The organism is Streptomyces sp. NPDC006335 (genome assembly GCF_040612795.1).
In the GTDB taxonomy this organism is placed as follows: domain Bacteria; phylum Actinomycetota; class Actinomycetes; order Streptomycetales; family Streptomycetaceae; genus Streptomyces.
Genome location: NZ_JBEXQX010000016.1, coordinates 108012 through 198300, shown reverse-complemented (window position 1 = coordinate 198300; position 90289 = coordinate 108012). Strand labels below are relative to the sequence as shown.

At 70.8% G+C, this 90289-nt stretch carries 88 protein-coding genes and 5 pseudogenes (1 of these 93 running past the window's edge); 43 read left to right on the top strand and 50 right to left on the bottom strand.

Going from position 1 to position 90289, the window contains the following annotated elements; genetic code table 11:
• Window positions 1-104 precede the first annotated feature (104 nt).
• The 4 genes from ABZ098_RS34685 to ABZ098_RS34670 are packed head-to-tail and all read right to left on the bottom strand — an operon-like array spanning window position 105 to window position 3711.
• Window positions 105-767 carry a response regulator transcription factor gene (locus tag ABZ098_RS34685; protein ID WP_356597700.1) on the bottom strand — a complete coding sequence of 221 codons (663 nt, stop codon included), beginning with the start codon at window positions 765-767 and terminating at the stop codon, window positions 105-107.
• On the bottom strand, window positions 764-2023 hold the full coding sequence (locus ABZ098_RS34680) for a histidine kinase (RefSeq protein ID WP_356597699.1): 1260 nt from the start codon (window positions 2021-2023) through the stop codon (window positions 764-766). Before ABZ098_RS34680 ends, ABZ098_RS34685 begins: the two co-directional genes overlap by 4 nt.
• A gap of 3 nt (window positions 2024-2026) precedes the next feature.
• Window positions 2027-2794 (bottom strand): ABC transporter permease, encoded by a 768-nt coding sequence (locus ABZ098_RS34675; RefSeq protein ID WP_356597698.1) that lies wholly within the window; start codon window positions 2792-2794, stop codon window positions 2027-2029.
• On the bottom strand, window positions 2791-3711 hold the full coding sequence (locus ABZ098_RS34670; protein WP_356597697.1) for an ABC transporter ATP-binding protein: 921 nt from the start codon (window positions 3709-3711) through the stop codon (window positions 2791-2793). The genes ABZ098_RS34675 and ABZ098_RS34670 overlap by 4 nt, the downstream gene beginning before the upstream one ends.
• 94 nt (window positions 3712-3805) lie before the next feature.
• Here ABZ098_RS34670 and ABZ098_RS34665 point away from each other — a divergent pair, with 94 nt between their 5' ends.
• Both ABZ098_RS34665 and ABZ098_RS34660 read left to right on the top strand, forming a co-directional pair.
• The gene (locus ABZ098_RS34665) at window positions 3806-4351 is read left to right on the top strand and encodes a GNAT family N-acetyltransferase (RefSeq protein ID WP_356597696.1); all 546 of its coding nucleotides are present in this window, start codon (window positions 3806-3808) and stop codon (window positions 4349-4351) included.
• 43 nt (window positions 4352-4394) lie between these two features.
• Complete coding sequence (locus ABZ098_RS34660) at window positions 4395-5264, top strand: GNAT family N-acetyltransferase (RefSeq protein ID WP_356597695.1); 870 nt, start codon at window positions 4395-4397, stop codon at window positions 5262-5264.
• A 3-nt stretch (window positions 5265-5267) separates the two neighbouring features.
• Here the strand turns inward: ABZ098_RS34660 and ABZ098_RS34655 are convergent, their stop codons facing one another.
• The 10 genes and pseudogenes from ABZ098_RS34655 to ABZ098_RS34610 all read right to left on the bottom strand — a co-directional run.
• Complete coding sequence (locus tag ABZ098_RS34655; protein ID WP_356597708.1) at window positions 5268-6815, bottom strand: type IV secretory system conjugative DNA transfer family protein; 1548 nt, start codon at window positions 6813-6815, stop codon at window positions 5268-5270.
• A 15-nt stretch (window positions 6816-6830) separates the two neighbouring features.
• Window positions 6831-8240: an ATP-binding protein gene (locus tag ABZ098_RS34650; RefSeq protein ID WP_280850670.1), complete on the bottom strand. Its 1410-nt coding sequence runs from the start codon at window positions 8238-8240 to the stop codon at window positions 6831-6833.
• Between the two features lie 10 nt (window positions 8241-8250).
• On the bottom strand, window positions 8251-9810 hold the full coding sequence (locus tag ABZ098_RS34645; protein WP_356597694.1) for an SCO6880 family protein: 1560 nt from the start codon (window positions 9808-9810) through the stop codon (window positions 8251-8253).
• Entirely contained in the window at window positions 9807-11138 is a 1332-nt protein-coding gene (locus tag ABZ098_RS34640) for a hypothetical protein (RefSeq protein WP_356597693.1), read from the bottom strand. The genes ABZ098_RS34645 and ABZ098_RS34640 overlap by 4 nt, the downstream gene beginning before the upstream one ends.
• A complete protein-coding gene (locus tag ABZ098_RS34635) occupies window positions 11128-11958 on the bottom strand; it encodes a hypothetical protein (protein WP_356597692.1) in 831 nt (276 codons plus the stop codon). The genes ABZ098_RS34640 and ABZ098_RS34635 overlap by 11 nt, the downstream gene beginning before the upstream one ends.
• 246 nt (window positions 11959-12204) lie before the next feature.
• A complete protein-coding gene (locus ABZ098_RS34630; protein ID WP_007383036.1) occupies window positions 12205-12513 on the bottom strand; it encodes a hypothetical protein in 309 nt (102 codons plus the stop codon).
• A 338-nt stretch (window positions 12514-12851) separates the two neighbouring features.
• Complete coding sequence (locus ABZ098_RS34625) at window positions 12852-14123, bottom strand: S53 family peptidase (RefSeq protein ID WP_356597691.1); 1272 nt, start codon at window positions 14121-14123, stop codon at window positions 12852-12854.
• A 347-nt stretch (window positions 14124-14470) separates the two neighbouring features.
• A complete protein-coding gene (locus ABZ098_RS34620) occupies window positions 14471-15829 on the bottom strand; it encodes a S53 family peptidase (protein ID WP_356597690.1) in 1359 nt (452 codons plus the stop codon).
• Window positions 15830-16083: 254 nt separating this feature from the next.
• Entirely contained in the window at window positions 16084-16977 is an 894-nt protein-coding gene (locus ABZ098_RS34615) for an alpha/beta hydrolase (protein ID WP_356597689.1), read from the bottom strand.
• 146 nt (window positions 16978-17123) lie between these two features.
• Window positions 17124-17222: pseudogene (locus ABZ098_RS34610) on the bottom strand (alpha/beta hydrolase); the annotation flags it as partial.
• 194 nt (window positions 17223-17416) lie between these two features.
• On the opposite strand from ABZ098_RS34610, the gene ABZ098_RS34605 reads away from it, so the two are divergent.
• From ABZ098_RS34605 to ABZ098_RS34595, 3 genes are all read left to right on the top strand, one after another.
• Entirely contained in the window at window positions 17417-18142 is a 726-nt protein-coding gene (locus ABZ098_RS34605) for a trypsin-like peptidase domain-containing protein (RefSeq protein WP_356597688.1), read from the top strand.
• Between the two features lie 88 nt (window positions 18143-18230).
• Window positions 18231-19238, top strand: coding sequence for a bifunctional lytic transglycosylase/C40 family peptidase (locus tag ABZ098_RS34600; protein ID WP_356597687.1), 1008 nt, complete (start codon window positions 18231-18233; stop codon window positions 19236-19238).
• A gap of 169 nt (window positions 19239-19407) precedes the next feature.
• The gene (locus ABZ098_RS34595; protein ID WP_356597686.1) at window positions 19408-20106 is read left to right on the top strand and encodes a phosphatase PAP2 family protein; all 699 of its coding nucleotides are present in this window, start codon (window positions 19408-19410) and stop codon (window positions 20104-20106) included.
• A 10-nt stretch (window positions 20107-20116) separates the two neighbouring features.
• Here ABZ098_RS34595 and ABZ098_RS34590 read toward each other — a convergent pair whose 3' ends face one another.
• The gene (locus ABZ098_RS34590; protein WP_356597685.1) at window positions 20117-21658 is read right to left on the bottom strand and encodes an FAD-binding oxidoreductase; all 1542 of its coding nucleotides are present in this window, start codon (window positions 21656-21658) and stop codon (window positions 20117-20119) included.
• A 297-nt stretch (window positions 21659-21955) separates the two neighbouring features.
• Here ABZ098_RS34590 and pstS point away from each other — a divergent pair, with 297 nt between their 5' ends.
• From pstS to pstB, 4 genes are all read left to right on the top strand, one after another.
• On the top strand, window positions 21956-23080 hold the full coding sequence (gene pstS / locus ABZ098_RS34585; protein WP_356597684.1) for a phosphate ABC transporter substrate-binding protein PstS: 1125 nt from the start codon (window positions 21956-21958) through the stop codon (window positions 23078-23080).
• 118 nt (window positions 23081-23198) lie between these two features.
• Complete coding sequence (pstC, locus tag ABZ098_RS34580) at window positions 23199-24203, top strand: phosphate ABC transporter permease subunit PstC (protein ID WP_356597707.1); 1005 nt, start codon at window positions 23199-23201, stop codon at window positions 24201-24203.
• The gene (gene pstA, locus ABZ098_RS34575; protein ID WP_356597683.1) at window positions 24200-25240 is read left to right on the top strand and encodes a phosphate ABC transporter permease PstA; all 1041 of its coding nucleotides are present in this window, start codon (window positions 24200-24202) and stop codon (window positions 25238-25240) included. Before pstC ends, pstA begins: the two co-directional genes overlap by 4 nt.
• A 79-nt stretch (window positions 25241-25319) precedes the next feature.
• Window positions 25320-26096 (top strand): phosphate ABC transporter ATP-binding protein PstB, encoded by a 777-nt coding sequence (gene pstB, locus ABZ098_RS34570; RefSeq protein WP_007383025.1) that lies wholly within the window; start codon window positions 25320-25322, stop codon window positions 26094-26096.
• A gap of 120 nt (window positions 26097-26216) precedes the next feature.
• Here pstB and ABZ098_RS34565 read toward each other — a convergent pair whose 3' ends face one another.
• Window positions 26217-27215, bottom strand: coding sequence for an inorganic phosphate transporter (locus ABZ098_RS34565; protein WP_356597682.1), 999 nt, complete (start codon window positions 27213-27215; stop codon window positions 26217-26219).
• Window positions 27216-27222: 7 nt separating this feature from the next.
• Window positions 27223-27843 (bottom strand): DUF47 family protein, encoded by a 621-nt coding sequence (locus ABZ098_RS34560; protein WP_045555910.1) that lies wholly within the window; start codon window positions 27841-27843, stop codon window positions 27223-27225.
• Window positions 27844-28054: 211 nt separating this feature from the next.
• Here ABZ098_RS34560 and ABZ098_RS34555 point away from each other — a divergent pair, with 211 nt between their 5' ends.
• The gene (locus tag ABZ098_RS34555) at window positions 28055-28417 is read left to right on the top strand and encodes a metal-sensitive transcriptional regulator (RefSeq protein ID WP_356597681.1); all 363 of its coding nucleotides are present in this window, start codon (window positions 28055-28057) and stop codon (window positions 28415-28417) included.
• A 36-nt stretch (window positions 28418-28453) separates the two neighbouring features.
• On the opposite strand, the gene ABZ098_RS34550 is transcribed toward ABZ098_RS34555, so the two are convergent.
• From ABZ098_RS34550 to ABZ098_RS34520, 7 genes and pseudogenes are all read right to left on the bottom strand, one after another.
• The gene (locus tag ABZ098_RS34550; RefSeq protein ID WP_356597680.1) at window positions 28454-28630 is read right to left on the bottom strand and encodes a hypothetical protein; all 177 of its coding nucleotides are present in this window, start codon (window positions 28628-28630) and stop codon (window positions 28454-28456) included.
• Window positions 28631-28731: 101 nt separating this feature from the next.
• A complete protein-coding gene (locus tag ABZ098_RS34545; RefSeq protein ID WP_356597679.1) occupies window positions 28732-29565 on the bottom strand; it encodes a hypothetical protein in 834 nt (277 codons plus the stop codon).
• Between the two features lie 296 nt (window positions 29566-29861).
• Window positions 29862-30296: an NUDIX hydrolase gene (locus ABZ098_RS34540; protein WP_356597678.1), complete on the bottom strand. Its 435-nt coding sequence runs from the start codon at window positions 30294-30296 to the stop codon at window positions 29862-29864.
• Entirely contained in the window at window positions 30293-31339 is a 1047-nt protein-coding gene (locus ABZ098_RS34535) for a CHAD domain-containing protein (protein WP_356597677.1), read from the bottom strand. The genes ABZ098_RS34540 and ABZ098_RS34535 overlap by 4 nt, the downstream gene beginning before the upstream one ends.
• A complete protein-coding gene (locus ABZ098_RS34530; RefSeq protein WP_356597676.1) occupies window positions 31320-33554 on the bottom strand; it encodes an RNA degradosome polyphosphate kinase in 2235 nt (744 codons plus the stop codon). The genes ABZ098_RS34535 and ABZ098_RS34530 overlap by 20 nt, the downstream gene beginning before the upstream one ends.
• 666 nt (window positions 33555-34220) lie before the next feature.
• A pseudogene (locus ABZ098_RS34525) lies at window positions 34221-34639 on the bottom strand (ATP-binding cassette domain-containing protein); the annotation flags it as partial.
• Window positions 34617-35021, bottom strand: a complete 405-nt coding sequence (locus ABZ098_RS34520; protein ID WP_356597675.1) for a GntR family transcriptional regulator — start codon at window positions 35019-35021, stop codon at window positions 34617-34619. The pseudogene ABZ098_RS34525 and the gene ABZ098_RS34520, both read right to left, overlap by 23 nt.
• 110 nt (window positions 35022-35131) lie before the next feature.
• On the opposite strand from ABZ098_RS34520, the gene ABZ098_RS34515 reads away from it, so the two are divergent.
• From ABZ098_RS34515 to ABZ098_RS34495, 5 genes are read left to right on the top strand one after another with little or no spacing between them, the layout of a single operon-like run.
• Window positions 35132-35674, top strand: a complete 543-nt coding sequence (locus ABZ098_RS34515; RefSeq protein WP_356597674.1) for an RNA polymerase sigma factor — start codon at window positions 35132-35134, stop codon at window positions 35672-35674.
• The gene (locus ABZ098_RS34510; RefSeq protein WP_356597673.1) at window positions 35671-36501 is read left to right on the top strand and encodes a zf-HC2 domain-containing protein; all 831 of its coding nucleotides are present in this window, start codon (window positions 35671-35673) and stop codon (window positions 36499-36501) included. The genes ABZ098_RS34515 and ABZ098_RS34510 overlap by 4 nt, the downstream gene beginning before the upstream one ends.
• Window positions 36498-37373, top strand: a complete 876-nt coding sequence (locus tag ABZ098_RS34505; protein WP_356597672.1) for an ABC transporter ATP-binding protein — start codon at window positions 36498-36500, stop codon at window positions 37371-37373. Before ABZ098_RS34510 ends, ABZ098_RS34505 begins: the two co-directional genes overlap by 4 nt.
• Window positions 37370-38911, top strand: coding sequence for an ABC transporter permease (locus tag ABZ098_RS34500; protein WP_356597671.1), 1542 nt, complete (start codon window positions 37370-37372; stop codon window positions 38909-38911). The genes ABZ098_RS34505 and ABZ098_RS34500 overlap by 4 nt, the downstream gene beginning before the upstream one ends.
• Complete coding sequence (locus ABZ098_RS34495) at window positions 38898-39554, top strand: ABC transporter (RefSeq protein WP_356597670.1); 657 nt, start codon at window positions 38898-38900, stop codon at window positions 39552-39554. Before ABZ098_RS34500 ends, ABZ098_RS34495 begins: the two co-directional genes overlap by 14 nt.
• Window positions 39555-39840: 286 nt before the next feature.
• Here ABZ098_RS34495 and mshD read toward each other — a convergent pair whose 3' ends face one another.
• Entirely contained in the window at window positions 39841-40767 is a 927-nt protein-coding gene (gene mshD, locus ABZ098_RS34490; protein WP_356597669.1) for a mycothiol synthase, read from the bottom strand.
• A gap of 145 nt (window positions 40768-40912) precedes the next feature.
• Here mshD and ABZ098_RS34485 point away from each other — a divergent pair, with 145 nt between their 5' ends.
• Together ABZ098_RS34485 and ABZ098_RS34480 are read left to right on the top strand one after the other, a co-directional pair.
• Window positions 40913-42712, top strand: coding sequence for a bifunctional metallophosphatase/5'-nucleotidase (locus ABZ098_RS34485; RefSeq protein ID WP_356597668.1), 1800 nt, complete (start codon window positions 40913-40915; stop codon window positions 42710-42712).
• Window positions 42713-42782: 70 nt separating this feature from the next.
• Window positions 42783-43967: a DUF2993 domain-containing protein gene (locus ABZ098_RS34480; protein ID WP_356597667.1), complete on the top strand. Its 1185-nt coding sequence runs from the start codon at window positions 42783-42785 to the stop codon at window positions 43965-43967.
• A 16-nt stretch (window positions 43968-43983) separates the two neighbouring features.
• On the opposite strand, the gene ABZ098_RS34475 is transcribed toward ABZ098_RS34480, so the two are convergent.
• From ABZ098_RS34475 to ABZ098_RS34440, 8 genes are all read right to left on the bottom strand, one after another.
• Complete coding sequence (locus ABZ098_RS34475; protein WP_356597666.1) at window positions 43984-45747, bottom strand: immunity 49 family protein; 1764 nt, start codon at window positions 45745-45747, stop codon at window positions 43984-43986.
• An 89-nt stretch (window positions 45748-45836) separates the two neighbouring features.
• Window positions 45837-47879 carry a pectinesterase family protein gene (locus tag ABZ098_RS34470; protein ID WP_356597665.1) on the bottom strand — a complete coding sequence of 681 codons (2043 nt, stop codon included), beginning with the start codon at window positions 47877-47879 and terminating at the stop codon, window positions 45837-45839.
• Window positions 47880-48003: 124 nt separating this feature from the next.
• Window positions 48004-49458, bottom strand: a complete 1455-nt coding sequence (locus tag ABZ098_RS34465; RefSeq protein WP_356597664.1) for a HAMP domain-containing sensor histidine kinase — start codon at window positions 49456-49458, stop codon at window positions 48004-48006.
• Window positions 49455-50192, bottom strand: a complete 738-nt coding sequence (locus ABZ098_RS34460) for a response regulator transcription factor (RefSeq protein WP_356597663.1) — start codon at window positions 50190-50192, stop codon at window positions 49455-49457. Before ABZ098_RS34460 ends, ABZ098_RS34465 begins: the two co-directional genes overlap by 4 nt.
• Window positions 50193-50297: 105 nt before the next feature.
• On the bottom strand, window positions 50298-50492 hold the full coding sequence (locus tag ABZ098_RS34455; RefSeq protein WP_356597662.1) for a hypothetical protein: 195 nt from the start codon (window positions 50490-50492) through the stop codon (window positions 50298-50300).
• Window positions 50493-50521: 29 nt separating this feature from the next.
• Window positions 50522-51652 (bottom strand): trypsin-like peptidase domain-containing protein, encoded by a 1131-nt coding sequence (locus ABZ098_RS34450; RefSeq protein WP_356597661.1) that lies wholly within the window; start codon window positions 51650-51652, stop codon window positions 50522-50524.
• Between the two features lie 130 nt (window positions 51653-51782).
• Window positions 51783-52805 carry a LacI family DNA-binding transcriptional regulator gene (locus ABZ098_RS34445; RefSeq protein ID WP_356597660.1) on the bottom strand — a complete coding sequence of 341 codons (1023 nt, stop codon included), beginning with the start codon at window positions 52803-52805 and terminating at the stop codon, window positions 51783-51785.
• A gap of 119 nt (window positions 52806-52924) precedes the next feature.
• Window positions 52925-53692, bottom strand: coding sequence for a response regulator transcription factor (locus ABZ098_RS34440; RefSeq protein ID WP_356597659.1), 768 nt, complete (start codon window positions 53690-53692; stop codon window positions 52925-52927).
• Between the two features lie 118 nt (window positions 53693-53810).
• Between ABZ098_RS34440 and ABZ098_RS34435 the strand changes: the two genes are divergently transcribed.
• The 3 genes from ABZ098_RS34435 to ABZ098_RS34425 are packed head-to-tail and all read left to right on the top strand — an operon-like array spanning window position 53811 to window position 56135.
• Complete coding sequence (locus tag ABZ098_RS34435) at window positions 53811-54659, top strand: alpha/beta fold hydrolase (RefSeq protein ID WP_356597658.1); 849 nt, start codon at window positions 53811-53813, stop codon at window positions 54657-54659.
• Window positions 54660-54696: 37 nt separating this feature from the next.
• Window positions 54697-54951: a MoaD/ThiS family protein gene (locus tag ABZ098_RS34430; protein WP_007382997.1), complete on the top strand. Its 255-nt coding sequence runs from the start codon at window positions 54697-54699 to the stop codon at window positions 54949-54951.
• 2 nt (window positions 54952-54953) lie between these two features.
• Complete coding sequence (locus tag ABZ098_RS34425; protein ID WP_356597657.1) at window positions 54954-56135, top strand: hypothetical protein; 1182 nt, start codon at window positions 54954-54956, stop codon at window positions 56133-56135.
• Here the strand turns inward: ABZ098_RS34425 and ABZ098_RS34420 are convergent.
• The 7 genes and pseudogenes from ABZ098_RS34420 to ABZ098_RS34390 all read right to left on the bottom strand — a co-directional run bounded on the left by ABZ098_RS34420 (window position 56132) and on the right by ABZ098_RS34390 (window position 61467).
• The gene (locus ABZ098_RS34420) at window positions 56132-56527 is read right to left on the bottom strand and encodes a VOC family protein (protein WP_356597656.1); all 396 of its coding nucleotides are present in this window, start codon (window positions 56525-56527) and stop codon (window positions 56132-56134) included. The genes ABZ098_RS34425 and ABZ098_RS34420 overlap by 4 nt on opposite strands.
• Before the next feature lie 10 nt (window positions 56528-56537).
• A complete protein-coding gene (locus ABZ098_RS34415; RefSeq protein WP_356597655.1) occupies window positions 56538-56798 on the bottom strand; it encodes a DUF3099 domain-containing protein in 261 nt (86 codons plus the stop codon).
• Window positions 56799-56871: 73 nt separating this feature from the next.
• A complete protein-coding gene (locus ABZ098_RS34410; protein WP_007382995.1) occupies window positions 56872-57159 on the bottom strand; it encodes a DUF1416 domain-containing protein in 288 nt (95 codons plus the stop codon).
• 58 nt (window positions 57160-57217) lie between these two features.
• Window positions 57218-58057: a sulfurtransferase gene (locus tag ABZ098_RS34405; protein ID WP_356597654.1), complete on the bottom strand. Its 840-nt coding sequence runs from the start codon at window positions 58055-58057 to the stop codon at window positions 57218-57220.
• A 391-nt stretch (window positions 58058-58448) separates the two neighbouring features.
• Window positions 58449-59177, bottom strand: a complete 729-nt coding sequence (locus tag ABZ098_RS34400; protein WP_356597653.1) for a DUF2993 domain-containing protein — start codon at window positions 59175-59177, stop codon at window positions 58449-58451.
• Window positions 59178-59237: 60 nt separating this feature from the next.
• A pseudogene (locus tag ABZ098_RS34395) lies at window positions 59238-60879 on the bottom strand (IS200/IS605 family accessory protein TnpB-related protein).
• Between the two features lie 225 nt (window positions 60880-61104).
• A complete protein-coding gene (locus ABZ098_RS34390) occupies window positions 61105-61467 on the bottom strand; it encodes a DsrE family protein (RefSeq protein WP_356597652.1) in 363 nt (120 codons plus the stop codon).
• A gap of 210 nt (window positions 61468-61677) precedes the next feature.
• Here ABZ098_RS34390 and ABZ098_RS34385 point away from each other — a divergent pair, with 210 nt between their 5' ends.
• From ABZ098_RS34385 to ABZ098_RS34350, 8 genes are all read left to right on the top strand, one after another.
• Window positions 61678-62373, top strand: coding sequence for a hypothetical protein (locus tag ABZ098_RS34385; protein ID WP_356597651.1), 696 nt, complete (start codon window positions 61678-61680; stop codon window positions 62371-62373).
• Entirely contained in the window at window positions 62370-63131 is a 762-nt protein-coding gene (locus ABZ098_RS34380) for a hypothetical protein (protein ID WP_356597650.1), read from the top strand. The genes ABZ098_RS34385 and ABZ098_RS34380 overlap by 4 nt, the downstream gene beginning before the upstream one ends.
• A 161-nt stretch (window positions 63132-63292) precedes the next feature.
• Complete coding sequence (locus tag ABZ098_RS34375) at window positions 63293-64051, top strand: hypothetical protein (RefSeq protein ID WP_356597649.1); 759 nt, start codon at window positions 63293-63295, stop codon at window positions 64049-64051.
• Entirely contained in the window at window positions 64048-64929 is an 882-nt protein-coding gene (locus tag ABZ098_RS34370; RefSeq protein WP_356597648.1) for a hypothetical protein, read from the top strand. The genes ABZ098_RS34375 and ABZ098_RS34370 overlap by 4 nt, the downstream gene beginning before the upstream one ends.
• Complete coding sequence (locus ABZ098_RS34365; RefSeq protein WP_356597647.1) at window positions 64926-65792, top strand: hypothetical protein; 867 nt, start codon at window positions 64926-64928, stop codon at window positions 65790-65792. Before ABZ098_RS34370 ends, ABZ098_RS34365 begins: the two co-directional genes overlap by 4 nt.
• A gap of 225 nt (window positions 65793-66017) precedes the next feature.
• Complete coding sequence (locus ABZ098_RS34360; protein ID WP_356597646.1) at window positions 66018-66593, top strand: FABP family protein; 576 nt, start codon at window positions 66018-66020, stop codon at window positions 66591-66593.
• Window positions 66594-66642: 49 nt separating this feature from the next.
• Window positions 66643-67080, top strand: coding sequence for a Fur family transcriptional regulator (locus tag ABZ098_RS34355; protein ID WP_356597645.1), 438 nt, complete (start codon window positions 66643-66645; stop codon window positions 67078-67080).
• A 10-nt stretch (window positions 67081-67090) separates the two neighbouring features.
• Window positions 67091-68056: a folate-binding protein gene (locus ABZ098_RS34350; RefSeq protein WP_356597644.1), complete on the top strand. Its 966-nt coding sequence runs from the start codon at window positions 67091-67093 to the stop codon at window positions 68054-68056.
• A gap of 3 nt (window positions 68057-68059) precedes the next feature.
• Here ABZ098_RS34350 and dtd read toward each other — a convergent pair whose 3' ends face one another.
• On the bottom strand, window positions 68060-68485 hold the full coding sequence (gene dtd, locus ABZ098_RS34345; RefSeq protein ID WP_069765012.1) for a D-aminoacyl-tRNA deacylase: 426 nt from the start codon (window positions 68483-68485) through the stop codon (window positions 68060-68062).
• 168 nt (window positions 68486-68653) lie between these two features.
• Between dtd and ABZ098_RS34340 the strand changes: the two genes are divergently transcribed.
• Window positions 68654-69277 (top strand): aerial mycelium formation protein, encoded by a 624-nt coding sequence (locus ABZ098_RS34340; protein ID WP_356597643.1) that lies wholly within the window; start codon window positions 68654-68656, stop codon window positions 69275-69277.
• Window positions 69278-69348: 71 nt separating this feature from the next.
• Window positions 69349-70605, top strand: a pseudogene (locus ABZ098_RS34335) (GNAT family N-acetyltransferase).
• A gap of 181 nt (window positions 70606-70786) precedes the next feature.
• Here the strand turns inward: ABZ098_RS34335 and ABZ098_RS34330 are convergent.
• Window positions 70787-70972: a hypothetical protein gene (locus ABZ098_RS34330; RefSeq protein WP_031056588.1), complete on the bottom strand. Its 186-nt coding sequence runs from the start codon at window positions 70970-70972 to the stop codon at window positions 70787-70789.
• A gap of 185 nt (window positions 70973-71157) precedes the next feature.
• Between ABZ098_RS34330 and ABZ098_RS34325 the strand changes: the two genes are divergently transcribed.
• Entirely contained in the window at window positions 71158-72075 is a 918-nt protein-coding gene (locus ABZ098_RS34325; RefSeq protein WP_356597642.1) for a winged helix-turn-helix domain-containing protein, read from the top strand.
• Between the two features lie 35 nt (window positions 72076-72110).
• Here the strand turns inward: ABZ098_RS34325 and ABZ098_RS34320 are convergent, their stop codons facing one another.
• Window positions 72111-72299 carry a hypothetical protein gene (locus ABZ098_RS34320; protein ID WP_053851924.1) on the bottom strand — a complete coding sequence of 63 codons (189 nt, stop codon included), beginning with the start codon at window positions 72297-72299 and terminating at the stop codon, window positions 72111-72113.
• Between the two features lie 169 nt (window positions 72300-72468).
• Here ABZ098_RS34320 and ABZ098_RS34315 point away from each other — a divergent pair, with 169 nt between their 5' ends.
• The 6 genes from ABZ098_RS34315 (at window position 72469) to ABZ098_RS34290 (ending at window position 80594) form a co-directional block, all read left to right on the top strand.
• Window positions 72469-73347, top strand: a complete 879-nt coding sequence (locus ABZ098_RS34315) for a winged helix-turn-helix domain-containing protein (RefSeq protein WP_356597641.1) — start codon at window positions 72469-72471, stop codon at window positions 73345-73347.
• The gene (locus tag ABZ098_RS34310) at window positions 73296-74081 is read left to right on the top strand and encodes an HAD family hydrolase (RefSeq protein WP_356597640.1); all 786 of its coding nucleotides are present in this window, start codon (window positions 73296-73298) and stop codon (window positions 74079-74081) included. The genes ABZ098_RS34315 and ABZ098_RS34310 overlap by 52 nt, the downstream gene beginning before the upstream one ends.
• A 243-nt stretch (window positions 74082-74324) precedes the next feature.
• Entirely contained in the window at window positions 74325-75209 is an 885-nt protein-coding gene (locus ABZ098_RS34305; protein WP_356597639.1) for a GntR family transcriptional regulator, read from the top strand.
• A gap of 179 nt (window positions 75210-75388) precedes the next feature.
• The gene (locus ABZ098_RS34300; protein ID WP_356597638.1) at window positions 75389-77602 is read left to right on the top strand and encodes an aminoglycoside phosphotransferase family protein; all 2214 of its coding nucleotides are present in this window, start codon (window positions 75389-75391) and stop codon (window positions 77600-77602) included.
• Window positions 77603-77826: 224 nt separating this feature from the next.
• Complete coding sequence (locus ABZ098_RS34295) at window positions 77827-78435, top strand: TetR family transcriptional regulator (protein WP_356597637.1); 609 nt, start codon at window positions 77827-77829, stop codon at window positions 78433-78435.
• A gap of 56 nt (window positions 78436-78491) precedes the next feature.
• A complete protein-coding gene (locus ABZ098_RS34290) occupies window positions 78492-80594 on the top strand; it encodes an AAA family ATPase (protein ID WP_356597636.1) in 2103 nt (700 codons plus the stop codon).
• Between the two features lie 540 nt (window positions 80595-81134).
• Here the strand turns inward: ABZ098_RS34290 and ABZ098_RS34285 are convergent.
• Window positions 81135-81977: a nitroreductase/quinone reductase family protein gene (locus tag ABZ098_RS34285; protein WP_356597635.1), complete on the bottom strand. Its 843-nt coding sequence runs from the start codon at window positions 81975-81977 to the stop codon at window positions 81135-81137.
• A gap of 157 nt (window positions 81978-82134) precedes the next feature.
• Between ABZ098_RS34285 and ABZ098_RS34280 the strand changes: the two genes are divergently transcribed.
• The 3 genes and pseudogenes from ABZ098_RS34280 (at window position 82135) to ABZ098_RS34270 (ending at window position 83941) form a co-directional block, all read left to right on the top strand.
• Window positions 82135-82758: an RraA family protein gene (locus ABZ098_RS34280; RefSeq protein ID WP_356597634.1), complete on the top strand. Its 624-nt coding sequence runs from the start codon at window positions 82135-82137 to the stop codon at window positions 82756-82758.
• A pseudogene (locus ABZ098_RS34275) lies at window positions 82755-83164 on the top strand (hypothetical protein). Before ABZ098_RS34280 ends, ABZ098_RS34275 begins: the two are co-directional and overlap by 4 nt.
• Window positions 83165-83215: 51 nt before the next feature.
• Entirely contained in the window at window positions 83216-83941 is a 726-nt protein-coding gene (locus ABZ098_RS34270; protein WP_356597633.1) for a class I SAM-dependent methyltransferase, read from the top strand.
• A gap of 88 nt (window positions 83942-84029) precedes the next feature.
• Here ABZ098_RS34270 and ABZ098_RS34265 read toward each other — a convergent pair whose 3' ends face one another.
• From ABZ098_RS34265 to ABZ098_RS34245, 5 genes are read right to left on the bottom strand one after another with little or no spacing between them, the layout of a single operon-like run.
• The gene (locus ABZ098_RS34265) at window positions 84030-85784 is read right to left on the bottom strand and encodes an ankyrin repeat domain-containing protein (RefSeq protein WP_356597632.1); all 1755 of its coding nucleotides are present in this window, start codon (window positions 85782-85784) and stop codon (window positions 84030-84032) included.
• 58 nt (window positions 85785-85842) lie between these two features.
• On the bottom strand, window positions 85843-86589 hold the full coding sequence (locus tag ABZ098_RS34260) for a VOC family protein (RefSeq protein WP_356597631.1): 747 nt from the start codon (window positions 86587-86589) through the stop codon (window positions 85843-85845).
• Window positions 86590-86649: 60 nt separating this feature from the next.
• Entirely contained in the window at window positions 86650-87381 is a 732-nt protein-coding gene (locus tag ABZ098_RS34255) for a dihydrofolate reductase family protein (RefSeq protein ID WP_356597630.1), read from the bottom strand.
• Window positions 87381-87884 carry an SRPBCC family protein gene (locus tag ABZ098_RS34250; RefSeq protein ID WP_356597629.1) on the bottom strand — a complete coding sequence of 168 codons (504 nt, stop codon included), beginning with the start codon at window positions 87882-87884 and terminating at the stop codon, window positions 87381-87383. The genes ABZ098_RS34255 and ABZ098_RS34250 overlap by 1 nt, the downstream gene beginning before the upstream one ends.
• Window positions 87868-88230 (bottom strand): metalloregulator ArsR/SmtB family transcription factor, encoded by a 363-nt coding sequence (locus tag ABZ098_RS34245; RefSeq protein WP_356597628.1) that lies wholly within the window; start codon window positions 88228-88230, stop codon window positions 87868-87870. Before ABZ098_RS34245 ends, ABZ098_RS34250 begins: the two co-directional genes overlap by 17 nt.
• 128 nt (window positions 88231-88358) lie before the next feature.
• Here ABZ098_RS34245 and ABZ098_RS34240 point away from each other — a divergent pair, with 128 nt between their 5' ends.
• From ABZ098_RS34240 to ABZ098_RS34230, 3 genes are all read left to right on the top strand, one after another.
• A complete protein-coding gene (locus ABZ098_RS34240) occupies window positions 88359-88961 on the top strand; it encodes a helix-turn-helix transcriptional regulator (RefSeq protein ID WP_356597627.1) in 603 nt (200 codons plus the stop codon).
• Between the two features lie 92 nt (window positions 88962-89053).
• A complete protein-coding gene (locus tag ABZ098_RS34235; RefSeq protein WP_356597626.1) occupies window positions 89054-89734 on the top strand; it encodes a hypothetical protein in 681 nt (226 codons plus the stop codon).
• A 160-nt stretch (window positions 89735-89894) separates the two neighbouring features.
• Complete coding sequence (locus tag ABZ098_RS34230) at window positions 89895-90233, top strand: DUF2516 family protein (RefSeq protein ID WP_082319565.1); 339 nt, start codon at window positions 89895-89897, stop codon at window positions 90231-90233.
• A 47-nt stretch (window positions 90234-90280) separates the two neighbouring features.
• On the opposite strand, the gene ABZ098_RS34225 is transcribed toward ABZ098_RS34230, so the two are convergent.
• Window positions 90281-90289, bottom strand: the final stretch of a protein-coding gene (locus tag ABZ098_RS34225; RefSeq protein WP_356597625.1) for a SpoIIE family protein phosphatase. Its footprint extends 1290 nt past the window's final position; 9 of the gene's 1299 nt are visible here — the last part of the coding sequence; the start codon falls outside the window, past its right edge; its stop codon occupies window positions 90281-90283.

The following is a 90289-nucleotide window of genomic DNA, read 5'->3' as shown; positions in this document are numbered from 1 at the left end:
GGTACTGCAGGGGGGACCCTGTGGGAGAGTAGGACACCGCCGAACAATTATTGAGAAAACCCCCGTGCCATTCGGCACGGGGGTTTTCTGCGTTCCAAGCGATTTCATTTCACCAGCTTTGTTTCGTACGCCAGGATCACCGCCTGGATGCGGTCGCGGGAGCCCGTCTTCGCGAGGATGCGGCCCACATGGGTTTTCACCGTCGACTCCGCCAGGTGCAGGCGGGTGGCAATCTCCGTGTTCGTCCAGCCCTTGCCGATGACTGTGAGGATTTCGCGTTCCCGCTCGGTGAGGGGTGCGAGGCGCGGGTCGTCCTGTTCCGCCGCGGTCTGGGTTCCCGTTGGCAGATGGTGTGCGTAGGCGTCCAGAAGGCGGCGAGTGAGGCTCGGGGCGACCACCGCGTCGCCGGTCGCCACCGCGCGGATGCCCGACAGGAGGTCCTCCGGCTGGGCGTCCTTGACCAGGAAGCCCGAGGCTCCGGCGCGGAGGCCGGCGTAGGCGTACTCGTCGAGGTCGAAGGTCGTGAGGATGAGGACGCGGGTGCGGTCGCCGGTGGCGATGATGCGGCGGGTGGCCTCGATGCCGTCCAGGCCGGGCATGCGGACGTCCATCAAGACCACGTCGGGGTGCAACTCGGCCGTCATGCGGACCGCCTCGGAGCCGTTGGCCGCCTCGCCGAGGATCGTCAGGTCGTCCTGGCTCTCCAGCAGCATGCGGAAGCCGAAGCGCTGGAGGGGCTGGTCGTCGGCGATCAGGACGGTGGTCACTGCGGGGTTTCCTCCGGGAGGTGCAGGCGGACGCGCCAGCCTTGTTCGGGCCGGCGGCGGGGACCGGCCTCAAGTGTGCCGCCGTACAGGGACGTTCGTTCGCGCATGCCGGGAAGTCCTCGGCCGTCGGTGCTGATGGGGTCGCCTCCGCGGCCGGTGTCGGTGACCGTGACGGTGACGGCGCCGCCTTCGTCGTAGGAGATCTCGATGGTCGAGGTGGCGCCGGGGCCCGCGTGTTTGAGGGTGTTGGTGAGGGCTTCCTGGACGACCCGGTAGACGGTGAGCTGGCGGCCCGGGGGGAGGGTCGGGGTGCCGTGGACGGTGGTGTGGACGGGGAGGCCCGCGCTGCGTACGCCCTCGATGAGGGGGTCGAGGTCGGACAGGGCGGGCTGGGGGGTCAGCGCGGCTTCCGGGGGGTCGTCTTCGCGCAGGACGTCCAGGAGGCGGCGGAGTTCGGTGAGGGCCTGGCGGCTGGTCGTGGAGATGGCGGTCAGGGCTTCGGCCGCGCGGTCGGGGGACTTGCGGGCGGCGTAGCGGCCGCCGTCGGCCAGGCCCGTGATGACGGAGAGGTTGTGGCCGATGATGTCGTGCATCTCGCGGGCTATGCGGGCGCGTTCGGCGGCGGCGGAGAGGCGGGCCTGCTGGTCGCGTTCGATCTCCAGGCGGTGGGCGCGGTCCTCCAGGGCCTCGGTGTAGTTGCGGCGGGTGCGGACCGTGATGCCGATGGCCGCCGCCGAGACGAAGGTCAGCAGGGTCGGGAGGATCTCCTGGTCGGCGCTGCCGTGGGGATGGCGTACGGCGATCACGGTGACGGGGGCCAGGACGACTGGCAGCGCCCACCACAGGGAGCGGTGGGGGCGGCGCAGGGCGATGTGGAAGACGACCAGCATCTGGAGCATGGCCGCCTGGAGCACGGCTCCGGTCCAGGCGTTGGCCAGGGCGAACGGGGTGAGGGCGAGGAGGACCGTGCGGGGGTGGCTGCGGCGCCAGAGGAGGGGGACGGACAGGCCCAGGCTCAGGGTGAGGAGCAGGCCGGCGGGGACGTCGGTGTCGCGGGCGATGCTGCGCCAGCCGTCGCCGAGGTAGTCGATGAGGGCCGCCGTCACCCAGAAGCCGGTCAGGTGCAGGTCCCACAGGAGAGGGTGGCGCCGGTCGAAGGCGCGCACCCGCCTGGTGACGCGCTGGACGTACTCGGTGAGGGGTTCCGCCACCCGTTCTTCCGCCACGGGGTCCATGGTGAGGGCTTCGGCCGTCATCCGTCAGACGTCCCGTCGCTTCAGCAGCACCGCGGCCGCCGTCAGGGAGGCCGCCGCCCACAGGGACATGGCCAGCAGGGCGCTTCCTGAGGAAGCCGTGTCCGCGGTGGTGAGGGTCTCCATGGCGCGGCCGGGGAAGTGGCGTACGGCGTCGTCGACGACGGCGTACGGGAGCATGGCCAGGACCTCGGGGAGGATCATGACCAGGCCGATGAAGGCGCCCGTCGCGATCGGGACCGAGCGGGCCACCGCGCCGAGGCCCAGGGCCAGGACGGTGAGGAGGGCGAGGCCGGCCGCGTTGCCGGTGAGGGCGCGCAGGACGCCCGGGTCGCCGAGGGCGGACTCGTGCTCGCTGCCGGCGAGGAAGGACTGGGCGAGCGGGAAGGTGAGGAGGTTCGTCCACAGGCTGAGGACGAAGGCGATCGTGGCCAGGACCGCGGCCTTCGACCACAGGACGGGCAGGCGGGTGGGTACCGCGGTCATCGTGGCGCGGATCTGGCCGGTCGAGTACTCGCCTGCGGTCGAGAGGATGGCCAGTACCCCCAGGTTGACCTGGGCGAACTGGGTGCCCAGGAGGACCAGGACGACCGTGTCCATCTGGGCGCCGTCGCCGCTGTCGTAGGCGGCGCTGATGCCGACACCCATGGCGACGGTCAGAGCGCTGGTGGCGATGAGGGTGATCCAGGTGGAACGCAGGGTCCAGAGCTTGTGCCACTCCGAGCGCAGGACTCGGGCCGGGGTGACACGGTAGGCCGGTGTCGTGGCGGTCATGCCGTCGCTCCTTCCAAAGGGGTCGTGAACTCGACCGAGTCGTGGGTGAGGTCCATGAAGGCCTCCTCCAACGAGACGTGGCTGGGCGTGAGTTCGTAGAGCGGGATGGCGTGGGCCGCCGCGGTGCGGCCGATGTGGCGGGCGTCGGTGCCGCGGACCTCCAGGGTTTCGGGAGCGGTCGGGATCGCTTCGACTCCGGGCGCGGCGAGCAGCCGTACGAGGGCGGGGGCCTGCGGGGTGACGACCTTGACCGTGCCCGCGCCGGACTGCCGTACGAAGTCGTCGACCGTGGTGTCGGCGAGGAGGCGGCCGCGGCCGATGATGACCAGGTGGTCGGCGGTGAGGGCCATCTCGCTCATCAGGTGGGAGGAGACGAGGACCGTACGGCCTTCCGCGGCCAGGGACTTGAGGAGGTTGCGGATCCACAGGACGCCCTCGGGGTCGAGGCCGTTGACCGGTTCGTCGAGGACGAGGACGGCCGGGTCGCCGAGCAACGCGGCCGCGATGCCCAGGCGTTGGCCCATGCCGAGGGAGAAGCCCTTGACCCTGCGGTGCGCGACCTCGGTCAGGCCCGTGAGGTCCAGGACCTGGTCGACGCGGGAGCGGGGGATGCCGTGGGTGAGGGCGAGGGTGCGCAGGTGGTGGTGGGCGGTGCGGCCGGGGTGGACCGAGCGGGCCTCCAGGAGCGCGCCGACCTCGGTGAGGGGCGCGGGGTGGGTGGCGTAGGCGCGGCCGCCGACGGTGGCGTGGCCGTGGGTCGGGGCGTCCAGGCCGAGGATCAGGCGCATGGTGGTGGACTTGCCGGCGCCGTTCGGGCCGAGGAAGCCGGTGACGGTTCCCGGGCGGACGGTGAAGGACAGGTCGGCCACCGCGGTTCTGTCGCCGTAGCGTTTGGTGAGGTCCTGTGCCGTAATCATGCTTCGATGCTCGTGCGGGCGGGGGCGCCGGGCGTCGGACCGCGGGCAGTATTCCAGGTGAGGCGGGTAGTACCCGGGTACTACTGTGGCCCGCATGAGCTACGTGATCCGGTCCGTCCGCGCCGACGAGTGGCCCGCCGCGAAGGAGTTGCGGCTCGCGGCACTTCAGGATCCGGTGGCGCCCCTCGCCTTCATGGAGACCTACGAGGAGGCCGTCGTACGGCCCGACTCCTACTGGCGGGAGCGCACGGCCAAGGGTGCCGAAGGGGCCGACGGGGCCCAGATGGTGATCGCCGAGGCGCCGGACGGGCAGTGGGTCGGGACGGTGACGGTGCTGCTGGAGGAGCCCGGGACCACGGACTGGGCCGGGTTTCCGGTCGAGCGGAAGCAGGGGCATCTCGTCGGGGTGTTCGTACGGCCCGAGGAACGCGGGAGCGGGCTCACCGATGTGCTGTTCGACGCCGCCGTGGAGTGGGCGTGGGCGCACGGGGCCGAGCGGGTGCGGCTGATCGTGCACGAGGAGAACGGGCGGGCGCAGCGGTTCTACCGCAAGGTGGGGTTCGAGCCCACGGGTGTCGTCATGGCGCTGACGGGGGCACCTGGGGAGTCCGAGCTGGAGTTCGCGCTGGAGCGGGGCTGAGTTCTGGCCCTTCCTCCACCGGGTCGGTCGGGGATCATGAAGCATGCATTCCGATGACTGGCACTGGCACCTCACCGAAGACATCGACGAATTCCTCGCCCGGGCCGGGGAGTTCCTGCGCTCGCGCCCCGTTCCGCACCTCATGCAGCTCACCTGGACGGCGCGACTGCGCGCACGCGGGGCGGCCGCGTACGACGCGGAGGGGGCCGTGTTCGGCCTGCTGGAGCGGGCCGGTGAGGTGCACGCGACCTTCTACCGGCTGTCGCCCCGGCGCGGCCTGGGCCTGAGTCCGCTCACCGCGGAGCAGGCCGAGGCCCTCGCCGCCCGTCTGGTCGCGCTCGGCCACTCCGTGCCCTCGGTCAGCGCGGACGACGGGACCGCCGCCGTGTTCGCCGAGGCGTGGCAGCGGCACGCGGGGGCGAGGGAGGCACCGCGGGTGCGGGTGCGGCTCTGTCTGCGCCGCCTCGGCACGCTCGTGCCGCCGGATCCGCTACCGGCGGGGCGGGGACGGCCCGTGGGGGAGCGGGACCATGAGCAACTCATGGACCTGTGCCGGGGGTTCGCCGCGGACGTGGGGGAGGCCGTCACCATCGACGCCGACACCTGGGCGGGCACCCGGTTCGCCGACAAGAACTACACGTTCTGGGAGACCCCGGACGGCACGCCCGTCTCCCTGGCGGGCGCGAACCCGATGATCGCCGGGCTGGTGCAGGTGGACCCCGTGTACACGCCGGCTCCTCTGCGTGGCCGGGGATACGCGGGTGCCGTGACCGCCGAGGTGAGCCGGGCCGCGCTGGCGGCGGGCGCCACGGACGTCGTGCTGTTCACGGACGCGGCCAACCCCACGAGCAACGCCCTCTATCGGAGGCTCGGCTATGTGCCGGCCGTCGACTGGGTCGTGTACGACTTCTGAGCGCTACGTCGGGAGGTCCGCGTCCGGCCAGCGGGTGCGGGCCTGTTCGCGGGACCGGAGCAGGGCCAGGGTCGGTAGCCCCCGGTCCGCTCCGGCGGCCAGCAGCTCCGGGAGCTGGGGAAGCGGGGCCACGGCGGCGACGTCGTCCAGGACGAGCGTGAGTGGTGGGTCGAGGCGACCGGAGGATGACCGTTCGGCCATGCGCCGGCCACGCTCGACCACGCTTGAGGCGAGGGCCGTCAGGAGGGGCATCGCGCCCGGATTCGTCCTGGGGTCCTCGATGGATTCACCGACCACATAAAGCGTGCCCCCTTCATCGACGAAGGAATCCAAGGCGAGGGCATCATTTCGGTTGGGAGTGCATGCCTCGCGGATGTTGACCGTGAAGAGGGCGGAGAGGGCTCGGGTCGTCAGTTCCTGGGCGATGTCCCGGCGTTCTGGGTGGGCTGTGAGGGCTGCTTCGAGCTCGCCCGCCGCGCCGGGGGCTGCCTTCGGGTTGGTGCGGAGGGTTTTCACGGCGTCCTGGACCTGCGTGCCCTGGCACCAGCGGTGGACGTGGCGGATGGTGCGGGAGTCTATGGCCGCCGCGTGGAGGTAGCTGCGCAGGAGCGTTTCGGCGGTGTCGGCCACGGCCTGGTCGATCTTCGCGGTGGGGCGGACGGGGGCGAGGAGGGCCTGTGCTCGTGCCTTGGCCGTTTCCTTGGTCTCGCAGCCGGTGGTGGGGGACCAGTGGAGGCGGGCCGGGGTGTCGCAGAGGTGGGTGGGGTCGTAGACGTGGACCGGGCCGAGTTTGGCTCGGGCGTCCTTGGTGTCCTGCCAGACGGCTGGGTTCGAGGTGACTACGAGGGTGGGGCCTTCCGCGTCCCTGATGGTCTGGGTGGCGGTTGAGTGGCGGGTCGCTGGTGGGGCGTAGAGGATCGCGCCTTCGGCGCGGGGGGTTTCCCACCCGCCCACCCGTGCAGCATTCGTAGTCGCCTGAGGCTGCGGCTGCGGCTGCGTCGCGGAAAGCGGCAATGTCGGCTGCGGCTGCGGCTGCGCGATGGGTGACGGCAAGGGGGCGGGCAGCGGTGCCGTCGGGGCCGGCTGGTGCTCTGCGGAAGGCCTGGGGGCCGGGACCTCGTGGATCGGTTCTTCGGGAGCCTCTGATCGCCGTGCCCGTGCCGCCAGTTTCTCCGCTCTCGTCCGCGCGCGGACCGCTCGCCAGCGGGCCAGGGTTCCCATCACGAAGATCGTGAGGACGATCAGGATCAGCAGTTCGCCGATGAACAGGCCCCAGACCAGGCCGTAGCCGGAGAGCTGGCCGGCCGGGGTGTCGGGCCAGGCGCCCGGGATGTCCTGGGGGTGGCCGATGAGGTGGCGCATGGCGAGGGGTGTGCGGGTGAAGGTGACGCCCTTGGGCCAGTCGCCCCGCGCGAACAGGCCCGCGAGGCCCGTCGCCGTCCAGACCAGCAGGGTCATGCCGAGGAGGAAGGCGAGTATGCCGACCAACAGCCCGTCCGGGACGCCTCCCTGGCCTCCCTGACCGCCCTGCCGGCGGTCGTCCGGTCTCACCACTGCCCGCCCCTCCTACGCCACCGTCGACTCGGAGTCGCCCATGTGCTGTTCCACGAAGGCCGCCGCCCGCTCCTCCGCCTCCAGTTCGGCGGCGCGCAGGGCGTCGTCGGTGAGGTCGGCGGAGGACTCCGTCATCGCGCGGTCGGTGAAGACCAGGGGGCGTTCCGTCTCGGTGACCAGGTGTTTGACCACCTGGACATTGCCGTTGACGTCCCAGACGGCGATGCCGGGGGTGAGGGACGGGATGATCTCGACCGCCCAGCGGGGCAGGCCCAGGACCCGGCCCGTCGCCCGTGCCTCGTCGGCCTTCTGGGCGTAGATCGTGCGGGTCGAGGCCATCTTCAGGATCGCGGCCGCTTCCTTCGCCGCCGCTCCGTCCACCACGTCGGACAGGTGGTGGACCACCGCCACGAAGGACAGGCCGAGCCGGCGGCCGAACTTCAGCAGGCGCTGGAAGAGCTGGGCGACGAAGGGGCTGTTGATGATGTGCCAGGCCTCTTCCACGAGGAAGATGCGCTTCTTGCGGTCGGGGCGGATCCAGGTGTGTTCCAGCCAAACTCCGACGATCGCCATGAGGATGGGCATGGCGATGGAGTTGCGGTCGATGTGGGACAAATCGAAGACGATCAGCGGCGCGTCCAGGTCGATGCCGACCGTGGTCGGGCCGTCGAACATACCCCGCAGGTCACCGTCGACCAGGCGGTCCAGGACCAGGGCCACGTCCAGGCCCCATGCGCGGACGTCCTCTATGTCGACGTTCATCGCCTCGGCCGACTCGGGCTCGGGGTGCCGTAGCTGCTCCACGATGTCCGTGAGGATCGGCTGGCGTTCGACGATCGTCTCGTTGACGTAGGCGTGCGCGACCTTGAGCGCGAAGCCCGAGCGCTCGTCGAGGCCGTGGCCCATCGCCACCTCGATGATGGTCCGCAGCAGGGCGAGCTGGCCGGTCGTGGTGATCGCGGGGTCGAGCGGGTTGAGGCGGATCCCCATGTCCAGGGCGGCCATCGGGTCCAGGCGGATGGGAGTTATCCCCAGCTCCTGCGCGATGAGGTTCCATTCGCCGACGCCGTCCTCGCCCTGGGCGTCCAGGACGACCACTTGGCGGTCGCGGAAGCGCAACTGGCGCAGCACGTAGGTCTTCTCCAGCGCCGACTTGCCGTTGCCGGACTCGCCGAGGACCAGCCAGTGCGGGGCCGGGAGCTGCTGGCCGTAGAGCTGGAAGGGGTCGTAGATGTAGCCCTTGCCGGAGTACACCTCACGGCCGATGATCACGCCCGAGTCGCCGAGACCCGGCGCGGCGGTCGGGAGGTAGACCGCCTGCGCCTGACCGGTGGAGGTGCGGACCGGCAGGCGGGTCGTCTCGACCTTTCCGAAGAGGAAGGACGTGAAGGCGTCGCTGAGGACGGACAGCGGATCCCGCATGCTTGGTCCCCTACTTTCGGATGCCGGTGGCGAACGGAAGCGTGTTCACGAAGGCGCGATGGTGCTCGCGGTCGCACCACTCCAGTTTCAGGTACGACTTTCCGGCCGAGGCCCGGATGGTCCGCTTGTCGCGGGCCAGGGCCTCGGGGGAGCGGGAGGAGACGGTGATGTAGCCGACCAGGTTGACCCCGGCCGCGCCGCTCGCGAGGTCCTCGCCGCGCTGGTCGAGGCGGGAGTGGGCGGCCACGTCACGGGGGTCGATCGTGCGGTTCATCTTGGCGGCGCGGCTGGCCTCCGCCTCGTCGTTGGTCTTCTCGGTCAGCATGCGTTCGATGGCGATCTCGGTGGGTTCGAGGTCCATCGTGACGGCGACCGTGCGGATGACGTCCGGGGTGTGGACGAGGAGCGGGGCGAGGAAGTTGACGCCCACCGGGGTCATCGGCCACTCCTTCACCCAGGCCGTGGCGTGGCACCAGGGGGCGCGGGTGGAGGACTCCCGGGTCTTGGCCTGGAGGTACGTCGGCTCCATGGCGTCGAGTTCGGCCGGCCAGGCGTTGCGCTTGGTCATCGCCTGGATGTGGTCGATGGGGTGGTCCGGGTCGTACATGGAGTGGATCAGTGAGGCCAGCCGGCCCTGGCCGAGGGGCTGGCGCACCCGGATGTCGGCCTCCTGGAGGCGCGAGCAGATGTCGGTGAGCTCGCGGGCCATGACGACGGCCAGACCCGCGTCCTTGTCCAGCTTGCGGCCGGACTGGGGGCGGGCCGCCCGGGCCATCGCGTGGGCCTCGGCCGCCAGTTCACGGGTGTAGTGCATGCAGGCGACGAGGTACGCGCGGTGCTGCTCGCTGCTGGTCGACACCATCGACTGGAGTTGGTCGTACGACGTCTGGAGCCACGGCAGCGCCTTGTCGTCCCCGCGCATGGCGACGTCCTTGGCGTGGGCGTCCGGGTCGGCGGGGAGGGTGCGGGCGAGCATCTGGAGGCGGGTGACGAAGCCGTCGCCGTTGGCCACGTGCTTGAGGAGGGTGCCGAAGCGGTCGACGAGGGCTTCCTGGTCCTCGGAGTCGCGCAGGCCGACGCCGGGGCCCTCGATCTCGATGGCGGCGGTGACGGTACGGCGGTCCGCGTGCAGGAGTACGGCGATCTCGTCGGGCCCGAACGGGGCGGCGAGCCAGTTGATCCGGCCGATGCCGGGCGGCGGGCCGACCTCGACCTCGCGGCCGTCGACGTGGGTGCCGGCCTCCATCACGGAGGAGCGGTAGGTGGTGCCCTGGCGCAGGGTCCGCTTGTAACTGCGGTTGATCTCGAACCACTTGTAGAACGTGCGGCGCTTGTACGGCACGTAGACCGCGGCGAGCGCCAGCAGCGGGAAGCCCATCAGCAGGACGATGCGCAGGGAGAGGACCGGGACGAGGAGCCCGCACATCATGCCGAGGAACGCGCCCACGATGATGAGCGCGATCTCGCCCGTCTCGCGGTTGCGGCCGACGATCGCGTTCGGCCGGGCGCGGCCGATGAGGTATGTACGGCGGGGCGTGACCGTATGCGACACGTGGGACTCGGTCGTCAACGCCCGTCACCTCCTGTGCTGTTGCTGCTGCCGTTGCGGGTGTTGCTGGCGTGCGGGGTGTTCACCGGAGAGCCCGCGCGGGGAGCGGGAGCGGCGGAGGGGACAGATCCGCCGCCTCCGTTCGGGGTGCGCGAGCTGTGGGCGGCGACTCCGCCGGACGCCGGGTTGCTCGGGCGGGCGCCCGAACCTCCGGAGGCCTGACCGTTGTTGTCGGCCCGGGAGCTGTGGGTCTTGATGCCCTGGGCGACCAGGGTGGCCGGGGAGCTGATGACCGCGGCGGCCTTGCCCTCGGCGTTCTGCATGATGCGGTTGCTGCGGGAGCCGGCGATCTCGTCGCCGAAACCGGGGACGAAACGGTAGATCATCGCGCTGGCGAAGATGGCGAGCAGGATGATGGCGAGGCCGGAGACGACGGCGGAGAAGGCGTCGGGGCCGTCGTCGGAGGAGAGCGCGCCGGCGAGGCCGAGGACGATGACGATCACCGGTTTGACCAGGATGACGGCGATCATGATGCCGGCCCAGCGGCGGACGTGGCCCCAGAGGTTCTTGTCGACGAGGCCGGCGTAGACGACGGTGCCGAGGAGGGCGCCGACGTAGAGGAGGGCGGCGCGGATGACGAGCTCCAGCCACAGGACGCCGGCGGCGAGGATGCTCACGAGGGACACGACGATGAGCATGATCGGGCCGCCGCCGATGTCGTTGCCCTTCTCCAGGGCGCCGGAGAAGGTGCCGAAGAACGTGTCGGTCTGGTCGCCGGTGGCTTTGGCGAGGACCTCGGAGACGCCGTCGGTGGCGGAGACGACGGTGTAGAGGATGAGGGGCGTGAAGGCGGACGCGAGCACGGTCAGCCACAGGAAGCCGATCGCCTCGCTGATGGCGGTGGTGAGGGGGACGCCTCGCACCGCGCGCTTGGCTACCGCGAGCAGCCACAGGAGGAGGGTGAGGATGGTCGACGCGGCGAAGACGACGGCGTACTGCTGGAGGAACTTCTGGTTGGTGAAGTCGACGTTCGCGGTCTCCTTCACCGCCTCGCTGAGCTTGCCGATGGTCCAGGCGGCGGCCTTGGCACAGCTTTTGGCGAGGGAGGCCATGGGGTCGAGGGTGGAGGTGAGACTGGGAGTCGAACCACCGGATCCACCGGTACCGCCACCCTGTTCGCAGTAGTCCCTGGCCGGAGGGGCGATCAGCGAGCAGTCGCTGCTCTCGGACGGGCTCGGCGAAGGGCTGGGAGTGGGCGCCGCGAAGGCACGCGTGGCCATGAGCACGGCCGTGGCCTGGAGCCCGGCGGCGGCGCCGGCCAGGGTGAGTACGCGTCGGCTAACGGGCATAGGTGAACCCTCCGTACTCCTCGACGGCCTTCGCCATCTCGTCGGCACTGGAGGCCTTGTCGTCGCCCGGGACGGGCGACGGGCCGTCCTTCTGGGAGTGCGTCACGATCTTCCAGGTGTCGCTGGTCCATTCCAGTTTCATCGTGATGGTGAACCAGCTGCTGGTGACCGGGTTGGTGGAGTTCTCCCCCGCCAGCCCGAGGAGACCGCCGCACCACACGTCGACGGTCGTGGCGGCTGCGGACGTCTCGGTGACCTTCGTGCCGATCGGGGTGGTGCGGGAGACGAAGGTGTAGCCCGCGGGCGCGGTGCCTTCTCTGCTCAGCCCCAGGGTCTCGTTGAACTCGGGGGTGTACGCCTTGTCCAACGCGGCCTCGAGGCCGGGGAGCCGTGCGGGAGTGATGATGCTCTGCAGGAGGGCGTCGCGGGTGGTCTTGGTGAACATGCCGGTGGACCCCAGGGCCACCGCGTAGTTGGCCGCCGCGCTCTGCGCCCCTTGCTCGTCATGGGCGAAACCCGTCGGGACACTGCCCGCGTTCGCCGGTACCGGCGTCTGCCCGGTGGCTGACGTGGGCGCGGTCTTCGGCCGACCCCCCGCCCCCTGTGCCGAGGTCGACGGGTCGTCCTCTCCGCGGTTCGCGAAGGCGATTGCGGCGATCAGGAGGACGACCACGGCGACCACCGTGACCAGGCTCCGGGAGGAGGAGCGGCCGGAGCGGCGGGCGCCGCCGTACACGTCCGGGCCGCCCGGCAGGTGCGTGCGGGTCTGGCCGGTGCCGCCGTAGCCGCTGGAGCCCTCCTGGTCGTCTCCGAGACTCATGCCGCTTACGCCCCCTCGACGTGGTGCGGGAAAGTGCGGGAAAACGCGTACGGGTACGACGGTAGCCGTGCTGGTTCCCGCGCGGGCGCGGTGTGGTGACTCGGCATCAGAGTCATGGGAGTCAGCGGAGCGATCGGAGACATCGGGGGAACGCAACCTCAGCCGGTGGGCACAGCGGACGGGTGGGGTGGAGGGGGTACCGGGCGCGCCCGGCCGGACCGGAGGTGCGTCGACCGGACGCGGCGGCTATACGGCCATTCCGTACACGATGGTGAAGAGCGTGCCCAGCGATCCGATGATGAAGACGCCGGTCAGGCCCGCGATGATCAGGCCCTTGCCCTGTTCCGCGCTGAAGGTGTCCCGCAGGGCGGTGGCGCCGATGCGCTGCTTGGCCGCGCCCCAGATGGCGATGCCGAGGCAGAGCAGGATGGCGACCGCCATGACGACCTGGATCATCGTCTTCGCCTCGGTACCCAGTGCCCCGAAGGGGCCCCAGTCCGGAGCGATCCCGCCGATGATGGTGTTGATGTCTCCCTTGTCGGCTGCAAAGAGCATGTAAGTCACCGCCCCTGGTGGGTAGTTCCGTCTCCCCTGCGTGTGCGCAGAGGTCAGGCCTCATTGTCGCCGACAATTCCGCCGTCGTATGTCGACTTGGCGTCTTTGGTCGGCGGGTTTCGTACGAATGACTGTCTGGTCACTCTGTGTATCACGGCAGGTCACGCCGGGCAATGAGGCCTGAGCGGAACCTGTCGTGTGGTTCCGTCGTTGACCCCTCTTACGACCTGCGGCGCTTCTGGCACCGATGTTCTGCGGGTGAAGGCTAACCCGGAGGGCCACCGGTATGACGAACGGGCCGCGGTAGGGGAGTCCGCGGCCCGCTCGTTGACGGAGAGTCAGTTGGTGAAGGCGGTTACTCCTTCCGGGGTGCCGAGGCCGGTGGGGCCGTCGTAGCCCGACCCGGCGGTGCAGAAGTAGCTCGTCGAGCAGCTGCCGTTGTCGCCGGAGGTCACGTCGTTGAGGGCGGACGTGTGCGCGTAGGGGTACCGGGCCGGGTAGTCGCCGCTGCCGGGTGTGCCGGCCAGCGCGTAGACGGCCGCGATGATCGGGGCGGAGGCGCTGGTGCCGCCGAACGTGTAGAAGCCGGCGGTGACGCCGTAGGAGTCGTAGACGGAGACGCCGGTGGCCGGGTCGGCGACGGCGGAGACGTCCGAAATCATGCGCTTGGTGCAGCCGGTGTCGGTCTGCCAGGTCGGCTTGGTGTCGTAGGCGGAGCAGCCGGATCCGGTGCCTTCGGTGGAGCTGGTCTTCCAGACGCTCTCGGTCCAGCCGCGGGAGGTGGAGGACGGGGAGAGCGCGGTGCCGCCGACCGAGGTCACGTACTTGGAGGCGGCCGGGTACTCGGCGCCGTACCCGTCGTCGCCGGCGGAGACGGTGATGGCGACGCCCGGGTGGTTGAAGTAGGAGGAGTCGTAGGAGGTGTCCGAGGAGGACTCGGAGCCGCCGTAGGAGTTGGAGACGAACTTGGCGCCCAGGGAGACGGCCTCGTTCACCGCGGTGCCCAGGTTGGCCATGGTGGCGGACTTGGCCTCGACCAGCAGGATCTTGGCGTTGGGGGCGATGGCGGAGACCATGTCGAGGTCGAGGGAGATCTCCTCGGACCAGCCGGCGTCGCTTCGGGGCAGGGAGGTCGTGGAGCCGGTCTGGGAGACCTTCTTGAAGCAGCCGTTGGCGGTCGTGCAGGCCGGCAGGCCGTAGTACGAGCGGTACTTCGCGAGGTCGGCCTCGGCGTTGGGGTCGTTGTAGGCGTCGACGATGGCGATGGTCTGCCCGGAGCCGTTGGAGGCGGAGGCGGAGGTCAGGCCGTAGGCGGACCGGAGGTCGCTCGGGCCGTAGCCGGTCGGGGTGGCGGAGGTCGCCTTCGGGGTGATGCCGTGGGCCTTCTGGAAGGCGGTGGTGCCGCCGGTCACGCGCAGGGAGTCGCAGGCGAGTTCGCCGGCCTTCTTGGGGGTGGCGCAGGGGGTCGCGGCCCAGGTGACCTTCGTGGGGCTCGCGGCGTCGGCGTGGGCGGCGGTGCCGAGGCCGGCGAGGAGGAGGGCGGCGGTGGCGGCCGCGGCGGAGCCGGCGCGGTGCCATCTCAGGCGGGTGTGGGGGAAGTCGGTACGCAAGGTGCAGCCTCCTGGTGGTGGTGGAACAGGGGCGGTGCGGGTGCGTGCCGTCGGTGCGGTGTCCCCGGCGGCGGGCGGCGGCCTGCGAAGACGGTCCACCTTGTTCCGTACGTGACAACAGGGAGTGGCCGGAATTCTGACCTTCGCCATACCGAAAGTTGTCCCGGGCTTACCCGCGCATGGCCGCTCGATGGACTGCGGGCGGTGGGCACTTGACTCGGGTGGGAACGGCGAACGGGCCGCGACCGGATGTCGCGGCCCGTTGCCGTCGTGCCGCCGAGGGGACCCCACGTCCCCCTCTCAAGGGCGGCGCCCCGTTGACCCGACGGGGACACTCATGGACCTGTTCAGCCGGTGAAGGCGCCCAGGCCTTGCGGGGTGCCGAGGCCGGTGGGGCCGTCGTAGCCCGCCCTGGCGGTGCAGAAGTAGCTCGTCGAGCAGCTGCCGTTGTTGCCGGAGGTCACGTCGTTGAGGGCGGAGGTGTGCGCGTAGGGGTACTTGGCCGGGTAGTCGCTGCTGCCCGGGGTGCCCGCGAGGGCGTACACCGACGCGATGATCGGGGCGGAGGCGCTGGTGCCGCCGTAGGTGTTCCAGCCGGTGCCGTCGGCACCGTAGGAGTCGTAGACGGAGACGCCGGTGGCCGGGTCGGCGACGGCGGAGACGTCGGCGATCATGCGCTTGGTGCAGCCGGTGTCGGTCTGCCAGGTCGGCTTGGCGTCGTAGGCGGAGCAGCCCGAGCCGGTGCCCTCGGTGGAGCTGGTCTTCCAGACCGTCTCGGTCCAGCCGCGGGTGGTGGAGGAGGTCTTGAGGGCGGTGCCGCCGACCGACGTCACGTACTTGGAGGCGGCCGGGTACTCGGCGCCGTAGCCCTCGTCGCCCGCGGAGACGGTGATGGCGACGCCGGGGTGGTTGAAGTACGAGGAGTCGTAGGAGGTGTCCGAGGAGGACTCGGAGCCGCCGTAGGAGTTGGAGACGAACTTGGCGCCCAGGGCGACGGCCTCGTTCACCGCCTTGCCGAGGTTGGCCATGCTCGACGAACTCGCCTCGACCAGCAGGATCTTGGCGTTCGGGGCGATGGCGGAGACCATGTCGAGGTCGAGGGAGATCTCACCGGCCCAGCCGCTGTCGGCGGTGGGCAGGGAGGTCGTGGAGCCGGTCTGGGAGACCTTCTTGAAGCAGCCGTTGGCGACCGTGCACGCCGGCAGGCCGTAGTAGCTGCGGTAGGTGGCCAGGTCCGCGGCGGCGTTCGGGTCGTCGTAGGCGTCGACGATGGCGATGGTCTGACCGGCACCGTTGTTGGCGGAGGCGGAGGTCAGGCCGTACGCGGACCGGAGGTCGCTCGGGCCGTAGCCGGTCGGGGTGGCGGAGGTGGCCTTCGGGGAGACGGTCGCGGGGCTCGTGCCCTTCTTCGCGGCCTGCTCCTCCTGGAAGGCGGTGGTGCCGCCGGTGACGCGCAGCGCGTTGCAGGCGGCGTAGCCCTTCTTCGGGGTGGTGCCACACGCGCTCTCGTACGTCACGTGTGCCTTGGCGACAGCGGCCGCGATGGCCTTGCTGCTCACCTTGTGGGTGGTGGTCGGGGTGACCGCGCCGGCGTGCGCCGCGGTGCCGAGGCCGGCGAACAGCAGCGCGCCGGTGGCCGCGGCGACGGAGCCGTATCGACGCCATCTGCCGGACGAGTGGGGGGTGTTGGGGGTGGACGTACGCAACGTAAAGCCTCCAGAGAGTGGTTGCAGAGGCCTGCGGTGGGGGACCACCGGTGAGGTTCCCGGTGGGGGCGGCGACCCGCGACGACCATCCCCTTGTTGAGTACGTGACAACAAGACGGGCGGTGGAATCCTGACTTCCGCCTTACTCAAGGGCGTTGGGGGATTGCTGATCAATGGTGGGCGGATGGGCGGAGGATGGTCACGGCTTGACCGTCTACACGCGTCGCACACAAGTGGAGCGCGGTGCGTGAGAGTCAGGGCGCCCCGGTCGTGTGTCCGGCCTTGTCCCAGAACGCCCGCAGTGCGTCGACGAGTGCCTCCGGTGCCTCCTCGGCCATGTGGTGCCCGGAGTCGACCGGACCGCCCTCCGGACGGGTGGTCGCCCAGTCGCGCCAGACTGCCAGGACGTCGCCGTAGAGGTCCGCCATGTCGTCGCGCGTGGCCCACAGGATCTGGAGCGGGCAGCCGATGCGCCGGCCGGCCCGCCGGTCGGCGTCGTCGTGCTCGCGGTCGACACCGAGGCCGGCCCGGTAGTCCTCGCACATGGCGTGCACGGTGGCCGGGTCGTGGATCGCGCGCCGGAAGTCCTCGTACGCCTCGGCGCCCATCTGCTCGGACGTGGCCGTGTACCAGGCGTCGGGGTCGGCGTTGATGACGCGCTCGGCGGGCTTCGCCGTCTGGCCGAGGAAGAACCAGTGCCACCAGCTCGCGGCGAAGCCGGCGTCACAGCGGCGCAGGGCCTCCCCGATGGGGATCGCGTCCAGCACGCTGACGGCGGACACGGCCTCGGGGTGGTCCAGGGCGAGGCGGGTCGCCACGTACGCGCCCCGGTCGTGCCCGACGACCGCGAACCGCTCGTGCCCGAGCCCGCGCATCACCGCGAGGCAGTCGCCGGCCATGGCGCGCTTGGAGTACGGACGGTGTTCCGCGTCGGTCGCGGGCTTGTCGGACCGGCCGTAACCGCGCAGATCGGGGCAGACGACGGTGTGGCCCGCCGCGGCCAGCAGCGGGGCGACGCGGTGCCAGGTGGCGTGGGTGCGGGGGTGGCCGTGCAGAAGCAGCACGGCGGGGCCGCTGCCGCCGTACCGTACGCGCAGCCGTACGCCGTCGTCGCCCTCGCGCCGCGTCAGCTCGAAACCGTCGAACACACCAGCCTCCCCGCGCTCCGCCGTCGAGGCTCGGCTGCCCCGGGGCGGGGGATCCACGCGGGGGACCGCCGGTCGGGTGTTCGCCGTACTACGGGTGGGGCGTCGCGGTAGCAGGCGGCCCACGTCCGGGCGGGTGCCGTCGTCGCGTGCGGGAGCAGCACGGCGGGGCCGCTGCCGCCGTGTCGTACGCGCAGTCGTACGCCGTCGTCGCCCTCGCGCCGCGTCAGTTCGAAACCGTCGAACACACCAGCCTCCCCGCGCTCCGCCGTCGAGGCTCGGCTGCCCCGGGGCGGGGGATCCACGCGGGGGACCGCCGGTCGGCGGGCTCGCCGTATGACGCGACGTACGTCCGGGCCGGTGCGCGGGGCCGCTGTGACCGGCCCTGTGGGCGAGTTCCCGCCCGGGGCGCTGGTTGACGAGTTTCTCACCTTCGTGCGGAATGCTGCCTTCCGTGAAGCGCACGCCACGTCTCGCTCTCCACGCCGCCGCTGTCCTGCTCACCGTCACCTCGGCCTCCGAGGCGGCCGCCGACGACGGGGCGGGGCCCTTCGGGGTGACGACCGTCGCCGCGGCGAACTCGCCGAACACCCGGGTCGGGGCCCTGTTCGGCGCCAAGCAGCACTTCTGCACCGCGTCCGTCGTCCGCAGTCCGCACCGGGACCTCGTCGTCACCGCCGCGCACTGTCTCGACGACGGCGACGGCGGCCTCGTGTTCGTGCCCGGATACCGGGACGGCGAGGCGCCGTACGGGAGATGGAAGGTGAAAAGGCGGTACATGCCCGAGGGGTGGTCCAAGGGGCAGGACGAGGACAGCGACGTCGCGTTCGCCACGGTCGAGGGGGACGTCCAGGACGTCGTCGGCGGGAACCCGTTCGTGACCGGCACCGCCACCGGGGCCACCGCCGTCACCGTCACCGGCTACCCCTCCTCCCGGGACGTGCCGATCGGCTGCACCAACAAGCCGACCGCGCACAGCCGTACCCAGCAGCGGATCGAGTGCCCCGACTTCACGGGGGGCACGAGCGGCAGTCCCTGGGTGAACGGGGACGGGCAGGTCGTGGGGGTGCTGGGCGGCCACGAGCAGGGCGGGAAGACGCCCGACGTGTCGTACAGCGTGGTGCTCGGGGCGGAGGCCGCAGCGCTCTATAGGGACGCCGTCCGCTGATCTTCGCGCCGACCCCGCCGAGTACCCCGGTTTCCTTCGGGGAAGCTCCTAGACTGGCGCGGGCGGACTCCCAGTGGGCGAGGGGCGGTTGACGGTGCGTAAGGCGTGGCTCGTTGCGGGCGCCGTTCTCGGGGCGGGGCTCAGCTTCGTGATGCTGCTCGTCGTGGGCGTCTACGTCGTCGCGGGGAACCTCGCGGGCGGGGTGGGCGGAGCCACCAGGGCCCTGGCCAAGGGGGCCGTCCCGGCCGCGTACCAGCCCCTCGTGCAGAAGTGGGGCAACCTCTGCCCCGCCATCAACCCGGCCCTGCTCGCCGCCCAGCTCTACCAGGAGAGCGGATTCAACCCGAAGGCCCAGAGCGCGGCGGCCGCGCAGGGAATAGCGCAGTTCATTCCCGGGACCTGGGCCACGCACGGGATCGACGGGGACGGCGACGGCGACAAGGACGTCTGGGACCCCGCCGACGCAATTCCCTCGGCGGCTTCCTACGACTGCTCGCTCGCGTCCTATGTGAAGGACGTCCCGGGCGACATCACCGAGAACATGCTCGCCTCCTACAACGCGGGCGCCTACGCGGTCATCAAGTACGGGGGCGTGCCGCCGTACAGGGAAACCCAGAATTACGTGAAGACCATCACGACCCTGGAGGAGAGCTTCGCGGCGCCCACGACCCGCGTCGATCCCTCCAAGCAGGCCGCCGGTGCCATCTACTACGCGCAGAAGAAACTCGGGACGCCCTATCTGTGGGGTGGCACCGGTACCGCCGCGCAGGGCGGGCGCTTCGACTGCTCGGGGCTGACGCAGGCCGCGTACGCGAGCGTGGGCATCACGCTGCCGCGCGTGGCGAACGACCAGTACAACGCGGGCCCGCATCCGGCCAGAAGTGAACTGCTGCCGGGGGACCTGGTGTTCTTCTCCAAGGACCCGACGAACTCGCGCGCCATCCACCATGTGGGGATTTATGTGGGCGGCGGATACATGATCGACGCACCGAGAACAGGTGCTGTGATCCGGTTCGACCCGATCGACACTTCTGAGTACTTCGGTGCCACCCGGGTCACCGAAGATGGCGCGAAAGCATTGCCCACCACGGTGTGACGCACCGTGAAACCCACCCCCTGAGCTGCGGCGATGTGTCTCTCTTCGATAACGTCTGCGTGATCATTCAGTGGAATGTGGAACGTATTAACGGGAGCCGTGCGTTCCTGAACACGTAGCCGAGCGGACATGGGTACGCCGGGAAAGACGACGAAGGGGCCGCAGCACCATGGCTGTTCTCGCCGAATCCGGGTCGAACCCCGACGTCGACCTGCTCTACGACATCAACGGCCTGGCCAAGGACGCCCCGCATTGGTTCGACCGGGTCATGGAGTACGTCGGGGAGTACGGCATCCTGCTCGCCATGGTGCTGCTCATCCTGGGGTGCTGGTGGGCGGGCCGCCGGCGCGGGGGTGAGGACGCCGCCTCCTCCGTGGCCGCGCTGGTGTGGGCGCCGCTCGCCGCCGCGCTGGCCGTGCTGGTGAACGTGCCCATAAGGGGGTTCGTCGAGCGACCCCGGCCGTTCCGGACCCATGAGGGCATCGAGGTCCTGGTGTCCGGCAAGACCGACTACTCCTTCGTGAGCGACCACGCGACGATCACGATGGCGATGGCGGTCGGGCTGTTCGTGGCCAACCGGAAGTTCGGGCTCGTCGGGCTCGCGCTGGCGCTGCTCGAAGGGTTCTGCCGGGTGTACATGGGCGTGCACTACCCGACGGACGTCATCGGCGGGTTCGCGCTCGGGACGGCGGTGGCCCTGTTGCTCTCGCCGCTCGCGATGGCTCTCCTCACCCCCTTGCTGAAGGCGGTCGAGCGTTCCCCGAAAGGCGCGTGGCTGATCCGCGCGCGAGGGACCGGGCCGGGAGCCCCGGTGATCCCCGGCGCCCGGCAGGAGGCGGCCGCCTCCGAGCGGGACCTCGCCGCGTAGCGGGGCACGGCTACAGCGCCTGGGGGAACGTGAAGAACCCCTGCGGGTCGTACTCCTTCTTCACCTTGGCGAGCTTGGTCGCCGCGTCGCCGTAGTACGCCTTCCGCCAGTCCTTCAGCGTCGGGTCCGTGTAGTTCTGGTAGGCCGCTCCCGAGGCGTACGGCTTCATCGCGTCGTGGGCGCCCGTCAGCCAGGACTGGGCCGTCGTGCCCGTCGTGCCCGACCTCCAGGACGCGATGTACTGCGCCAGCATGCGGGAGCGGCGGTGGACGAACGCCGTGGCCGTGGGGGAGACGCGGTTCACCGCTCCGCCGAGGGCCGTCAGGGCGATGCTGCCGGAGCCGCCCCGGACCGCGGAGATCTGCCTCAGGAGGGTCTGGATTCCGGCCGCCGGGATCGAGCGGTCGAAGAAGTCCGAGCGGGCCGCGTAGGTCTCCCGGCCGAGGGCGCCCTGGGGGGAGCGGCCCGGGGTGGAGCCGGGCAGGTGGCACTTGGCGTCCGTGGCGAAGGACGAGCAGCCCGCGTACGCCTCCATCGCGCTCTCGTAGGAGTGCCGGCGGAGGGTGACGTTGCGGGCCGGTGAGCCGACCTTGTCGGCCAGGCGGTCGAGCGCGTTCTGGAGCTCTCCGTAGGTGCCCATGGAGAAGGCCGCGACCGCCACCGAGGGCGAGCCGCCGTTCTCCAGGTGGCAGGAGGACCAGATCTCGTCGGGCTGGCCGGGGCCCCACTCCTGCCAGGCCTTCACCACCGCCGCTGCCTTCGACCACGGCCAGGTCGCGTACGCGGTCACGCCCTGCGGGGCGGGGTGGGCCTTGAAGTGCAGCTCGGTCACCACGCCGAAGTTGCCGTTGCCCGCCCCGCGCAGGGCCCAGAACAGGTCCTTGTTCGTGGTGGCGTTCGCGGTGAGCTGCTTGCCGTCGGCCGTGATCAGGGTGGCCTGGGTGAGGCTGTCGCAGGTGAGGCCGTAGGCCCGGGAGGCGACGCCGTGACCGCCGCCCAGCACCAGGCCGGAGACTCCGACGGTCGGGCAGGAGCCGCCGGGGATCGTCACGCCCTTCGCGGTGAGGGCCCGGTACACGTCGATCAGCTTGGCGCCGGCGCCGACCACGGCCGTGCCGCCGCTCGCGCGGACGCGGTTCAGCTTCGAGACATCGACGATCAGCCGGTTGTTTCCCGAGGACCAGCCGGCGTAGGAGTGGCCGCCGTTGCGGATCGCCACCCGGACGCCGTGGGCGCGGGCGTAGGCGAGTGTGGTGCGGATGTCGTCGGCGTGCGCCACGTACGCCACCGCCGCGGGCTTCAGCGCGTCGAAGCGGGTGTTGTAGAGCTGCCGGGCGGTCGCCCAGTTCGCTTCGCCGGGGCGGACCAGGGGGCCGTCCAGGTCGCGGGCGAGGGCCGCCCAGTTCGCGGCGGCCGCGGCGGGCGTACGGGAGGAGAGGGTCTGGCCGAAGGTGCTCTGCCCGGCGCCGGCGCTTCCGCCGCCGTCGCAGGCGACCGTGGTCATCGCCGCGATCGCGGCCGCGCCGCCCCCGATGAACGTACGCCGTTCCATGTGTCCGTGCCTTTCGTCGGCCTCGTCGGCTTCCGTGGAACGAGACGGGACTGTGGGAGTGAGGGTTCCCTGGGGGGTTCCGGAATCACACTGTGCCCTCGACGTAAGCGTTCCGTGACCTCACCGCACCTTCTGCAGGGGTTCACCCCCCGTTCACTTCCGGCCATAAACGCCTTCACCTGATCTGCCTAATTTCGGCCTTACGCGATACGTGCTGCGTCTCGCATACGCATCCGTGTCACCCAGACTTCGCGCACGCCGCCGGATTCAGGACGGCGGCTCCCGGAAGGAACTCAAGTGAAGCTTCAGCGCAAGAACCGGCGGGCCCTCGCCTTCGGTGCTCTCGCCGTCTCCGGCGCCCTGGCCCTCACGGCGTGCGGCTCCGACGACACGAGCGGCGGTGGCAGCGGCAACGGGTCCGCCACCGCGGCCGCGGGCAACATCAAGTGTGACGACGCCAAGGGCCAGCTCCTCGCCGACGGCTCCTCCGCGCAGAAGAACGCGATCGACGCCTGGGTCAAGCAGTTCACGCAGGCCTGTGGCGTGCAGATCAACTACAAGGGCGGCGGTTCCGGCGCGGGCGTCACCGCGTTCACCAACGGCCAGGTCGCCTTCGCCGGTTCCGACTCCGCGCTGAAGCCCGAAGAGGTCACGGCCTCCAAGAAGGTCTGCTCCGGCGGCCAGGGCATCGACCTGCCGATGGTCGGCGGCCCGATCGCGCTCGGCATCAACATCTCCGGTGTCGACAAGCTCACGCTGGACGCGCCCACCATCGCCAAGATCTTCAACGCCAAGATCACGAAGTGGAACGACCCGGCGATCGCCAAGCTGAACCCGGGCGTGAAGCTGCCGGACCTGAAGATCCAGGCGTTCCACCGCTCGGACGACTCCGGCACCACGGACAACTTCACCAAGTACCTGATCGCCACCGCCAAGAGCGACTGGCCCTACGACGGCGGCAAGACCTGGCAGGCCAAGGGCGGCCAGTCCGCCGCGCAGTCCTCCGGTGTCGCCCAGCAGGTCAAGCAGACCAACGGCGCCATCGGCTACTTCGAGCTCTCCTACGCCAAGGACGGCATCACGCCGGTCAGCATCGACACCGGCGCCTCCGCCCCGGTCGCGCCCACCGTCGAGAACGCCACCAAGGCCATCGCCGACGCCAAGGTCGTCGGCACCGGCTCGGACCTGGCGCTGAAGCTCAACTACGCGACCAAGGCCGAGGGTGCCTACCCGATGGTCCTGGTCACGTACGAGATCGTCTGCGACAAGGGCAACAAGGCCGACACCCTGGCCGCCACCAAGGCGTTCCTGCGCTACACCGCCTCCGAGGACGGCCAGAAGGTCCTGGCGGAGAACGACTACGCGCCGATCCCCGAGGACATCATCGCCAAGGTCCGCACCACCATCGAGGGCCTGAGCTGACCTGAGTGTGCGGTCCGGCCCGAGCCCCCGTCACGGGGTCCCGGGCCGGACCGCACCGTCCGGTGCACCGCCGCCAGGAGCCGCACCCCGCGTGCGGCTCAGCAGACCGGAGAACCCGATGGACACCACACAGATAACAGACACACCTCCACCCATCTCCCAGCCGAGCCCGGCCGAGCAGAAGCGCGCGGCCCGTGGCGCCACCCGCCCCGGTGACCGGATCTTCCTCGGCCTCTCCCGCGGTTCGGGCATCCTGCTGCTGGTGATCATGGCCGCCATCGCCGGCTTCCTCACCTACCGCGCCTCGATCGCGATCAGCAAGGACGAGGCCAACTTCTTCACCGCGTTCGAGTGGAACACCCAGCTCGTCCCGCCGAAGTTCGGCATCGCGGTCCTGGTCTTCGGCACGATCGTCTCCTCGGTCATCGCGATGGCCATCGCCGTCCCGATCGCCGTCGCCATCGCGCTGTTCCTCACGCACTACGCCCCCCGCAGGCTGAGCGGCCCGATCGCCTACGTGATCGACCTGCTCGCCGCGGTGCCGTCCATCGTCTACGGCCTCTGGGGCGCCCTGATCCTCGTCCCGCACATGAACGGCCTCTACGGCTGGCTCAACGACTACCTCGGCTGGACCGGCGTCTTCGAGTGGCAGGGCGGGGCTCCCCGCTCGATGCTCACCGTCGGCATCCTGCTCGCGATCATGATCCTGCCGATCATCACCAACGTGAGCCGCGAGGTCTTCCGCCAGGTCCCGCAGATGCACGAGGAGGCGGCCCTGGCGCTCGGCGCCACCCGCTGGGAGGTCATCCGCATGGCGGTGATCCCCTTCGGCCGCTCCGGCGTGATCTCCGCCTCGATGCTCGGTCTGGGCCGCGCGCTCGGCGAGACGATGGCCGTGGCCACCGTGCTCTCGCCGACCTTCGACATCCAGGCCAGCCTGCTCGACCCGGGCGGCGGCACCTTCGCCCAGAACATCGCCAGCAAGTTCGGTGAGGCCAGCGAGCTGGGCCGGGACGCGCTGATCGCCTCCGGTCTGGTCCTCTTCGTCATCACCCTGCTGGTCAACGGCGCGGCCCGCATGATCATCGCGCGTCGCAAGGAGTACTCGGGGGCCAACGCATGAGCACCGCAGCCACCGTCAGCACCCTGAAGGGTGCCCGCCTGCCGAGGTGGTCGCCGTACGCGATCGCCGCGGGCTCCGTCGCCCTCGGCGTCGGCATCAGCTTCGCCGCCGGCCTGGACAGCAGCATCCAGTGGGCGCTGATCGCCGGGGTCCTGTTCGTCCTGGGCACCTACGCCGTCGCCGCCCGCGTGGAGGGCCGCCGCCAGGCCAAGGACCGGGTCGCCACCGCGCTGGTCTGGGTCGCCTTCCTGCTCGCCGTCGTCCCGCTGGTCTCCCTGGTGTGGTCGACGATCTCGCGCGGTGTCAAGGTCCTCGACTTCTACTTCCTGACCCACTCGATGGGCCTGGTCGCCGACTCCGAGCCGGGCGGCGGCATCTACCACGCCATCCTCGGCAGCCTGGAGCAGGTCGGCCTGGCCACCGTGATCGCGGCGCCGATCGGTGTGCTCACCGCGATCTACCTGGTCGAGTACGGGCGCGGGAACCTCGCCCGGGCCGTCACGTTCTTCGTCGACGTCATGACGGGCATCCCGTCGATCGTCGCGGGCCTGTTCATCCTCTCGATCATGCTGATGTTCGACATGGAGCCCTTCGGCTTCGCCGGTTCGCTCGCCCTGGCGATCCTGATGATGCCGGTCGTCGTCCGCTCCACGGAGGAGATGCTCAAGCTCGTCCCGAACGAGCTGCGAGAGGCGTCCCTGGCGCTCGGCATCCCGAAGTGGCGGACCATCCTGAAGGTGGTCCTGCCGACCTCCATCGGCGGCATCATGACCGGCATCATGCTCGCGATCGCCCGTATCGCCGGTGAGACCGCGCCCGTGCTGCTCCTGGTCTGGGGCAACTCGCTCATCAACGCCAACCCCTTCGAGGGGGCGCAGCAGTCGCTGCCGCTGTACATCTACCAGCAGTACGCGAACAGCGCGGGCGCCGGTGCGGCGTACGACCGTGCGTGGGCGGCGTCCCTGACGCTGATCGCCTTCGTGATGATCCTGAACCTGGTGGCCCGCGGCATCGCCCGCTGGAAGGCCCCGCGGTAACCATGTGCGGCCACCGCCGCGCGGCCGGTCGCTGACGCGACCACCCCCTCAGCGACCGAGATCTGGAAGTGAAGCAGTCATGGCCAAGCGAATCGACGTGAGTGGGCTCACCGCCTACTACGGCTCCCACAAGGCGATCGAAGACATCTCGATGACGGTCGAGCCGCGCTCGGTGACGGCCTTCATCGGCCCCTCCGGCTGCGGCAAGTCGACGTTCCTGCGCACGCTCAACCGGATGCACGAGGTCACCTCCGGTGGCCGCGTCGAGGGCAAGGTGCTCCTCGACGACGAGGACCTGTACGGCCAGGGCATCGACCCGGTGTCCGTCCGCCGTGAGGTGGGCATGGTCTTCCAGCGCCCGAACCCGTTCCCCACGATGTCGATCTTCGACAACGTGGCGGCGGGCCTGCGCCTGAACGGCTCGTACAAGAAGAGCGAGCTGTCGGACGTCGTCGAGAAGTCCCTCAAGGGCGCGAACCTCTGGAACGAGGTCAAGGACCGTCTGAACAAGCCGGGTTCGGGCCTGTCCGGTGGTCAGCAGCAGCGACTGTGCATCGCGCGGGCGATCGCGGTGGAGCCCAAGGTCCTGCTCATGGACGAGCCCTGCTCGGCCCTGGACCCGATCTCCACGCTCGCCATCGAGGACCTGATCGGTGAGCTGAAGGAGCGCTTCACGATCGTCATCGTGACGCACAACATGCAGCAGGCGGCCCGTGTCTCCGACCGTACGGCCTTCTTCAACCTGGCCGCGGTCGGGCAGCCCGGCAAGCTGATCGAGATCGACGAGACGGAGCGGATCTTCTCCAACCCGTCGGTCCAGGCCACGGAGGACTACATCTCCGGCCGCTTCGGCTGAGCCGAGGCCGCCGTACCAAGACCCCTCGCGGTGCTGCATGGCGGTGCCACCGCGAGGACACAGAGGGCCCGCCCCCCAAATCCGGGGGCGGGCCCGTTGTCGTACACCTTGCCGGGGCTCCTACAGGAACGCCAGTTTCACGATGCCGAAGGAGCACGCGGCCACGATCGCCGCGGCCGGCATGGTGATGAACCAGCCGAGGACGATGTTCTTGGCGACACCCCAACGGACCGCGTTGACACGCTTGGTGGCGCCCACACCCATGATCGCGGAGGTGATGACGTGGGTCGTCGAGACCGGCGCCTTGAACAGGTACGCGGTGGTGAACATGATCGCCGCACCGGTCGTCTCCGCGGCGAAACCCTGCGGCGGATCGAGCTCGATGATCTTCCGGCCCAGGGTGCGCATGATGCGCCAGCCGCCCGCGTACGTGCCCAGTGACAGCATCAGGGCGCAGGCGATCTTCACCCAGACCGGGATCGGGTCGCCGTACGTCTCGTGGCCGGAGATCACCAGGGCCATCACCACGATGCCCATGGTCTTCTGGGCGTCCTGGAGGCCGTGCCCGAGGGCCATGCCGGCCGCGGACACGGTCTGCGCGATCCGGAAACCCCGCTTCGCCTTGTGCGGGTTGGCGCGCCGGAAGATCCACATGATCGCCGTCATCACCAGGTAACCGATGACCAGGCCGACGACCGGCGAGATGAACATCGGGATGACGACCTTGTCGAGCACGCCGTGCCAGATGACGTCGGTGCCGCCCGCCAGCGCGGCTCCCACCATGCCCCCGAACAGCGCGTGCGAGGACGAGGAGGGCAGCCCGAAGTACCAGGTGATGAGGTTCCACACGATCGCGCCGACCAGGGCCGCGAAGAGGATGCCCATCCCCTTCGAGCCCTCCGGCGTAGCGATCAGGCCCTCACTGACGGTCTTGGCGACCCCGGAGCCGAGGAAGGCGCCGGCGAGGTTCATGACCGCCGCCATGGCCAGCGCGGCCCGTGGGGTCAGCGCCCGCGTCGACACCGAGGTCGCGATGGCGTTCGCCGAGTCGTGGAAGCCGTTCGTGTACGTGAAGAAGAGCGCGACCGCGATGGTCACGACCAGAGCGAAGGTGTCCATGAAGGGTTCAGGACTCCTTGACCGCGATCGTCTCCACGGTGTTCGCCACGTGCTCGAACGCGTCCGCGGCCTCTTCGAGGACGTCCACGATCTGCTTGAGCTTGAGGACCTCGATGGCCTCGTACTTGCCGTTGAAGAGCATGGCGAGCAGTTTGCGGTGGATCTGGTCGGCCTGGTTCTCGAGCCGGTTGACCTCGATCCAGTACTCGGTGAGGTTGTCCATGGTCCGCAGGTTCGGCATGGCCTCGGCCGTGAGCTCGGCGGCCCGCGCGAGCACCTCGATCTGCTGCTCGACGCCCTTGGGGAGTTCCTCGACGTTGTAGAGGACGACCAGGTCGACGGCCTCCTCCATGAAGTCCATGATGTCGTCGAGGGAGGACGCCAGGTTGTAGATGTCCTCGCGGTCGAACGGCGTGATGAACGAGGAGTTCAGCTGGTGGAAGATCGCGTGGGTGGCGTCGTCACCGGCGTGTTCAGCGGCCCGCATACGCTCTGCGATCTCGGCCCGGGCGGAGGCGTCCGCGCCGAGCAGTTCCATCAGGAGCTTGGAGCCCGTGACGATGTTGTCCGCGGAGGCGGCGAACATGTCGTAGAAGCTCGTCTCCCTGGGGGTCAGACGAAAGCGCACAAGGGGTCCTCGGGGTGCATCGGTTTCGGTCAGGCTGATGCTAAGTGCATCATCCGGCCACGGCTAATGGGCCGTCCCCCAGTGTCGCCCATCAGGCACAGTGGTTGGCACGGGGGCCGTCCGCAGGCCCTATACCCGGGAAACTTCGGTACGATATACCCAGGAGGGGTATGTGATTCCCTCAGGGTGTGGCCGTGATGTGGAGGACGCGATGACGACGACCGAGGCCGGCGCCACGGCGCCCTCCGAGACAGTGGCGGAAAACAGCCCCCACGAGACCCACGAGCCCGCCACGCACGGCTACCACAAGCAGAAGGACGAGCACCTCAAGCGGCTGCGCCGGATCGAGGGTCAGATCCGCGGCCTGCAGCGGATGGTCGACGAGGACGTGTACTGCATCGACATACTCACGCAGGTGTCCGCCTCCACCAAGGCCCTGCAGTCCTTCGCGCTGCAACTCCTGGAGGAACACCTGCGGCACTGCGTCGCGGACGCGGCCGTCAAGGGCGGCGCCGAGATCGACGCGAAGGTCGAGGAGGCCACGAAGGCGATCGGCCGGCTGCTGCGCACGTGATCCGGCCTTCCCTCCGACGGGACGGGCGCCCCCGGCTCACCGGCCGGGGGCGCCCGCGCGTTCTTCGGCCACTTTCAGCACCTCGTCGATGCTCTCCAGGCTGAGCCGGTCGTCCGCGGCCGACGCCGCGATGATCAGCTCTCCGCACAGTTCGATCTCGGCGAGGGCCACGTGGTCCTGAACCGCCGTACCGCCGACCGGAGCCACGCGCATCACCTCTTCTCCGCCGTTACCGACTTCCTAGAGTAGGGAGCGGCCTACACCCCGCGCATGGCACGGACGGGCTAGTCCTTGACGCCCGTCACGCCCCCTCGTCACTCAGCGATCTTGCCGGCGTAGATGTCGCGGGCCGCCGGCAGGCGTACGTCCGCGGCGACCCCGAAGTCGTACAGCAGGGTCGTCGAGGCGACCGCGACGGTGCCCCGCTGCCGGCCGTTGACGAAGCTGAAGCGGTGGCGCACCTTGCGGACCCGGCCCCGGTCGTCGAGGTAGACGTCGAAGGGCACCGCGGCCGTGGCGAACCCTTTCGCCGCCGCTGCCAGGACCTCCCTGTCGGCGCCGGAGGCACCCCTGGCCGCGGCCGTGAGATCCGCCGTGCCGCGGTAGTGCCGCACCTCGGTCCCCGCGAGCTCGGTCGCGCCCACGTACGTCGCCGTCCTGGTCCCGCGCAGCACCTCGGCGGCCACGAGCGGGTCGGTGGCCCCGCCGGTGACGAGGTTGCCGTCGGAGAGGGTCGCGGTGTCGACCCGCACCCACTTGTCGGCGGGCACACCCGCGCCCCGGTTCTTCATGAACAGGGCGCCGGGGGCGAGGAGTTCGGTGATCGGCCGGTGCTCGCTGGTGCCGGCTGGGTCCTGCGGCAGCAGCACTTTCAACCGGCCCAGCCGCTCGCGGTAGTCGTACACGCCCTCGCCGCGGATGGTGACCCGGGTGCCGCCGGTGGCCATCTCCATCGACGTACGGGTCTTCGAACTGCCCGCGGCCACCAGGGTGTCGGCCGCTCCGCGCAGGGTCCCGACCGGGTCGGCCGCGCGCGCGTCGTCCAGGGCGGCGCCGCTTCCCGCGCAACCGCCGGCGCAGGCGCAGGCCATGAGCACCGTCGCGACGACGACCGACCCGCCGGCCTGCCTCTGCTGCCGCTTAGCCATCGCCGCCTACCCCCAGCCGATACGTCCGTCAAGGACCCCCTGTCGTTCGCTTAACGACGGGTGGGAGGGGCCGTCACGCGTATACCGGGCCTTTACCCGAGCTGGGTAACGTTGTCGGAGTGGCGCAGCAGGACAGGATCCCCCCACCTCCTTCCGACCCACCGGCCCATCACACGCAGATGGTCGAGCAGGGCCGTTTCTGCCTGGCCCGGTGCACCTGCGGCTGGCGCGGACCGGCCCGCAGAGCCCGCAGCCAGGCGCGGGCGGACGCGGAGGGACACACGCGGGACTGAGGACTACGTGTGCTTGAGCACGCGCGCCAGGAGCTCGTCCACCAGCGTCCCGTCCCGGGGCTGGGTCAGGCGTTTCCTGGCGTCCGCCGGGGAGAGCCAGAGGACGCGGTCGACCTCGTCGTTCGGGGTGAAGGCTCCGCCGGTGGCCTCGGCCGCCCAGTAACGGACCTGCTTGGGACGGCCGTTGGCGTAGTACTCGACGGTGGAGAGCTCGGCGCCGGGCGCGGCCCGGCAGCCCGTCTCCTCCTCGACCTCGCGCAGCGCGGCGGTGAGGGCGTCCTCCGCGCGCTTCACCTTGCCCTTGGGGTGCGACCAGTCGTCGTACTTCGGCCTGTGGACCAGGCAGATCTCGAGGTCGCCGTCGGTCGGTGAGTGGCGCCACAGGACGCAGCCGGCCGCCTGGACGACGCAGTCGTTGTCGTATCCGGGACCGGTCATGTGCTCACCGCCTGCTTCTGCCAGCACTGCTGGAACGCGAACCGGGCCGCCTCCACCTCGTGCCGCTGGTCGGCGTGCAGGACACCCAGGGCGTAGGCGGTCGCCGGAGCTATGCGGGGGGTGCGGGCCGCGGCGGCGGCCGCGGACGCGGCCTCCGAGGCGTCCCGGTGCCGGTCCAGGCACTGGCCGGCCGTCAGGAGCCGTACGTCCACCGAGGAGGTCAGGACCTCGCGTGCGTAGCGGTGCAGGCGCAGCAGCAGGCGGACCTGGTGCCAGGGGGCGTCCTGGGGGTGGGGCGAGGGGTCGGGGGAGAGGCCGTGGACGAGGGCCTCCGCGTTGTACGGATTGCCCGCGGCGACCAGGGGGAGTGCGGCCACCGCGTCCTCCAGGCGTTCCCGTGCCGCGGTGGCCATCGGGCGGAGGTCGGTGGTGACGGCCGTTCTCGTCAGGGGGACTTCGCTCGCCAGTAAGGCGATGTTGTCGGCGACCGCGTGGAAACGGGAGGAACCGAGGGCCTGGAGGGCGGTCGAGTGGGCCCGGGTGCGGGCGAGGGTGAGCTGGCGGTCCAGGAGGGCGCCTGCCTTCGCCGCGCCCACGGTGAGGTTGCCGCGGTCCGGGGCGGGCGCGGGGAGGGGCACGGGGGTGGTGCCGGCCGGGCCTGGTTGTGCCGGGAACACCGCCCCGGACAGCCTGTGCAGCGCCAGCAGCAGCCGCTCCAGGCGGGACTCGTACGCGTGCTCCATGCCCAGGGTCCCCGACAGCCAGGCCAGTTCGGGGCGGAGGGACTCCGACCAGTCGGCGTCCAGGAGGGGGCGGAAGGTGTGGAGGCTGGCGCTGATGCGGCGGACCGAGCGGCGCAGGGCCCGGACCGCGTCGACCGGGTCCTGCGGACCCTGCGCCTGGGCTCCGCCTTCGCGGTGCTGGCGCAGGGCGCGCAGGAACTCCGTGGCCTGGGACCGCAGGTAGCCCGCGAGGGCGTCCCCGGTGGCGAACCCGACGTGCCCGGGCAGGGGATCCGTCGGTTCAAGGTGTTGCTGTGCCACGCCGGCGCCTCCGGGCGTCTATGAGCATCTCCTGGACGTTGCGCAGGGGTTGGCCGTCCGCGTCCGTGGCGTGCCGGGTCCACTCGCCGTCCGGGCCGAGGTGCCAGGACGCCGTGGTGTCGGACATGCCGGTCTCCAACAGCCGGTTGAGGGCGGCCCGGTGGGCCGGGTCGGTGACACGGACCAGTGCCTCTATCCGGCGGTCGAGGTTGCGGTGCATCATGTCGGCGCTGCCGATCCACACCTCGGGCTCGCCGCCGTTGCCGAAGGCGAAGACCCGGGAGTGCTCCAGGAACCGGCCGAGGATCGAGCGGACCCGGATGTTCTCCGACATGCCGGTGACGCCTGGGCGGATCGCGCAGATGCCGCGTACCCAGACGTCGACCGGCACGCCCGCCTGGGACGCGCGGTAGAGCGAGTCGATGAGCGCCTCGTCCACCATGGAGTTGACCTTGATACGGATGAAGGCGGGACGCCCTGCGCGGTGGTGCTGGACTTCCTTGTTCACGCGGGAAATGAGGCCGTCGCGAAGGGACTTGGGCGCCACCAGGAGGCGGCGGTAGGTCTCGCGGCGGGAGTAGCCGGACAGCCGGTTGAACAGGTCGGACAGGTCCGCGCCCACCTGCGGGTCGGCGGTGAGCAGGCCGAGGTCCTCGTAGAGCCGCGCGGTCTTCGGGTGGTAGTTGCCGGTGCCGACGTGGCTGTACCGCCGTAGCGTGTCGCCTTCCTGACGGACCACCAGGGACAGCTTGCAGTGCGTCTTCAGGCCGACCAGGCCGTAGACGACGTGGCAGCCCGCCTCCTCCAGTTTGCGCGCCCACTTGATGTTGGCGTGCTCGTCGAAGCGGGCCTTGATCTCGACCAGGACGAGGACCTGCTTGCCGGCCTCGGCGGCGTCGATCAGGGCGTCGACGATGGGGGAGTCGCCCGAGGTGCGGTACAGCGTCTGCTTGATGGCGAGGACGTCCGGGTCGTCGGCCGCCTGCTGGAGGAAGGCCTGCACGGACGTCGAGAAGCTGTCGTAGGGGTGGTGCAGCAGGACGTCACGGGTGCGCAGGGCGGCGAAGATGTCCGGCGCGGACGCCGACTCGACCTCGGCCAGGTCGCGGTGGACGCCCGCGACGAACTTGCGGTACTTCAGCTCGGGGCGGTCAAGACCGGCTATGCGGAACAGGCCGGTGAGGTCCAGCGGGCCGGGCAGCGGGTAGACCTCCGCCTCGGAGATCTTCAGCTCGCGCACGAGGAGGTCCAGCACCTCGCGGTCGATGGACTCCTCGACCTCCAGGCGCACCGGCGGCCCGAAGCGGCGCCGCATGAGCTCCTTCTCCAGGGCCTGCAGGAGGTTCTCGGCGTCGTCCTCCTCGACCTCCAGGTCCTCGTTGCGGGTGACCCGGAAGGTGTGGTGCTCCAGGACCTCCATGCCCGGGAACAGCTCCTCCAGGTGGGCGGCGATGACGTCCTCTATGGGGACGTAGCGGCCGGGGGAGGACTCCAGGAAGCGAGACAGCAGCGGGGGGACCTTGACCCGGGCGAAGTGGCGGTTGCCGTTGACCGGGTTGCGCACGATCACGGCCAGGTTCAGGGAGAGGCCGGAGATGTACGGGAAGGGGTGCGCCGGGTCGACCGCGAGGGGGGTCAGGACCGGGAAGATCTGGTGCCGGAACAGGGTGAACAGGCGGGCCTGCTCCTTCTCCTGGAGTTCGTTCCAGCGGACCAGGTGGATGCCCTCCTCCGCGAGTGCGGGGGCGACGTCCTCGTGGTAGCAGGCGGCGTGCCGGGCCATCAGCTCACGGGAGCGGGCCCAGATCATCTCCAGCACCTCGCGCGGCTGGAGGCCGGAGGCGGAGCGGGTGGCGACGCCGGTGGCGATACGGCGCTTCAGTCCGGCCACGCGGACCATGAAGAACTCGTCCAGGTTGCTGGCGAAGATCGCGAGGAAGTTCGCGCGCTCCAGGAGGGGGGTGTTCGGGTCCTCGGCGAGTTCCAGGACCCGCTCGTTGAACGCGAGCCAGCTGCGCTCCCGGTCGAGGAAACGGCCCTGCGGGAGCTGGGCGGCTCCGTCGACGGGGATCTCCTCGTACGCGTCGAGATCGGCGTCGAGGTCGGGCTCCAGATCGGAGACGGTGGCCGACACGGTGTGCGGGCGGTGCGCGGCTATGGAGCCCACGGAGGGCTGCACGTGCTGGACCTCTGCCTGGGTGTTCGACTGGCTCATGGCCCCATTCTTCCGCGTCAGGAGCGAAACGGGCGCGTCGGATGCAGCGAGCGGGAGCACGGCGGCGACCGGGGCGTCCCCGTTCCCCGCGGGCCCCTGGGGCGGCGGCGAAGGCTCTGGCACGGCGGGCTTCATTCGGTGAGCCTCGCAAGCCTGTCTGAACCGATGGTTACGGCGACATGGCGTTCGGGATATCGGGGGGCGGCTCGCGAGGTTTGGGGGGTGGGGGGCGTTCTTCGGCTTGGGGGGCTGAGGGCTGGCCCGCAGGCTTCGCCCCTGGGACAGGTGTCCAGGGGTGCGTACGCCGGGTCGGCGGTGACCTCGGTCGGCCACACCAGGTGGCCGACCGAACCGGCGACGAAGGCGGCCCACACCGTCGGCGCCGTCCGGTGCAGCCGCAGCACGGTCCGGGCGAGCCCCTTCGGCAGGACGGCCGGGGCGCTCATGCGGCGGCCGCCCGCCGTCGCAGGAGTCCGAACGCGAGGGCGACGGCCACGGCGGTGAGGCAGGCCTTGTCGGCCCTGGAAAGGCCAGTGGTTGCCGCGGAAGGCGTGGACCAGGAAGTACGCGGAACCGCTGACGGCGAGCGCGGGCAGGGTGCGGCGGACGGCGAGGCCGATCAGGGCGCCGAGGGCGAGACCCCGCAGGGGCGCGGCAGGGGCGCGGCAGGTGATCGCAGGCGTCGGCGAGCTCGGCCACGATGTGCGAGGACAACAGCACGGTGGTGCCGTGCTCGGCGGCGCCCGCCATCAGGGTGCCCATCAGCTCGTGCCGGGCTGGGGGTGCCCCCAGGCATCAGGTCGGGCTGGTCAGCTGGGGGTGGGCGGCTTGTTCCGGGCGAGGTAGGCGAGCCGGTCGCGGGTCAGTGCCCCTCCGAGTCCGGTGAGCGTGCCGGAGGCGGGCCGCAGCAGACCGGCGGCCATCGCGAGGAGCGTGCACTTCCCGGCGCCGTTGGGGCCGACCAGCGCGCTGATGCGGCCCGCGGGGAGCCGGAAGGAACACCCGTCGAGGGCGGCGGCCCGCCTGCCGTACCGCTTGCCCAGGCCGGACGCCTGGTGGAACTCAGGGGTCCCCCTTCGGGAAATGCTCGTCGAGTACGGCGGTGAAGAACGCGTCGACGTCCTCGCGGCCGAGTCCCGCGGACCGGGCGCGCCGGGCCCAGTCGTCGAGCTCGGCGCGCAGGGGGGTGTCGGCGGTGTGCGCGCCGGCGCCGAGTGTCCTGCGGACGAAGGTGCCGAGACCGCGGCGGGCCTCGACCAGGCCCTCGCGCTCCAGTTCGCGGTACGCCTTGAGGACGGTGTTCGGGTTGATGGCGGTGGCCTCCACGACCTCGCGGGCCGTGGGGAGTCTGTCGCCGGGTTCGAGGAGGCCGAGCCGCAGGGCCCGTTTGGTCTGCTGGACGATCTGCACGTAGGTGGCGACGCCGGAGCGCCGGTCGATGCGGTACTCGACCACGCGGACGATCACCCTTTCACTAATTGAGTAGTGAAAGGGTGATGGAAGGGGGTCTTGAAAGTCAAGCGTGGTTTCCTCGTCGCCGGGTGAACCGGTCGGCGGGTGTCGTCCGATGAGGGGGCGTGAGGGAAACGAGAAGCGACGGGGATCTGCTGCGGGCCATCGCGGCGGACGGTGACCGGCGTGCCTTCGAGGAGCTGTACCGGCGGTACGCGCCCTGGCTGCTGGCCCGGCTGCGGGGGCGCTGCGCGGACGCGGGCGTGGTCGACGACGTCGTACAGGAGACCTTCCTCGCGGTGTGGCGGGGGACCGCGCGCTATCGCGAGGAGGGTGACGTGGCCGGGTGGCTGTGGCGGATCGGCTCGCGGCGGCTGATCGACGCGCTGCGCGGCGACGGGGCGCGGGGGCGGCTCAGGCAGGCCCTGTCCCGGCTGCGGCACCGGGACGAGGTGTCCGCGGAGGAACGCGTGCTCGCGGGGGTGGAGCACGGGGACCTCGCGGGCGCCCTCGTCCAACTGTCACCCGAACTGCGGGCGGTGCTCCAGGCGACGGTCGTCGACGGGCTGACCACCCGCGAGGCCGCCGTCCTGCTGGGCATCCCGCCCGGCACGGTCAAGACCCGCGCGATGCGGGCCCGCAAGCAGCTGAGGGAGGCGCTGACGTGAGTACCTGGCATGTGGCCGAAGACGATCTGCGGGCCTACGCCCGGGGCGAGTTGGCCGCCCCCCTGCTCTGGTCCGCCGACACCCACCTCGCCGCCTGTGCGCAGTGCCGGGCGCTGCTCGCCGATGTCACCGAACCGGTGGCGCTGGACGCCGGGTGGGAACGGCTGGACGCCGAACTGGACGCGCCCCGGCCGGGGTGGTTCGAGTCGCTGCTGACGCGGGTCGGGATCGCCGACCACACCGCGCGGCTGCTCGCGGCCACGCCGGTGCTCAGGCGCTCCTGGCTGGCGGCCGTGGTGTTCCTGCTGCTGGCGACCGTGGGCGCGGTGCGCACGACCGAGTCGCCGACCCTGTTCCTCGCCCTCGCCCCGCTGCTGCCGCTGGTCGGCGTGGCGCTGTCCTACGGCCCGGCGCTCGACCCGACCTACGAGATGACGGTCGTCTCGCCCACCCACGGCTTCCGCCTGCTGATGATCCGCACGCTCGCCGTGCTGGTCGCGGGCCTCGGCCTCAACGGGCTCGCCACCCTCGCCCTGCCCGGCTACGGCCTGCGCGCCCTGGCCTGGCTGCTGCCCGCCCTCGCCCTCACCGCGACCGGCCTCGCCCTCACCCCGAGACTCGGCCCGGTCCTCGCGCCCTCCCTGGTCGGCGGCGCCTGGGTCACCGTACTGCTGGCCGCGCAGGCCGCACAGCAGACGGCCACCGACGCGCTCGCGCCGTTCACGGCGGCCGGGCAGGGCGTGGCCGCAGCGGTGGCCGCGCTCGGCGCCGGGCTGCTCTTCCTCCTCCGTGACCGCTTCGATCTCTTCAACGGGAGCGCCGTATGACCGCCACCGACAACGACACCGTCTCCGCCACCGGGCTCCATCTCCGCTACGGCGGCACCCGCGCCCTCGACGACGTGTCGCTGCGGCTGACACCGGGGGTGACCGGACTGCTCGGGCCCAACGGGGCCGGGAAGACGACCCTGTTGCGGGTGCTCGCCACCGCCGTGCCCGCCGACCGGGGCTCCTTCACCGTCCTCGGGCACGACCCGGGCAGCTCACGTGGACGGCAGGAGGTCCGGCGCTCGCTCGGCTACCTCCCGCAGACCCCCGGCTTCCACCCGGACTTCAGCGCCTTCGAGTTCGTCGACTACGTGGCGATCCTCAAGGAGCTCACCGACCGCACCGCACGCCACCGCGAGGTGCGGCGCGTGCTGGAGGAGGTCGACCTCGGGGACGTACGCGGGAAGCGCATCAAGAAGCTGTCCGGCGGGATGCGGCAGCGGGTCGCGCTGGCCGCCGCCCTCGTCGGCGACCCCGGTTTCCTCGTCCTCGACGAGCCGACCGTCGGCCTCGACCCCGAACAGCGCATGCGGTTCCGGGAGTTGATCGCGCAGGCGGGGGAGGGGCGGACCGTGCTCCTGTCCACCCACCAGACCGAGGACGTGGCGATGCTCTGCCACCGGGTCCTCGTCATGGCCCGCGGCCGCATCCTCTTCGAGGGCGCCCCCGCCGACCTGACCGCCCGTGCCGCCGGCCGGGTGTGGAGCAGCACGGAACGCGCCCCCGGCGCCAAGGCGGGCTGGCGCACCGGCACCGGCTCCTTCCGCAACGTCGGCGAACCGCCCGCCGGTGCCGAACTCCTCGAACCCACCCTGGAGGACGGCTACCTGCTCACCCTGGACGACGTGGACGCGGAGGTGGCGGCCGCATGAGCGTGGTGACGGAGACGGTGGCCGAGTCCACCGCCGTACCCGAGGACGATCCGCGACGCGCCTGGGCCGCCGTGTTCGCGCTCGCCCGTTTCGAGGCCCGCGACCTGCTGCGGTACATCCCGGTGCTGGTGACGCTCGTGCTGTACGTCGGCTACACCGCCTGGACGCTGGTCCACCAGCAGGACGGCATGGAGGCCTTCCCGGCGCTCCAGGACGCCGACCGCGGCACCCAGGGCGGACCCCTGCTGCTGGGGATCGCCCTGTTCGTGTGCGTCAACCGGTGCACGCTGCGCTCCCGCAGGCGCGGCACCGACCGGCAGTTCGACGTACTGCTCATGGAGCCGTGGCGGCGGACGGTCGCGCATGTGCTGTCGGTGGTTCCCTTCGCCGCCGTCACCGCGCTGGTGGTGCTCGGCGAGTTCACCCGGCAGGCCCTCAGGCCGGGCGCGGTGGGCCACGGCTCGCTCGCCGAACTGGCCGTCGGCCCCCTGTACGTGCTGCTGTGCGGCGCGTTCGGGGTGCTGCTCGCCCGACTGGTCCCGTCCACGTTCGCCGCGCCGGTCGGCGTGATCGGCCTCTTCGTCCTCAGCGTGTTCGTCACCGCGGGCACCAGCGACGCGGAGTGGTCGCGGTGGCTGTCCCCGATCGTGACCGAGAGCAGCAGTACGGCGTTGCCGTCGGACCTCGTCGGGCGCCCGGCGGCCTGGCACGCGCTGTACCTGACCGGGCTGATCCTGCTCCTGGCTCTGTGCGCGGTCCTGGCGAGCGGCGGCCGGGCGCTGTACCTGAAGGCCGGTGCGGCGGGCGCGCTCGCGCTGACGCTGGCCGGCGCGGTGGGCCAGTCCGGGGGCGTGTCACCCGAGCTGACGGCCGCCCGCGAACGGGCCACGGTCGCCCCGCAGCGGGACCAGACCTGCGTGCGGCGCGACAGCTCGACGTACTGCGCCTTCCCCGAGTGGACCGGCCGGGCGGACGACTGGGTGGAGGTCGTGGACCGCGTCCGGTCCCTGGCCGGCGGTACGGCCGCACAGCAGCCCCTTCTCGTACGGCAACGGATCGAGGCCCGCTACGGGCTGAGCGGTGACGGGGCGCTCGAACCGCTCACCACACCGCACCAGGTCACCGTCGGCTCGCGGTGGGGCGGCAACCGGGTCCCCGAGTTCGCGGTCGCCGTCGCCTATGTGCTGGTCGCCGGTGACGAGTCGAAGGGCAGCGAGCTGTGCGACGGCCGGGTGGTCACCACGATGTGGCTGGCTCTGGGCGGGGACGCGCACCCGATGGCCTCCCTCGCGAACGTCCGCATCGACGACAGCGTCACCGGGGAGGCGAGCGTCCTCGCCCCGACCAGCGGGCTGTCCATGACGGCCGGACAGACCGACGTCGTACGGGAGTTGCTGGGGCGGCCGCGCGGCGAGGTGACGGCCTCCGTCAAGCGGCACTGGAGCGAACTGACCGCGCCGGGGGTCTCGACGGCCCAGGTGGCGCGGGTACTGGGGGCCGAGGTGCCGAAGGGGGCGCAGGACTGTGCGGAGGAGTGACGGGGGCGCCCGGGGGGCGCTGGTGGCGGCCGTGGCACGCACCGTGCCGTGGCGGGCGGTCGGTACCGGGGCGGTCGTGGGACTGCTGGTCGTCGCGCTGCCACGGCTGCTGTCCGGATCCCCCGACGCGTGGCTCGGCCTGACCCTTCTCAGGGCCGCCGCCCTCGTCTTCGCCCTGGGCCTGACCTTCCTCCTGGACGACCCGGCCCGCCGGCTCACCACCCCCGTCCCCACCCGGCGTTGGGTGCGCAGTGGGCTGCGGGTCGCGCTGGCCGCCCCGGTCGCCGCGCTGTGGTGGGCGGCGGCGCTGGCCCTGCTGCCGAAGGAGGCACGACCGCCCCTGGGAGCGGTCACCCTGGAGGCGGCGGCCACGGCCGTTCTCGCGCTGGCGGCCGCGTCGGTGGCGGTCCGCTTCACCGACGAACCCGAACCCGGACCCTCGGTGGCGGCCGGCCTCCTGACCCTCGCCCTCCTCGCCCCCCTCCTGCTGCCCACCCGCTGGGACCTGTTCGTCCCGGTGGGAGACCCGAACTGGGAGGCGGCGCACGTGCGGTGGGCGGTGGTGCTGGTGGGCGCGGTCCTGCTGGGGGCGTCCTGCGCGCCGGAGCCGGTGCGCGGCCTCAGATCACGCCGGGCGTCCTGACATCAAGGGAGGCCGGGAGATCCTCCCGGACGGGACCAAGCGAAAATGGATGCCGAACCGACGACCGCGACCACGACTACACCGTGACCGTCGAGGGCCCCTGGGGGCAGGTCTCCGGCAGGGCGGGTGACTGTTTCCTTCCATCCCGCCCCCCGCGAGACGCTGGCCACCATCGCCGAGCAGGTCGCCTTCGAGAAGGAGTGGACCCCGTCCCCGTGACCGCCCCGACCAGTGACCGCCCCGACCGGCTTCGACTCCCCACGCACTCGGCCGCGGGCCCGACTCGTCACGTCTCCGTGCGGTACATCAGGTCCGTCTCGTACGTCGTGAAGCCGAGCCGTTCGTAGACCGAGACCGCCGCCTTGTTGTCGGCGTCGACGTAGAGCATCGCGGTCGGCAGGGCCTGGGCGGCGAGGTGGCGCAGGCCGATCGTGGTGAGGGCCTTGCCGAGGCCGCCGCCCTGGGTGCCGGGGCGGACGCCGAGGACGTAGACCTCGCCGAGCTGTTCGGCCGCGTGCACCTTGGTCCAGTGGAAGCCGACCAGTTCGCCGTCCCGGAAGGCCAGGAAGAAGCCCTCGGGGTCGAACCAGGCCTCGGCCTTGCGGTCGTCGAGGTCGCGCTGGGTCAGGGAGCCCTGCTCGGGGTGGTGGGCGAACGCGGCCGCGTTCACCGCGAGCCAGGCGGTGTCGTCCTCGCCGGGTACGAAGGTACGGACCGTCACGTCCGCCGGGAGCACCGGGTCGGGCAGCTCCAGGCCGGCCAGCGTGCGCCGCATCTGCCGTAGCTCGCGGAAGAGGGTGAGGCCGAGGACCTGGGCGAGATGGCGGGCGGCACTGTGGCCGCCGTGGGCCCACACCCGCAGCCGCTTGCCGGAGGCGGCGAGGAGCGCCGAGCCCAGGGCGCGGCCGTGGCCGTGGCCGCGGTGGGCGGGGTGGACGACCAGTTCCGCCGCCGGCGCCTCCACGGGGTCGGTGTCCTCCAGCTGGGCGTAGCCCACCAGTTCGTCCGCGACGGAAAGGAGCAGGTGGGACACGCCCTCGCGGGCGCCGCCCCGCAGCTGCAACCGGCCCTGTTCGGACACCGCCTGCTGGCCGTCCTCGCGCGCGGCCTCGGCGAGCAGCCCGAGGACCGCCTCGGTCTGTTCCGGCGAGAGCGCCGAAAGGGTCTCGATGGAGCGGGAGATGCCGGGGCGTGCGATGTCGTCGCTGGTCATGGCTACGAGGGTAAGGGGGAGTCCGGGCAAAGCGGCGGCAAAGAAGCAATCAGGATGTAACCACGAAACCTCTGTCGCGCTACGCGCGTTGACCCTAGGCTGCGCCGGACGGGGGCACTCTCACATCCCGAACACAGGGGGGCGTATGCCAGCCATGTCCCAGCAGCAACCGCGCCGCAGACGTATGTACCGACTCGTGGCCGCGGCCGCCGGTCTCGCCACCGTCGGCGCCCTCGCCGCCGCACTGCCCGCGGGCGCGCACGACAGCAAGCACGGCAAACCGCTGCCGAGCCGCTACCAGGACGTCCAGCTCCTGTCCTTCAACGACCTGCACGGCAACCTGGAGCCGCCGTCCGGCTCCTCCGGCCGGGTCACCGAGCTCCAGGCGGACGGGACGACCAAGACGATCGACGCGGGCGGTGTCGAGTACCTCGCGACCCATCTGCGCGAGGCCCGCAAGGGCAAGGCCTACTCCGTCACCGCCGCCGGCGGTGACATGGTCGGCGCGTCCCCCCTCGTCTCGGGTCTCTTCCACGACGAGCCCACCATCGAGGCGCTGAACAAGCTCGACCTCGACGTGACGAGCGTCGGCAACCACGAGTTCGACGAGGGCGCCAAGGAACTCGCCCGGCTCCAGAACGGCGGCTGTCACCCCACCGCCGGCTGCTACACCGACGAGGAGTTCGAGGGCGCCGACTTCCCCTACCTCGCCGCGAACGTCCTGGACGAGAAGACCGGCAGGCCGATCCTCAAGCCCTACTGGGTGTGGAAGAAGAAGGACGTCAAGGTCGGCTTCATCGGCGTCACCCTGGAGGACACCCCCGGTGTCGTCTCCGCCGAGGGCGTCAAGGGCCTGAAGTTCAAGGACGAGGTCGAGACGATCAACAAGTACGCCCGCGTGCTCCAGAAGCAGGGCGTGAAGTCGATCGTGGCCCTCATCCACGAGGGCGGACAGCCGGCCTCGGGCTCGTACAACTACGACTGTGACTCCCCGGGCGCCGGCGACGGCATCTCCGGCCCGATCGTCGACATCGCGAAGAACATCTCGCCGTCGGTGGACGCGCTGGTCACCGGCCACACCCACGCCGCGTACGTGTGCACGATCCCCGACCCGTCGGGCAAGCCCCGCATGGTCACCTCGGCCGCCTCCTTCGGCCGGCTCTACACGGACACCACGCTGACGTACGACCGCTTCACCGGCGACATCGCCCGGACGGCCGTGAAGTCGGCGAACCACGTGGTCACCCGGACCGTCCCCAAGGCGCCCGACATGACCGAGCTGATCAGCAGGTGGAACACCCTCGCGGCGCCCATCGGCAACCGCGCGATCGGTTACATCTCCGCCGACGTCCCGAGCACCGGCACCGAGTCGCCCATGGGTGACCTCATCGCCGACGCCCAACTCGCCCACGGCAAGAAGCTCGACGCCGGGACCGACCTCGCGCTGATGAACCCGGGCGGGGTCCGGGCGGGCCTGACCTACGCGGCCAAGGGGACCGAGGGGGACGGGGTGGTGACGTACGCCGAGGGCTTCACCGTGCAGCCGTTCTCCAACACCGTGAACCTCCAGGACTTCACCGGTGCCCAGCTCGTCAAGGTGCTCCAGGAGCAGGTGAGCGGGTCCAACGCGGCCTCGCCGAAGATCCTGCTGCCGTCGGCGAACCTCACCTACACGCTGGACCTGACGAAGACCGGCGCGGACCGGATCGTCGTCGACTCCGTGAAGCTGAACGGCGCGGCCGTCGACCCGGCGGCCACCTACCGTGTCGCCACCAACAGCTTCCTCGCGGGCGGCGGGGACGGCTTCACCACCCTGGGCCAGGGCACGAACGACCTCGTCGGCGGCGACGACCTCGCCGCTCTCGTGGAGTACCTGACGGCCAACTCGTCGGCGGGCAGCCCGATCGCGCCGCCGGCCGCGAACCGGATCACGATCGTCAAGTAGACCGTGAGCTGAGTCGCACGGGCCCGGAGCGGGTTGCGGGTGGGGGGCGTTCGCATGATCGGATGGATCGATGCGTTCCCCCCACCCGATACCCACGCATCGCCATCCGTACGAGGGTCCGTGCGAAGGTCCGGACCGAAGTGCGTACGAAAGTGTGTACGGCAGTCCGTACGTAGGGCCCCCGGCCCCGCCGACCAGCCATCGCCGTACCGGGCGGCGGCGTCGGCGGGGCCGCTTCACGGGCCTGCCCTTCGCGCTCAAGACGGTCGCCTCCCTGCTGGTTCTGGCCGCCTTCCTCACCCTCGCCGACCGCTGGGCCGTCCTCTACGCCGAGCACCGGGCCGCGGACACCCTCAAGGACCGGCTGCGGCTGACCGCGGCGCCCGAGGTGGAGATCGGCGGCTTCCCCTTCCTCACCCAACTCGCGGGCAAGCGGCTGGACTCCGTGAAGGTCACCGTCCCGGACGTGGCCGCCGACCGGGTCACGCTGGCCGCGGTGTCGGCGACCGCCCATGACATACGGCTCGACGGCGACGGGCCGACTTCCGTGCGCGGGGCGCGCGTTCCCGAAATGCACGGTGACGTCCTGCTCTCCTTCGCCGACATGAACCGTGAACTCGGCGCGTCCCAGGTGACGTTCAGGGGAGCCGGCCGTGACCGGGTCGCCGTGCGCGGCACTCTCCCCGTCGCCGGGCACGATCTGCGGCTGCGGGCCGACGTGCGCGTGGCGCGCGACGGCGAGCGGGGCGTCGAGACCCGGATCGGCGGGATGCGCCTGGACATCGGGGACCTGGCGACCTACCGGCCCGGCACCCGTGCCTCGGAGGGCCTGCATCTGACGCCCGGGTCCGCCGCGGCCCTGGCCCGCCAGACGCGCAGGGCCCGAGCCGTGTTGGCGGTCCCGTCCGTGGTGCGCGCGCTGGGCGTGCCCGCCGCCACCGTGCGCGAGGCGCAGAGCTCCGACACCGCGCTGGCCCGGCTGACCGGCCGCCCGGAGTTCGTACGGCAGGCCATGCGCCTGAACCTGCTCGACCTGGCCCTGGCCCACCCCGAACTCCTGGACCGCCTGGGACTGGACCCGGCGCTGCTGGGCGCGCTCTCCCGCCTGACCCGCCCGGTCCTCGCCGACCGCCTCGCCCTCGGCTTCCGGCTGCCCGAGCCGCCCAGCGGCCAACTGCGCCTGCGGGACGTGCGCGTGGCGCGGGAGGGCATCCGGGTGCGCGTCGAGGGCTCCGGACTGGCGGTCGGTCCGTAGCTGCCCGCCTTCGCTGTCAGAACGGCTCCGCCGCCGCCACGATCCGTGCCGGCAGATACGGCGACCTCACCCTGATCTGCCATCCTCGCCTGCGTGCGTGGCAGACCAGGGCCAGGATGTCGAGGCTGAGGACGGCGTCGGGGTCGGAGGGGCGGTCGGCCACGGCGTAGTGGTCGCGGTGGGCGGCGAGGGCGTCCAGGAGGGCCAGGTTGAAGCTCTCCTCGTCACCCTCGACGAGCTGGGAGAAGAGCACCGCGGGCGGCGGCGGGAACCCCTGGTCGCGGGCCTTCCCGGTGTCCCGCAGGGCCTGGTCCGTGGCCGGCTCGGGATCCTCGCCGCGCAGATAGGCGTGCAGGGCCCGGCGGTAGGACGCCGACACGGAACGGTCCGGGCCGACGCGCTCCGGGCCCGCCAGGACCAGCGGCGCCAGATGCTCCCGCCGGCCCGTGATCAGCGCGAGGTGGACCGCCCGGTGCCAGGCCCCCGGCCCGGCGTCCTCGTCCCGGCACGCGGGGTACGTCACGGTCCTGCCGTCGATCGTCACCGGGACGTCGGTGCCGGGCTCCGCCAGCGTCGTCCGGAACAGGGCGGCGCCCAGCTCCGCGGCCAGCCGCAGGTTCTCCACCTGGGCGTCGCTCGCGTCGGACGTGTGCGCGGCACGGGTCCGGAAGAGGAGCTCCTGGTAGGTGACGGCGTAGGCCAGCTCGAAGGTGGTGAGCGACTTGCCCGGCACCGGGGTGACGGCGTCCCGGGTGTACCGCTCGAACTGCTCCTCGCTGTCCGGGTCCAGGGGGCGCGGTTCCAGGGACCGCCCGAACTCCACCACCCCCGCGGCGAGTTCGGCCACCGCGTCCGGGCGCCGGTCCCGGCCGTAGGGCCCCACCCGCGGGGGTGTGGCCCTGAACCCGGTGACCAGCGCGTCCGGCAGGTAGTCGCTGTCGACGGCCGGCGGCCAGCCCTCGTCGCGGTACGCCAGCGCCGTCAGGGCGATCGGCAGGAGGGGGAGGAGACTGCCCGGACGCGCGCCGGGCCCGGGGGTGCCGGTCAGCGGCCGCAGCAGTCGTACGACCGCCTCGCCGAAGCCGTCGCGGTCGCCCGCGGTCAGCGCGCGCAGTGCCTGGAGCCCGATGCCGTACGGCTGGTCGGTGAGCGGCCGGCCGGTCTGTGCCGCCAGCGCCCGGACCCGGTCGAGCGCCGCGTCGAGCGCGGTGAGCTTCTGCTCGCGGGAGGGCGGGTAGGTGACGTCGTCGTCGGCGGTGTCGCCGAGGACGTACGCCATGAAGCCGTTGATCAGTTCGGCGTCGGGGTGTCCGGAGCGGCCCTGCTGGGGTGCCTCGCGGGCGAAGTGGAAGGCCTCGCCGTGCCATTGGGCCTTCTCGGCGAGGACCGCCAGGCAGAAGGCGTCCAGCCACTTGGCGGCGGTGACCGGCTCCGGGACGCCACCGGGCTCGCGGTCGTAGACCAGGCCCCAGTTCGGGTAGGTGAGGAAGACCTCGAAGTGGTCGCGCGGGAAGTAGGCCGCGTACGCCACCGCGCCGGCGGCCGCCTCGGCCGCGTCCTCCAGGACCGCCTTCGCCTCGGGGGAGTGGAGGTCGGGGGTCTCCACCGAGAGCGCGCCGAGGTACTCGACGAACTCCTGGGCGATCAGCCACCACTCCCACGCCGTCACCGGGCCGGCCTTGGACATGGAGTGGACCTGCGAACCGATCCTGTTCGCGAAGTCCTTCCGCACCGCCGAAACGGCCGCCTCGCCGACCCGATGCCTTTCGATTCGCACCATTGTTCCGCTCCCCCGTCCGACTTCTCGATCTACGGAACCAGCCTAGATCGAGGGTCTGACAGAGGCGCGGAAGTCAAGGAAACGGCAGGTCAGGACGCGGTCGGCGTCCAGCCGGCCAGCCAGTCGGCGACCTCCTGGTCCGCGGCCTGCGCGTCGGTGAGCTGCGGTCGGTTCGACGAGGCCGCGCCCGAGCCCGCGCCGGTGTTCTTGTACTCCGCGAACCGGTCGTCCTTCCAGGAGAAGCCGCTCATGTCGGTCCACGGCGTGGACTTGACCGCCGCGCTCAACGACGTGTTACGGACCGTCGCCTGCGGGTCGAGGCTCGCGTCACCCCCCGCGTGCCAGGGGCGGCCCAGGTAGAAGCTCGCGGACGAGACGTCACCGTTCACCGTCGAGTTGGCGATGAGGATGCCCTTGCGGTTCGCGGCGGTGCTGGGCGCGGTGATGTAGCCGGCCGAGGTGCCGTTCCAGCGCTTCTTCAGTGTGATGACGGACTTGTCGATCACCGCGGTGGCCCGGCCGAAGATGAAGTCGACGTTGCCGACGACGTAGGAGTTCTTCATGTAGACGCGGCCGAGCCTGTCCTTGGCCGCGGTGTCCACCAGCAGCGTGTCCTGGTCGCCGTTGACGATGATCCCGTCGAGGAACACCTTGTCGGCGGCGGTGCGCAGGGCGACGGCCTGCTGGGCGATGTCCTGGTGGGCCTTCTCGTCGAAGTCGTTGGAGATCGACAGGTTGCGGGCCTGGAAGTCGTCGGCCTCGACGGCGACGGTGGCGCTGCCGCCGGTGCCGTAGGTACCGGAACCGTCGGGCTTGGGCGTGCCGGACGCGTTGTTGTAGACGATCACCGTGTCGTTGCGGCTGGATCCCGTGCCCTGGATGGTCACGTGCGGCTTGTTGGACGGCACCTTGACCAGCTCGCGGTACGTCCCGGGCTTCACGGAGATCACCACGCGCGAGGGGTTGTTCGCCGGTACGGCGTTCACCGCGGCCTGCACGGTCGAGTACTGGCCGCTGCCGTCCTTGGCGACGGTGAGCGTGGTGGCCGCCGCGGCCTTGGTGGTGGCCGCCGTCGTACCGATCGAACCGCGCGGCCCCGCGCCCGACTTCAGCAGCGCGGGCACGTCGGCGGTCTTGTCGAGGGTGTAGGCGTAGTACGTCTTCGGGTCGAAGGCGGTGCCCCCGCTCTCGTTCCTGCCGCTCGTGCCGGCGAAGGTGTTGCCCTTCTGGACGATGCTCGCGGTGCTGTCCTTGATGACGGGGTTCTTGACGCCCTGGAACCAGGAGTTCTCCAGGACCATCTTGGTCGCGCCGCGCGAGTAGTTGCCGTAGGACGAGTTGATGTCCGTCCCGGCGACGTCCTCCAGGAAGTTGTTGTAGAGGTGCGCGTGGGCGGCGTTGTCCGTCGACGGGTTGCGCTGCTCGGTCTCGCGGATCCAGTTGTGGTGGATCGTGATGTCGGTGACGACGTTCTCCGTCCAGCCGATGCCGAACGCCTTGTTGTCCTGGCTGAGCTTGTTCCAGGAGACGGTCACATAGGTGCTGTCCTTGCGGACGTCGATGAGCCCGTCGGCCATGTGACGCAGGTCGTTGTGGTCGATCCACACATGGTGGGCGCCGTCCATCTGGATGGCGTCGAAGTCGTGCTCCTTGTCGTTCCACACGCCCTGGTACGCGTCCCGGATGGTGAGGTTCCGGATGATCACGTTGTGCACCCCGGCGCCGAGGAAGAAACCGCCGCCGACGATCTGACCGGACGTCCCGGACCCGACGATGGTCTTGTCGCTCCGGACCTTGATCTCCTTCCCGACCGGGTTCATGTCGATGGTCGCCGCGACGACGATGACGTACGGCTCACTCGCCGTCGCGTACTTCTCCAGGTCGGCGAGCGTCTTCACGGTGACGATCTGGCCGCCCCGGCCGCCGTAGGTCCCGTTCTGGCCCAGCGCGTCGACGGAGGCGAAGCCGTCCGCGGTGGCGGTGGCCCACGCGGGGACGGCAGCGGCGGTGGCGGCGGAGGCCTGGTGCTGGGCGCCGGGCAGGAAGCCGTAGGCGAGCCCTCCGGCGGCCGTCAGGGCGAGCGGAACACCGAGGGCGAGAGCGGTGGTTCGGCGTCGACGATGCTGGGCCATGGGGTCATCCGTTCCATGCGGGGGGTAGGGACCGCAATGCAGTCGCCGCCCCCGCGCGGAAGGTTGCCGCGCGAATCGGCCGGTTCGCCGCGGGACTTCGGATCGAGACCTCCTACCGCCCGTTCTACGGCACGGGTGTGTCCGGGGGCGGAGTCGGCGCCCCCGGAAGTCGTACGGTGGCGATGGTGCCGCCCCCCTCGGCGTGGTCCAGGGTGACCTCGCCGCCGGACTGCTGGACCGTGCGGGCCACGATGGACAGACCTAGGCCGGAGCCGGGCAGGGCGCGGGCGCTGGGGGAACGCCAGAAACGGTCGAAGACGTACGGGAGTTCCTCGGCGGGGATGCCGGGGCCGTGGTCGCGGACGGTCAGGACGCCCTGGGTGAGCCGGACGTCGATCACCGCACCCTCGGGGCTGAACTTCACGGCGTTGTCGAGGACGTTGACCACGGCACGCTCCAGAGCGGCCGGTTCCGCTCGGGTGTACCAGGGCTCCAGCGAGGCGTTGATGGTCAGCTCCGGTCCGCGCAGCCGTGCCCGGCGCAGGGCCGCCTCGACGGTGTCCTCCAGCGAGACCACCTGTACGCGTTCGCCGCGCTGGCCCTCCGAGCGGGACAGCTCCTGCAAGTCGCCTATGAGAGCGGCCAGTTCCGTCATCTGCGCCTTCACCGAGGCGAGCAGTGCCTTGCGGTCGGCCTCGGGGAGGGGACGGCCGGTCTCCTCGCTGCGGGTGAGGAGTTCGATGTTGGTGCGCAGGGAGGTGAGCGGGGTGCGCAGTTCGTGACCGGCGTCCGCGATCAGCTGCTGCTGGAGATCGCGGGAGTTGGCGAGGGAGCTCGTCATCGAGTTGAAGGAGCGGGACAGCCGGGCCACCTCGTCCTCGGCGTCCTCCTCGACGGGGATGCGGATGCCCAGATCCTCGGTTCGGGCCACGTGCTCGACGGCCTCGGTGAGCTTGTCCACGGGCCGCAGCCCGGCCCGGGCGACGGCGAGACCGGCGGCACCGGCACCCAGGACTCCGATGCCGGAGACGAGGAGGAGGATGAGGGCGAGGTCGTTGAGCGTCTTCTCGGTGCTGTTCAGCGGGAGGGCGATGAGAATGGCCGCCTTGGAGGAAGCCCCCTTCTGGTCCGTGACCGTGTAACCCGGCAGCGCGAGGACACGGACGCTGTTGCCGTCCGCGTCGGTGCTGTCGTGGAAGACACCTTGACCGAGCTGCCCGGTCTTGATCAGGTCCTTGTCGGTCCCGGTGACCTCGACCGAGCCGAGGGAGTACGGGAAGACACAGGTCTTGCCGCTCTCCGTGACCACCTGGAAGTAGGAGTTGCGAGGGCCGTCGGTGTTCTGCGGGGAGGTCTGTGTGGTGCAGTCGGCGACCGCGGCCTTGGCCTGACCTTCGAGCGCCGGCCCCCGCAGCGACTTCTGGAGGTCATTGTCCACCTGGTCGTACAGCTTCCCCTGCACGATGAACCAGCACGTCACCGAGACCGCCGCCACCGCGAACGCCACCGCCGCCGCGACCAGCAGCGCCAGCCGGGACCGGAGGGGCAGGGAGCGGTACCGCCGTACGAGCCTCTTCACTCCGCGCCACCCTGTCGCAGCACGTACCCCACGCCCCGCACGGTGTGCACGAGCCGCGGCTCGCCGCCCGCCTCCGTCTTGCGGCGCAGGTACATGACGTAGACGTCCAGCGAGTTGGAGGAGGGCTCGAAGTCGAAGCCCCAGACCGCCTTCAGGATCTGCTCCCTGGTCAGCACCTGGCGCGGGTGGGCCATGAACATCTCCAGCAGGGTGAACTCCGTACGGGTCAGCTCCACCGGCCGCCCCGCCCGCGTGACCTCTCGTGTCGCGAGGTCCATGCGCAGGTCGGCGAAGGTGAGCGCCTCGTCGTCCTCGGCGGCCGCCGCCCCGGCCGCCGCCGCGTAGGAGGAGCGCCGCAGCAGCGCCCGGACCCGGGCGAACAGCTCGTCCAGCTCGAACGGCTTGACCAGGTAGTCGTCGGCGCCCGCGTCGAGCCCGGTGACCCGGTCGCCGACCGTGTCGCGGGCCGTCAGCATCAGGATGGGGGTCGTGTCGCCCGCGCCGCGGATGCGCCGGGCGGCCGTGAGCCCGTCCATGCGGGGCATCTGGATGTCGAGAACGACCAGGTCGGGCCGGTACGCGGTGGCCTTGTCGAGCGCGTCCGCGCCGTCCACGGCCACCTGGGTGTCGTAGCCCTCGAAGGCGAGGCTGCGCTGGAGTGCTTCGCGCACCGCCGGCTCGTCGTCGACGATCAGGATGCGCTGGGGGTCACGGTCGCCTTCGGCGGGGCTCATGGCTGGGGATTCCTCGGGGGCGGTGGGGACGACAGGGGACTGAAGGAGGTGAACGCTTTCAGCCTCGCACGGTTGCCTGCCGGTGCTGAAGGAGGTGCTTGGGGGTCAGCCGCGTACGGTACGGCGGCGGCCGCGGGCGGCGCTCACCCCGCGGCGGGCCCCCGCCGTGGACGCGACCGCCGTGGACGCCACCTCGGGCGCCCGCGTCACCGGTGGATGCAGCTCGTACGCCACCTCAAGGGCCAGGGCGAATCCGGCCGGGTCGGTGCCGGCCACCGTGTGCGAAACCTGCTCGGTCATGACGTACTCCTCGCGAAGGTCCAGGGGTGTCAGTCGTCGGAGCCGCCGGCCCGCAGCGTGGCCAGGTCGGACTTGACGGTGTTGATCGGGATGGAGAAGCCGAGCCCCGCGCTGCCGGCCGTGGACGAGTCCGAAGTGGCCGAGTACATCGCCGAGTTGATGCCGATGATGTTGCCGTTCATGTCGATCAGCGCGCCGCCGGAGTTGCCCGGGTTGAGGGACGCGTCCGTCTGGATCGCCTTGTACGTCGTCGTGGACGAGCCGGTGTCGCCGTTGAACTGCTGGCCGCCGAACTCGAACGGCCACGGTCCGCGGTCGCCCTGGTTCTGGCTCTGGCCCTCGTCGGTCGCGACGGTCACGTCCCGGTTGAGAGCGGAGACGATGCCGCTGGTCACGGTGCCGGTGAGGCCCTCGGGGGAGCCGATCGCCACGACCTGGTCGCCGACCTGGACGCCGTCGGAGTTGCCGAGGGTGGCCGGAGTCAGGCCGGAGGCGTTCTCCAGCTTGATGAGGGCGAGGTCCTTCTTGCTGTCGGTGCCGACGACCTTCGCGGTGTAGGTCCTGCCGTCGCTGGTGCTGACCTTGACGGAGTCGGCGCCGGAGATGACGTGGTTGTTGGTGATGATCTCGCCGTCGCTGGTGATGATCACGCCGGAGCCGGTGGACTCCCCGGCGTTCGAGGTGGCGTTGATCTCGACGATGCTCGGGCTGACCGCCTTGGCGACCCCGGCGACCGTGCCCTTGGCGGAGGAGGGGACCACGTTGGTGCTGGTGCTGCTGGAGGCGACGGTGTCGTTGCCGGACAGCTCCTGGATGCCGTAGGCGGTGCCGCCTCCTATGGCCGCGGCGACGATCGCGACGGCGGCGAGGAGGGCGAGGGGGCCGCGGGTGCGCCGCTTCGGAGCGGGAGCGGGCGCCCCGGGCTCGGCGGGGGGCGCGGTGAGGAGAGCGGTTCCGCCGCCGTCGCCGTCACCGCCGTACGCACCGGCGGCGAAGGCCGCGGGCTGGGCCTGCTGCTGCCCCGGGGGCGTGGCGGGCGGCTGGGCCGGCGGGGGCGGCCACTCGGGGTTCACGGGCGACGAAGCGTGCTGCTGCTGGGCGCCCTGGTAGGGGTTCTCGTACTGCTCGTACTCGCCGTCGCGGCGGAAGCTCTCGGTCATGACAAAAAGCTTGTCCCGCGACCATGAGAGCTTCCTGAGTGCTCCCTGAGAAGCCCGGCAGAACCTCGTTCGCCCGATATAAAGCCGTCGCTGGCCTGCGGCCAGGTGCTCTCAGACGGTCTTCAGAAACTCACTCGCAGCCGCAGGAGCGCCGCACGACCAGCTTCGACGGGAACACCTTCAGCCGCTCCCGGCGGGAGCCGGCGACCCGCAGCCCGTCGTCGAGCACCAGGTCCACCGCGGCCCGGGCCATCGCCGACCGGTCCGACGCCATGGTCGTCATCGGCGGATCCGCGAGCGCGGCCTCCTTGATGTCGTCGAACCCGATGACCGCCAGTTCCCCGGGCACGTCGATGCGCAGCTCGCGCGCGGCCCGCAGCAGGCCGATCGCCTGGTCGTCGGTGGAGCAGAAGATGGCCGGCGGGCGCTGCGGCCCGGCGAGAATCCCGAGCGCCACCTGATAGGCGTCGTAGCGGTTGTACGGCGCCTCGAAGAGCCGTCCCTCGGTCGGCAGCCCGCGCTCCTCCATGGCCCGCCGCCAGCCCTCCACGTGGTCGGAGACCGGGTCACCGACGGAGGGGGTGTCGGCCGTACCGCCCATACAGGCGACGTAGGGGTAGCCGTGGTCCAGCAGGTGCTCGACGGCGATCTTGGCGCCGGAGAGGTCGTCGAGGACGACGGCGACGTCGTCGATGGCCTCCGGCCGCTCGTGCAGCAGCACGACCCGGGCGTCCCACGCCTCGATCTCGGCGGCGGCGTTGTCGTTCAGGGCGTGCGAGACCAGGATCAGTCCGGAGACCCGCATCCCGAGGAACGCCCGCAGATAGTGGACCTCGCGCTCGCCGATGTAGTCGGAGTTCCCGACGAGCACCATCTTCCCGCGCTCGGACGCCGCCTGTTCGACCGCGTGCGCCATCTCCGCGAAGAACGGCTGGCGCGCGTCCGGCACGATCAGGCCTATGAGATCGGTGCGCCGGGACGCCATCGCCTGGGCGACCCGGTCGGGCCGGTACCCCAGCTCCTTGATCGCGGCGAGGACACGCTCGCGCGTGGCCGGGGCGACCGGCCGGGGTCCGTTGTTGATGACGTAGCTGACTACGGCGGTGGACGTTCCCGCGAGTCTCGCCACGTCATCCCTGGTTACCTTGGCCACGCGCGGAGTCTACGCGGATGGACCCGCTCTGGGCAGGGCGTGAAGGAGGGTCCCGTACTCCACACGTGAGGCGTGCGGGGGTACGTCGGTGCCGGAGCCATGCCCATGCGCGGGACCCGTTACGCCTCTACGTCCTCGAGGGCGGCGCTCTCGTCCGCATCCTCCGTCTTTGCCCGGTCCGCCTTGGCCTTGGCCTCGTCGGTGGCCCGGTCGCCCTTCTCGGGCGTAACGAATCGATAACCGACGTTCCGGACGGTCCCGATCAGCGACTCGTGCTCGGGTCCGAGCTTCGCGCGCAGCCGTCGTACGTGCACGTCGACCGTCCGGGTGCCGCCGAAGTAGTCGTAGCCCCAGACCTCCTGGAGCAGCTGCGCGCGCGTGAAGACGCGGCCCGGGTGCTGGGCGAGGTACTTGAGGAGCTCGAACTCCTTGAAGGTGAGGTCGAGGACCCGGCCCTTGAGCTTCGCGGAGTAGGTCGCCTCGTCGACCGACAGGTCGCCGTTGCGGATCTCCATGGGGGAGTCGTCGTTGACGATCTGCTGCCGGCCCATGGCAAGCCGCAGCCGCGCCTCGACCTCGGCCGGTCCGGCGGTGTCGAGGAGGACGTCGTCGATGCCCCAGTCGGCGGTGACGGCGGCGAGGCCGCCCTCGGTGACGACGAGGATGAGCGGACAGCCGGGCCCGGTCGAGCGCAGCAACTGGCACAGGCTGCGGACCTGGGGCAGGTCACGGCGTCCGTCGATGAGGATGACGTCGGCACCCGGGGTGTCGACGAGGGCGGGGCCCTCCGCCGGGGCCACACGCACGTTGTGCAGGAGCAGGCCGAGGGCCGGAAGCACCTCCGTCGACGGCTGGAGGGCGTTGGTCAGGAGCAGCAGAGAACTCATACGTCTGGTTCCTCCTCGGTCCCGCGAGGTCATGGCCTTCGTATACAGGGGTATCCGAAAGCACAAAAGGACCCGGGGGCTGCGTTGCCCGAGTCCTCTTCCGACGAGAATAGCCCACATGAGCATGGATCCGGCAGGTCGTGTGGTGCGTTCCACGGTGCGTCCGCACTCTGAGACGCGCAGACATGCACCTATACGGACGTTTCTGCACACCGACGACGGTGTGACGATCGATTCCGTATACGATCCGCCCTCCTTCGTATACGACGCCTCCCGGCCACCCGCGCGTGACGTGGTGTTCGTGATCGCGCACGGTTTCACCGGCGACGTGGATCGCCCGCACGTTCGCCGGGTGGTCCAGGCGCTCACGCGGTACGGGGGCGTGGTCACCTTCTCCTTCCGCGGCCACGGAGCCTCCGGCGGGCGCTCGACCGTCGGCGACCGCGAGGTGCTGGACCTGGCCACCGCGGTGGCGTGGGCGCGCGGACTCGGCCACGCGCGCGTGGCGACCGTCGGCTTCTCCATGGGCGGTTCGGTGGCGCTGCGGCACGCGGCGCTGTACGGGCCGCAGACCGACGCCCACACGGACGCGGTGGTCTCGGTCAGCGCGCCCGCCCGCTGGTACTACCGCGGCACCGCCCCCATGCGCAGGCTCCACTGGCTGGTGACCCGCCCCGCGGGCCGCCTGGTGGGCCGCTACGGCTTCCGCACCCGCATCCACCACCGCGAGTGGAACCCCGTCCCCCTCTCCCCGGTCGAGGCGGTCCCGAGGATCGCCCCCACCCCCTTGCTCATCGTCCACGGCGACCGCGACGGCTACTTCCCCCTGGACCACCCGCGGATGCTCGCGGAGGCCGCCGGCGACCACGCCGAGCTGTGGATCGAGCCCATCGGCCACGCCGAGCACGCGGTCGGCGACGAGCTGCTGGACCGTATCGGGGACTGGGCTGTCACAGCGGGCGGCTAGCCTGGCCCCGTACACCACCGAACGATTGAGGAAGCGGATGCCAAAGGTCACGGTGCGCTACTGGGCCGCCGCGAAGGCCGCGGCCGGGATCGCCGAGGAGCCGTTCGACGCGGCCACCCTCGCCGAGGCGCTGGACGCGGCGCGCGAGCGACACCCCGGCGAACTCGTGCGCGTCCTGCGGCGATGCTCGTTCCTCGTCGACGGTGACCCCGTGGGCACCCGCGGACATGAGACGGTACGGCTGGCCGACGGCGGCACGGTCGAGGTGCTCCCGCCGTTCGCAGGAGGGTGACGATGACGAACCAGCCGTACGAGGGCTACGACCAGTACCCGCAGCAGGGCTGGCCGGCCCACGCCCAGCAGGGGTACGAGGACCCGCAGGCCGCCCAGCAGTACACCCAGCAGTGGCAGGGCCAGACCTGGGACACCCAGGTCCACGCACCGGTCCAGGGCGCCGCGGAGACGGCGTATCTGCCCCAGCAGGCGTACGACGCGGAGTCCCAGGGCTACGACCCCGGACGGCAGGGGCCCGCGGCTCCCGTTCAGGGCCCCACCGCCTACGGCTCCCCGACGCCGACTCCGTCCCCGTCTCCCGGCCCCTACGGCCAGGCCTCCTACGGTCCCGCGCCGGCCACTCCGCCCGGACCCGGCGAGCAGGGCTCCGCCCCGGCTCCCGCCTCCTCCGAGTACGGCCCCGCCACCCTCGCCGGCAACGCCCGCGTGACCGACGCCCAGCGCGCCCGCATGGAAGGCCGGTCCCCGGTCATCGAGCCCGGCATGCAGCCCGCCGCGCTCACCGCGCTGCTCGGCCTGCTGCTCTCCGGCACGGCGGCCGTCGGGTCGTACGCCCTGCTCGTACCCCTCGTCGTCCTCCAGGCCGTCACCGCGGCCGGCTGGTTCCGGCTGAACGGCATGTGGCCCGCCCGGCAGGGCATCGCGCTGGCGTTCCTCGGCGCGCTGGTGGCGGACGCGGCACTGCTGACGGCCGGCCGGGAGAACGCGCCCGCGGCGATCCTCGGCACCCTCGGCGTCTGGGTCCTGCTCAGCCTGGTGCTGCAACTGCGCTCGCACGCCGACCCCGACGAGCGGATGTACGGCCTGATGGCGACCGTCGCCTCGGCGGCCCTGGCGATCGTCGCGACCGGCCACCTCGCGGCGGACCCGGACGCGGTGACGGTCGGCGCGGCCGCGGTGGCCGTGGCGGTCCTGGCCCGCGCGCTGCCGCTGCCGACCCCGGCCTCCGTGGTCGTCGCGCTGCTCGCCGCCGCGGGCGCGGGCATCGCCGTCGGCGGGATGACGGGCCTCGGCGCGAAGGGCGCCCTGCTCGGCGCGGGCGCAGCGGTGTGCGCGCTGATCGGCCACCGGGTCGCGAGCTACGACTACCCGTCCCGCTTCGTGCACTTCACGGCCGGCGTGGCCCTCCCGCTGGCCGCGTCGGCCCCGGCGGTGTACGTACTGGGCCGCGCGATCGGCTAGGACGCCGGGGGCGCCTCGGTCCACAGACAGAAGGGGTGCCCCGACGGGTCGTGGAGCACCCGCACGTCGTCCTGCGGCTGGTACTCGGCCAGCCGCGCGCCCTCGGCGACCGCTCGGGCGACCTCGGCCTCCAGGTCGTCCACCTCGATGTCCAGGTGCAGCATCATCTGCTGGTCGCCGGGCTTACGGGTGGGCCAGACCGGCGGGACGTACTCGGGTTCGGTCTGGAAGGCGAGGGACGTGCCCCCGGTGCCGGGCGGCGGGCCGATGAGCACCCAGTGCGGCTCCTCGGCGCGCACCACGTACCCGAGCAGGCGCTGGTAGAAGGCGGCCAGTTCGTGCGCGTCGTGGGCGTCGAGGACGACGGTGGACAGCCTCGCGGAAGAAGACACGCCCGCCTTCCTACTGCCGCCGCCTCTTCCCGTCCAGTTCGTCCCACCACTCGTCGGACTTGGGGTCGCCGGACGGGTCGTCCCACCAGCGGTCGTCGGGGCCGCGCCGGTTGGCGACCATCGCGGCGAGCGGCGGGATCACCATGGCGACCACGCACATCCCCACGGCCACCGGGATGGACCAGAGCCGTACGACTCCCCAGGCCAGGACGAACAGTCCGATGCACGTGCCCATCATGGCGAAGTAGACACGCCGTCGTCGCGCCAACATGGTTCCAGCGTAGGCCCGGACAGGCCGAAGGGCCGTACCCCCAGGGGTACGGCCCTCGCACTGCTGACCTGCCTCAGACGGCGATCGCGACCTCGGCCAGGCCGCCCTGCTGGGCGACGACCGTGCGGTCGGCGGTGCCGCCGGGGACCAGGGCGCGAACGGTCCAGGTGCCCTCGGCCGCGTAGAAGCGGAACTGGCCCGTCGCGGAGGTCGGGACCTCCGCCGTGAACTCGCCGGTCGAGTCCAGGAGGCGGACGTAGCCCACCACAGGCTCGCCGTCACGCGTCACCTGACCCTGGATCGTGGTCTCACCGGGCTTGATCGTCGAGGCGTCCGGGCCGCCGGCCTTCGCTCCACACATGTCTTTCTCCAAAGAGGGGTCTGACCGGAAGGAAGGCCGGTCGGGTTGGACGGGTGTCTTACTTGTTGGCGCCGAGCTCGATCGGAACGCCGACCAGGGAGCCGTACTCGGTCCAGGAGCCGTCGTAGTTCTTGACGTTCTCGACACCGAGCAGCTCGTGCAGCACGAACCAGGTCAGGGCCGAGCGCTCACCGATACGGCAGTACGCGATGGTGTCCTTGGCGAGGTCGACCTGCTCCTCGGCGTAGAGCTCCTTGAGCTCCTCGTCCGACTTGAAGGTGCCGTCGTCGTTGGCGTTCTTCGACCACGGGATGTTGCGCGCGGACGGGACGTGGCCCGGACGCTGCGACTGCTCCTGCGGCAGGTGGGCCGGGGCGAGCAGCTTCCCGGAGAACTCGTCGGGGGAGCGCACGTCGACCAGGTTCTGCGAACCGATGGCCGCCACCACGTCGTCACGGAAGGCGCGGATCGAGGTGTCCTGGGGCTTCGCCTTGTAGTCGGTCGTCGGGCGCTCGGGCACCTCCTCGACCAGCTCGCGGGCGTCCAGCTCCCACTTCTTGCGGCCGCCGTCGAGGAGCTTGACGTTCTCGTGGCCGTACAGCTTGAAGTACCAGTAGGCGTAGGACGCGAACCAGTTGTTGTTGCCGCCGTAGAGGATCACCAGGGTGTCGTTGGCGATGCCCTTCGCCGAGAGGAGCTTCTCGAAGCCCTCCTGGTCGACGAAGTCGCGGCGGACCGGGTCCTGCAGGTCCTTGGTCCAGTCGATCCGAATGGCGTTGCGGATGTGGTTCTTCTCGTAGGCGGACGTGTCCTCGTCCACCTCCACGATCGCGATGTTCGGGTCGTCGAGGTTGGCCTCGACCCAGTCGGCGTCGACCAGGACGTCGCTGCGGCTCATGCTCTTTCTCCTCCGGGGCAGTTACGGCGGGGCGTGCGGAAAGGTGCGCGGGGCGCACGGATGCCCTGGGACGCCAGGGCGAGGGGATGCGGAGGCCGGTGCCGTCCGCTCAGAAGGGGCGACAGAGCATGGCGGCGACGCGGCACAGGTCTACTGCCCGCCGCTTCGTGAGATCCGCCTGTCGCTTCATAGTGGTCGATCGTAGGGACGGACATACCGGCATGTCACCGGTGTGTCGCATGCTGAGATGCGATCGTCCGGGATGTGGGACCGAAAAGCCGCCCGGACCGTGCTCCCACGGTTCCCGGGCGGCTGTAGCCGTCATCACATCTGCGGTACGGACGTCACCGTCTCGCCTGTCGGACGAGCTGTGTCCGGTACGAGGCTCGTCCTACCCGGCGAGCTTGACGTCCGAACCCTTCACCGCGATCTCCACACCGTTCGCACCCGCTTCGACCTTGTCGAGCTTGATGCCGCCGGGCAGGCCCTCGATCTTCTGGTCGAAGTCGGCGATCGAACGGAAGTCGGTGTCGGCGAGGGTGAAGTCGCCGAAGCTCGGGATCGAGTCGGCGTGCACCCGGACGGTGTCCCCGTCGACCACCGAGACGGTGCTCAGCACGGTCACGGGCTTCTTGAGGGCGCTCACCTCGATGTCGACCTTGATCTTGCCGTTCCCGCCGTCGGACAGGCCGACGACCCTGGCGGTGACGCCCAGCGGAAGCCGGGTCTCCTCGGACTTGGCGGCCTTCAGGAGCTGGTCGTAGGCGATGGTGGCGGACCCGGCGGCCGTGGTGGCGGTGGCGGAGCTGTAGTCGCCGGAGAACGCGACGCCCTTCATGTCGGCGTTCAGGTCGTCGATGCGGATCGTGCCGCCGCTGGTCCCGGTGTCCGCGGCGTAGTCCTTCATCCCGACCTGGACGTCGTCGAGCTCACCGCCGGCCACCTGGGTCAGGAACGGGAACCCCTTGATGTCCACGCTCGGCGTCGTGGTCAGCCCCTCCTGCGTCTTCAGCCGGTCCGCGACCTCGCCCTCCGCGAAGTGGACCGCCAGACGGTCGGCGGCGACGAACAGACCGCCGAGGATCACGGCGATGATCAGAAGTATTCGCAGGGCGCGCATGCGGTGGATTCCCCCAGAGCGGCGGTGTTGTCGACGGACGGGTGGCCGTCGAGCGTGAGACTAACCGTTCCTAGAGACTGGGCAGGAGTGAGTCCTGTTGGCAGGACTCATGCTCAGCCGAACGCACCGAACGGTGTTGGGCGTTCTGGTCGCCCGCTTTCGCTCCGCGGTCCGGCGGCACGCATCTGGTGCGTGGTCCGGGAACGGGAGGGCGGGGTCCCTCGCGCCCAGGGGCACGCCGCTCGGCCTGGACGGTCCGATGCCCCGCACGATCACTCCGGTCGTGTGGGGGCGGTGTCGTCCGTCGCCGGATCGGGTGTCCCTGGGCGCGCCGTCCGATCGCCACGGCGGCAGCCTCGTGGCGGGTCGTCTTGCGCGTGGTGGTGGTGAGGGGCTTCTGCCAGTGCTGGGCGCCCCAGCGGCTGGTGTAGGCGGGGTCCACGGCGATGATGGCGATGCCGCTCTGGTCGGCCATCGAGGTCAGCCGGGCGCGGAGTCTGGCGGTGGGCATGCCGGAGATCAGTTGCTGGAAGCGGCGCTTACGTCCGTGTTTCTCGCGGGTCTTCTCTGTCGTGAAGTCCAGGTCTTCGACGGCGATGGCCGTCACGCCGCAGGTTCTGGCCCAGTGCAGGAGCCGGGTGAGGGCGTGGCGGACCTGGGCGTCACGGTGGTCGGCGGTGCCCGTGAGGTCGTAGAAGAACCGGCGGGGGCTGCCGGTCGGGTTGCCGTGGCCATCGAGGCGCCAGGCGGCCAGGTGGTCGGCGTTCATGTCGACGCCGACCACACCGTGCGCGAGCGCGGCGGCCAGCGGGACGGTCCGGGCGACCGGGAGCTGCCAGGCGGCGGTCACATACCAACGGCCCCGGCCGGTGTCGTAGTGGATGCGGTAGGCGACGGCCCGGTTGGCCGCCACCCGGTCCGCTCACTCCTGCCCCCGGTGCGAGAACCCGACCCGGCACGCGAGGACATACCGGCCGTGCGGGGCATTGGCCAACTCCCGCAGCGGTGCCGGGAGCTTGATGCTGACCTCGCCGTCCGGGCTGATACGGATCGTCTCGTTGCCGTACCGCTTCCCGGACTCGCCGTCCGCCTGCAAAAACCAGCGCGACGCTTCCCACCGCCGCCGCCACTCGGTCTCGGTCAGCTGCGCGGCATGCAGGTGATGGCGGGTGCGGGCCAGCCGTTTCCCGCCGCGTACGACGTGCACGGTCCCGGCTTCCCAGTCGGCACGCGCACGCTCCAGCCGGTCCTCCAGCACCCGCAGGCGCCGCGACTTGGCATGCCACTCCCGCCTGCTGCGGTAACCGCCCGGCGTGTTCCTCGAGCCCTTCACGCCGACCGGCAGCGACAACCGGTGCGCGATCGTCCGGATCCCCGCCTCAAGAGACTGGATGTGCGCCAGCCGGCCACGTCGGGCCAGCGCCCACTGGTCGTGCGTGGCCTTGGTGAGCGAACCCGCCCACCGGGACGACGACACCGCCGTCAGAGCCCGCTTACGGTCCGCCCACGTCTGTGCGGAATGGGCCAGGCCCTGCCTGCACCGCACCTTCAGGTCCCGGGAGGCGAGGGAGCCGAGGTGCGCGCCCACCAGCACGAGGACCTCCTCATCGGCGGGCGTCAGCTCCTTGAGCCTCGTACGGACCGCCACCCCCGAGGGACCGGGCGCCACGAAAGACGCCGCCAGCTCCCGCAACCCGCCCACCCCACACCCCCGTACGGCCCCCCGAAAATCCGCTCATCACACCCAACGAACCCCACCCGGAAAGGTCACACATTCGATGGGCGAACCCTGATTCCCCTCCCGGGGCAACGCCACAACCCTCCGCCGGGACCCTCCGCGCTCACCCACACACGCCAGAACACACTCCGGCCCAGTCAAACCCCAGCAGTTCCCAACCCCGCCGGGTAAGGCGCGTCGCGGGTCCGTTCAGTAGACGAGCGCCTGTGTCCCGTCCGCCAGCGCCTCCTGCACGAACACCTGCGCGCCCGCGATCCGTACGCCCTCGATGACGTCCTTCTCCGTGATGTCCCGGCGGGCCGCGCACTGGGTGCACAGCGTGACCCGTCCGCCCGCGAGGAGCGCCTCGATCAGCTCGGGCAGTGGCGCCGCGTGCGGCAGCTCGAACTCCGCGGCCCGCCCCGGCAGCGCGAACCACGCCGACTCCCCGGTCAGCCACAGCGAGACGTCCACCCCACTGGCCACGGCCACCGCAGCCACGGTGAACGCCTGCGAACAGCGCTCGGGGGCGTCGGTCCCGGCGGTCACCTTGATCACGAGCTTCTTCGCCATGCGGGCAGCGTAGTGCGTACGCCGGCGTGGTGGCCGTACGTCACGATCCAGCGGTCCGGGTGATCCAGGCACCCGGCCGTCACCCGCTCCACGGTCGTGGCCGGCGTGTCCGGATCGTGATCGGCCGGCGCCACAACTCTGGGCGCCGACCGGCGGTCTCCTCTGCGGCGCGCATACGGAACGTGCGCCCCCTGGCTGGTGGGAGCGCAGTTGAAGTACCCGAAGAGACAGTCGGTCGCCGTCGCGGCCGTACTCGGTGTCGTCGCCGGGACGTGTGCCGGATACCTGGTCCAGGCGGGCCGGGAGCCGAAGCTGCCGCTGCTCGTCCAGCCGACGCTCCCGCAGGCCCGCGGTCCGCAACCGGAGCCGCTCACCGCCGAGCAGGACCGCAAGGTCAGGAACGACGGCGACCTGCGCGAGCTGCTGCTGGAGAAGCCGCGCGGGGCGACCACGCCGGAGTGGGTGGAGCCCCAGGGCTGGATGAACCAGTCCGCCTACGCCGACATGTCGGAAGAGCCCGAGGCCGCCTACGCCCGCCTCGACGAGCAGGAGTTCTTCCGGGCGGCGGTCACCGGCTGGGACGCGGGCGACCACGACGTGGAGATCTGGGTGGTCCAGTTCGAGCAGAAGAACGCTCCGACGGCACCCGCGGACGACAGCGAGAGCACCCGCTACTGGGCGGAGACGGACCCGGACGTGAAGAGCCGGCCGATACCGGACACCGGTGACGGCAGGGCGTACGTCCATCCGGAGCCGACCCGTGAGCCCGGCGGCGACCCCGTCCACAGCGCGGAGGCACACGCGTCGCGCGGTGACCTCTCCGTGCACATCTGGGTCTACGGCGACGAGCCGATCCCCCTGGGGACGATCACGGATCTGGCCGAACGACAGATGGAGCGGCTGTGAGGGGGGCGAGCACCGCGTCTGTCCTGCGCTGGATCGCCGTCGTGGCGGTCTTCGCCGTGGGAGGGACCGCCACCGCGTACGGCATCACCCGCCTGGACCGGGAGAACGTGCCCGGGCTCCCGGCGGCGACGGAGGGCCTGTGGGAGTACCCGCGCCTGAGCAGTCCGCCGCTGCCCTCGGACAGCCCGGCCCCGTTCGCCGACCAGGACGAGCCGGGCGCCCACCACGCGGATCTGCGGGCCCTGGTCCTGCCCGCGCCGAAGGGGGCGGTGGAGGACCGGGCGCTGCGCGGAGCCGACGGGTGGCTGGAGACCGACGACTTCCTGTCGGAGTACGCCGAGCCGGACCGGGCCGCCCTCGGGCAACTCCTCCTCGACACCGGCCTGCGGCACATCACCGCACGCGGCTGGACCACCGGGGACGGCACGCGCACCCGTGTCTACCTGCTCCACTTCGGCACGGCGGCGGTCGTGGACGACCTGTTCCACCACCACATGGCACCCCGAAACGCTCCGGCCCACCGGGTGCGCGGCGCCGAACGGGCCGTCTACGACGAGGACCTCCCCGACGCGTCCGGCATCGCGGAGATCCGCCGCTCCGCGTACGACGAGAGGCGGCCGTACGGCGCCGAGCACGTCCGGCAGGCGTATCTGTCCGCCGGGGACGTCCTGGCCGTGGTCCTCCAGTCCCGTGAGGGGACCGTGGCCACCGTGCCCTTCGTGCAGACCCTGGCCCTGCAGAGCCAGCTCCTCGGCTGAGCGGAACCGCTGATGGAGTTCGGGGCGGGCGCGTTGCGGATGTGTCCGGATCGTGATCAACCCTCGGTGCAACTCCGGGGGTTGACCGAGAGTCTCCTGTTGAAGCGCGCCTATGGAATGCGCGCTTCATGTCTTGTGGGGGACCGTTGGAAGTGCCAGAAGTGCCCGAAGCGCCCGAAGTGCGGGAAGCGCCCGAAGCACCCGAAGAAGGACCCGGTACGCGCCGTCGGGGGCGTACGACACTCCTGATCGCTGCCGCCGTGGCGCTCGGCGTCGTGGCCGGTGGTTGTGTCGGGTACCTGATCCAGGCCGACCGTCCCCCGACCCCGCTGCCCCCGCTGTCCCAGCCGGTGCTGGCGCAGGCGAAGGGGGAGGCCCCGGAGCCGCTGTCGGCCGCACAGGACCGGCAGGTGAAGACCCAGGGTGATCTGCGCAAGCTGCTGCTGTCGAAGCCCGCGGGGACCAAAAAGGCCGACTGGACGGGTGACGGCTGGCTGGACATCGCCGAGTACGCGAACGACTTCACCGATCCGTCGGAGAAGTTCACCGGCCTCGTCGGCGACGAATTCCGCAGGGCGGCCGTGGTGGGCTGGGAGGTCGGCAGCTCGTACAGCGTGGAGATACGGCTGGTCCAGTTCCGCCAGGAGGACTCCATGGCGGCCCTCGACTCCAGCCTCAACCACCAGGGCTGGGCCGAGGAGGAGACCGCCACCGACAGCTGGTCGATCCCCGGTACCGGCGACGGCATGGCCTATGTGCACACCCGGCCGGACACCGAGCCGGGTTACCTGCCCCAGTACTCGGCCGAGGCGCACGCATGGCGCGGGGACGTCTCGATGGAGATCTGGATCTACGGGACGAAGCCGATCGCCAAGAAGACGATCATGGATCTTGCCGAGCGGCAGATGGAGCGGCTGTGACCGGAGACGAGACACAGGGAACGGATCCGGAGACGGCACCGGTATCGCAGACGGCACCGACACCGGTACCGCAGACGGCACCGGAGCCCGCCGCCGAAGCTCCCGCGCCGGTCGTCGCCCCGGATCGCGGACGCGCACGGCGGGGCCGTGTCGCCGCTGTGGCCGGTTCGGTGCTGCTGGTCGCGGCGCTGGTGGCCGGGGTGGGCGCCACGGCGGTGACCGTGCGGGGCGCCGACCGTGACGCCGGGGCTCCGACCTGGAAGTTCCCCGCGACCAAGGTCGACAAGAAGACGGCGGTGACCCAGCGGGGCCTCGCCGGCATGCTCGTCCCGTACGGCACCGACGGCTGGGTCCGGGGCCCCGACCTGGCACAGTTCGGGGCCGACGCGCAGCTCAGCGGCGCCCGTGCCACGGCCCTGCGCAAGGAGGCGCTGCGCGGCCTGCCCCGCAGTCAGCGCAAGCAGCTGGAGCGGCAGATCGACCGGCAGCGCATCTCCGGCATGGCCATGCGCAGCTACTTCAGCGGGGAGTCCTTCGCCAACTCCCACAACGACGGCATCTACTCGGTGAGCGTCGTGCTCGCCCAGATGGCGAACAGGACCGCGGTCCGCAACGGTTCCGAGGCGCAGAACGACTTCCTCGCGGCCCTGGACGTCTTCGAGGAGGGTCCGAAGATCAAGGGCCACAAGGACGCCCGGTGCTTCCGGCTGTCCGCGGACGACGACGAGGACCTCGACATGATGCTCTGCTCCGCCTACGTGGGGAACGTCCTGGTCTCCGTCACGGCGTACGGCGCCCACCCACTCGACAGCAAGGGGGTCGCGATGCTTCTTCGTACCCAGCTCGACCGCATCGCGGAGCCCGGGGAGGCGGTATGACCGAGCAGCAGCAGGTCGCCGCCGTACCCCCGCCGCCCGCCGGGCCCCCGCAGCCCGACGTGCCGCCGCAGCACGCGACCGCACCGGCCGAGGTGAGAAGGGACCGCCGGGTCCTGCGGGCCGTCCTGCGCTGGACCGCGGCCGCCGTCGTCCTCGGGACGGCCGGTGCGGCCACGGCGTACGGGATCTCGGGGATGGAGCGCACGGACGTGCCGGGACTGTCCACCCGTTCCGACGGGCGCTGGGACTTCCCCCGGCTCACCAAGCCGCCGTTGCCGTCGGGCAGCCCCGGTCCCTTCGCCGCGGGCAACGCGGGCGAGGTCCACCACGCCGATCTGCGCGACCTGCTCCTGCCCGCGCCCGAGGGGGCGGTGGAGGACAAGGCGCTGCGCGGCTCGGACGGCTGGCTGGCGACGAAGGACTTCCTGGCGGAGTACGAGCTCAAGGAGCAGCGGGAGGAGCTCGGGCAGAAGCTCGTCGACACCGGCCTGCGTCACATCGCGGCCCGCGGCTGGACCACCCCGGACGGCACCCGGACCCGGGTCTACCTGCTCCAGTTGGGTACGGCGAACGTCGTGGAGTCCAAGCTCGCGAGCGATGTCCAGGCCTACACCAGCCCGACCTATCAGGTGCGCGGCGCCGCCGAGGCCGTCTACGACGAGGCCTTCCCGGAGGCGGCCGCCGTCGCGGGGATCACCCGCACCGCCTTCACGGAGCCGAAGCCCTACGGCGCCGAGCAGGTCCGGCAGGGCTATCTCTCGGCGGGAGACGTCTTCGCGGTGATCCTCCAGTCCCGCAAGGGCTCGGCCCCGGCCGTCCCCTTCCAGCAGACCGTCACCCTCCAGAGTCAGCTCCTGGGCTGAGCCGCCGTAGGGGAACCTCGCACCGTCCCCCGGGCCCCGGCCGCGTAAGCTGGGGCCCGGCCCGTGTACATGCACCGCACTCCGCTCATCCGAGGAGCACCCCGTGGAGATCTTCTTCGAAGCCCTGCTGGTCCTGGTCTGCGTCGGCGTTCTCGCCTTCGCCGGACTGACCGTGAAGAAGCTGTACCAGGGCCAGCGCTGATCCCCCGCTAGGAACCGCCACTCATGATCGAGATCCCGTCCGACCTCCACAAGGACCTCGTCCCGCTCGCCTTCCTGCTCGGCAACTGGGCCGGCGCGGGCGTGCACGACTTCCCCGGCTCGGAGAAGTGCAACTTCGGCCAGGAGGTGACCTTCGGCCACGACGGCCGGGACTTCCTGGAGTACACGTCCCACACCTGGGTCCTGGACAACGACGGCAACAAGGTCCGCCCGCTGGAGACCGAGCACGGCTTCTGGCGCATCGACTCCGACCGCAAGGTCGAGGTGACGATGGTCCGCGACGACGGCGTCGTCGAGATCTGGTACGGCGAGATGGCCGACCAGAAGCCGCAGATCGACCTGGTCACCGACGCCGTGGCGCGTACGGCCGCCTCCGGCCCCTACAGCGGCGGCAAGCGGCTCTACGGCTACGTCAAGAGCGACCTCATGTGGGTCGGCGAGAAGCAGACTCCCGAGGTCGAGCTGCGCCCCTACATGTCGGCCCACCTGAAGAAGGTCGTCACCCCGGAGGAGGTCGAGCGCTGGGCGAAGGCCCTGCCCGACGACATGCCGGACGACGGCATCGCCTTCTTCAAGTAGGTCCCGCATTCAAGTGGGTCCCGCACCGAGAGGTCCTAGACTTTCCGGTGTGGTGAGCACCGACTGGAAGAGCGACCTCAGGCAGCGCGGCTATCGGCTGACGCCGCAGCGCCAGCTTGTCCTCGAAGCTGTGGACACCCTGGAGCACGCGACCCCCGACGACATCCTCACGGAAGTGAAGAAGACGGCGTCGGGGGTCAACATTTCCACGGTCTACCGGACCCTGGAGCTCCTGGAGGAGCTCGGTCTGGTGAGCCACGCCCACCTCGGGCACGGGGCGCCGACGTACCACCTCGCCGACCGCCACCACCACATCCACCTGGTCTGCCGCGACTGCGAGAACGTCATCGAGGCGGACATCGCGGTGGCCGCCGACTTCACCGCGAAGCTCCGGCAGGAGTTCGGTTTCGAGACCGACATGAAGCACTTCGCGATCTTCGGCCGCTGCAAGGACTGCTCTCTCAAGGCTTCAACTACCGAGTCGTAGGCTTAGGCGTATGAAGAGCCCCCTGCTGTCCCTGCCAGGCGCCGTCCCAGCCGAGGGCGTGGACGAAGGCGTCGCCGCGCACTACGGCGACCTGTTCCGCGAGCAGCGCGCCCTCGCCGAAGGCGCCGGATTCGTCGACCTCTCGCACCGCGGGGTCGTGTCCGTCTCCGGCGAGGACCGCCTCAGCTGGCTGCACCTGCTGCTCACCCAGCACGTCAGCGACCTGCCCACGGGCCAGGCCACCGAGGCGCTGATCCTCTCCGCGCACGGGCACATCGAGCACGCCCTGTACCTCGTCGACGACGGCGCGACCGTCTGGGCCCACGTCGAACCCGGCACCCAGGGCGCGCTGATCGCCTACCTGGAGTCGATGAAGTTCTTCTACCGGGTCGAAGTCGCCGACCGCACGGACGAGTTCGCGATCGTCCACCTTCCCGCCGGTTCCATCGCCGAGGTGCCGGAGGGGGTCGTCGTACGCGAGACGCCGTACGGCCGCGATCTGTTCCTGCCGCGCGCCGACCTGGAGTCGTACGCCGAGAAGTCCGGGCCCGCGGTGGGCCTGCTCGCCTACGAGGCGCTGCGCGTCGAGCACCACCGCCCCCGCCTCGGCTTCGAGACCGATCACCGCACCATCCCGCACGAGCTGGGCTGGATCGGTACGGCCGTGCACCTCCAGAAGGGCTGTTACCGCGGCCAGGAGACCGTCGCCCGCGTCCAGAACCTGGGCAAGCCGCCGCGGCGGCTGGTCTTCCTGCACCTGGACGGCAGCGAGGTCCATCTGCCGCCCGCCGGCGCCGACATCCGGCTCGCGGACGACGGCGCCGAGGGCCGCAAGATCGGCTTCGTGACGACGTCCGTACGGCACCACGAGCTCGGTCCGGTCGCGCTCGCCCTGGTCAAGCGGAACGTCCCCCTGGACGCGCGGCTGCTGGCCGAGAGCACGGCGGCCGCCCAGGAGGTCGTCGTCGAGCCGTAGGGCTCACATCTCCAGCAGGACCGTGAACGGGCCGTCGTTCGTCAGGGACACCCGCATCCGCGCCCCGAAGCGACCGGTGGCCACCGTCGCGCCCAGGGCGCGGAGCTGGGCGACGACCTCGTCCACGAGGGGCTCGGCGATGTCGCCGGGGGCGGCGGCGTTCCAGGTGGGGCGGCGGCCCTTGCGGGCGTCGCCGTACAGGGTGAACTGGCTGATCACCAGCAGCGGGGCGTCGATGTCGCTGCACGACTTCTCGTCGTGCAGCATCCGCACCGACCAGAGTTTGCGGGCGAGTTGGGCCGCCTTCTCCTTGGTGTCCTCGTGGGTGACCCCCACGAGGACGCACAGCCCCTCGCCGCTGATCTCCCCGACCGTCTCCCCGTCGACGACGACGCTCGCGCCGTCCACCCTCTGCACCACTGCACGCATGGGCCCATCATGCCGGTCCCGCGGGAGGGTCCCGTGTTCGGGTTTGTTTTTGATCCTTAACCCCCCATCTGGGGCCGTTGGGGGCCGTTCGGGGGCACTCGGTCACATAGCGGCCACTTGGGGTGGCACGATGCTTCCACACGCCGGTCGAGGGGACGGTAGAGGCGCATGAGCACACCGAGTACCGGGCAGCATTCCGGGCCCGTCCGCGTTGCCCACAGGTCGGAGCCGGAGCCACCCCGGCCGCCCGCGCAGCGTACGGACAGCCCCCTGCTGCCCCCCGATCCACCCGAGCAGGACCTCGCCACGCTGAGCCTGCCCGAACTGCGCACCCTGCGCAGGGACGCCCAGCGGGACGAGGCCGATCTCAGCTATGTACGGCGGCTGCTCCAGGGCCGTATCGACATCCTCCGCGCGGAACTGCTGCGCCGGTCCCCGACGGGCTCGGTGCTCGAACGGCTCCCGGAGGCCTCCGTGGTCGAGCGGCTCCCGGAGATCCTCACCGACGCCCCGGCCCGCCACCGCTCCTCGGCCCGCCACGTCAGGCTGGGCACCCCGCACAGCGAGGAGTACCGGCTGCTGGCCGCCGAGATGCTCGCCGAGGTCGAGCTCTCGGACCTCTGCGCGCGCACCGACCTGGAACTGAGCACCGCGATGGGCCGGCTCGTGCGGTACGAGCAGCAGGTGTCGGGGCGCCGGCAGCGGCTCCAGCGGACGGCGGACGAGTGCAGCGGGGAGATCGCGCGGCGCTACCGGGAGGGGGAGGCACAGGTGGAGGATCTGCTGACCTGAGGGATGCACGGCCGCCCGGGGGGCGGAGAAAAGTGCGCGACACCTCCACCCCGCCCGCCTACCGTGGCCTCATGAGCGCCCCAGCCGACATCGACGTCTGCGCGATCACCGAGGCCGAGTACCCGGAGTGGCTGCGTGCCCTGCGGGCCGGGTTCCTGCGGGAGCCGGTCGTTCCGGAGGCGGAGCTGGAGGCGCGCAGGGGGCGGTTCGAGCCCGGCCGGTTCCTCGGTGCCTTCGAGGGGGACCGTTGCGTGGCGACCTTCCGGTCGTTCGCGCAGGAGGTGACGGCGGTCGGGGGCCGACTCGTGGCCGCCGACGCGATCACCGCCGTCACCGTGACCGCCACCCACCGCCGACGCGGGCTGCTCACCCGCATGATGAGCCAGGACCTCGCCGCCGCGAAGGAGCGCGGAGACGTCCTGGCCACGCTGATCGCCGCCGAGTACCGGATCTACGGCCGTTACGGCTTCGGCCCCGCCACCTCCGCCACCGAGTGGACGATCGACGTCCCGCGCGCCGGCCTCGACCCCCGCGGCCCGGACCTGGACGGCGGCCGCATCGACCTGGTGGACCCCGACGACGTCCGCAAGGTCGGCCCCGAACTGCACGACCGGATGCGCCGGGCCACGCCGGGGGCGATCAGCCGGGACGACTGGTGGTGGCAGCTCGACACGGGTGCCGTGCGCACCGATCCGAAGTGGACCGAGCCGTTCTTCGCGCTGTACCGGGCGGCGGACGGCACCGTCGAGGGGCTGATGGCGTACGAGGTCGACGACAAGTGGGCCGACACCAAGCAGCCGTCGAACACGGCGAGCGTGCGGGGCCTGATCGCCTCGACCCCGGCCGCCGAGCGCGCCCTGTGGCACTACCTGTGCTCGATCGACTGGGTCATGCGCGTCAGGAGCGGCTGGCGGGCCCCGGACGACCTGCTCCCGCACCTGCTGCCGAACCCCCGGGCGGCCGGCGTCACCCAGCAGTCGGACTGGATGTGGGTGCGGATCCTGGATGTCGTACGGGCTCTGGAGGCGCGGACGTACGACGTCGAGGGTGCGCTGGTGCTGGTGCTGGAGGTCGTGGACGGGTCCGGGATGGCGGGCGGCCGGTACCGGCTGGAGGCCTCGCCCGACGGGGCGTCCTGCACGGCGACCACGGCGAGCGCCGATCTCACCCTGGACGTACGGTAGTTGGCGACGCTGTGGCTCGGTGACGAGTCGGCCGTGCGGCTCGCGGCACTGGGGCGGGTGCGGGAAGACCGAGCGGGCGCCGGCCGGGAGGCCGACGCCCTGCTGCGTACGTCCAGGCGGGCTTGGTGCCCGGACATGTTCTGAGGCCTCCTTCCTGTCGACGACGGCTGACTGCTCATCCGTAGCTGTGCTCTTCAGTTGTGGCTGTACCGGTGAAGCTCTTCAGTTGTCGGTGTTCAGTTGTGGCTGTGCAGACCGACCGGGCTCCCGGCTCCCCTCCAGGAGAGAGCCCGGTCAGCCGGATCCTGGACCCGACGGGCGGGCGTCATCCGGACTGGGCGAGCAGCATCACGAGGATGACCGCTCCGATGCCGCCGATGGCGACGTTCTTCGACTTGACGCCGATCGTCAGGGCGAGGAACGCGATGATGCCCATCGCGCCCCACTTCCACTGGACGAGCGCTTCGAAGCCGACGGCGAGGGCGGCGATGGCGACAGCGATGAACGGCATGACGGTCCCCCCTTCGGGACGGTGGCCCCTGTCGACCGCCGACGTGGCCAACCTTGTGAAGTCTTGACCATGTTTCTCAAGGTTGACCAAGTTGGCGACCAACTTCACTGTACTTATCTCCGCTTGGATGCGGCTCATAACCACCTTTCAGTGAACTGCCCAAAGATGGCGGGAAGTTGTAGTGTTTGGTCGTGGACCCGAAACACGCCTCCGTCAATGGGCGGAAGAGGTCACAGCGGCCACAGAAGTCACATCACGAGGTGGCCGACGAGCTCCGCGCCCGGATCCGGTCCGGCACGCTGCGGGCAGGTCAGCGCATGCCCACACAGGCGCGGCTGGCCGACGAGTTCGGCGTCGAGCGGGGGGTCGTACGGCAGGCGCTGCACCTGTTGCAGACGGAGCACCTGCTCACCAACGTCTCCAAGGGAAGCCCGGCGACCGTCGCCCCCGACCTGGGCCTCGGCAGGACGGTCACCGGTCCCGGAGCCGCGCCGCAGCCCACGATGGTCACCCTCGGCCCCCGGATCGCCGCCGCCTTCGCGGCCCCGCACGTCGAGATAGACGCCCTGTGCCTGACGTCGGTGTCCCTCAACCTCGCCATCGGCGAGGGGCTGCGTCAGATCCACGCCGGACGACTGAATCCGGCCAAGATCGACGTCCGCGTCCTGCTTCCGGGCCGGGACATCGACCTCGCCTTCCCGGTGCCGGTCGAGGGACGCGGTGACGACGACCCGGTCCACGAGCGCTGGCTGGCCCAGCGCAACGCGCAGGGGCAGGTCCTCCAGCACAACCTCCTGGCCCTGCGGGCCACGCACGGCATAGACGTACACGTCTCCTTCCGCGCCCTGCCCTTCACGCCACCGGTGAAGCTGTACCTGCTCAACGGCGCGGAGGCGCTCTTCGCGTACTACACGCTGACGCGCCGCAAGCAGGAGATCGACGACGAGCACCTGGAGCTGTACGACTCCGAGGGCACCCGGTCGATGCTGTTCGCCTTCGAGCAGGGCGCCGGACTGCGGGACACGACGTTCGTGGAGCAGTCCCATCTGTGGTTCAACGCACTGTGGGAGACGATCAGTTCGGAGCTGGCGCTCACTGGCTGACGTCTCCCACAGAGGTGGATCCGAATGTGCTCGGGTCATAGGGCAGGTCCCGCGACCAGAAGAGCGAGCACCACGGCCCCCGTCGAACTGATGGCGGGGTTCTTGGCCTTGATGCCGATGGTGAGCAGGAGCATCCCGATGATGCCGCTGGCACCGTACTTCCACTGCAGGGTCTGCTCGACGCCGACGACGAAGACGGCGGAGAGGAGGGCGAGGGCCGGCATGGTGGTTCCCCCTTCGGGCATCGGGGCGGGCGAGGCGGGCAGTGCGGAGGCAAAACTTCCACCAACTCAACCAAGTTGGCAACCAACTCTAACTATGTTGTCCCCACTTGGTGGCAGTTGATAAACAACTTCGGAACAACTCCCCATAGATGGATTGGAGTTGTACCGTTTGGTCGTGACCCAGGAGAACGTGGCAGTGAACGGCAGCAGAAGGCTCTCGCCCCAGGAAATCGCCGACACCCTGCGGGAACGCATCCGTACGGGCGACCTCAAGGCCGGCGACCGCCTCCCCACCCAGGCCGAGCTCGCGGAGGAGTTCGGGGTGGAGCGGGGCGCGGTCCGCCAGGCGCTGCGCGCGCTTCAGGAGGACGGACTGCTCAGCAACGTGAGCAAGGGGAGCCCGCCGCGGATCGCGGAGGTGCCGGTCACCCAGGGGGGCCCGCAGCCGACGATGGTGGCCCTGGCGCCCCGCCTGGCCGACGCGTTCGCCGCCTCGCAGGTCCGGATCGACGCGGCCTGCCTCACGGCCGAGACCCTGATGGTGGCCCTGAGCGAGCCGGTCCGCCTCATCCACGAGGGCCGGATCCACCCCGAGTCCATCGACGTCCGCATCCTGCTGCCCTCCCGCGACATCAACCTGGCCTTCCCGGTCCCGGTCGAGGCCCCTGACGACGACAACCCGGTCCACCAGCGCTGGCTGGAGATGCGCAACGCCCAGGGTCACGTCCTGCGCCACAACCTCCGCTCCCTGCGCTCCTCCCACGGCATCGACGTCAAGGTCAGATTCCGCGCCCTGCCGTTCACGCCACCGGTGAAGCTGTACCTGCTCAACGGTGTGGAGGCGTTGATCGCCTACTACATGGTCGCGCGGCGGGAGGAGGCCACGGACACGGGGATGCTCGACATGTACGACGTCCTCGGAACGGAATCCCTGCTCTTCCGTTTCGACAAGAACGCCGGCCAACGCGACGCCGCGTTCGTCGAGCAATCGCAGAAGTGGTTCGACGCCCTCTGGGAAACCATCACGACGGACCTGACACTCTCCTAGTGACTCCTGAGACGACGCACACTGAACCGGTGACAGCAGAGACAGCACGACTCGCATCACTGGTCGCCTCCGCTCGGTACGTGCTCTGGGACATGGACGGGCCGATCTGCCGGTTGTTCGCGGGATATCCGGCCCACCAGATAGCCGGTGAACTGGTCGCCAAGATCGATCAGTTGGGCATGGGTGGACTGCTGAAAGAGCAGGAACGATCCGGCAACGACCCGCATGATGCCTTGCGGGGTGTGCACGAACGGCGTCCGGGGAGTGACCTGGTTCTCGAGTTGGAGGAGTGGCTCACCCGGCGTGAACTGCAGGCCGTGCCCAAGGCCATGCCCACTCCGCACGCCGATCCGTTGATCAGGACGTGGTCGTCGCTCGGCGTGCGGTTCGCGATCACCACCAACAACGCGGCGGTCGCGGCATCGGCGTACGTCGAGAGCCGTGAGCTGACGGGTTGTTTCCCTTATGTCTACGGCCGCACCCCGAACCTCGACCTGATGAAGCCGAACCCGTACTGCCTGGACCAGGCCATCAAGGCCATGGGAGCCGTTCCGTCGGCCACGCTGATGATCGGTGACGCCGCCACGGACCTTCAGGCCGCGCAGCGGGCGGGAGTGTCGTTTCTCGGCTACGCGCGTAACGAGGACAAGGAGCGGATTCTGAGGGAGGCGGGGGCCGAGGACATCGTGGGATCGATGGCTCAGGTGCTTGCCGTCCTGCGCCGCCCGTCCTGACGGCGGGACACTCCATGCACGTAACCGGTCCACCATGCCGTCCACCCCCTTGCCACTTTGATGAGACTGATCAATAGCGGTCCAATTGGACTGGTTGCCTCAAATCTGGTTGTGCCCTGACTGGTTGATCGACTAACCGCCCTGCACATATTGGGCTGTTGGCTGGGTGCCTTGACTGCCTGTGGACCAAAAGCGGGCCGCCACTTCGGTTTGCATGCCCGGTGATGGAGGTACGGTCGCGGTGTGAGCGAAGAACGCGGCAAGGGAGCCACGATCCTGGCAGCGCTGCGGTCCCGGATCTCCGGCGGGGAGTACCGGCCGGGTTACAACCTGCCCCCGCAGCGCGCTCTCGCCGAGGAGTTCGAGGTCTCGCGCGACACGATCCAGCGTGTCCTGGAGGAGCTGAAGACCGAGGGCTGGATCGAATCTCGACGGGGCAGTGGTTCGAAGGTCCGCGTCACGCTCCCCATCCACGTGACGACGCAGCCGAAGGTGCCCCCTGGTCGCATCGCGCTCGGGCCCTTCGTCGACCGTGCCTTTGCCCAACCAGTCGTGGAACTGGACGTCTTCACGTTCACGTCGGAGAGCCTCGACACTCACATGCGGCTCCAGGCCGAGAAGATCCGCAACGAACAGATCGCTGCACCGGAGCGCATCACGCTCCGGATAATGCTGCCTTCCGATGCGACCGAGCTGCCGTATCCGAGGGCCAGAGCAGTCAAGAAGCCCGCCCCCGATGTGACCGAATTGGACCGGATCCTGCAGGCCCGGACGCGGGAGATCATTCGGAGGCACACCTCTTCGCTGCGCAATGCCCTGCGCAACCTCAAGACGGACGGGCTGGTGCCCGAGGTGGAGGTGCTGGTCCGAGAGGTTCCACTCGTTCCGACGCACAAGCTGTATCTGCGGCGCGGCGTCGAGGGGCTGATCGGCCCCTACAAGATCGTGGAGCGCAGGATCCTGATGGACGACGACACGGAGATCGACGCCTGGGACGTCCTCGGACTGGGCTCGACTTTGATACGCCTCGTCCACGACGAGGGTGACCCCGGCGCCGTCGGGTCCGTGTTCATGCAGAGCTGGCAGGAATGGTTCGACTCCTGCTGGCACCGCTATGACGCGCCTTGACGGAGTTGCCCGTTCGTCCACAAGTCTCGAACTGTGTGAAGCGAAGGAGTGAAGACGGTCTCGACTGGGTAGCCAGTTCCGAATAAGGGTCGTGTCGGGGTTGCTTGAGCACTACAGTGTGGTCCCTCTCGTGCTGCGCATGAAAATCGGAGGCGCCGCATAGTTGCTCAGGAGTGCCCGTGGGTGTTCCATCCGGGCCCGCCACCGCGTTTGCGGGGCGGGCGGCCCGCGAAGCGCTCGGTGAGCTGGTGTCCCACGCCAAATCAGCGGGAAGACTCACCCGCGGTCACCACAACCTGAACTACATCGTTCCGCCCCCACCCTGGCTTGATCCGTCGGCCGGTCTCAAGTTCGTCATGGTGCGTGAGCGTCAGCGTGCCGCGCTGCCCGTGGTGATCCGCACCTGGCAGGACGAGGCGGAGATCCTCAAGGCGATCTCGGGCGCCCTTCCACACGTACCGCAGTGCCTGTTGAAGTACGGCGACACAGCGGTCATGAGCTACGTGGACGGCGTCCCCCTGTCGAGCGTCTGTCCCAACGGCAAGCCGGTGGACCAGCATCTGGTTCGGGCCCTCGCCGAGCTGCTGGCGGACATGACGCAGGTCGGCCGGAAGGAACTGCCCCCGCTGCCGCAGTACTGGCCCCGGTCCAGCCGGGACAGCAGGGCGTTTCTGCGCACGCTGGCGCTGGCCACGGAGACACAGGTCCGGCAGCGCAACTGGCAGCGCTTCGGTGGTCTGTTCGCGACGCTCGGCATTCCCGAGGACGCCATGGTGCGGTTCGCCGAGCGGGTTCCCGCGATGATCAGCCGTCCGTTCAGTCTCCTCCACACGGATCTGCATCGCGACAACGTCATCGTGTCGTACGAGGCCGGTCCGCCGTTGATCTGTGTGGACTGGGAACTCTCGAGCTACGGCGACCCGCTGCACGACCTCGCGACCCATCTGGTGCGTATGGGCTACCCGTCGGACCAGTGGGACGAGGCGGTCGAGGCCTGGCGCTCGGCCATGGTGGTGCGGCGCCCGAAGGCCGTCAACGGCCTGGAGCGCGATCTGCGGCACTATGTCGCCTTCGAGCGCGCCCAGTCCGTCTACCCGGACGTGATGCGTGCCGCGACATCTCTAGGCGAATCGTTCGACCAGAAGGACCTGGACGCCGCGACCGAAGCGGTCTACTGGGCGCTGCACGCAGCCGAGGAACCTCTGCGGCTGAAGAACGTCCCGGACGAGAAGGCCATCGAGCGCATCCTCTTCCGCTGGAATGTGTCCCACGGCAAGCGCCACAGCCGTGACCGCGCGGTGTCGTCCATCTCGTGGGTACGTGACGCAAAAGTCCCCGAGCATCCCAAGTTCCCCGCGTCGGCAGTGCAGGAAGCCCTGTTCGAGGAGGGTGCGGCCTCGGCGGACCGGGTGTTCAAGGGGACGGCTCACCTCAGTACGGCGGTGCGGGTCGAGGGCGTGCAGTACCCGGTCATGGTGCGGCGCAAGGTGACAGCCGGCAACGCCCGGGAACGTCGGTTTCTGAACGAGCACGTCGTGTTGCGGGCGATCGAGGACTCGGGTGTCGCTGTGCGCGCGCCTCGTGTGCTGGCGTTGGGTGTCAGTGAGCTCGGAGACCAGTTCACCATCCATTCCTTCGAAGGAGCGGCGGGGGAGATCAGGCCTCCCGATCACCCCACGGGTGGCCTTCTGCCCCATGAGGCGGACGACCTGGTGAAGCAGCTCGACGCCCTCACTCAGGTCGACTGCACGCGGCTGGAAGAGGACTCGAACGCTCTGTCCGCAGGGTTCCATGCGCAACTGTGCGACGAACTGGTCCGGATGGTGTCGGAACTGCCGAAGGAGACTCTGCAACTGGCGGGACAGCTCGGGCTGCCCACGAGCAGTTTCCGACTCGAACAGATTCTTGGCCGGCACACGGTGACACCTCGACGTGCCGTGCTGCTCCATGGAGACCTGAATCCCTGGAACATGATCCGCCGCGAGGACGGCACGGGGCTGACACTGATCGACTGGGAGATGGCGATGGTGGGTGACCCCCTGTACGACCTGGTCCGCCACATGCACCTGACGCCGACCCTCCCCGAGATCCGGACACGTCTGTTCGACCGGTGGTCGCATTTGTTGCCGGAGGACTGTACGAGGGGCTGGCGCCGGGACTGGCGTGTGTACCGCTGGATCGAGACCGTGCGCTCCGCCTACGTGGACCTGGACCGGCTGGTGACCCGAGACAGCCTTGAAGCCCCCAACGTCAGCCGCGCGGTGGACACCTACGCCATGACTCTGACCGCGGCGACCGCGACCCTGGGGCTCAGAACCAAGTCCACGACCAACCCCTATCTCGCGCTCGCGCTACCGCATGTGCCACGGGAGAAGGCGTCGGCCGAGAACTGATCAGGGGTGTGTGGCGGAAGGCGACGTACCGACCGCGCGTGACCTGGACCGGATGATCGCCGGGGCCGCGTCGAGCACGCCGAACGTGCGGCGGGCCGTCGACGCGTACGAGATGACGCTGTCCGCCGCCACGGGCTCTCCGGGGCTGCGCAGGCGTGTCGTGCCGGAGGCGCCCGCCTCGATCGAGGTGCCTGACCGCGGACCCCGGTGCGTAGGCTCGGCCCATGACCCACCCCGGCCTGCGTGAGCGCAAGAAGCAGCGGATGTACGAGAACGTGTCCGAGATCGCCGTCCGGCTGTTTCTCGAGAAGGGGTTCGACGCCGTCTCCGTGGCCGAGATCGCCGCTGCGGCCGAGATCTCCAAGCCGACCCTGTTCCGGTACTTCCCGGCCAAGGAGGACCTCGTCCTGCACCGGATCGCCGATCACGAGGACGAGGCCGCGCGGGTCGTGGCCGGCTCCCGGGAGCGGCCCCTCGTCGCCCTGCGGCGGCACTTCCTGGAAGGGCTGGAGCGGAACGATCCCGTCACCGGGCTCTGCGATCACCCGGACGTCCTCGCCTTTCACTCGCTGCTCTACGGCACCCCCGCCCTCGTCGCCCGGGCCCACGGGCACCTGGAGCGGCAGGAGGCCGCGCTCGCCGAGGTGCTCGGGGGTGATCTCGACGCGCGGCTGGCCGCGGGGCAGATCATCGCCGTGCGGCGGGTCCTCGCGATGGAGAACTGGCGCCGGATCGCCGAGGGGAAGCGGGCCGAGGACGTACGCGCAGACGCCGTGGCCGCGGCTGAGCGGGGGTTCGGGGTGCTGGCGGACGGGTTGCCGTGGCTCACCTGAGTGAGAGCGGGTAAAAGATTTAACCCGGTTGCATTTTCTGGCGTACGCTCGTCCCCATGACGTCAGTCGAGCCCGCTTCGCATCCGGTCCTGAAAGAGGACCGTCCCGCCCTGAAAGAGGCCCTCCACCGCGAGCGCGTCCACCACGACCGTTGCCGTACCGCCCTCGCCGCCATGGTCGACGGGGCACAGGAGCAGGTCGTCGTCGGTGAGGACGTCTCCGCCTCCGGGGCCGATGCCGAAGTCCTCGGGTACCGGCTGCGCAGTCAGGCCAAGGAGATGCGGGAACTTCCCGAAGGGCCGTTGTTCTTCGGGAAGTTGGAGTTCGACCACGGCGACCATGCCGGACAGGCGTACCACCTGGGCCGGCTGCGGATCACCGAGCATCCCGCCGCCCCGCCCCTCGTCGTCGACTGGCGCGCGCCCGTCTCCCGCGCCTTCTACCAGGCGAGCCCCCGCGATCCGCAGGGGGTCGCCGTACGGCGGCGGTTCGGGTGGGCGCCGGGGAGCAAGGGGGAGTCCGCCGATCTCACCGGGCTGGAGGACGAGCATCTCGCCGGGGCGACGGGCGAGTACGTCAGGGACGGGGAGACTCCGCAGGTCAGCGACATCGTCACCCGGGAGATCGAACGGCCCCGCGTCGGGCCCATGCGGGACATCGCCGCGACCATCCAGCCCGAGCAGGACGATCTCGTACGGAGCGACCTCGCCGTCTCCGTGTGCGTCCAGGGCGCTCCCGGGACCGGCAAGACCGCCGTCGGGCTGCACCGGGCCGCCTATCTGCTGTACACCTACCCGCAGCGCATGCGGCGTGGCGGGCTCCTCGTCCTCGGGCCCAACCGGACCTTCCTGTCCTACATCTCCCAGGTGCTGCCCGCGCTCGGCGAGAGCGGCGTACGGCAGTCCACGCTCCAGGACGAGATCGCCCGGCATCCGGTCACGGCCACCGACGCCCGTCGCACCGCCGTCCTCAAGCACGACCCCCGCATGGCGGAGGTGCTGCGCCGGGCGCTGTACGCGCGTGTGTCGACCGCGCGGGTCGACTCCCTGGAGATCAGGGACGGTTCGTACCGCTGGCGGGTCGGCGCCGGCGAACTCGCGCGGATCGTGGCGGACGTACGGCAGGAGGAACCGCCGTACGGGGTCGGGCGGGAGCGGGTGCGCGGGCGGGTGGTGCGGAGTGTGCAGGTGCAGGCCGAGCGGCGGGCCGGGCCGCAGAACGGCGCCTGGGTGCAGCGGATCTCGCGGTCACGGGTGATGGGGGCGTTCCTCGACACCGTGTGGCCCAAGGTGCGACCCGAGGAGGTCGTGGCAGAACTGCTGGGCAGTGGGGAGGAGTTGGCCGTCGCCGCCGACGGGATCCTCGACGCCGAGGAGCAGAAGAACCTGCTGTGGGCCAAACCGCCGAGGTCGTGGAAGTCGGCGCGGTGGTCGGCGGCCGATCTGGTGCTGCTCGACGAGGTCGCCGGGCTGGTGGAACATCCCGAGGGCTACGGCCATCTCGTCGTCGACGAGGCCCAGGACCTGTCTCCGATGGAGTGCCGGGCGATCGCCCGCCGGGCCCGTTTCGGGTCGGTGACGGTACTCGGTGATCTGGCGCAGGGGACCACGCCCTGGGCGGCCCGTTCGTGGCACACCGTCCTGCGGCACCTCGACAAGCCGGACGCGGCCGTCGTACCGCTGACCATGGGGTTCCGGGTGCCCCAGGCCGTCGTCGGGCTCGCCAACCGGCTCCTCGCGCGACTGGACGTGGAGGTGCCGGAGGGGCGGTCCCTGCGCGGGGACGGGGAGTTGGCGATACGGCCCACCTCCCTGGACGGCCTGCCGGACGCGGTCGTGGACGCCGTACGGGACTCGCTCACGCACGAAGGGTCCGTGGGGGTCGTCGCGGCCGACCCCGACGTGCCACGCGTACGGCAGGCCCTCGACGCGGCCGGCATCGCCACCGCCGGGCCGGACGAGCTGGGCGCGCGGGTGAGCGTCGTACCGGCCGGTGTCGTCAAGGGACTTGAGTACGACCACGTCGTGGCCGTCGAGCCGGCCGCGATCGCGGAGGCGGAGGCTGAGGCGGAGGAACGGGGGCTGCACCGGCTGTACGTCGTGCTGACCCGGGCGGTGTCGCGGCTGGTGGTGGTGCATGGGCGGCCGTTGCCGTTCTAGGGGGTGGGGGGCGGCTCTCATTTGGCGGGGGCAGGGGTGGTGGGCGTCGGTGGGGTCTGGGTGGGGGGTGGGGGGCTCTGCGGGGGTTCTCAGGGGCGGCCGTCGGTCGGGGCACCTGCGGTGGCCGGCGTCCGCGGGGGCCCTGAGCGGTGGGCGTCCGCGGTGCCCCGAGGGGGCGGCCCGAACCTGGGGGTCCCGAGGAGGTGCCGACCGTGGGTGTCCCAGGTGGCCGCCGCCCTCGGGGGCCGGGGTGGGGAGTGTGCCTGCGTGTAGCAGTGATGTCCGTCGGTCGTGGTCCCGGTTGGCTTCCGGCCCGGGGCCCCTGAGGGGGCGGGCGTCCGCGGGGGCCGGGGGTGGCGAGTGTACGGGGGTTTCTCCAGGGGCAGCCGTCGGTCGGGGCGCCCGCGGTGGGCGGCGTCCGCGGGTGCCCGAGGGGGCGGCCCACCGAGGGTGTCCCCCGAGGTGGCCGCCGCCCCCGGGTGTCCCCGGGGCGCTACCAGACCGCAGGTGGTCCTAGGTGACGGTCCGCTCGCCCGTGGGTCAGGCGGGGGCGAGGAGTGGGATCAACTGCTCCTCCTCGTAGGTCAGATGGGCCTCCAGTTCGGTGGTCAGGCGGTGGACCTCCGTGCGGACGGAGTCGAGGTCGGTGCCGGAAAGCGCCTCGCGCAACTCCTCGACCAGGGCGGCGATGTGTTCGTGCTCGGTGCGCAGACGGTCGAGGGCGGGGCCCGCCTGCGGGTGGCGGTCGGCCAGGAACGGGAACATCGCCATGTCCTCGCCGGTGTGGTGGTTGTGCAGGCCCTGGCAGAAGGTCAGGCAGTTGACGCGGAGCTGGGCGCCGAGAGTGGTGGCGTCGGACGTCAACTCCTGTCGGATCAAGGCCAGTTCGCGGCGGAAGGCGTCATGGACCAGCTTGATGGCCTCGCCGGGGGAGGACGCGTTGATGTTCGGTGGACCCGGGCGGGCGATCTCGTGCAGGGCGATCACGGGGAGGACCCGGTCGGTCTTCTCCTGGTACACCGCCCAGCCACGGTCCGACTCCACGGCCCGCGCGAAGGCCCGGTCCCGTTCCTCGCCCGTCAGGACGACCGCGCGCGCCTCGTAGGTGAACACCCCGCTCTCCACGGTGACTTGGGGGTGCGCGGCCAGATTGCGGTACCAGTCGGGGTGGCGGGGCGAGCCGCCCGCCGAGGCGATCACGAGGATGCGGTCGCCGCCGTCGGGGAGGTAGCCGACGGGGGTGGTGTGCGGGGTGCCGGTGCGGGCGCCCGTGGTGGTGAGGAGGATCAGGCGGCCGCCCTCGAAGGGGCCGCCGACCCGGCCGCGGTTCGCGCGGAACTCGTCGATGATCTGCTGGTTGAAGTCCTGGACGGGGTGGGGCACTCTCTCTTCTTTCTCTCGCTGGTCTTCATGGAGGCGAAGGCGGAGAGAAAGAGGCGGGCTCCTGGCCCGCCGCGGCCTCACTCAGAGGCCGGGCACCCAACTCGCTCACGGCACAAGGCCGACCCGGCAGTCATACCCGCACGGTAACGTCCCGGGCGTGAGCGAGACCACCGAGTTTGCGGACATTCCCACGACCACCCTGGCCGATCTGCTCGGTCGTGACCGGGTCATGGACATCGGGATCCGGCCGTTGTGGGGGCCGGTGCCGAGGGTCACGGGGCCCGCGTTCACCGTACGGTGCCCTCCCGGCGACAACCTCATGCTGCACGCGGCGATCCACCGGGCGCCGGCCGGTTCGGTGATCGTGGTCGAGTCGGGGGACCTCGACCACGCCCTGGCCGGCGGGAACGTGTGCGCGGTCGCGCAGCGCAGGGGGATCGCCGGGTTCGTCCTCGACGGGGTGATCCGGGACCTCGCCGAGGTGCGCGGGGCCCGTTTCCCCGTCTTCGCGCGGGGTGTCATCCCGATCCCGGGCGTGAAGAAGGCCGTGACGCCGTTGGGCGAGAGCGTGCGGTGCGGCGGGGTGCGGGTCGAGGCCGGGGACGTGGTGGTCGCCGACGAGGAGGGGGTCGTCGTGGTCCCCGCCGCGCGGCGGGCCGACGTGCTCGACGCCGCTCGCGCCAAGCTGGCGAAGGAGGCGGCCGAGACGCTCGACGACTGGGAGGCGGCGCATCGGGCTCGAATCGACGAGCTCCTCGCTGAGGGCGGGTTCGAGGGGTGAGGGCGCTTCTCTTCCTGGACGTCGACGGGACGTTGCTGCCGTTCGGGGCGGGGCCGTATCCGCTGTACGAACCGCGCTTTGGACCATCGACTGTCGCCACCGGCCGTCCGCCCGACGGCTCGCCCGGCGCCCTCACCGGCCATCCGCTGCTGACCCGCGTGAACCCCGCGTTCGGTGCGCGTCTGACCTCGCTCGGCTGTGAGCTCGTGTGGGCCACGACCTGGGGCGAGGACGCCAACACCGGTCTGGCGCCCTGGCTCGGACTGCCCCGGCTGCCCCTCGTGGACTGGCCGGACCGGCTCACCATCCCGCACGGGCTCTCCTGCACAGGGTCGACCACCGAGTGGGGCTCACCGAGCGGGACTTCGCGGTGCTGGAGGAGTGGCTGACGGGTGGGGGGCGGTGACCGCGCGATATCGAGTGGTCGGCCGGCCCCCGCTGCCCTACGGTCGCCCGCATGGCTGACGAAGGATTCACCCATCCACGGCTCGCCGCGATCTACGACGCGCTCGATGCCGATCGCGGCGACCTCGACGCGTACGTCCGCATGGTGGAGGAGTTCGGGGCGCGGCAGGTGCTGGACGTCGGCTGTGGGACGGGGGTGTTCGCGCTGCTGCTGGCCGGGCGGGGTGTGGAGGTCGTCGGGGTCGATCCCGCCCTGGCCTCGCTGGACGTGGCCCGGGGGAAACCGGGGAGCGATCGGGTGCGCTGGATCCACGGGGACGCCTCCGCACTGCCGCCCCTGAGCGTCGACCTGGTGACCATGACGGCCAACGTCGCCCAGCAGATCGTAGGAGCGGATGCCTGGCGGGAGACCCTGCGGGGCGCGTACGCGGCGCTACGGCCCGGAGGGCGGCTGGTGTTCGAGACGCGGGACCCGGCACGGCGGGCCTGGGAGGGGTGGAACCGGGAGGCCTCGTACGCCGTGACGGACGTGCCCGGTGCCGGGGTGGTGGAGAGCTGGGTCGAAGTCACCCGCGTGGAGGGGCCGTTGGTGACGTTCCGATGGACCTATGTGTTCGCCTCGGACGGGCGGACGCTGACCTCGGACTCGACGTTGCGCTTCCGGGAGCGGGCGGAGGTCGAGGCGGAACTGGGCGCGCGGGGGTTCGTGGTGGAGGACGTACGGGACGCGCCGGACCGGCCGGGCAAGGAGCTGGTCTTCGTGGCGCGGCGCCCCTAGGGACAGAGGGCCGTGGCGCTGCCGAGGTGACGTGGCACGGTCTCCTTCCCGTAGATCTGCCGGTCGGTGTCTCCCGTAGCTCTTCCGGTCAGCGCTGAAGGCGGGTCGGCAGGGCCACCCAGCGGCGTGGGGCCCGGCCGACGACCGCGTCCCGGCCGTCGGTGATCCGCAGGCCGGCCGCGGCGCAGCAATAGGCGAGGATGTCGGCGCCATGGGGGAACGCGTGCTCGCGCTGCCAGAAGCGGAAGGTCCAGTAGGCGGCCGGGTCCGAGTCGTGCGGTCCGATGCCGATTTCCTCGGACGCGACGATCTCCCCGTCGCGGGCCAGGGTGCCGAAGGTGCCGCCCTTGGGGTTGAAGTAGACCCCGTAGGCGGTGGTGCCCGCGGATATCGCGCGCAGTACGGCGTCGTCGCTCGGCATGTACCCGTCCTGGGTGATCACACAGCCGCCGGGGGTGCCGTCGACGCCTCGGACGCCCACGTAGTGCAGGGACTCGTCGTAGTCGGCCGGGTCGAAGGGCGCGTGGTCGGGATCGGTCCTCGGGCACTGTGCGGGGTCGGTGCCGAGCCGCCGTATCAACTCGTCCTCGCCGAGGCCCTGTACGAAGCAGACACCGAGCCCTTCGGTCCACATCGGCTCCGTGCCGAAGGCCGCGATGAGGGCGTCGGCGGCCTGCTGGGCGGCCACCTCCTCGGGCGGCAACTCCACCGCGCCGGGCAGGTGCCGGACGAGCGGGGCGAGGGGAGTGGTCAGCAGCAGCCGACCCGGTGACCAGGGTTCCGCCTGCGGTGTCCACACGTCCGCCCCGGCGTCGATCAGTGTGCGCACCGTGGCCTCGTCCATGCTGTGGACGGCGTACCAGAGCGGGGTGTGCTCCTCGTCGTCGCGTACGTCGACGTCCGTGACGTGGGGCAGGAGTGCGGCCACCGCTTCCGCCGAGCCCTTTTCCGCCGTCAGGTGCAGCGGGGTGGTGCCCCGCCATCCGACGCGGGCATCGGCCGGGGCGCCCGCCGCCAACCGGGCCCTGACCAGGGCCGCGTCGCTCCATTCGGCGTAGCCCATGTGCTGCCAGTCGGCCCGCGGTGCGTAGCGCTGCCGGGCCTCCTCCGCATGCCGCAGCGCCTCGCGCCGACCTCGGTCGAGGGGCGGCGCCAGGAGGGCCGGCGGTCCGCTGACCTCCATCATGGCGAACGAACTCGGCGACGCGTCCTGGTCCGGCGGTTCGAGTCCGGGCCAGACCTCGAGCGTCCGGCGGGCGGCGGCACGGAGCGCGTCCGCGTCCACCGGGGTCCGGGTCTCGGGCACGCCCTCGTCCGGCCACTCGACCACCAACTGCGCCTGCCCGGGCGGGGGAAGCTCCGGCAGATACAGGTCGACGTCCGTCTTGAACAGGGATCTGTGGGAGTGGTGCAGGCCGGGATCCAGCGGGATCAGTCCGACCGCCTGCTCCGTCGCCGCCTCCTGGACCTCTCCCTGCGGCCCTGTGAAGGAGAAATACCGCGTCACCGTGCCGTCCAGCGAGGTCACCCGTCGGCCGTCGGAGAAGAGCAGCCCCACCCGCAGCCCCGACTGCCGCCGCCGGCCCCCGCCCTGTCTACGGGTCCTGCGGAACACCGCCAGGTGCAACGTGACCGATCCCGGCCACACGGACCACCCCGTCACCACGACCCGCGCCTCGGTCCCCTCACCGACCACGTCGAGCTGCGGGAGCAGCGCGGGGGCGAACCGGTCGACGGGCGGCGCGTACCGTCCGTCGTCCTCTCCCGGCGGCCCCAGCCGCGCCAACACGTCCTGCTCCGCGGCCGGTTCCTCAGCAAGCACCAGATCGTCGAAGAAGCCCATGCGCCGAGCGTCGCACACGGCACTGACAACGCCCGGTGGGTGCCGTCGTGGCTCCGCGTCAGGACGGGGCGAGCACGCAGAACTCGTGGCCCTCCGGGTCGGACAGGCACGTCCACGGGACGTCGCCCTGACCGAGGTCGAGGTCGGTGGCGCCCAGGGCACGCAGCCGGGCCACCTCCACGGCCCTGTCGTCCCCGGGGTACGGCAGCAGGTCGAGATGGACGCGGTCCGGCACGCTCTTCACGTCGGGCGTACGGAGGAACTCGAGATACGGGCCGGTCCCCCCGGCGGAACGCAACACCGCCTGGTCGTCGGTCACCTGGTGCGGGGTCCAGTCCGTCGCCCCGCCCCAGAACCGGGCCATGGCCCGCGGATCCACGCAGTCCACGACCACGGCGGCGATCGGCCCGGTGTCCCGGTAGACCTCCCTGGGCTCCAGCACGCAGAACTCGTTGCCCTCGGGGTCGGCGAGGACCGTCCACGGCACTTCGCCCTGCCCCACGTCGACGGGCGTCGCACCGAGCGCCTCCAGCCGCGCGACCAACTCCGCCTGGTGGGCCGGGGAGGTGGTGGCGAGGTCGAGGTGCACACGGTTCTTCGTCGCCGTCTTGGGCTCCGGGACGGGAACGACGTCGATGCCCAGGGCGACGGGGTCCGGCCACACGAGGCCGCCGGTGCGCGTGGGGCCGACGTAGGTGGTCACGCCGGGTCGGTAAGCAGTCCACCCGAGCGCCTCCGCCCAGAACCGGCCGACCGCCGACCCGTCAACGGCCTTGATGTTCACCTGCACAGGTCGCAGCGCCATGCCGACGATCCTATGCAGTCGCGTCCGCCGGCCGTGGAGGAGATCTTCGAGCTCGGGAGGTCAGGTGCCCGACCCGGTGGACGATCCGACCTGACCGACCGGCACCTCGCCCCGCGGGACCGTGGGCCGGCGTTTCACGACGCTGTACGTCAGGTGGGTCACCCGGGACGACGCGGTCGACCGGGACTGGTCGAGGGTGAGGTGGTCGGGGTCCGGATGGTCGAACAGGCGGATGCCGGTGCCGAGGAGGACGGGCGCGAGCGTGATCGAGAACTCGTCGATCAGGCCGCCGTCCAGGTACTGCTGGATCGTGTCGGCGCCGCCCGCGATGCGCACATCGCGGTCACCGGCGGTCTCGCGGGCCTGGCGCAGCGCGCTCTCGACGCCGTCGTCGACGAAGTGGAAGGTGGTGCCGCCCGGCCGCTCCCACGGGGCGCGCCGGGTGTGGGTGAGGACGAACACCGGGGTGTGGAACGGCGCCTCCGCCGGCCAGGACGGCTCGCCGAGGTCGAACATCCGCCTGCCCATGACGCTCGCGCCGGTGCGCTCGTACGTCGCCCGGACGATGTCGTTGTCGAGTCCTTCCTCACCGCCCTCGCCGAGCCTGAGGTTCTCCCGGATCCATCGCTGCGGGAACAACCAGGCCTGTAGTGCCGCCCACTTCGCGGTCCAGCGTCTGACACTCGGGTCGTTCCGTCTCGCGGGTGAGAAGACGTCCTCGACCGGTACGGCCTCGGGTGCCATGAATCCGTCGAGCGACATCGTGACGCTGAAGAACACCTTCCCGGCCATCAGCCCGCCTCGCCCTCCACGAGTTCGGCGACGTAGGCCGCCAGGTTGCCCAGCGTCTGCTCGCCGCCCTCGATCGCGTGGTACTTCTCCACGGCCTCGTCGCGCAGGTGCCTGGTCGGGAACACCGTGCGCATCACGATCCGGGTCCGGTCGCCGACCGGCTCGAAGGTGAGGACCGACTCGAAGGAGTTCGGGTCGTCACGCGACTCGCCGTGCAGCAGCGCGATCCGCTCCGGCGGGACGATCTCCCGCCAGGTGATCCACTCCTGGTAGTCGGTCCCGTCCGGCCCGCGCATCACGAAGTCCCACACTCCGCCGACGCGGAACTCGAAGGACCGCGTCCTGGTGGTGAAGCCTTCCGGCCCCCACCACCGCGACAGGTGCCGGACCAGTGCGAACGCCTCGAACACCAGCTCCCGTGGGGCGCCGATCGTCCGGGAGATCACGATCTCGCGGTCCTCGGTCGCGTGCGCGGCCTCGTCGCCGCTAGCGGTCGTCGCCATCATGTGGGTCCTCCTGCCTTGTGTGCCGCAACTCCTGCACGTACTCGTCCAGCCGGTCGAAGCTCTCGCTCCAGAACCGCTCGAAGCCGCCCAACCACTCGTGGACCGGCCGCAGCCCCTCGGCGTCCAGGCCGTACAGCCGCTGCTTGCCCGCCCCGCGGACCCGGACGAGTCCGACCTCCCGCAGGACCCGCAGGTGCTTGGACGCCTGCGGCTGGGTCATCCCCAGGTCCCGCGCCAGGTCGGTCACCGGTCGCTCACCGCCCCGCAGCAGCACCAGGATGTGCCGTCGCTGCGGTTCGGCGATCGCGTTGAACGCGTCCGAGGTCGTCGCCGCTCGTGCCATGGCGCCATCATATGCCTATATCGGAATGTGTGCCGGTGTGCAGTCCGCCCTCCCCCATGCGAGTGGCGTGGCGCACTATTGCAAGCACCTGCTTGCAATAGTTAGCGAGAGTGGTGCACAGTGGACGCATGGCATCGCTCAACGTCGGCAATCTCGGTGAGTACCTGCGTGACCAGCGGCGCAGTGCGCAGCTCTCGCTCAGGCAGCTCGCCGACGCCGCCGGGGTGTCCAATCCGTATCTGAGCCAGATCGAGCGCGGGCTGCGCAAGCCGAGCGCGGAGGTCCTGCAGCAGGTCGCCAAGGCCCTGCGGATCTCCGCCGAGACGCTGTACGTGCGCGCCGGCATCCTCGACGCCGAGCGCGACCGGGACGACGTGGAGACGCGTGCGGTCATCCTCGCCGATCCCACGCTCAACGAGCGGCAGAAGCAGGTGCTGCTCCAGATCTACGAGTCCTTCCGCAAGGAGAACGGCTTCGAGATCGCCCCGCCGGACGCGGCTCCCGCGCCGGGCGACGGGCAGAGCGACCGGCCGGTCGACAGGCCGGGCGACCGTACGGGGGACACCGAGGACGGCCTCCGGGACACAGGCGTCCCGGCCGCCGGCGACCCGGATGGCGACACCGCCGCAGGGCAGGCCCGTCGGCCCCGCACCACCCGCAAGCCCCGCACCACCCGCACCACCCTCAAGACCGACGGCGGCGACGCCGACCCGCAGCAGACGGCCAGTTGAGCCCCCCACGGTTCGACAGGGCCCGGCACACGCCGACAGGCACCGCGGGACCCAAAACCCTCATCAGCAAGCGACCCGGGAGGACCATCACCATGGCCATCACCGACGACATCCGCAAGGCCGTCAAGGACCCGACCCCGCTCTACTTCCTCGCCGGCGCCGGTGACCTGGCCTTCCAGGAGGCCAAGAAGGTGCCCGGTCTGGTGGAGCAGCTCCGCGCCGAGGCGCCGGCCCGTATCGAGGCCGTGCGCGGCACCGACCCGAAGGCCGTCCAGGAGAAGGCCCAGGCCCGTGCCAAGGAGGCCGGCGCCAGGGTCAAGGAGACGCAGGAGACCCTGCAGAGCAAGGTCGGCGAGTTCATCAGCAGCCTCGACGGCGACCTGAAGAAGCTCGGCAGCACGCTCGACGCCGACCTGAAGAAGCTCGGCGAGTCCGCTCAGGACCTCGCTCTGCGCAGTGTCGGCGTCGCCGCCGAGTACGCCGTCAAGGCCCGTGAGACCTACGAGAAGGTCGCCGAGCACGGCGAGCAGGCCGTCAAGACCTGGCGTGGCGAGGCCGCCGAGGAGATCGAGGAACTGGCGATCGCCGTCGAGCCGAACGCCGAGCCGGGCGAGGTCAAGAAGCCGGCCGCCACGACTCCGGTCGCGAAGCCGGTCACGCCCGCCACGGCCGCCGCCGCGGCCCCGGCCCCGGCCAAGAAGGCGGCTCCCACCGCCAAGAAGGCCACGCCGCGCAAGACCACCACGGCGAAGAAGACCCCGCCCGCCAAGTAGGGCACCGCGGGACGCTTCACGACTCAGGGCCGGGCACTTACCGAGTGCCCGGCCCGTTGTGCGGGTAGCGACCTTGCGGGAGCGGGTACGGTGACCGCGTAGTCGCGAAACCGCGAAACCGCGAAATGACGAGCCGAGTCGGGTGGTGGACGTTGTGCTGATGCAGGGGTTCGCAGGCTTCATGTGGCTGCTGAGCATGGCCCTGATCGTTTTCAGCGGCTTCGCGCTGTTCGACGCGGCCATCCGCCGTGAGGACGCCTACCGCGCGGCCGACAAGAAGACCAAGCCCTTCTGGCTGATCATCCTCGGGCTCGCCTTCGTGGTGAACCTGATCTTCAACATCCTGTCGTTCCTGCCGATCATCGGCCTCGTCGCGACGATCGTCTACATGGTCGACGTACGCCCGGCGATCCGCGCCCTGCCGGGCGGCGGCCGCAGCGGCCGGGGCAGGGGTTCGAGCAGCGACGGCCCGTACGGCCCGTACAACGGCGGCCGCTAGGGGCTCGGGGTCGTACCCGCTCGACCGTCACGCCTCCCGCTCGACCGTCACGTCTC

What these genes read in the sequence shown, in the direction of transcription:
- ABZ098_RS34680 (WP_356597699.1), bottom strand. Translation starts at nt 2,023, where the DNA reads ATGACGGCCGAAGCCCTCACCATGGACCCCGTGGCGGAAGAACGGGTG.
- ABZ098_RS34675 (WP_356597698.1), bottom strand. Translation starts at nt 2,794, where the DNA reads ATGACCGCCACGACACCGGCCTACCGTGTCACCCCGGCCCGAGTCCTG.
- ABZ098_RS34670 (WP_356597697.1), bottom strand. Translation starts at nt 3,711, where the DNA reads ATGATTACGGCACAGGACCTCACCAAACGCTACGGCGACAGAACCGCG.
- ABZ098_RS34665 (WP_356597696.1), top strand. Translation starts at nt 3,806, where the DNA reads ATGAGCTACGTGATCCGGTCCGTCCGCGCCGACGAGTGGCCCGCCGCG.
- ABZ098_RS34660 (WP_356597695.1), top strand. Translation starts at nt 4,395, where the DNA reads ATGCATTCCGATGACTGGCACTGGCACCTCACCGAAGACATCGACGAA.
- ABZ098_RS34650 (WP_280850670.1), bottom strand. Translation starts at nt 8,240, where the DNA reads ATGCGGGATCCGCTGTCCGTCCTCAGCGACGCCTTCACGTCCTTCCTC.
- ABZ098_RS34640 (WP_356597693.1), bottom strand. Translation starts at nt 11,138, where the DNA reads ATGCCCGTTAGCCGACGCGTACTCACCCTGGCCGGCGCCGCCGCCGGG.
- ABZ098_RS34635 (WP_356597692.1), bottom strand. Translation starts at nt 11,958, where the DNA reads ATGAGTCTCGGAGACGACCAGGAGGGCTCCAGCGGCTACGGCGGCACC.
- ABZ098_RS34630 (WP_007383036.1), bottom strand. Translation starts at nt 12,513, where the DNA reads ATGCTCTTTGCAGCCGACAAGGGAGACATCAACACCATCATCGGCGGG.
- ABZ098_RS34605 (WP_356597688.1), top strand. Translation starts at nt 17,417, where the DNA reads ATGCTGCCTTCCGTGAAGCGCACGCCACGTCTCGCTCTCCACGCCGCC.
- ABZ098_RS34595 (WP_356597686.1), top strand. Translation starts at nt 19,408, where the DNA reads ATGGCTGTTCTCGCCGAATCCGGGTCGAACCCCGACGTCGACCTGCTC.
- ABZ098_RS34590 (WP_356597685.1), bottom strand. Translation starts at nt 21,658, where the DNA reads ATGGAACGGCGTACGTTCATCGGGGGCGGCGCGGCCGCGATCGCGGCG.
- pstC (WP_356597707.1), top strand. Translation starts at nt 23,199, where the DNA reads ATGGACACCACACAGATAACAGACACACCTCCACCCATCTCCCAGCCG.
- pstA (WP_356597683.1), top strand. Translation starts at nt 24,200, where the DNA reads ATGAGCACCGCAGCCACCGTCAGCACCCTGAAGGGTGCCCGCCTGCCG.
- pstB (WP_007383025.1), top strand. Translation starts at nt 25,320, where the DNA reads ATGGCCAAGCGAATCGACGTGAGTGGGCTCACCGCCTACTACGGCTCC.
- ABZ098_RS34565 (WP_356597682.1), bottom strand. Translation starts at nt 27,215, where the DNA reads ATGGACACCTTCGCTCTGGTCGTGACCATCGCGGTCGCGCTCTTCTTC.
- ABZ098_RS34555 (WP_356597681.1), top strand. Translation starts at nt 28,055, where the DNA reads ATGACGACGACCGAGGCCGGCGCCACGGCGCCCTCCGAGACAGTGGCG.
- ABZ098_RS34550 (WP_356597680.1), bottom strand. Translation starts at nt 28,630, where the DNA reads ATGCGCGTGGCTCCGGTCGGCGGTACGGCGGTTCAGGACCACGTGGCC.
- ABZ098_RS34545 (WP_356597679.1), bottom strand. Translation starts at nt 29,565, where the DNA reads ATGGCTAAGCGGCAGCAGAGGCAGGCCGGCGGGTCGGTCGTCGTCGCG.
- ABZ098_RS34540 (WP_356597678.1), bottom strand. Translation starts at nt 30,296, where the DNA reads ATGACCGGTCCCGGATACGACAACGACTGCGTCGTCCAGGCGGCCGGC.
- ABZ098_RS34530 (WP_356597676.1), bottom strand. Translation starts at nt 33,554, where the DNA reads ATGAGCCAGTCGAACACCCAGGCAGAGGTCCAGCACGTGCAGCCCTCC.
- ABZ098_RS34505 (WP_356597672.1), top strand. Translation starts at nt 36,498, where the DNA reads ATGACCGCCACCGACAACGACACCGTCTCCGCCACCGGGCTCCATCTC.
- ABZ098_RS34500 (WP_356597671.1), top strand. Translation starts at nt 37,370, where the DNA reads ATGAGCGTGGTGACGGAGACGGTGGCCGAGTCCACCGCCGTACCCGAG.
- mshD (WP_356597669.1), bottom strand. Translation starts at nt 40,767, where the DNA reads ATGACCAGCGACGACATCGCACGCCCCGGCATCTCCCGCTCCATCGAG.
- ABZ098_RS34485 (WP_356597668.1), top strand. Translation starts at nt 40,913, where the DNA reads ATGCCAGCCATGTCCCAGCAGCAACCGCGCCGCAGACGTATGTACCGA.
- ABZ098_RS34480 (WP_356597667.1), top strand. Translation starts at nt 42,783, where the DNA reads ATGCGTTCCCCCCACCCGATACCCACGCATCGCCATCCGTACGAGGGT.
- ABZ098_RS34475 (WP_356597666.1), bottom strand. Translation starts at nt 45,747, where the DNA reads ATGGTGCGAATCGAAAGGCATCGGGTCGGCGAGGCGGCCGTTTCGGCG.
- ABZ098_RS34470 (WP_356597665.1), bottom strand. Translation starts at nt 47,879, where the DNA reads ATGGCCCAGCATCGTCGACGCCGAACCACCGCTCTCGCCCTCGGTGTT.
- ABZ098_RS34460 (WP_356597663.1), bottom strand. Translation starts at nt 50,192, where the DNA reads ATGAGCCCCGCCGAAGGCGACCGTGACCCCCAGCGCATCCTGATCGTC.
- ABZ098_RS34455 (WP_356597662.1), bottom strand. Translation starts at nt 50,492, where the DNA reads ATGACCGAGCAGGTTTCGCACACGGTGGCCGGCACCGACCCGGCCGGA.
- ABZ098_RS34450 (WP_356597661.1), bottom strand. Translation starts at nt 51,652, where the DNA reads ATGACCGAGAGCTTCCGCCGCGACGGCGAGTACGAGCAGTACGAGAAC.
- ABZ098_RS34440 (WP_356597659.1), bottom strand. Translation starts at nt 53,692, where the DNA reads ATGAGTTCTCTGCTGCTCCTGACCAACGCCCTCCAGCCGTCGACGGAG.
- ABZ098_RS34435 (WP_356597658.1), top strand. Translation starts at nt 53,811, where the DNA reads ATGAGCATGGATCCGGCAGGTCGTGTGGTGCGTTCCACGGTGCGTCCG.
- ABZ098_RS34430 (WP_007382997.1), top strand. Translation starts at nt 54,697, where the DNA reads ATGCCAAAGGTCACGGTGCGCTACTGGGCCGCCGCGAAGGCCGCGGCC.
- ABZ098_RS34425 (WP_356597657.1), top strand. Translation starts at nt 54,954, where the DNA reads ATGACGAACCAGCCGTACGAGGGCTACGACCAGTACCCGCAGCAGGGC.
- ABZ098_RS34415 (WP_356597655.1), bottom strand. Translation starts at nt 56,798, where the DNA reads ATGTTGGCGCGACGACGGCGTGTCTACTTCGCCATGATGGGCACGTGC.
- ABZ098_RS34410 (WP_007382995.1), bottom strand. Translation starts at nt 57,159, where the DNA reads ATGTGTGGAGCGAAGGCCGGCGGCCCGGACGCCTCGACGATCAAGCCC.
- ABZ098_RS34405 (WP_356597654.1), bottom strand. Translation starts at nt 58,057, where the DNA reads ATGAGCCGCAGCGACGTCCTGGTCGACGCCGACTGGGTCGAGGCCAAC.
- ABZ098_RS34400 (WP_356597653.1), bottom strand. Translation starts at nt 59,177, where the DNA reads ATGCGCGCCCTGCGAATACTTCTGATCATCGCCGTGATCCTCGGCGGT.
- ABZ098_RS34390 (WP_356597652.1), bottom strand. Translation starts at nt 61,467, where the DNA reads ATGGCGAAGAAGCTCGTGATCAAGGTGACCGCCGGGACCGACGCCCCC.
- ABZ098_RS34365 (WP_356597647.1), top strand. Translation starts at nt 64,926, where the DNA reads ATGACCGAGCAGCAGCAGGTCGCCGCCGTACCCCCGCCGCCCGCCGGG.
- ABZ098_RS34360 (WP_356597646.1), top strand. Translation starts at nt 66,018, where the DNA reads ATGATCGAGATCCCGTCCGACCTCCACAAGGACCTCGTCCCGCTCGCC.
- ABZ098_RS34350 (WP_356597644.1), top strand. Translation starts at nt 67,091, where the DNA reads ATGAAGAGCCCCCTGCTGTCCCTGCCAGGCGCCGTCCCAGCCGAGGGC.
- dtd (WP_069765012.1), bottom strand. Translation starts at nt 68,485, where the DNA reads ATGCGTGCAGTGGTGCAGAGGGTGGACGGCGCGAGCGTCGTCGTCGAC.
- ABZ098_RS34340 (WP_356597643.1), top strand. Translation starts at nt 68,654, where the DNA reads ATGAGCACACCGAGTACCGGGCAGCATTCCGGGCCCGTCCGCGTTGCC.
- ABZ098_RS34330 (WP_031056588.1), bottom strand. Translation starts at nt 70,972, where the DNA reads ATGCCGTTCATCGCTGTCGCCATCGCCGCCCTCGCCGTCGGCTTCGAA.
- ABZ098_RS34320 (WP_053851924.1), bottom strand. Translation starts at nt 72,299, where the DNA reads ATGCCGGCCCTCGCCCTCCTCTCCGCCGTCTTCGTCGTCGGCGTCGAG.
- ABZ098_RS34295 (WP_356597637.1), top strand. Translation starts at nt 77,827, where the DNA reads ATGACCCACCCCGGCCTGCGTGAGCGCAAGAAGCAGCGGATGTACGAG.
- ABZ098_RS34290 (WP_356597636.1), top strand. Translation starts at nt 78,492, where the DNA reads ATGACGTCAGTCGAGCCCGCTTCGCATCCGGTCCTGAAAGAGGACCGT.
- ABZ098_RS34270 (WP_356597633.1), top strand. Translation starts at nt 83,216, where the DNA reads ATGGCTGACGAAGGATTCACCCATCCACGGCTCGCCGCGATCTACGAC.
- ABZ098_RS34265 (WP_356597632.1), bottom strand. Translation starts at nt 85,784, where the DNA reads ATGGGCTTCTTCGACGATCTGGTGCTTGCTGAGGAACCGGCCGCGGAG.
- ABZ098_RS34260 (WP_356597631.1), bottom strand. Translation starts at nt 86,589, where the DNA reads ATGGCGCTGCGACCTGTGCAGGTGAACATCAAGGCCGTTGACGGGTCG.
- ABZ098_RS34255 (WP_356597630.1), bottom strand. Translation starts at nt 87,381, where the DNA reads ATGGCCGGGAAGGTGTTCTTCAGCGTCACGATGTCGCTCGACGGATTC.
- ABZ098_RS34250 (WP_356597629.1), bottom strand. Translation starts at nt 87,884, where the DNA reads ATGGCGACGACCGCTAGCGGCGACGAGGCCGCGCACGCGACCGAGGAC.
- ABZ098_RS34245 (WP_356597628.1), bottom strand. Translation starts at nt 88,230, where the DNA reads ATGGCACGAGCGGCGACGACCTCGGACGCGTTCAACGCGATCGCCGAA.
- ABZ098_RS34240 (WP_356597627.1), top strand. Translation starts at nt 88,359, where the DNA reads ATGGCATCGCTCAACGTCGGCAATCTCGGTGAGTACCTGCGTGACCAG.
- ABZ098_RS34235 (WP_356597626.1), top strand. Translation starts at nt 89,054, where the DNA reads ATGGCCATCACCGACGACATCCGCAAGGCCGTCAAGGACCCGACCCCG.
- ABZ098_RS34230 (WP_082319565.1), top strand. Translation starts at nt 89,895, where the DNA reads ATGCAGGGGTTCGCAGGCTTCATGTGGCTGCTGAGCATGGCCCTGATC.